Source organism: Pseudomonas sp. E315 (assembly GCF_055406205.1).
Map to the genome: position 1 here is coordinate 57672 of NZ_JBUZPJ010000002.1, position 113279 is coordinate 170950.

Consider the following 113279-nt stretch of genomic DNA (forward strand, 5'->3'; position numbering starts at 1 on the left):
CGATGCGGAAGTGGTCAGAAGCGATCAGAGACACAGGTTCTACCTCAGCTTCAGCGTGGCAAGGCCGACCAACACGAGAATTACGGTGATGATCCAGAAACGGACAATCACACGTGGCTCGGGCCAGCCCTTGAGTTCAAAGTGGTGATGAATCGGCGCCATGCGGAATACCCGCTTGCCGGTCAACTTGAAAGACGCTACCTGGATCACCACCGACAGGGTTTCCATCACGAACACACCGCCCATGATGAACAACACGATTTCTTGACGCACGATCACGGCGATAGTGCCCAGAGCTGCACCCAGCGCCAGTGCGCCGACGTCGCCCATGAACACTTGAGCCGGGTAAGTGTTGAACCACAAAAATCCGAGGCCGGCGCCAATCAGTGCGCCGCAAAAAACAATCAACTCGCCTGCGCCCGGCACGTAAGGGATCAGCAGGTAATCGGCGAATTTCACGTTACCCGACAGGTAGCAGAAAATACCCAGCGCACCGCCGACCATGACCGTCGGCATGATTGCCAGACCGTCCAGGCCATCAGTCAGGTTGACCGCGTTGCTGGAGCCCACAATCACGAAGTAGGTCAGTACCACAAAGCCGATACCCAGCGGGATACTGGCGTCTTTGAGGATCGGCAGAATCAGCGTGGTTTCGACGGCGCTAGGCGCGGTCATGTACAAGAAGATCGCGGCACCCAGACCAAACACTGACTGCCAGAAGTACTTCCAGCGACTCGGCAAGCCACGTGAATTCTTCTCGATCACCTTGCGGTAATCATCCACCCAACCAATGGCACCGAACAGCAAGGTCACCGACATCACGACCCACACGTAGCGGTTGCTCAGGTCAGCCCACAGCAAGGTGCTGATGGTGATGGCTGACAAAATCAGTGCGCCGCCCATTGTCGGCGTACCGGACTTGGACAGGTGCGATTGCGGGCCATCGTTACGAACCGATTGCCCGATCTGGCGATTTTGCAGGGTGCGGATCATCCACGGCCCTAGGCACAGCGACAACGACAAAGCAGTCAAGACACCCAGAATCCCCCGCAGGGACAAGTACTGGAAGACCGCGAAGCCCTTGTAGAACTGTTGCAGATACTCCGCTAGCAGCAGCAGCATTAATGTTTCTCCCCGCTGGAACCGCACAAAGCCGCAACGACGTTTTCCATCGCAGCGCTGCGTGAGCCCTTGATCAAAATAGTGGTGTTTGTTTCATGCTCAGCGCGAAGCGCCTTGATCAGGTCGGCCTGATTGGCGAAGTGACGAGCCTGGTGTCCAAATGCTGAGACGGCATGAGCCATCATTGGTCCCACCGCATACAGCGCTGAAACCTTGTCGGCGGCATAAGCGCCTACTTCACGATGTCCTTGCTCCGCCCACTCACCCAGTTCGCCAATGTCTCCGAGCACCAGAACGGTGCGGCCGGAAAAGGCGGCGAGTATATCAACGGCAGCACACATTGAGGTGGGGTTTGCATTGTAAGTGTCATCAATAATTCGTAAGCCTTGAGCGGTCAGTTGTGCCACTGCGCGCCCTTTGACCGGCTTTACAGCCTCAAGGCCTGAAGTGATGCCAAACAACGAGACGCCCAACACATATGCCGCAGCCGCTGCTGCCAAGGCGTTGGCCACGTTATGGCTGCCCAGCAGGTTGAGCTGAACAGGGGCAACACCCAATGGGCTATGTAGCTTGAAACCTTGGCAGCCACGCTCATCACGACTTAGATCGCTGGCGTAAAAATGTGCATCCGGGTTTGTCAGCGAGAAGCTGAGCACCTTGCGACCCGCTGCACGGGCCTGCCAAATGCCAAAGGCTTTGTCATCCAGATTCAAAACGGCGACGCCATCGGCGTCCAGCCCTTCCAGAATTTCGCCTTTGGCTTCGATGATTTTGTCTGGCCCACCAAACTCGCCCACATGCGCGGTGCCTGCATTGTTGAGTACCGCAACACAGGGTTTGGTCATACCAACGGTGTAAGCGATTTCGCCGAGACGTGAAGCGCCCAACTCGATCACGGCAGCGGTATGTTCAAGCGTCAGCTCGAGCAGTGTCAGCGGCACGCCCAGATCGTTATTCAAATTGCCTTTGGTCGCCAGCACCGGGCCACGGGTGCGCAGGATGCAGGCGAGCATCTCCTTGACCGTTGTCTTACCGCTGGAGCCGGTAATAGCGGCGACAGGCTTGTCGTAACCGGCGCGATTGAGCGCCCCCAACTGGCCCAATGCTTCGCGGGTGTTCTTTACGATCAGTTGCGGCAATGCCGACTCAGGGACTTCGCGCTCAACCAAGGCTGCGACTGCGCCTTTGGCTGCGACTTCGTTTAGATAATCATGCCCATCAAAACGCGGCCCAGTGAGGGCAATAAAGAGTTGGCCCTTGGTGATCGCTCGACTGTCGATACTCACACCACTGAACGCGACGTCCGTGCTGACAAGACGGCCATTAACAGCTGCGCACACTTCGCTGAGGAGCAGAGGCTTAAGCATTGGCGGCCTCCCACATGTTCAGGGCTTTTTCAGCTTCAACCAGATCCGAAAAGTCATGGCGTTCGCCGTTGATTTCCTGGTAATCCTCATGGCCTTTACCGGCCAGCACGATGACATCTTCAGCGCGGGCGCTGGCAATAATTTGTGCAATGGCTGCACCACGACCGGCCACAAAGGTAACGTTTTCAGCAGCAGCGAAACCGGTACGCACATCATCAAAAATTTGTGCGGGGTCTTCTGTGCGCGGGTTGTCGTCAGTGACCAAAACGCCGTCAGCCAGACGTTCAACCACTTGCGCCATCAAAGGGCGCTTACCGCGATCACGATCGCCGCCGCAGCCAAATAAGCACAACAACTGGCCTTTGGCGTGAGGTCGCAGTGCCAGCAAGACTTTTTCCAAGGCATCGGGCGTGTGGGCGTAATCGACCACCACCAAGGGTTTGTCGCCGCCACCCAAACGCTGCATGCGGCCAACCGGCCCTTCGAGTTTTGGCAATACGCTGAGGATTTCATCCAGCGCGTAGTCAAGCCCCAACAAAGCACCCACCGCAGCCAAGACGTTGCTCAAGTTAAAGCGACCGAGCAAAGCGCTACGCAGATGGTGCTCGCCTTGAGGCGTGACCAGCGTTGCGCGCACACCATCGTCATCGAACGTGGCTTCACGGCAATACAGGTAGGCGCCGCTGTCTTCGAGGCTGTAGCTGATCAGGCGAGAATCGTGTTTTTCTGCCGCCAGTTGGCGACCAAATTCGTCATCAAGGTTGAGTACACGGCACCGTAAGCCAGACCAACTGAACAATTTGGCCTTGGCAGCTGCGTAAGCTTCCATCGTCCCGTGATAGTCCAGATGATCGCGCGACAAGTTGGTCAGCACGGCCACATCGAACGCCAAGGCACTGACCCGGCCTTGATCCAACCCATGGGAGGACACTTCCATCGCCACGGCTTTGGCGCCGGCATTTTTCAGGTCAGCCAGCATGGCTTGCACGGCAATCGGGTCTGGCGTGGTGTGGCGACCGCTTTGCAGCGCACCATAAAACCCAGTACCTAAAGTGCCCACAATGCCGCAGTGCTGCCCCAGCAAGTCCAGTGCTTGTGCCACCAACTGAGTGACGCTGGTTTTGCCATTGGTGCCAGTGACACCCACCAGATTGAGCTGACGGCTCGGCTCACCGTAAAAACGCCCTGCGATATCGGATAACTGCGCAGCCAGGCCTTTGACCGGGATCAACGGCACTGAAGTGATAGGCAGAACCGAGGCGCCCTCCACTTCGTAAGCAACCGCCGCGGCACCGCGGCTCAATGCGTCACTAATGTGCTCGCGACCATCGAGCTTGCCACCTTGCACCGCGAGGAACAGATCCCCTGCGCGCACATTACGGCTGTCGAGGGTCAGCTCACGAATCAAAAGATCGTGGCCCGCGTGAGGGAAAATCTTGTTCAGGCTCAAGGACATTAGCCACGCCCTCCTTTGGCTGCCGCGGCTGTCGCAGCCGCTTGTTGTTCTGCAGCAGTCGGCAGGTTATCTGGCGACACGTTCATCAGGCGCAGGGTGCCGGACATCACTTTGCTGAATACAGGGGCTGAAACCAGACCGCCGAAATAGCCGGCTTTGCTGGGCTCATCAATCACTACAACGATCGCGTAGCGCGGGTCACTCATCGGGCCAAAACCGGCGAAGAGGGAACGGTAAGAGTTAACGGCATACCCTTTCATGCCCGACGATGTTTTACGCGCAGTACCCGACTTGCCGCCCACGTGATAAGCCGGCACCTTGGCACGCCAAACACCACGCGGGTTTTCGATAACTTCCTGCAACATGCCCTGCACGGTCTTGGCGACTTGCTCAGGCATCACTTGTGTGGCTTGTGCGGGCTTGTCGCTTTTAAGCAAGGTCAGCGGAGCCAGCTTGCCGTTGTTGGCCAGTGCCGAGAACGCGTGAACCAGCTGGATCGCCGTCACGGACACACCGTAGCCGTAAGATAAAGTCGCAGTTTCAGCTTTGCGCCACTCACGGTAGTTCGGGAGGTTACCGACACGTTCCCCCGGGAAGCCCAAACCTGTGTCCTGACCCAGACCCAGCTTGGCCATTGTGCGGAAGATGGCCTCGCCGCCAATATCGAAGGCGACTTTACTCATGCCAACGTTACTGGAGTTAATCAAAATACCCGTCAAGTCCAGCACCGGGCCTTCGGTACGCGATACGTCACGAATGGTGTATTTACCCAGTTGCAAGGTGCCAGGGTAAACCTCGACCTTATCGGTTGGCTTCCAGCGCCCGGTTTCTAGCGCGGCACTCATTGAGATGGGCTTAACTGTCGACCCCGGTTCAAACACGTCGATCATGGCGCGGTTGCGCATCATCGCGGGTTGCAGGTTACGGCGGTTGTTCGGGTTATAGGTTGGCTGGTTGACCATCGCCAAAATCTCGCCCGTCTTCACATCCATGATTACCAGGCTACCCGCCTTGGCCCCGTTCTCTACCAGCGCATTGCGCAGTTCGCGGTTAGCCAGGTATTGAAGGCGCAGGTCAATTGACAACGCCAAGGTCTTCCCTGCCTTGGCGTTTTTGGTGACCTGGATGTCTTTAATAAGACGCCCTCGTCTGTCCTTGATCACTTGTCGCTTGCCCGGAACCCCGGCCAGCCACTCGTCATAAGCCAGCTCTACGCCTTCGCGGCCTTTGTCATCAATGTCAGTAAAACCGACCATGTGTGCGGTCACTTCACCGGCCGGATAAAAGCGCCGGAACTCTTCGATGCCGTAAACACCTGGTACTTTCAGGTCGAGCACCACTTGACCCTGTTCAGGCGTGAGGCCGCGTACCAGGTAGATAAATTCTTTATTGGCTTGCTGCTCAAGACGTGCGGCCAACACCTTTGGGTCTTGCCCAAGTGCATGCGCCAACGCAGGCCAGCGGTCTTTGGCAACTTGCATTTCTTTGGCGTTGGCCCACAACGTAGTCACGGGCGTGCTCACCGCCAAAGGTTCGCCATTACGGTCGGTAATCAGGCCGCGGTGTGCAGGAATCTGGATGTGACGCAAGCTACGGGCATCGCCCTGACCTTTAAGGAAGTCATGGTCGATCACCTGCAAGTAGATAATTTGGCTGGCGATAGCGCCCACCAGCAGCGCCAGCAGTGCCAGCACCACACGAAAACGCCACGGATACAGTGCGCCTTCGAGTTTGATCATGGTGCCACCATCCGAACTTCTGCCGCACCCGGGATGCGCATTTTCAATTGTTCGCTGGCCAAGGCTTCGATGCGACTGTGAGCAGTCCACGTGCTCTGCTCAAGAATCAAACGACCCCACTCCGCCTGCGCCTTGTCACGCACACTCAGCTCGCCATATAAGGTGTTGAGCAGTTGGCGGTTCCAGTGAGCGCTGTAAGAAACACCTACAGCCGACACCAACACGCCAATAAATAACAGCAGCATGAAAAAGCTTCCGCCGGGAAGTGGCTTGGCAAAGAGCTTGTTCAACGAAGCTTCTCCGCGACGCGCATGACAGCGCTACGCGAGCGCGGATTGGCTTTTAGCTCTGCTTCAGAAGCGAACTGCGCCTTGCCATGAATTTTTATTTTTGGAACAAAGGTCGTGTGTTGGACAGGCAGGCCACGCGGCAGGTTGTCTGGCTCGCCCTTGACCAGCTTGCGCATGAACAATTTGACGATACGGTCTTCAAGCGAGTGAAAACTGATAACCACCAGACGGCCGCCCACTTCCAGCGACTCCAGCGCAGCTTCAAGGCCTGCCTCCAGATCGCCCAGTTCGTTGTTGACGTGAATACGCAGGCCCTGGAACGTTCGGGTGGCCGGGTGCTTGCCCTTTTCCCAGGCAGGGTTAGCAACCTTCAGCACTTCAGCCAAGTCGGCGGTGCGCTCAAACGGCGTAATAGCTCGACGCTCAACAACAGCGCGAGCCATGCGACCGGAAAAGCGCTCTTCGCCATATTCCTTGAACACCCGTGCGATCTCATCCTGAGAGGCCGTATTCACAAACTCAGCAGCGCTGATACCGCTGTCCGGGTTCATACGCATGTCCAACGGGCCATCATTCATGAAGCTGAAGCCGCGCTCAGGATCATCAAGCTGAGGCGAGGACACGCCAAGATCAAGCAGCACACCGCTCACTTTGCCGGCCAGACCGCGGTCTGCAACCTCTGAGCCCATTTCGGCAAAGCTGCGTTGCACAATGACAAAGCGGCCGTCTTCGGCCGCTAGCGAAAGCCCTGTGGCAATCGCTTGTGGATCTTTATCAAACCCGAGCAAACGCCCTTGTGGGCCGAGCTTCTGGAGAATCAGGCGGCTATGTCCGCCGCGACCGAAGGTGCCATCCAGATAGCATCCATCAGGACGTACGGCGAGAGCCTCTACGGCTTCGTCGAGCAGTACGGTGATGTGGTTGAAGCCGCTATCTATAGTCACAGAATTAAATCACGCAGTTCGTCAGGCATCGCGCCCGGTTGTTGAATGGCTGCAAGGTCAGCGGTAGAAACAGCTTCCCAGGCATCCTCGTCCCACAGTTGAAACTTGTTCAGTTGGCCCACCAACATTGCGCGCTTATCCAACTTGGCATACTCACGCAAACGCGGCGGCACCAGAAAACGACCACTGCCATCGAGCTCGAGGTCGACAGCATTACCAATCAACAGACGTTGCAAACGGCGGTTCTCTTCACGCAGGGAAGGCAACGCCCGCAGCTTGGCTTCAATCAATTCCCACTCATCGAGCGGGTACACACATAAGCAGGGATCTACCGCATCAATGGTCACGATCAGTTGCCCGGAACTCTTGGAAATCAACTCGTCACGGTACCGGCTCGGCATTGCGAGACGGCCCTTGGCATCGAGATTGATTGCATTAGCTCCGCGAAACACGAGGCGGCACTCCAAATATTAGCGTTTTACGTCTAGGAAACCCACTTTATGCCACTTTTCTCCACTTGCGCACACTATAGGAATGCGCCCACCACACCGTCAAGGCGCGTCCCAAAGGAAAATCCTTACATTACGGAGATTTAGGTGGGTAATTAGACGTACAGCCGCAAGCGAAGTGTTTTTTTGACAAGCCATGCGTTGGCAATTCAAAGATCTAGACTTCAAACTTAAAGTAGTTTGTTAAGAGTAAGAACTTTTCGGCATTAGAGGTTTATTTCTACTTGCGTATGAAGCGAGGGGATTGGAGCGTGCATTTAAAAAATGCGTACCTGCTTGCGAAACAAGCAGGAGAAAAAAGGTGGAGAGTCGATCTGTAAGCCGGGTTCTGTCGTGAACAGTCATTCGTCTACGATGGCCATCACTGGACATCTTTAGCAACCTACCCGGTTCCAGCGCGGGCCACGCCTTGGAACCCTATTTGGTCTTGCTCCAAGTGGGGTTTACCTAGCCACGAACTGTTGCCAGTCGTGCGGTGCGCTCTTACCGCACCTTTTCACCCTTACCGGCACCGAAGCGCTTAGGCGGTTATTTTCTGTGGCACTTTCCGTAGGCTCACGCCTCCCAGGCATTACCTGGCACTTCGCCCTATGGAGCCCGGACTTTCCTCCCCCTCCTAATTTTCATAGAAGGCAGCGACTGTCCAATCGACTCTCCGGCGCGAAGATTAACTGTACACAGCGTATAGAACAAGCTTTAAAAGCTCAGCGGTATCGCCAACAACCCTCCCGCAAGCCTTTATTTAAAAAGCTCTTCCCATAGATTGAGGCTAAAGGCCACTAGTGCTTATTCAGCTTTTTGCTTTTCAAGAGCTACCTGGTACAGCACATTCTTGCGTTCGCCCGTGATTTCAGCCGCCAGTGCCGCAGCCCGCTTGAGGGGCATTTCTTTAAGTAACAAATCGAGGATGCGCATCGATTGCGCACTGACAACTTCGTCTGTTTGCGGAGCTGTCCAGCCCGCAACCAACACCACGCACTCACCGCGCTGCTGATTAGTGTCTCCTTCAACGAAAGCCCGTAACTCGGACAAAGGTAGCCCTTTGAGTGTTTCGAAGGTTTTGGTTAGCTCACGTGCCAGCAACGCAGGACGATCCGGGCCAAAAACCAGTTCTAAATCTTGCAGGCACTCAAGAATGCGATGCGGGGCTTCGTAGAAGATCAGCGTGCGAGGCTCTTCCTTTAATAACTCAAGCCGCGAGCGACGACCTACGGCCTTGGCGGGCAGAAAGCCTTCAAAAATAAAACGATCGGACGGCAAGCCCGCCGCCGACAACGCAGCAATCAGCGCACAAGCACCAGGCACTGGCACCACCTTAATACCCGCCGCACGAGCCTGACGCACAAGGTGATAGCCAGGATCGGAGATCAGCGGCGTGCCCGCATCTGAGATCAGAGCGACATCATCACCCGCCAGCAAACGCTGAATGAATCGACTGCCCTCGTCACGCTCGTTATGTTCGTGACAGGCCCCCAACGGGGTGGATATACCAAAATGCTGCATTAAACGCAGGGAGTGACGCGTGTCTTCAGCTGCAATCAGCGACACCTCACGCAACACTTTGAGCGCACGCGCACTGATGTCGTCCAGGTTACCGATGGGCGTGGCCACCACATAAAGCGAGCCAACAACGGAATTCAAAGCACCTGGAGCAGTCAAAACGCACACCTCATGGAAGTTAAAGACGCCATTGTAGCGCGTAGACCCAGCCTAAACGCACGCATCACAGCGGCTGAAGACGCCAAAGTGATCTAAATTTAGGCTTTATCACCTCTAACATCGCGCCCCGGCCAGCGCTTGGGTACACTTCCCCACTCATTTGATCGAGTATTCAGGAACATTTACATGATCGCTTGCCTGCGGCTGTTCACTGCCCTCTGCCTTGCTGCCTTACTGGCGGCCTGCGCCAGCTCGCCCTCGTCCAGCCTTGGCGAACTCCCTCGAACCCCAGATGCCAGCCTTGAACAGCTGCTGCAACAGGCTTCCGAGAGCCAAAATCCGGAAAAAGCCGCATTGCTGCGCCTTTCGGCAGCTGACTTGGCTTATCGCCAAAAAAACATTCAGCGCGCGACCGAAATTCTTACACAAGTTCCACTGGATCAGCTCAAGCCCGCTCAACAAGCATTCGCCAGCACCTTGGCTGCCGAGCTAGCCATGAGCCGCAATCAGCCCAAAGAAGCCTTGACCGCGCTGAGCCACCCAAGCGTCGCGCGCATCAATGAAATGCCGGCCGATCTGCAAGTGCGCACACATACGGTACATGCGCTCGCCTTTGAAGCGGACGGCCAAACCCTTGCCGCCGCTCGTGAACGCGCAGCCATGAGTTCGGTACTGACCGACAGCGCAGCCAACAGCAATAACGAGGCTATTTGGGCATTGGTTGCTGCACTGCCAGCCGACCAACTGCGCACCCCGGACACCGGCGTACTAGGCGGTTGGATGTCCTTGGCACTGGTCGTCAAGAGTGCCAGTACCCTGCAAGACCAGCAAAATGCTATCGACCAGTGGCGAGCGCAAAACCCAACACACCCTGCTGCCATCCAATTGCCAACCCCACTGACAAAGCTCAAAGAACTGGCCAGCCAACCCCTGACCAAAATTGCTCTGCTACTGCCTCAAGACGGCCAACTGGCTTCGGTTAGCAAAGCACTTCGCGATGGTTTTATGGCAGCGCACTACCAAGCTCAACAGGCTGGCCAAAATCCGCCCAGCATTCAGTTTTACGACTCATCACGCCTGACCTCCATCGATGACTTTTATCGTCAGGCTCAGGCCGACGGCGTCCAACTGGTCGTTGGCCCGCTTGAAAAACCACTGGTCAAGCAACTCAGCGCGCGCCAACAGCTACCGATTACCACCCTGGCCTTGAACTACAGCGAAGGCTCCCAAGGCCCATCGCAACTGTTTCAATTTGGCCTGGCCGCTGAAGACGAAGCCCGTGAAGTGGCTCGCCGTGCGCACGCTGACGGCTTAACCCGTGCCGGCGCAATGGTGCCGCAAGGTGAATGGGGTAATCGTGTTCTCAACGCCTTCCGCCAAGAATGGGAAGCCAATGGCGGCACCATCGTTGGCGTTGAACACATCGACAAACCCGTGGCTTTGGCCCAACAAGTGGCCGATCTTGTGCAATTACGTAACCGTGGTGGCAACTCATCCGGGACGCAACCAACACGTCGCCAGGACATGGAATTCATCTTCCTTGCCGCGACCCCACAGCAAGCCCAACAAATTAAGCCGACACTTAACTACCAATACGCGGGCGATCTTCCTGTTTACGCGACGTCTCACGTCTTCAGCGCAAGCGGTGACCAAAATCAGTACAACGACATGAACGGCATCCGTTTTTGCGAAACGCCTTGGCTGCTTACCCCAAGTAACCCATTGCGCCAGCAGGTGTCCGCTCAATGGCCTCAAGCAGGCGGCAGTCTGGGCCGCTTGTATGCAATGGGGATCGACGCTTATCGATTAGCTCCAAGCCTGGGCCAGCTCAAGGCACTGCCTGACAGCCGCATTGACGGCCTGTCTGGAAGCCTCAGCATGAGCCCAACCCAACGCGTTGAGCGCCGACTGCCTTGGGCCGAATTTGTTAATGGTCAGGTTCAAACCCTGCCAGGCACACCTGACTGATGCCTAACCGTTCAAGCCAGCAGAGCGGTAAAGACGCCGAAAGCCAAGCACTAAAGCACCTTGAGCAACAAGGTTTACGCCTACTGGCAAAGAACTGGTTATGCAAACGTGGCGAGCTGGATCTGGTCATGCTTGACGGCGATACAGTAGTATTCGTCGAAGTTCGTTACCGACAACACGCGCAATGGGGTGATGCACTGGCCAGCATTGATGCACGCAAGCGTCAAAAACTGATACTCGCTGCACAGTATTTTCTGCAGCGAGAGTCACGCTGGGCCAACCACCCATGCCGATTCGATGTCGTCGCAATGGACAGCGCTACACCTCATTTGAACTGGCTACGGAATGCCTTTGACAGCTAACGCGCTGCAAGGCCGATTCCAGCACCCTTTTATTAAACGATTTTGCTTTGCTTTGCGGGCCGCACATTCTTGTGCCGGGAAGTCACTCAGGAACACCTGGATCACGCCCGACCAGCCGCCCTACTTAAGGTCACATTGATGGACATGCAATCCCGGATTCGCCAGCTTTTTCAGGCCAGTATCGACACCAAACAGCAGGCGATGGACGTTCTTGCACCGCACATCGAGCAAGCCAGCCAAGTAATGGTCAACGCACTCCTCAATGAAGGCAAAATGCTTTCGTGCGGCAATGGCGGCTCTGCAGGCGACGCTCAACACTTCTCGTCCGAGCTACTGAACCGCTTTGAACGCGAGCGCCCGAGCCTGCCAGCAATCGCACTGACAACCGACAGCTCTACGATCACTTCAATTGGTAACGATTACAGCTTCAACGAGATTTTCTCCAAGCAGATACGCGCCCTTGGCCAGCCCGGTGATGTGCTACTTGCTATTTCGACCAGCGGCAATTCAGCCAACATCATTCAAGCCATTCAGGCAGCACATGATCGCGAAATGATCGTGGTCGCTATGACCGGGCGTGACGGTGGCGGCATGGCATCACTGCTGCTACCTGAAGACGTAGAAATTCGCGTGCCGTCCAACGTCACTGCACGCATCCAAGAAGTCCACCTGCTGGCGATCCACTGCCTGTGCGATCTGATCGACAGCCAACTGTTCGGGAGTGAAGAATGACTTTTAATCGCCTCAGCTTGGCCGCTCTGGCCTTGTGCCTCGGCCTGACAGGTTGCAGCTCGGTGCTGACCGCTACCCGCGACACCCCCATTGAAGATGATCGCGGTACGCGTACCTTTGGCAGCAAGATCGATGACTCCCTGATCGAAACCAAAGTTGCCGTGAACGTAGCCAAAGCCAGCCCAGATCTGGATACAGGCTCTCACATCGTGGTCACCAGCTATAACGGCATTGTCTTGCTGGCCGGACAAACCCCTCGCGCAGACCTGAAGGCGCAAGCTGAACAAGCTGCAGCAGCCGTACAGCGCGTGAAGAAGGTCAACAACGAACTGCAAGTCATGGCCCCGTCTTCGATTCTGGCGCGTAACAACGACGCTTGGCTGACCACCAAGATCAAAACCCAGATGCTGACCGACAGCGCAATTCCCGGCTCACGCATCAAAGTGGTTACCGAGAACGGTATCGTCTACATGTTGGGCCTTGTAACCAAGCAAGAAGCCACCCGCGCAACCAACCTGGTGCAAAGCGTTTCTGGGGTACAGAAAATCGTCAAACTGTTTGAGTACATCGACTAAAAGCACTCAACTGTCAGGCACAAAAAAGGCGACCTTCACAGGGCGCCTTTTTTATTACTTCACCACTTTGAGGCTTGGCCGACCACTAGGTCGCGGCGGCTCAGTACCCGGTGGAGGCCCATCGTCATCTGGCTCAAGCTCATCTTCAGCTTCAAAAAGCTCTTCGAGCTCAAACACCATGCCCTGGCCATTCTCTCGGGCATAAATGCCCAAGATGGCCGCTATAGGCACGTACAACGTATGCGGCACGCCACCAAAACGCCCTTCAAAGCTGACAGCTTCGTTGTCCATGTGCAGGTTGCGCACAGCGACGGGTGCTACGTTCAGAACAATCTGCCCATCACTGGCAAACCCGCTAGGCACTTGCACCTTCGGGTAATCAGAATTAACCAGCATGTGCGGAGTGCAATCGTTATCCACAATCCACTCGTAGAGCGCACGCACCAGATAAGGTCGACTTGAATTCATCAAGGGCTCCTAAAGCCTTAGCGCATGTCGCGTTCGACACCAGACAAACTCGCCTGGAAAGCCTCACGCGCAAACTGGCGCTCCATATAATCAAGCAACGGCTTGGCAGGCCGAGGCAACTCAATACCCAAAATAGGCAGTCGCCAGAGTATCGGCAACAGGCAGCAGTCGACCAGACTTTGCTCGTCACTGAGGAAAAAAGGTTTGTCCGCAAATAACGCAGACACACCCGTCAAGCTCTCACGCAGCTCTTTGCGCGCCTGCACACGCGCAGGCTCTTTAGTGCGCGAGTCGAGGATCAAGTCGACCAGAGCACACCAATCACGCTGAATACGGTGAATGAGCAGGCGACTATTGGCACGCGCGACAGGATAAACCGGCAGCAACGGTGGATGCGGGTAACGCTCATCCAGGTATTCCATCACAACGGTCGACTCCCACAACGCCAGGTCACGATCGACCAGCGTTGGCAGGCTGCCGTAAGGATTCACTTCGATCAGCTTCGGCGGCTGACGGCCCGCCTCCACACTGATGATCTCGGCGCTGACACCTTTCTCGGCGAGCACAATGCGCACTCGATGGGAATAGTGGTCGGCGGGGTCGGAGTAACAGGCCAACCGATTGGTCACGCCCATGGCGGTCCTCCTCGCTTGTTGAAATTATCAGGAGCGGAAAAACGAACGCGCCCAAGGAGCTCTTGCGGTAACAACAAGACACCGGAGGGCAGGTTACTTGAACCCGCCCTCCCGCTTGTCCTGCACTGTTACCTTTTCAGAGACACCCTTGGGCGCGCACGATTAACAGCAATATTTGTAACGGTATCAGTGCACATCTTTCCAGTATTCGCGCTTAAGCAGATATGCGAACACAAAGAAGAAGGCCAGATAAAGCAGCACGTACGTACCGATGCGCTGATGTTCCAGCTTCACCGGGTTAGCCGAGTAAGCCAAGAAGGTTACAAGGTTCTTAACTTTCTCATCGAACTGCTCTTCAGTCAGTGCGCCAGTTTTAGGCAGCACTGTCAGCTGGTCGCACGCTTCATGCGTCAAAGGCGTGCCGGTCAGCGGATCATACTGCTTCTTGCCGTCTTCGACGATCTGTACTTGCTTGCAACCCACAACTTGGCGGCCTTGCAGCGGCGCAAGAACGTTAGGCATACCCACATTCGGGAAGACCTTGTTGTTTACACCCCAAGGGCGAGACGGGTCTTCGTAGAAAGCACGCAGGTAGCTGTACAACCAGTCTGTGCCGCGAACACGGGCTACCAGGGTCAGGTCAGGCGGTGCAGCACCAAACCAGGCCTTGGCGTCTTCAGGCTTCATGCCGATGTTCATGTGGTCGCCAATTTTGGCGCCCGTCAGCACAAGGTTATCCATCATGACGTCATGAGGGATCCCCAAGTCATCCGCTACGCGCTCGTAGCGCTGGAACTTGGCACTGTGGCAGCCCATGCAGTAGTTGGCGAACGTACGTGCGCCGTCCTGCATTGCAGCCTTGTCAGAAACGTCGATATCGACTTTGTCGAGATGCACACCTTGTTCAGCCGCAAAGGACAATACAGGCATCGCCGCGAGCATCAATACAGCAAATAGCTTTTTCATCAGCCAGTCACCCTTTCCGGAACCGGTTTGGTCTTCTCAAGCCTGGTGTAGAACGGCATCAGAATGAAGTAGGCGAAGTACAGGAACGTACACACCTGCGACAGCAACGTACGACCCGGGGTCGGCGCCAATACGCCCAGCACACCCAAAATCACGAACGAGATGCAGAACACCCACAGCCAAATCTTGCTCATCCATCCCTTGTAGCGCATGGATTTAACCGGACTGCGGTCAAGCCAAGGCAACACAAACAGCACGGCAATCGCAGCACCCATGGCAATAACGCCCATCAGCTTGTCTGGAATGGCACGCAAGATCGCGTAGAACGGAGTGAAGTACCAAACAGGTGCAATGTGCTCTGGTGTTTTAAAGGCATTCGCCTGTTCGAAGTTCGGTTTTTCCAGGAAGTAACCGCCCATTTCCGGGAAGAAAAACACGATCGAGCAGAAGATGAACAAGAACACCACAACGCCGACGATATCTTTCACGGTGTAGTACGGATGGAAAGGAATGCCATCCAGCGGTACGCCGTTTTCGTCTTTGTGCTTCTTGATGTCTACGCCGTCCGGGTTGTTAGACCCAACTTCGTGCAAGGCCAGAACATGCAGCACAACCAGGCCCAGAATCACGATAGGCAACGCCACTACGTGCAAGGCAAAGAAGCGGTTCAGGGTAATGCCGGAGATCAGGTAGTCGCCACGAATCCACTGAGTCAGGTCGTTGCCGATAACCGGAATCGCGCCGAACAGGGAGATGATCACCTGGGCGCCCCAGTAGGACATTTGCCCCCAAGGGAGCAGATAGCCCATGAAGGCTTCAGCCATCAGCGCCAGATAAATCATCATGCCAAACAGCCAAACCAGCTCACGCGGCTTTTGATAGGAGCCGTAGAGCAAGCCACGGAACATATGCAAATAGACCACGATAAAGAACGCCGATGCACCCGTAGAGTGCAGGTAGCGCAGGATGGAGCCGTATTCGACGTCACGCATGATGTATTCGACAGAAGCAAAGGCCTCTTCCGCCGACGGCGTGTAGCTCATGGTCAACCAAACACCGGTAACGATCTGGTTTACCAGAACCAGCAATGCGAGAGAACCAAAGAAATAGAAGAAGTTGAAGTTCTTCGGGGCGTAATACTTGCTGAGATGGTCTTCCCACATTTTTGTGGCAGGGAAGCGGGCATCTACCCAATCCATGAACTTGCTCATTACGCGCTCTCCCCTTCGAGGCCAACGACAATGACATTGTCACTGCCTTCTACATAGTAGTAAGGCGGCACCGGCAGGTTCAGCGGAGCTGGTTGGGCCTTGTAGACACGGCCGGCCAGATCATAGTGCGAACCATGACAAGGGCAGAAATATCCACCAACCCAGTCTTTGCCAAGGTCAACAGGCGCAACCTCAGGGCGGAAAGTCGGCGAACAACCCAAGTGAGTGCAAATTCCAATCAATACCAGCACTTCTGGCTTGATGGAACGCCACTCATTTTTTGAGTTTTCAGGCTGATCAGAACTCAAGGATTCAGGATCAGCGAGCTGCCCCTCAATCTTTTTCAGATTCGCCAGGATCTCTTCGGTGCGGCGGACAATGAATACCGGCTGACCACGCCACTCAGCAATCATCTGCTGACCTGGCTCAACCTTTGCAATATTCACCTTCACCGGTGCGCCTGCGGCTTTCGCCTTGGCACTGGGGAACCACGACCCCACGAACGGGACCGCCGCCCCCACCGCTCCTGCAGCACCCACCACGGATGTGGCTGCTACGAGGAAGCGACGCCGGCCGACATTTACGCCGTCATTGCTCATTCAGTCCTCTCCCATCAGCTTTGTGGCCTGTTAAATCAGGCATCTACTAAGTAAAAATCTGAACTTATAAAAATTTTGCAGAATGGTAATGAAAAGCCCCTATTCTGACAAGGTAATTACCGATCTCGGTCGGCTACAAGCCTTGTAGTATAGGCATTTGCTGGATGTGGCAAGTTGTCACACCAAGATATCTTCACCCATAAAAAAAGCCCAGCTCCGAAGGAGACTGGGCTTTTTTGAACGAAGCTGCGAATTAACGCTTCGAGTACTGCGGACGCTTACGCGCTTTACGCAGACCGACTTTCTTACGTTCAACTTCACGAGCATCGCGAGTTACGAAGCCTGCTTTGCGCAGAGCGCCACGCAGAGTTTCGTCATACTGCATCAGTGCGCGAGTGATACCGTGGCGGATTGCGCCAGCTTGACCACTTACACCACCACCGATCACGGTGACGTAGATGTCGAACTTCTCGACAGTCTCAGTCAATTCCAGCGGCTGACGAACTACCATGCGGGCAGTTTCGCGGCCGAAGAAATTTTCCAGGGTGCGGTTGTTGATGGAGATGTTACCGGTACCCGGACGCAGGAAAACGCGTGCGGTTGCAGTTTTACGACGGCCAGTGCCGTAGTTTTGAGTCGCCGACATAATGAACTATTCCGTTAAAACTTCAGTTCTTGGGGCTGCTGAGCAGTATGAGGGTGTACAGCGCCCGCATAGACTTTCAGCTTACGGTACATGTCGCGACCCAGCGGGTTTTTAGGCAGCATGCCTTTAACCGCGGTCTCGATCACGCGCTCAGGAGCTTTGGCGATCAGCTTTTCGAAGTTGATCGACTTAATCCCGCCCGGGAAACCGGAGTGAGAGTAGTACATTTTGTCAGAGGTCTTAGCACCAGTGACACGAATCTGCTCAGCATTGATAACAACGATGTAGTCACCGGTGTCAACGTGCGGAGTGAATTCAGGCTTATGCTTGCCACGCAGACGGCTCGCGATCTCAGTGGCCAGACGACCCAGGGTCTGACCAGCAGCGTCGACGACAAACCAGTCGCGCTTAACTGTTTCTGGTTTAGCAGTAAAAGTTTTCATTCTTTATAGCCTCAGGGGCCGCCCTGTAAATTAGACGGCGGATCTTACTGAATAGTGCGTACTTTGACAAGTCAAAGGCAGCCGGATACAGACGCTATCGGGGGCTCGGGTCAGCGCGTCCGTTCAACGGCAAGATTCTTCGGCAGGCGGCGCATCACTTCCACTGCAGAAAGAGGACGGCAATTATCCAGATTGCGGAAAAAATTACAACCTGCTTTTATGATTCTTTCCCCAAAGGAGTTACCAATGGACTACCGCCAGCTCGGCCGCACTCACCTGAAAGTCAGCGCCATCGCCCTCGGAACCATGACTTGGGGCGAGCAAAACACTCAGGACGAAGCCTTCGCCCAAATCGAATACGCAAAAAACGCCGGGATCAACTTCATCGATACCGCAGAAATGTACCCCGTGCCGCCCAAGGCACAAACCTATGCCAGCACCGAGCGCTACATAGGCAACTGGTTTAAAAAACGTGGCGATCGTGCCGACTGGATATTGGCCAGCAAAATTGCAGGCCCCGGCAACGGCATCGATTACATTCGTGACGGTCAACTCAAGCACAACCGCGCCCATATCGTGCAAGCCCTGGACGCCAGCCTCAAACGCCTGCAAACCGACTGGATCGACCTTTACCAACTGCACTGGCCTGAACGCAGCACTAACTTCTTCGGTCAACTGGGCTACAAGCACAACGCAGACGAACAGTTCACGCCACTTGAAGACACACTCGAAGCGCTGGACGAGCAAGTCAAGGCAGGCAAGATCCGCCATATCGGCCTCTCCAACGAAACACCTTGGGCCACGATGAAGTTTCTGCAACTGGCCGAGAGCCGTGGCTGGCCACGCGCAGTGTCAATTCAAAACCCTTACAACCTGCTCAACCGCAGCTTTGAAGTGGGCCTTGCCGAAATCGCCATTCGCGAGCAATGCGGCCTGCTCGCCTACTCGCCTCTGGCGTTCGGCATGCTCTCTGGCAAGTACGATGGCGGCGCCCGCCCACCAAAAGGCCGCCTGAGCCTCTACAGCCGCTTCTCGCGCTATTCAAACCCACAGTCCGTGGCTGCCAGCGAACGCTATGTCGCTCTGGCGCGTGAGCACGGCCTTGATCCCGCGCAAATGGCGCTGGCTTACGTCACTCAACAACCGTTCGTTACCAGCAACATCATTGGGGCAACGACGATGGAGCAGCTCAAAAGCAATATCGACAGCTTCAACGTGAAGCTGTCCGATGATGTACTCGCCGGGATTGAAGCGATTCACAAAGACCAGCCAAACCCCGCTCCTTAAGTCCAGAATCCCCGCGGGAACCTTCGAAGGCTGCGGTCCAAACCTTAAAAGATCGCAGCCTTCTTCCTTCAGCAACTGCTACAGACTGCGTAAAACCTTTCCCCTAGACACACAGGAAAAAAAATAAGACGATCCAGCCGTAAGTTGACCAATTTCACCTATAAGAATAATCAAATCATGTCTAATCAACTCTCCACGCCGTTACGGCGCGTCAGCATTTTGGCAATTGATAGGGTTTTTGCTTCGACGCTGATGCAGGCCAAAGATTTTTTTCACCTTGCCAGCCTGCGCCACAACAAACAGCTAGGCCAAGGGTTTACCCCTTCGTTCGAAACACGCCTGGTTAGCCCGGACGGTAACTCCGTCAACAGCTTCAGCGACGTGGCACTGCCCGTCGATGGTGCTCTGGAAGACACGGACATCATTATCCTTCCAACTTTCTGGGAGGATTTCGACACCCTCTTCCAGCGTTATCCTCAGGTTCTGCCTTGGCTGCGTGAACAGCATGCGCGCGGTGCTGTGCTGTGCGCCGAAGCCACCGGGGTATTTTGGCTAGCGGAAGCGGGACTGCTCGACGGCAAGGAAGCCACGACTTACTGGCGTTTTTTCAACACCTTTGCCCAACGCTACCCCAAGGTTCACCTCAATCAAGACAAACACCTGACTGACGCTGACAACCTCTACTGCGCCGGCGGCCCTACCTCAGCCTGCGACCTGTATATCTACCTGATTGAACGCTTTTGCAGCGCAAATATTGCTCAAGCTGTGGCCCGCGACATTCTTTACGAAGTGCAACGCAACTATGCTCCTGGACGTATTGGTTTTGGCGGGCAAAAACTGCATCAGGACGTCATCATTTTGCAAATTCAGCACTGGCTTGAAGAGCACTTCGCCAATAAATTTCGCTTCGAAGACGTAGCCCGAGAGCACGGCATGAGCATCCGCAACTTCATGCGTCGCTTCCAAATTGCCACGGGGGATAAACCCCTGCACTACCTGCAACGCTTGCGCATAGAAACCGCAAAAGGCTTGCTTTCGGCCACCCGCAAAAGCATCAAAACCATCAGTTATGACGTGGGATACGACGACGCCAGTTTTTTTGCACGCCTGTTCAGGCAGCACACCGAACTGTCACCAAACCAGTATCGCCAACAATTTCAGCAGGCGGCCTAGGCACGCCACCCTAGAGCCGCCTTGGGCAGTTGCTACAGAGCGGCGAACCTAATCAACCCCAACAAACAAAAAAGGCCTGCAATGCAGGCCTTTTGGTGTACAGCGCCGGACTATGGCTTGTGCGCCCGCGTCAGGTATTCGTGAGACTGCATTTCAAGCAAACGGCTCAATGTGCGCTGGAACTCGAAGTTCAAGCGGCCACCTGTGTAGAGGTCTTTGAGCTCAACTTCAGCCGAAATGATCAGCTTGACGTTGCGGTCGTAGAATTCATCAACCATGTTGATGAAGCGTCTAGCGATGTCGTCGGTTTTACTCTCCATCTGCTCAACACCACTCAGGATGACGGCGTTGAAAATCTTGCCGAGCTCAATGTAGTCGTTCTGGCTACGCGGGCCATCACACAGCTCACGGAAATCAAACCAAGCCACATCATCACAGGTGCGAAGCGCGCGAATGGTGCGGTTTTCGATGACTAGATCGTCATTTTCAATCGCTCGTGTGGAGTTGTGCGTCAACGCCTTGAAGCTCTCACGCAGGCACTTCTCGGAGGCTTCGTTAAGCGGGAAGTGATAAAGCTCAGCCTGCTCCAAATGACGCAAGCGATAGTCAACGCCACTGTCAACGTTAACGATTTCGGTGTTCTGTTTGATCAGGGCAATTGCAGGCAAGAAGCGCGCACGCTGCAGGCCGTCTTTGTACAAGCCATCAGGCACGATGTTGGATGTCGCGACCAAGGTGACGCCATTTTTGAACAGCTCTTCCATCAACGTACCGAGAATCATGGCATCGGTGATATCCGACACAAAAAACTCGTCAAAACAAATCACCCGAGCCTCATCCGCGAAGCGCTTGGCAATGATGGTCAACGGGTTTTTTTCGCCATTCAACGTGCGCATTTCTTCGTGCACACGCTTCATGAAGCGGTGAAAGTGGGTACGCACTTTTTGCTTGAACGGCAAAGCATCAAAGAACGTATCAACCAGATAGGTTTTACCCCGGCCAACTCCGCCCCAAAAATAAAGACCTTTCACCGGAGCCTGTTCTTTTTTACCGAACAGCTTGCCGATAAAGCCAGGCTTGCTCTGCGAGGCGGCGACCAGATCGTCGTACAGTCGCTGCAAATGGCGTACAGCGTTTTCCTGCGCGGCATCGTGGAAGAAGTCCGGGCGTTTCAGATCAACTTGATATCGTTCTAGAGGCGTCATAATTCGTTAGCAAGGCAACAAAAACGGGCCGCCACTGTAGCGACGGCCCTGAGGAATGGCAATCAACCTTGAGTCGACCCGCCGCGGATTAATCTTGCGCAGGCACCAGCGCCAAGCGCAGGGCTTCAATGGCGGCGTCACGCGCTGTGTTGTCAGCAAATGCGGGGCTCTCGGCCACGCAGGCATCGTTTAGCCAAACACTGAAACTGTGGCCTTCTGCCCGCACATCTAATGCTTCGCCCGATTGCAGTTGCTTGGTGACCTGACCAGCGGTTTTGCCATCGGCAAAGCTGCGCGATAGCAACAACTGTTCGCCATCAGCGGCCAACAGGCGGAAGCGGAAGCTCCCGTCTTCATCGCGAAAGCTGACAAAGCGCGGGCCTTTGGCGGCTTTCTTTTTGCTGGCGGCGGCACTCGGCGCCGCACTCACAAACGAACGCAGGCCAACCGCTTCACGCAACTGCGCCAAGAACGGCGTCGCCGTTTTACGCGCTTTTTGCGCGCCAGCTTGAAGAATGTCTTCCATGTCAGATGGGCGAGACATCAAATCGTGATAACGCTCACGGGGCTCGCTCAGTTCGCCATCCAGCAACTTGAACAGGCGATCTTTAGCCTCGCCCCAGCCCAAGCCTTGCAACAGCTCACCGCGAAACTCTGCCGACTGCTGCGGCGTGGAGAAAGCTTGATACAACGTGAATAGGTGGGAGTTGTCCGGGTCTTTCGGCTCGCCCGGCGCGCGCGAGTCGGTCACGATCCGCGAGATCGCGCTTTTCATGTCTTTAGCGCTGCTGAACAACGGGATGGTGTTGTCGTAACTTTTGGACATTTTGCGACCATCAAGGCCGGGCAAGGTCGCGACGCTTTCTTCGATCAGCGCTTCAGGCATGGCAAAAAACTCTTTGCCGTTGCCAAACAGGTGATTGAAGCGCTGGCCAATGTCACGGGCCATTTCAACGTGCTGGATCTGGTCACGACCGACCGGCACCTTGTGCGCGTTGAACATCAAAATGTCGGCAGCCATCAACACCGGGTAGCTGTACAAACCCATGCTAATGCCCGCATCCGGGTCTTCACCGTTTTCAAGATTCCTGTCAACCGACGCCTTGTAAGCATGCGCACGGTTAAGCAAGCCCTTGGCCGCCACACAGGTCAGCAGCCAAGTCAGCTCAGGGATTTCCGGGATGTCTGACTGGCGATAGAACGTCACACGCTCAACATCCAGACCGGCCGCCAGCCAGGTGGCCGCGATTTCCTGACGCGAGCGCTGAATGCGCTGCGGGTCATCGCATTTGATCAGGGCGTGATAATCAGCCAAAAAGTAAAACGAGTCGGCGTTGCTGTCACGACTGGCCAGGATCGCCGGACGAATAGCCCCGGCGTAGTTGCCCAAGTGCGGCGTACCGGTGGTGGTAATACCGGTGAGGATACGAGTACGAGTGGTCATAGGTAATCGCTTATCAGACTGCAATCATTTCGAAAGGCGTGGCGCTACCAACTCTTTGAGTTCAGGCAGCTTGCCGTGAAAAAAGTGTCCGCATTCTGCCACTTTCAGCAGCTCATGGGGGCGCGAGAGGTTGTTTGACCAGTCATAAACCAACTGAGGGTCAATCACTTCGTCGGTTTCGGGCTGGATAACGGTCAGCGGGCAGGCGTGCGGCAAGTTGTCTTCGTTGCGTAAACGCATCACCGCCGGAGCGACCATTAGCAGTCGAGCAAGTCGTTCGCCTTGCGCCTCTAGGCGCCCACCTAAACTTGCGGCAACAAAACCGCCAAACGAAAACCCTAACAAGGTGATCGGTAAGTCAGGGTGCCGGGCGCGCAACCACTTCGCTGCAGCCAGAGCATCGTCGACTTCGCCGGTGCCCATATCGTGACTGCCTTCACTGGCGCCAACTCCACGGTAATTAAATCGCAAGGTAATCAGGCCAGCATCACGTGCTGTGCGTTGCAGGGTTGAAACCACTTTATTCATCATCGTGCCGCCCTGCACCGGATTAGGGTGACACAGCAGCGCAAGGCCGTGCGGCTCAGGCAAATCAAGGTACAAGGCTTCCAATTGGCCAACCGGGCCATCAATCACTACGGGGGTTTCGCGGGTAAGCAAGAAGGAACTCCGTGACCTCAAAGTGGGTCGACTCGTCTAGCTGATAGATTCTGTCTGGCATATTTGCGAGTGCATCGCGGTATACAGCGCAGGTCCGAGCCGTTAACGTAAAGCAAAGCCGTTTATAGAGGAAGGACTCGTGGAACACTCGCTCTTAATTTGGTTGTTGCCGACTCTAGCCTTGGTTGCCGGTGTCGCTATTGGTTTTCTGGTTGCTCGTCTGCTGCCAAATGCCGCGCCTAACCGCACGCAGCGTCAGCTAGATGACATCCAGGAACGTTTTGACAGTTATCAAAATGAAGTGGTGACCCACTTCAACAGCACCGCAAATCTGGTGAAAAAACTCACCCAAAGCTATCAGGACGTACAAGACCACCTCGCCGAGGGCGCCAACCGTTTGGCCCTGGACGAGCAAACGCGTCAACGCCTGCTAGCTGCTTTGCATTCTGACGCGCCACAACCGCATCGCGAGCGCCTTACCCCGCCGCACAGCGCTGAGCCACCGTTGGATTACGCACCGAAAACCCCGAACGCACCCGGCATGCTCGATGAGCATTACGGCCTGAAGAAGTAATTCATCCGGTAAAGCGCTCAATAAAAAACCCGCGATCTGCAAAGATCGCGGGTTTTTTATTGACTGAATCAACCCGCAAGTGCGGGTGAAGCCTGCGACGCGGGTTGCTTACAACCGCCCCCGCTTATGGGTACTGCTGAACCTGACCCGGCTGCTGATACTGCATACCCGGAATCGGTGCCAGAGTGATCTGAACGCGACGGTTCTGTGCACGGCCATCAGCCGTGGCGTTGCTGGCAATCGGATCGGCAGGGCCTTTACCCGTAACGCTCAGGTACTGACCGCTGACACCCTGAGACGTCAGGTAGGTCGCTACGCTTTGCGCACGCTGCTGGGACAACTGCATGTTGTAGTCGTAGTTACCCGTGCTGTCGGTATAACCAACAACCTGAATCTGCTGCTGGTTGTTGAGCTGCTTCAGCGAGTTTGCCAGTGCATTGAGCGGCTGGTAGAAGCTTGGCGCAATGCTCGCTGAACTGGTCGCAAAAGTAATGTTGCCCGGCATCACGAGCGTAATGTTATCGCCCTGACGCTGAACCTCAACACCGGTATTGGCCATGCTTGCACGCAGTGCGGCTTCTTGCTTGTCAGCGTAGTAGCCGTAACCTGCAGCCCCCAAGCCCGCCACTGCAGCACCGATCAGGGCACCCTTGCCGCGGTTATTGTGATCAATCGCAGCACCGGCAACTGCACCTGCCAACGCCCCAAGACCGCCATATGTGGCCGTTTTACTCATACCCGTAGAAGCTTGACCTTGATTGTCATAAGGGTTGGGCGATGCGCAGCCAGCCAGCAAGGCAATAGCACTTGCGGCAACAATCAAACGACGCGAAATAAACATGGTGAAGCTCCTACTCGATGCTTTCTGGGGGCAAAGGTCATTGGCAATGGACCTCTGTGGGCGTTTGAACACGACCAACGGTAAAAATTCCATGACGGCTTTGGTTAGGCGCGTACAAATGGGTTTTCACGCATTTCATCACCCAAGCGCGTGTCTGGGCCATGTCCGGTAATCACCGTCGCATCTTCGTCCAACGTATACAGACGCTGCTTGATAGAACGTACGATAGTTGCCTGATCGCCACCCCACAAATCCGTGCGCCCTACACCACGACGAAACAGGGTGTCACCGGCAATCAACAGCTTAGCCTCAGAAAACCAAAAGCTCATGGAGCCAGGCGTGTGACCCGGTGTATGCAGCGCAACGCCGCAGCCACACGCTAACTCTTCGTCATCTGCCAACCACAGATCTGGCGGCGGAACGGGCGTATACGGCACCCCAAACAGCTCGCACTGCCTCTCCAGGTTGTCCCACAAGATTTTGTCGTCCTTGTGCAGATGCAGTGTGGCACCTGTCTTTTCCTTGAGTTGGCCCGAGGCCAAGAAATGATCCAGATGCGCATGAGTATGAATGATGCTCACGACTCTTAAGCCCAGCGATTCCAAGCGAGCCAAAATCAACTCATGATCGCCACCTGGATCAACCACAATGGCCTTTTTAGTCACCGGATCGCCGATGATCGTGCAGTTGCACTGCAAAGGGCCGACGGGGAAGGTTTCGCGTATTAGCGCAGGCTTTGCGGCTTTCATGGGCACTCCAGTCAAAAATTTACCGACCCGATTTTTGCACCTTCGCCCGCCCCTGAATATCTGAATGTTCGCGCAAAGCCGCAGGGTAACTCGCTTAAGAAATAAATAAGAGCAGCGCCCTTGTGCTTGGCACGCAGGCAAAAACTAACGTCACACGCTCACGCAGCCTTGCGCAGTGCCGATAAACGCACCAGCGACCAGCCTGCTTCCGGGCCAGCCAGTGTCACTCGAACAGCGTCTTCAGGCAGCGCCCGTAAGAGCTTCAAGGCCAGATCACCCACCATCCAGTTGGCACTATTGGACGCAATAACTCGCCCATCCGCCGCGATCAAAACCGCTTCGTGCTCAAGGCGCATCAGACTGCGCACTAGCATGCGCTCAACGTTATGCAGTGATAAATCCAATCCCGCCACGCCAATAAAACGTCCCTCGACGAGAATCGGCATGGTGAAGGTCAGCACATACATGTTGGTGCCGTAGAGGTCGACATAAGGCCCCTCGACACTGCTCGCACCCGTGCTTCGCGGGCGACTGAACCAAGGCATTTCGGTGTAATCGTAAAAATTCTCTCGGCGCAGGTCGAAATTGGGCCGTAGCGGCAGGGTTTTACCTGCATCGGCCAAGTACCACCACTCCAAGTGCATTTCTCGGTCAGCCAGACAGCCCGGCTCAAGAATCACCCCGCCGCCGCAGCCGAACGCTCCAGTAGCCAGCAATTGCTGGTCGATAGCAGGCCTGAGCAACGACAAGTCCCGAGCATTTGGCTGACGGCCTTCAGCGAGCACTCGCTCCCATAACTGAAGGGTTTCATCCACCAGTTGGCGGACCTGACCGAAGATGGCTTCCAGTGTGCTGTTGAGCTGTTGAGCGCACGCAGAAAGGGAAGGATTCTCACTCGGGGTGGACATGGCATTACCTCACGCAGGGTTAGCTTTCTTTTTATAGGTGCTGCTGTGGGCGAAGCCTGCGGAGGGAAAAATCACCCAAACCGAGAATTGCCCACTTAATCGCTGACATCAATGTCCAAAATCGTCTTCCCTTGTGTGAAACCTAACGTCGCAACGGCACTCAGTGGATTCGACTTTGGTCGCTTGACCATGCAACAGGCTTAATTCAGCACCCCATCCTCATCGGATGGCAGATGAAAAAACCCACGCAATTACCACGCCAGCCTTACTCGGCCTCCTCGCTTGCGGCCAATAACTCCAAACGTAAACCGATCAAACGCTTGATCCCGCTCATGACATGGGCCTGCGCCAAAGCGCCCGCCAAAACCGAGTCGTTATTGACCAAGGCTTGCAGAATCGCTCTGTGCTCTTGCTCGACCAAGGTCACGTCGTTGCCGCCAATGGCTTCCAGCCACAACAACTCGCCCACCTCTGACTGCAAGCGCATCTCGGCGTGAGTCAGACGCAATGATTGCGCGGCTGCGGCCACTTCAATGTGAAAACGGGCATCCGCTCGGTGACGGGCCAGGCGCGTCGTACTTTGCCCCAGCGCCTCAATATGATGGGCAATCCGCGCCAGCTGTTCGGGAGAGCTGCGCTGGGCAGCCAGACGTGCGGCCGTCCCGGAGATGGCCATTTGCTCATCGCACAGATCACGCAAATCAGGGCCGCTTATTTCCTTGAGACGCTGCAACAGCAAAGCCTCGGGCAACTCCACTGGCGCGCAGACAAAACTACCGCCATTACGCCCGCGACGCGTTTCGATCAAACCGCGCTCACGCAAAACCACAAGCGCTTCGCGCAAGGTGACAGTGGCGACCCCCAGTTGCAGCGCCAGCTCACTCTCACTGGGCAATTGCTGCCCCTCGGCGAACAAGCCCAGTTCAATGGCTTCCACCAGCCGTCTCGCGACTTCATCGGTGCGACCTTCTTGGCGCAGCCTGATAAAAGCGGTACTGCGGGCAGTATTCAGGGCACTCATTGGCTCTCCAAATTCAGCTTGCAATGGTGTAGCCGGTCATAGGCACCAGTGCCTCGGCCCATGTTCGGCTAAACGTTCAGTAACGCATCTTATAGCGATTGACTGGCCCCTGATACGGCCAGTTTTTGGCTCCGATGGCTCAAAAATCCGCAACGCTAGCGCTGCAAGCCAAAAATATGGAGCCGGGTTGCGCACACTATAAACTTTAAGATATGTTTCCATATGTTTAAAGCTCTGATCTGCATTGCAATCTTCGTGACCGACCCACCTTAGCGACTCTCAACCTGCACGCTGACCAAGGAATACGCCATGCAAACCAAACTTCTGATCAACGGCCAACTGATCGACGGCGAAGGCGCCAGCCAAGCTGTGTACAACCCGTCCTTGGGCACTGTTCTAGTGGACATTGCTGAAGCCAGCAGCAGCCAGGTTGAAGCCGCAGTCCAAGCTGCGGACAAAGCATTTGAAGGCTGGGCCCAAACCCCAGTGAAAGAGCGGGCCCACCTGCTGCTGCAACTGGCGGATCGCATCGAAGCCGAAGCGCCAACCCTCGCTCGCCTCGAATCGCTGAATTGCGGTAAACCTTATCAAGCCGCCTTGAACGATGAAATTCCGGCCATCGCCGACGTGTTCCGCTTCTTTGCCGGAGCCAGCCGTTGCATGACCGGCTCTGCAGGTGGTGAGTACTTGCCGGGCCACACGTCGATGATTCGCCGCGATCCTTTGGGCGTCGTGGCCTCCATCGCCCCTTGGAACTACCCGCTGATGATGGTGGCTTGGAAGCTCGCTCCTGCGCTGGCCGCGGGCAACTGCGTAGTGCTCAAGCCTTCAGAACAAACCCCACTGACAGCCCTGAAACTGGCCGAGTTCATCGCGCAGATCTTCCCGGCTGGCGTGGTCAACATCCTGTTTGGTCGTGGGCCGAGTGTCGGCGAGCCACTGGTGACTCACCCTAAAGTGCGTTTGGTGTCCCTGACCGGCTCGGTCGCCACGGGGGCGCGTATCGTTGGCGCTACCGCCAGCAGCGTAAAACGTACCCACATGGAGTTGGGCGGCAAAGCCCCGGTGCTGATTTTTGACGATGCCGACATCGACGCCGCAGTTGAAGGCATTCGCGCTTTTGGCTTCTACAACGCGGGTCAAGACTGCACGGCCGCCTGCCGCCTGTATGTGCAAGAAGGTGTTTACGAAGCCTTTGTACAAAAACTCGGCGCCGCAGTGGGCAGTATTCGCCACGGCCTGCAGGACGATCCTGAAACCGAACTGGGCCCACTGGTCACCCGCGATCATCTGGAACGCGTCGCTGGTTTCGTCGACCGCGCCAAAGCCCTCCCGCATATTCGTGTCATCACCGGCGGCAATCGGGTCGATGGCCCTGGATATTTCTTTGAGCCCACAGTTCTGGCTGACGCCCACCAGGACGACGAAATTGTTCAGCGCGAAGTCTTTGGCCCGGTTGTAAGCGTTACCAAGTTCACTGACGAAGCCCAAGCCTTGGCCTTTGCCAACGACTCGGATTACGGCCTGGCCTCTTCGGTATGGACGAACGATGTAGGTCGAGCCAATCGCCTTGCATCCCGTCTGCAATATGGCTGCACCTGGGTCAATACACACTTTATGTTGGTCAGCGAAATGCCCCACGGCGGCATGAAGCAATCCGGGTACGGCAAGGACATGTCCATGTACGGGCTGGAAGACTACACCTGCGTTCGGCATGTGATGTTCAAACACTAAACAGCACCTTAAACGAGCACATATCGAATTGCGCGCACCATTACGGCGCGCACAATTCGAGTAAGAGACCTGACGAACACCGAGATTATCCTTTCCCCCGCTTGGAAATGCCGCTCAAATCAGGTCTCAGCGATAAAACATATAAAACAAGATGAAATATGGCATAGGTTCTGCTTTGCACTCTGCACGAGCCTAAAACAGCCGTCATTGTTACCGTCCGGCCCAGCCGTGGGTAACGTATCAAGAGGTGTGTAACCATGCTTATCACCGGCATCAAAAGCCGCCCGGTCTATGACCTGCTGCAACCTATGGCGGGTGGCTTGCGCCATCTGATCGCAGGTCAGGGCAGCGGCGGTACAGCCATGCTGCGACTGATTCAGGAGATGACCCCTGCTCAGCGCCAAAACAGCACCCTGCTGTACTCCACCGAATCTTTTTCCGGACACAACCATCTGGACGCGCTGCAACAGTGCGAGGTCGCAGAGCTGCGCGTGTTCGAAAGCAATCAGGCCCTGCTTGATGCACTGCGCACGCTACTGGGCAACGCCTTTATGGGCACTCGCCTGTACCTGAGCGGCTCGGAAACCTTCATCGGCACCGCGATGCAGGCCGCCAACGCGGTAGACCTGAACCGCGATGAAGTGCTGCGCGAACACAGCGGCACCTTAGTACGCCGCGTGTGGTGTGTGCATTGCGATACCTACACCGAAAACGTCACCCAACGCCTGTTCACCTGCCCCGGCTGCCAACTCAATCTGGTCGTGCGTGACCACTACTCCCGCCGCCTCGCCGCCTTCCAAGGGATCAAGGCCGATGGTGAAGTCCCGGGCCAATTGCCACCTGCCGAGGAGCTGGACACATGAGTACCCACAACGGAACCCTCAGCGTTCAGGTTGCACGCATCGAGAGCCTGACCCCAGAAATCAAGCGCTTCACGTTGGTAGATCCGCAAGGCAAACACCTGCCTGCATTCTCCGGCGGCAGTCACGTGGTGGTGCTGGTGCCCAACGGCGAGAAAAACCTGCGCAACGCTTACTCGCTGATGAACTCGCCGTATGACTCCAGCGCCTACCAGATCGCGGTACGCCGCGTCAGCGAAGGTCGGGGTGGCTCGCGCTACCTGCATGAGCAGTTAAAAGAAGGCGATACGGTGCAAATTTTGCAGCCGGCTAACCTGTTTCCGCTGGCCAAACACGCACGCCAGCACGTGTTTATCGCAGGGGGCGTCGGTATTACTCCGGTCTACTCCCAACTCGAAGAACTGTTGCTCAAGCAAGCTGAATTCGAACTGCATCTGGCCGTTCGCGGGCCGGAACACACGGCTCTGGGGCTGGAGTTACAAGCCCGCTACGGCGAACGAGTCACGCTCTACGTGCAAGGCCAAGGCCCACGCATGGACATTCGCGCGATCCTCGCCGACCGCCCGCTCGGCAGTCATGTTTACGCCTGCGGCCCGGACAGCATGATCGACGACACGCTGAACAGCGCCCGCGATCTGGGCTGGACCGACAGCCACGTGCATTTCGAACGCTTCGTGGAGCAAGGCTCCAATGGCCAGCCGTTCACCGTGACCCTTGCACGCCAAGGCGTAACCCTGGAAGTCCCGCCAGACCAATCGCTGCTCGAAGCGGCCGAACAAGCCGGTTATCAGGTGCCTTACCTGTGCCGTGGCGGCGCGTGCGGCTACTGCGAAACCGAAGTTCTGGAAATCGACGGTGAACTCGATCACCGCGATGACTGGTTGAGCGAAGAAGACAAGCTCAGCAAGCGCAAATTCATGCCATGCGTATCCCGCGCCACCTGCAGCCGTTTGGTCGTAGATCTCTAATATAGGACGTTCTGTTATGACTGCTTTCAAGCCTATCGAAACCTATTCGGGCGATTACACCTACAGCAACAGCCGCGAAGCCGTGACCCGCCTGCCCTTCCCTTACCCGGAAGACGAGTACATGTACTCGATGAACGTGGAGCCGCATGTACCGTTCGGTGAAGGTGCCTTGCGCGCTCAGTTTGATATCGACGAGCACTACATCTCCGAGTGTCATCACCGCGCTGAAACCCTGAAAAACGAGCCAGGCGTTCATTACGCTGCGCTGCCGCACATGATGGAAGCACAGTGGGACTTGCTCGAACTGCTGATGGAGTCTTACTCGCGGGACTTCCCCGAGCACTTCACGCTGGAGAAGAACGGCAGCCAGTGGCACTGGATCAACCGCCCGCTGCAGATCAACCAGACGTTCACCTTTGGCGACACCAGCACCTTGCCGATGGACCCGATGGAATACATCACCCGTCAGGCTCAGGGCGAGTTCATCTTGCTGGAAGAACGTGACGAAACCCTGATCATGGGCGCCGGCATGGCTACTCAGCGTGCCGATTACTCGCTACGTTTTAACTTGGGCATGAGCTTCATGGAGTTCCACGGCCCGGTTCCAAAACTGCACGAAATGGGTATTTTGCAACGTGCGCTCAAGTTCTTGCTGCGCCTGCGCCCTGGCCACCCGGTACGCCGAACCAACTGGTCGATCACCGTTAATCCACGCCTGGAAACCTCGGCCGAAACCCTGCCCGACTGGGCGCCGGATCGCACCATCGTAACCGCCGAAAACGCCGGTGATCTGGTCAACCTGCGCGTCGAGCTGCAACCACTGCACCGCCTGCCGCGCAGTAACGCCGTGCTATTCCCGGTTCGCACTTATCTGGTGAGCCTCAAACAACTGGCCGAGTTCGCCCCACAATGGGCCAAGCGCATGCACCGCGTGATCCGCGACTTGGATCAGGAACTGGTCGACTACAAGGGCTTCACCCGTTACCGCGACGAGATGGTCACTTGGCTGTCGCAATACGACGACGGCACGCCCGTTGACGAAAGCCAACAATAAACCCCAAGCCTGAAAGCGCGCCTATATGGCGCGCTTTTCGCACTGGTCTGTTTCTCACCCCCCAGGGATCACCCCATGAAAACAATACGAAACTTCCTGCCTGAGAGCTGGAGCCTGGTGTTCTCCGCGGCAGCCTCCGCCTATGGTGTCGGCTTGCTCGGTCTTTGGGCGCTGCCCTTTTTGATCAGTGCGATCATCCACGACCTCAATCTTAATGAGGCCCAAGCTGGCATTTTGATGTCGGCCGAATTCATTTTCACCATGCTTGCTTCATTGCTGGTGGCCCCCCTGATGGGCCGCGCTCCGCGCCGTACATTGGCGATAGCCGGAACCTTGTTGGCCATTGTCGCCAACGTGGTCAGCGCGAGCATGACTGACCTTTACTCCTTGGCCGCCGTACGCTGCGTGGCGGGTATCGGCGCAGGCCTTGCACTGGCGTGCGGCAACGCCTGTGTGGCCAGTGCCAAACAACCTGACCGAATCGCCGGGCACATGAACGTGTTATCGGTGGTGCTCATGATTGTTGTGATGCTGGGCTACGCCAAAGTAATGGCTGCGTATGGTTTGCCAGGGCTGTATTACGCGATGGCAGCAACTATGGCGGTCATGCTGCTGGCCATTCCTTTTATGCCTCAGCATGCACCAAAGGCCCAAACCCATACCGTCAGCGCTGGCTCGGGCAATGTGCTGCTGAGTCTGCCAGCCATCTGCATGATGCTCGCGATGTTTGTGTTTCAGGCACGGGACACAATGGGCTGGGCGTTTGTCGAGCGGATCGGCACCATGGTCGGTTACAGCGGCGAGGAACTCGGCATATTACTGTCTGTTCAATCGATGGTCGGGCTGATCGGGCCGTTGCTGGCCGCCATGATCGGTAAACGCTTCGGCCTTAGCACCCCGGTGATTCTGGCGATTTTGCTGACCGGCGGCACCAGCTTGAGCTATGTACTGGGCGAACATTCCAAAACGCTCTACACCATCGGTGTGATGACCATCTGCATCACCTATTTCTACGCCCTGAGTTACCTCACAGGGCTGGCCGCAGCCCTTGATCGCGAAGGGCGGGTCGTGGCGGCCGCCAGCAGCTTTCTGAGCTTGGGCCTGGCGGTAGGCCCCGCGATTTCCGGGGGCCTGATCTCTATGGGCGGTTTCACCCTGGCGGCTTGGGGCATCGCAGTTACTGTGCTGTTGACCTTGCTGCTGGTCATCATCCCGCTAAACAAAGTGCGCCGTGAACAGCCCGCATTCGGGCTGGTGGCTGCTGCTTAAAACTTGAGCCCCACACTCAGCGTCATGAAATCCCGGTCGCTGAGTGTGTTGTACCGGCCACCAAAAAAGTTGGTGTACGACAAGCTGCTGGTATAGGTGTTCTGGTATTCGGCGTCGAGCCCCAGGCTGATGGCTTTCCGGCCTTCCTGAAAGGTGTTGTCGGGGGCAGGCGAATAGCCACTGACATCATGCGCCCATGCCAGATTAGGTTTGAGGTTCAGGCCAGCCATCACGCCGTTGTATTCCCACACTGCTCGGCCGCGATAACCCCACGCGTTCGCCGTGGTAAAGCCCTCGTTACCCGATGAGCCAAACACCGGATCGCGCCCGTAATGCAGGCTGGAGCTGCCTTCAAGCCCACCAACGTGGGTAACACCGACTTCACCCACCAATGTCAGACGATCAGCGCCCATTGCATTGTCGAAGATGTGTGTCAGCGAAGTCTGAAACTGACTGATCTCTTTACGCCGATAACCTTGAATATCAGCCCCCGGGACTACCCTCAGCGGGGAAGCATCGCCAAAACCAGGCAGCGGTGTGAGGTTTGCGTACAGCACATCGTTGCTGTTGAGTTGCACCGGCGCATTGGGACGATAACTCAACTCGCCTTTCCAGGCCGTGCCTGTGGATAAGGTCGTGTTGAAGCTCAAGCCGTACAAACGAATGTCTTCGGGATACTCGACGTAATAGCTTGAGTTGCCCGCGACAATCATCGGCGCCAAACCGCCTGAGGACGAAGCCGCGTTATACGCCGACTGCGAAGCCCCACGCCCGCTGATAATGGGGTCGCGGCTGTGGTAGTTGATGAAGTACGCGCCAAATTCAGTGTCCAGCGGCTCAAACACATAGTGCATGGCCACACCAAATTGCCCACCGTTACGCGCATCGCGATCAGCGTCACGGCGCACCAACACGCCCTCGCCGTTCACATCGACGCCCGCAGACGTCAATGCCGCCAAATCAGCCATATTCAGCGCCGAGCGTTTGTTCAGCACCCGATAGTTATTACTGCAACCGTCGGCAATCACGTCGGACTGCGAGAAAAATGTGCCGCAGTTATCGGCCTCGGACTGCTCCCAATCCAGCTGATAAAACGCCTCGGCGGACAGGTTATCGGTGAGGTTTTGCGAGATATAAAACAGATTAACCGGCACTAACCCGTCGTTAAGTTCAGTACCCGGTCGCCGGTAGGCTGATACGTCTGTCGGGTTGATCGCATTGATTCCCCCGCCAATAAACGCACTTTCGCCCCAGCTCACTACTTGCTTGCCTAAGCGCACAGCACCCGGTTGATCGGCAATGGCGTAGTTGTGATACACAAACGCATCCAGCCACTGCGCGCTGGCTGATTGCGCGGACGCTTTACGGCCACTGTCGCTGATGGGTTTGAAGGGGCGACTGTCGTCTTGCAGCTCAAAGTCGTACCAATACTTGCCCCGCACATACAGGCCGCTGTCGCCGTATTTGAGTTCCAACCCGTGCATGCCGGTAAAGATCTTTGAAAAGGTTTCGCCTCGTTTGAAGTTCAAACGGCCGTCGTCCGAGATTTCAGAGTGACCTTTGCCACCATTATTGGCCCCGATCAAATGGTGATCGGCCTTAGCCGTGGACCAACTGGCGCCAATCGACAGTTCAGAATCTATCTGACCTTCGATTTCGCCAATATTGAAGCTTACGCCCCATGCAGGCCCGGCGAGCGTCGAGGCAAGGCTGACTGCCAGCGGCAGTTTGACTCGGCGCCAGAACCGGTTGACTGAGGGCATTGATACTTCTCCGTGGGCTGAAAGCAATAAGCCCGCAAGGATGAAGCAAAACCAGATTTTGACAAGATCGTGTGAACGCAGATCGTCGTAGTCGCTGGTGCAGGCTGCGAAGCGATAGTGGGATTTTCAAGTTAACGGGTTGCTTCGCAACCCATCGCAGCCTGCGCCAGCGACGACAAACCAATATTGATTAATTCATCTCGGTAAAGGCCAGCTTCACGCCCAGCGCAACCAACACCGCGCCCATAGTGCGATCAAACCAATGCCCCATGCGCGCAAAGCCGGTGCGCACACGCTGATGGCTAAATAACATGGCAACCATGCAAAACCAAGCGCCTGTTGCGACCGCAAGGTATACGCCATAACCCGCCTGAATCGACAGCGGCGTGTGGGGGTTAATAACCACCGTGAACAGCGACAGGAAAAACAGGGTCGCTTTGGGGTTCAGGCCGTTGGTGACAAAACCGGAAGTAAAAGCACCGCGTGCGGTGCGCTCACCGACCGGCAAGGTCGCAGCCAAAGCGGCTGGATCTGCTGGCTTGGCGCGCAGTGCCTTGATGCCGATGTACAGCAAATACGCCGCTGCCAGCCATTTCAGGGCGTTAAACAGCACAATCGACTGCGACACAATGATCCCGATGCCTAGCAGCGAATAACCCACATGCACAAAAATGGCGGTGCCCACACCAAACGCCGTAAACATGCCCGCACGACGGCCGTGAGTCACGCTCTCACGCACCACCACGGCAAAATCCGGCCCAGGGCTCGCCACGGCGAGTAAGTGAATCAAGGCAACGGTCAAGAATTCTGTCCAGTACATGCACGGCTCCATTACAAATTGTTTCTTCTGTTAGGCTCGCCACATTACGCCTTCACTCGACAGCACAAAAGGGACAGTTGATGACTAACAATCGCCGCGCAGTGTTTCTGGATCACACCTCACTGGATTTGGGTGATCTTGACCTCGGCCCGCTGCACCGCAGCTTCAGCGAGTTGCAACTGTACGCAGACACCACGCCCGATAACGTCGTCGAGCGTTTGCAGGGTGCTGGCATCGCTATCAGCAATAAAATCCTGCTGAATGCCCAAACACTTGCGGCCTGCCCCGACCTGAAGCTGATTTTGGTGGCAGCCACCGGTACCAATAACGTTGACCTTCAAGCCGCCCGCGCCCAAGGCATCACCGTTGCCAATTGCCAGGGTTATGGCACACCGTCGGTGGCACAACACACGCTGGGGCTCTTGCTGGCGCTGGCCACACGTTTGATCGACTACCAAAAAGCCGTTACCGAGGGCCAATGGCAGCAGGCCAAACAGTTCTGCTTGCTGGACTTCCCCATCGTCGAGCTGGAAGGCAAAACCCTCGGCCTGTTCGGTCACGGTGAACTTGGCAGCGCAGTGGCCAAACTGGCCGAAGCCTTTGGCATGCGCGTGTTAATCGGACAAATTCCCGGCCGCCCTGCACGACCTGATCGACTGTCCGTGGATGAACTGCTACCGCAAGTCGACGCCCTGACATTTCACTGCCCGCTCAACGAACACACGCGCCACTTTATCGGCGCTCGCGAACTCGCACTGCTCAAGCCCGGTGCATTTGTGGTCAACACCGCCCGGGGCGGCATGATCGACGAACAAGCCTTGGCAGACGCCTTGCGCAGCGGCCATCTGGGTGGCGCAGCAACTGATGTGCTGAGCGTTGAGCCGCCTCGCGAAGGTAACCCGCTGCTGGCTGCCGACATCCCACGTCTGATCATTACGCCGCACAGTGCCTGGGGCAGCCGTGAGGCTCGGCAGCGAATCGTGGGGCAATTGAGCGAAAACGCCCAAGCGTTCTTCAACGCTACAGCGCTGCGGGTCGTCAGTTGCTAAACTGCGCCCCTTTTTGAGGAGCAGATTATGGATCCGCGCAGTGAAGTACTGCTTCGTCAGCCTGACTACTTTCAAGGCTCGTTGCTGTTAGTCGGCTTGCCGCCCGATCAACTGCTTGGCGAATTGCCAAACGCTCACGGCTGGTGCTGGCATGCGGGCGATCAAGCCGCGCTGGACGCCCGCTACCCAGGCCGTGTGCACTTTGGCATCGAAGTGCCAGAGCGCACATTCGATACCGCCGTGGTGTTTTTGCCCAAGTCCAAAGAGCTGAGCGATTACGTGCTCAAGGCCGTGGCCGCGCGCTTGCCCGGCGCCGATGTGTTTTTGGTGGGTGAGAAAAAAGGCGGCATCGAAGGTGCGTCCAAACAGCTCGTCCCTTTCGGCAAACCGCGCAAGCTGGACAGCGCGCGGCATTGCCAGCTGTGGCAAGTCACTGTGGAGACTGCGCCCGCGGCGCCTGTGCTGGCAGAGCTCGCCCAACATTACGAACTGCCGCTGACCGAAGGCCCACTGAAAGTGGTCAGCCTGCCGGGGGTCTTCAGCCACGGCAGACTGGATCGCGGCAGCGCCTTATTGCTGGAGCATTTGGACAAACTGCCGAGCGGCCACGTACTCGACTTCGGCTGCGGCGCGGGTGTGTTGGGGGCGGCAGTCAAGCGTCGTTACCCGCATAACAGCGTCACCTTGCTGGATGTTGATGCCTTTGCCACCGCCAGCAGCCGCCTGACACTGGCCGCCAACGGTCTGGAAGGCGAAGTCATTACCGGTGACGGCATTGATGCGGCGCCAATGGGTTTGAACTCCATTCTGAGCAATCCGCCCTTTCATGTCGGTGTTCATACCGATTACCACGCGACAGAGAACTTGCTGCAAAAAGCAGTCAAACATCTGAAATCAGGGGGAGAACTTCGGATTGTGGCCAACAGCTTTTTGCGCTATCAGCCACTGATCGAAGAGCATTTTGGCGTGTGTTCGGTCAAGGGTGAAGGTCAGGGTTTTCGGATCTACAGCGCCAAACGCCGCTAACACATTTTGAAAAACAGGGCTTGCCGGATCGGGTTTGCCTAGGCAGAATCCGCTCCGTCCTAGGGGAGTAGTCTCCTTTGAGCCCCACGCTCATCCGGCATGCGTCAACATACTTGGTCAACAGACCATGGTGCATGCGACCCAGGTGTCCGCACAGACGGACCAGGGTTTGACAAGACCTATGACACGAACACCTTACCCGGGGCGGGGAGGCTGTACGTGTCATAGCCGTGTCGACCCGCCCCTGGAAACTTACCTGATGATGCTCGACTCCTTACTCGTTCCTACCGCAATCGTTGCCTTGGCCGAAATCGGCGACAAGACGCAACTGCTCGCACTCATTCTCGCCGCACGCTTTCGTAAACCCTGGCCGATCATCGCCGGCATCGTCGCCGCGACGCTGGCTAACCATGCGGCGGCCGGTGCCGTAGGCGCGTGGGTCGGGAGTTTCTTCACTGATATCACACTGCACTGGATCTTGGCCGCCAGCTTTGCCGCCACTGCACTCTGGACCCTGGTACCAGACAAAATGGATGACGACGAAGCCAGCACAGCGCGCAAGTACGGGCCTTTCGTGACAACGCTGATTACGTTTTTCATCGCAGAAATCGGTGATAAGACCCAAGTCGCGACGGTCATGCTGGCCGCGCAATACCCAGATCTGTGGCTAGTCATTATCGGCACCACGCTGGGCATGTTGATTGCCAACGTGCCGGTGGTACTGGCGGGTAACTTTGCCGCTGACAAACTGCCGCTTACCCTGATCCGCCGCTTGGCGGCGACCGCGTTCTTCGTACTGGCCGCTGTGGCGGTGTACAAAGCAATGGCCATTAGTGGCTGGGTGTAAAAAGCACGTAACCACGCGCTAGAGATGCCGCAGCCTGCGGCATCTCTGATGCGTGGTTTTGTCAGTTTTTGGGGGCTTGCTGATACAACGGCATAACCTTTGGAATTGCCGCTTCAAGCGCCGCAATCCGGCTGCTGGAAGCCGGGTGAGTGCTCATGAATTCGGGCGGAGCACTTTGCGATTCTTGAGCCATTTTTTGCCACAGGGTAATCGCTGCATTCGGGTTGTAGCCCGCACGCGCGGCCAACTCCAGACCAATCAAATCGGCTTCGTTTTCATTGCTGCGACTATTGGGCAGTGTGAGGCTGTAGTTCACTACGGTGTCGGCCAGCGCCAGGCTGTCCTGTCCCAAGCCCAAAAATGCACCGGCACCCTGTTTAGCGATTTCGATGCCATAGGCTTTTGACATGGACTCACGGCCGTGTTCGCGCAAGGCGTGGGCAATTTCATGCCCCATGATTGCAGCGATCTCGTCATCACTCAGTTTGAGCTGATCAATAATCCCGCTGTAGAAGATGATCTTGCCGCCCGGCCCACAGTTGGCGTTGAGCTCGTCACTTTTGATCAAGTTGACTTCCCAGTTCCATTGCGCGGCGTCCGGGCGAAAAGCTGGCGCTTGGGCAATCAGCCTGTTGGCGATGGCTTGCAGTCGTTTGGCGTTGGCGCTTGTCTTGTCCAAAGCCCCCTTGGTGCCAGCCTCGCTCACGGTTTGTTGGTACGACTGTGCGTACATTTGGTCAACTTCCTGACTCGACAGCATGCTGAACATGTACTGCTTTCGCTCAACGCCTACCGCTCCCGCATTGGTGGTATTGACCGCCTGGCAGCCGCCGAGCAGCAACCCGGCACCCACCGCGCACACTATCGCTAACTTACCCATCACGACTCTCCCTAAAGATGGCACGTATCCTACCTCAGCCCGGTGTCAGGCACTCAGGTGCATTGAGTTTGGGATCGTTCACCAGATTGGCCAATGGCCGTTCGCGCAATGGCGCTTGCGGGCTGGCGAGCAAAGCTTGCAAAACGTGAAGTGGCGTTTGCGGGTCCAGCCACGCTTGTTGGCCAACCTCATCCAAAATCAGTGGGCGACGCTGGCTGGCCGCCGCCTGAGTCACCACCGCGGTGCTCAGCCAAACGTGCCCTTGCACTGGATACGCCTCCCAGATACCGGCAAAAAACAGCGAGGCGCCCTCGCCCGGCGTTAGCCAGTACGGTCTTTTGCGGGTTGTACCGCGCCACTCATAAAAACCATTGGCCGGGATCAGGCAGCGACGCTGACGAAAAGCCTCACGAAACATCGGCTGCTCAGCCAAGGTTTCAGCGCGGGCATGCGCGGGCGTACGTGACAGGTCGGTGAGCCAGGCGGGCGTCAGCCCCCAGCGGGCTCGGGCCAGCTCTCGCTGCCCCGGCTCTGCGCCAGCGCGCATGATCAATACCGAGTCATTGGGCGAAATATTCCATTGGGCTTGTTGATCTGCGGGGAAACCGGGCAAGGCAGCAAAGGCCGGGTTCCAGCGAAACAGGGCAAAACGTCCACACATGGGGCTGTACAACTCTTGTTTATATAGCAGGGAAAAAGCAGGCGCCGGTCTCAGCAAATCAAGACGTCAGGGAAGCTCTGGGGCTCATCGCCCGCCACCGGCGACGCGGCATTGTACGCATCGATCAACTCCCGCGCGCAAAGCGCCTGATCGTCGGCCACAGCCAAACCCAGCAAACCCAAAGCGGGCAACTCGCCCGTGCCGCCTATTAAATCGCGCCCTTGAAGGCACGCTTCAATGCCTTCGCTGGCCAGCATGCCCAGCAAAAGCTCGGCTTCCATCAAGTTTTCGGGTTCGTAAATGCGTTGCATGCTGCTCACCTGTTACTCATTTTCGCTGTGAACATCCAGCATCCACTCATGACCATCGGTCTGAAGGGTGAATACAATTGGCCGACAGCACACAGGGCAATCTTCAATGTAGGTTTGGTCCCCCCCCGAGAGATCAAGCACGGCTTCGGCTGGCTCGCCACAATAAGGGCAATCGTAGTGTTCGGTCTCAAGCATCGCGGTCTCCAGAGTGACTTGTGCGTATAATCGCCGGTCTATTTGCAGGGCTATTCTTTTTGTCCTGCCCTGTTTACTTACCCTAGCCGTTTCCAACAAGAGAGCATGATGGGCGAATTCGATTCCATCCGACCTTACGACGACGCCGAAGTCCCAGCAGTGCTGGCCCGGCTGCTCAGCGACAAGGCGTTTTTAGACATCCTGACCCACTTTCGCTTCCCGCGCTTGGCTGGCGCGTTCGGCTGGTTGTTAAAACCTCTTATAGCGCATCGTCTGCGTAAAGAGTTCGCCAGCGTCACCTCCGTCGCCACCTTGCAAGACAAGGTCGAAGTGTATGTCGACCGCACCATTGAGCACGCTACCGATGGCGTCACTTATACCGGCGTTGAACAACTCAAATCGGGCACCGCCTACCTGTTTTTGGCCAACCATCGCGACATCGTGATGGACCCTGCATTCGTTAATTACGCGGTGTACCACGCAGGGCTGCCAACGCCCCGCATCGCCATCGGCGACAACCTGCTGCAAAAACCGTTTGTCAGCGATTTGATGCGCCTGAACAAGAGCTTCATCGTTCACCGCTCGATCACTGGGCGCCGCGAAAAGCTGGCCGCCTACCAACTGCTATCGGCTTATATCAACCATTCGATTCGCAACGATTGCCAATCGATCTGGATCGCACAAGCCGAAGGGCGCGCTAAAGACGGCGATGATCGTACTGACTCAGCGATTTTGAAGATGTTCCACATGAGCCGTAAAAGCGAGCCGTTCGCCGAGGTCATTCAGTCGCTGCACATGACTCCGGTGTCAATCAGCTACGAATACGACCCCTGTGATCAAGCCAAGGCCCGCGAACTCTATATCCGCGCCACCACCGGCACTTACAGCAAGGCACCCGGCGAAGACGACACCAGCATCGCCAACGGCATCACGGGCTACAAAGGCCGTGTTCACGTGAACTTCGCAGCGCCGATTACCGAAGCGTTTGAGGACAGTAAATTGCTCGCGGCTGAAATGGATCGCCAGATTCTCAGCGGCTATCGCCTGTTCCCGGTGCACTACTTGGCATACGCACAATGGGCGGATGCTGACCCGCAGTTGCAGGTGCCAAGCGCGGCCCAGGTATTCCCCGCCGACGAACTGGCCAAAGCTCAGCAAGAATGGCAACGTCGTCTGGACGCCTGCCCTGCCGAGCACCGGCCGTATCTGGTGTTGCAGTACGCCATGCCTGTGCGTAACCAGTACCGAATCAAAGCCGGTTTGCCGCTGTAATCACCCGCAGGAGCTGAAGCACGCTGTGGCTTTTAAAAGAGCGCAGCCTACGACAGCTCCTGCGGAGCATTTCAGACCTACTAATTTTCTGTGTCACCGTATCGTCATGTAGAGAGGTCACTCTGTGGCCCCTCAACACCGACACGGAGCTTGTCATGCTGCACGCAGAAAATCAGGATCGCCTCTATCTCATTGCTCCCAGCGACGAGCAGCAGGCATTGATCGAAGGCTTGGCGTTTAACGTTCAAGACCGCCACTGGCTGGTTTACTGCGCACTCAGCGGCCATGCTCACGCAGACCTGCCCGAACTAGACTTGCTAACAGGCGTCAGTCGGCTTGAGTTGTATGCTGAGGCGGCCTAAACCTGAGTCGCACAAAAAAGCCCGAGTTCAGTGAACTCGGGCTTTTTGCTTTGCCAGCGTTACTCGCCCAGCAAACGACCGACCGACGGGTCTTTGAACACACGAGTCAGCGCATCGCTCAGCACGTCGCTCACCAGCTTGGTGTTGGTCTCCTGATTTGGCGCCATGCCAAAACGCTGGTCCAGCGAAGCGCCGTAACGACCACTGTAAGTACGGCCGCCATTCTTCACATCAGAGCGAAAGGTCGCGCCGATGGTGGCTTCGGTCACGTACATGGTGTCTTTAGGCGATTGGTACTTAAGTTCAGCCAAGGTCACAGTCAACTGCGGCGCATTCAGGGCATTGGACGTTGGGGTGTAACCCAACAAACGCACAGCCGCCTCAGCCTGGGCTTGCAGCTTGGGGATCAAGTCGGCACTGCTGACGCTGATCGCGCTGGTTTCAGGGTACATGCCACCGCGAGTGCCCAAGGTGGGCGACGGACGACCATCAACCACACGCACCACCACAGGCTGCCCACGACCGACCGGCGCAAGCTGTGTGGTCAGCTTGGGTTGCGGGCTGAGTTGTTGCGGGCTGTGGGCGCAGCCGACCAGAGTCAAACTGGTCACAGTAATCAAACCGAACAACAGGCGTTGCAACATGCTCATCTCTCCAGGACTGGGTAAAACCGGTCGCCAGTATAGCGGTGCTGTGCGCCTGCTAACTAGCCGCTTGCTGTCACCGCCCTGTCACGCCCGATACATCACTACGTCACGTCCCAATGGCACTGTTGCGTTAACTCACTGGATAGGCGCTTGCTCATGAACTGGCTTGGCTCGTTATTTGATTTCACTCGCCCACATCGCAGCTACGCTCGCTTGGACAGCACAGGTCGATGCCAAGCCTTCAAGCAATGCAAACAGCCCCCGATCGGCGATGGCTGGGTCGAAATTCAAGAGATTCGACTTAACTGGTTGCACTCAGTATTACCCGCCAGCGCCCGTATCGCCTCGCCCGCATCACACTCAAGGGTGCAACCACTGTTGGGTGTTTGACTCAATCACCAATAAAAGTCATTTAACAGGATCAATTGCCCGCGTTTCTTCGCTACAATCTCCCCCCGATTATAAGGACGTCTCCTGATCGGGCCTCGCAGCATCGCTAATGCGCTTGTATTAGCTCCCCCGCACCGCCCACAGAGAGCCGCCCACACAGATCGTGTGAAACTGGCGAGCTTGCTGTTCAGTTATGCAAACCCGCACTGTTATCCGGTCTGCCAGAGCTGCCATTACGCTCGGCCACTGCGTTGCGTACCCGTTGTGCTCCCTGTATTTGCGGGGCGGCATGCCACTCTCGGGTTCGGTGCCAAGCCTGCGGCAGCCCTTTTTTGAGGTTCACGTCTTCAAAAGAGCGTGAAAAAAAACGGGTTTTCACAACTTCACAAGAGTGTGGCGAGCAAATGAAAAGTTTTGCGTCTGAACATGCACCATTAGCGTCTGAAACAGCACCATCGAGCAGTACCTGCATCAGCTTTACCGCACAAGACTGAAGCCTGTCCGCTGACGGATTTGGCCGCTTAAACGGACGCTCTTGACCTTAAGTCGAATTGCCTCCGGTGTCCTGAAATGCGTTCATATGAACCTAGAAGGCCCGGACGGAGCGTGCGCTGAAGCTGCAAGTAATTGCGAATAATCGGACATGGCGATCCGGCCAAGCGTGACCTGAGGCTCCACCTGATCCACGCCTCGGAACACCTGGCAGCTATGCCGTCAATTGGGTGCCGTAGATTTTGGAGACGCGTTAATGGCGCATAACGAAGCAGTCGACGTAGTACTGGTTGGAGCGGGCATCATGAGTGCCACCCTCGCCGTACTGCTCAAAGAACTCGACCCCGGCATTAAGCTGGAAGTTGTTGAGCAAATGGACTCAGGTGCTGCGGAGAGTTCCAACCCGTGGAACAACGCAGGCACCGGCCACGCCGGGCTGTGCGAATTGAACTACACCCCGCAAGCGGCGGATGGTTCGATTGATATCAAAAAGGCTGTGCATATCAATGCCCAGTTCGAAGTGTCGAAACAGTTTTGGGCCTATCTGGCACAAAAAGGCACCTTCGGTTCGTGCAAATCCTTCATTAGCCCAGTGCCTCATCTGAGCTATGTCGAAGGTGAAAAAGGTGTGTCCTTCCTGAAAAAACGCTTTGATGTGCTGAGCAAGCACCATGCGTTTGCTGATATGGAATACACCGAAGACAAAGCCAAGATGAACGAGTGGATGCCACTGATGATGCCGGGCCGCCCTGCGGATCAGGCCATTTCGGCAACCCGCGTGATGCACGGCACAGACGTCAATTTTGGCGCCCTGACCAAGCAACTGCTCAAGCACTTAGCCAGCGCCCCGGACACCCAGATCAAATACAGCAAAAAGGTTACTGGCCTTAAGCGTAATGGCAGTGGCTGGACCGTCAGCATCAAAGACATCAACAGCGGCAACACCCGCGACATTGATGCCAAGTTCGTATTCCTGGGTGCCGGTGGCGCAGCGCTGCCATTGCTGCAAGCGTCCGGTATCGAAGAAAGCAAAGGCTATGGCGGCTTCCCGGTGAGCGGTCAGTGGCTGCGTTGCGACAACCCTGAAGTGGTCAAACAGCACCAGGCCAAGGTCTACAGCCAAGCCGCTGTGGGCTCACCCCCCATGTCGGTGCCGCATTTGGACACGCGTGTGGTTGACGGCAAAAAATCGCTGCTGTTCGGGCCATATGCCGGTTTCACCACCAAGTTCCTGAAGCATGGCTCGTTCCTCGACCTGCCCATGTCGATCCGCTTGGGCAACATCGGCCCGATGCTGGCTGTGGCTCGCGACAACATGGACCTGACCAAGTATTTGATCAGCGAAGTGCGTCAATCGATGGAGCAACGTCTGGAGTCTCTGCGTCGCTTCTACCCGCAGGCCAAAGCCGAAGACTGGCGTCTTGAAGTGGCAGGCCAACGGGTTCAAATCATCAAAAAGGACCCGAAAAAAGGCGGCGTGTTGCAGTTCGGTACTGAACTGGTCGCAGCCAAAGACGGCTCCTTGGCTGCTTTGCTAGGCGCCTCGCCAGGTGCATCGGTAACGGTATCGATCATGCTTGATCTGATCGAACGTTGCTTCGCTCAAAAAGCTACTGGTGATTGGGCAACCAAGCTCAAGGAAATTTTCCCGGCACGGGAAAAAGTTCTGGAAACCGACGCGGCGCTGTACCACGAAATCAGCACACGTAACTCCGAGCTGCTAGAGCTGATTGAGCCAAAACAGGTCAACACCAGCATCGCGTAATCATTTGCTCACGCATTGATTCGCCACAAAAAGCCCCTGTCCATTTGGTCAGGGGCTTTTTGTCAGGCGAAGCGCCAGTCCTCACCCCATCGTAAACAGCACCCGCGTACCACCATTACGAACGTACTCATCCGTGTCAGGCACGGGAATAAGCTCAGCCGCACAGTTAATGTCGAGCGCACCTGTTGAAGTGGCTTGCACCCAGCGATTGAGATGCTCCCCAATGGGCGCCTTATGCCCAACACTGAACAAGCACATCTGCTCACCCTGTTGATAAGTGAACGATTGCTCGCCCCGAGCTTCTGGCATGTAGTAGGTCAATTCCTGACTGGTATGCGGCTCAATCACAAAGTCATAACCGGCATTATCCGGGTCACTAAGCCACGCAAAACCTTCTCCGGGCGCAATGGCCTGAGGGGCAGCATTAAAAATCTCCACCTCCAGAACCTCATCCGGCGTGGGTGCAGCCTGGCACAGGGCGCTCAGGCCAAACCCTAAAAACAGCGTTGTTACAAACCCTCGTTTAGCATTCATCGTTCTATTCCATTTCAATGGGTGCCCTGCCCATCATCCATATGCGCAGTGGACATGATTAATCTCAATTGAGTATCGCTGGCACCTAAAAAAACACCCCGCAGCAAACAGCACAGTCCTTGTCGGACTTGTCTGCAATGACAGGTCATCAATTGAAAGCCAAGGGGGAATAGAACATCTCAAACGTGCTCACCCACTGCATTGCACAGCGGGCTCTTGAGCATTCAGCGCCCACTAAGGGCGCCGATTGAAATTAGCCGCGAGCGCTCTCGATAAGCTCGATGTACTCTTCGGCGTTACGCTGATCCTTAATGATGTCGACGAACGTCTGGCCCTGCTCGTCCTTACCATCAACGTCGTAACCGGCTTCTTTGAAGAAGGTCAGGAAGCGCGCAAAGTCGTCGATGCGCAGACCACGGTAGGCTTTGATCAGCTTGTGCAGCGACGGCGAAGTGGCGTCCACAGGTTCAAAGTCCAGGAACAACTTGACCTGCTCATCGCCGATCTCATCACCAATCAACTGCTTCTTATCTTTACGCATGTCCGACTCCAGCCTGCTGATACTTCACGGGGAGCGCAGTTTACCCAAGGCTTAGCGCGCACGCACGCTGCCGGTGTGTAAGTCAGCCCAAATATGGCCATTGGCATAGGTCAAAAACTGGCAATAAATCGTGTCGTTGCGCAGCAGATCCATCACCACCGGGTATTGGGTCAACGGATAAGACAACGTCAGGGTTCGGGTTTTACTGTCAAAAGCAGGCTTTTTCAGGCTCTTGCTTTCGCCATCAAACGAAATCAGCACTTCGCGAACCGTTGCCCCCTGACTCATTGGCTTGCCCTTCAAACGCACCATCAACGGTGATGTCACTGGAATGGGTTGCTGATTGGACTGACGCTGACTGCCCACTACAACGGAGTACGACGTCACCAGCATCAATTGCTGCTGCTCTGGTTTTTCAGTGCGCAGCTGCAAGTCGTCCGCAGGTAAAAACTGCGCATGCAGGGGTGACGTTGCGCTGGGCGCGGCGACCAAGGGCAGGCTGGTCAAAATCAAGCAAGCAGCAGCACAACGAAGTAAAAGGCTCATGGAGGGCTCCAAAACGCGGGGTTCAGCACTCTAGCATGGACATCCACACCTCAACGCCCTCAAACACCCCGTACCCGCTCGCGATGATTAATTAGATGCAAGCACATTGCGGCTTTGGCAGCCTGCTCATCCTGACGAGCAATGGCGTTGTAAACCTCTTCACGCTCATGGGTTGGCTTAACGCTACTGCTCTCGGGCCCACACGTCAGTTGGCTTGCGATCTCAATCAAATAACGATTACCCGTAGCCTCGACCACACGCTGATAAAACTCGACGTGAGAGGTCTCCAGCGCCAGGCGTATTGCCCGTAACTGCTCGGTGCTACGGCGTACTGCCGCTAACCCGGCGGACTCCACTTCTATCGCCAGACGCAACTCAATCATGGCCAGTTCATCCTGCGCATCGGCGCGGGCACTCACCTGCAAGCCCCGCGCAGCCCCCGCATCCAGCACAAATGTCCCAATGCCATGCCGGCTCTCAGCCAAACCTGCTGCCTGCAAACGGGAGATGGCTTCACGTACCACAGTGCGGCTTACGCTATAGGTTTGCATCAAGGCTGATTCGGTCGGCAGTTTATCGCCGGGTTTGAGTAAGCCCGTGCGTACTTGTTCAGTGAGCGTATCGACCACTTCTTCGGCAAGGCTGCGGCGCTTCATGCCGGCTCGACCACTCGAATAATTACCTTCCATATCAATTAGTTAGCTCCACAAACAACAAAGAGGCAGAGCTTAACGCATCAACAGCCACCCACCCACCAGGCACGACCAATGACACCCAAATAGCTAAGGAGGTGGGCGTTGGAACCTTAACCATCACGCACGGCTTTGCTGACTGCAAAACTCAGCGGCGTAATGAAGTGTTTGGCGGTGAGGAGCTGCCTGCAAACCGATCAAGATGACCGGTTTGCTGTGCAAGGTGACGCGCTTAGCGTCGAACCGGGCGCTTCTGCAACTTGCGCTGCAAGGTTCGGCGGTGCATGCCCAGTGCGCGGGCAGTGGCGGAGATATTGTTGTCGTGCTCACCCAGAACGCGCTGGATGTGTTCCCACTGCAAGCGGTCGACCGACATGGGGTTGTCCGGCACCAGCGTTTCAAGATCCGCGTGCTGAGAAAGCAGCGCAGCGACTACGTCGTCCGCATCGGCAGGCTTGCACAAGTAATTGCACGCCCCACGTTTGATCGCCTCAACGGCCGTCGCGATGCTCGAATAGCCGGTAAGAATGACTACCCGCATCTCGGGATCGAGTTCCAGCAACTTTGGCAGCAATACCAAACCCGAATCGCCGTCCATTTTCAGGTCCAGCGCGGCGTAGTCAGGAATATCTTGTTGCGCCAGCACCAACCCTTCTTCAGCGGAGCCGGCCGTGCTGACACGAAAGCCGCGTCGAGCCATAGCGCGAGCCATCACACGGGTAAAGGTGGCATCGTCATCCACCAACAATAAATGCGGCAGCTCTTCGCCTTCGATCTGAATTTCTTCACTCATTTTCGTTTCCTCGGGCGGCACGCGGCAGGCGCAGTTCGGTGAGCGTGCCGCCATCCTCATGACTGTAGAGTTTTACCGAGCCGCCGGCGCGTGTCACGCTGGCTTTGCTCAAAAATAGGCCAAGACCGAAGCCTTTGCCCTTAGTCGTAAAAAAGGGTTTGCCAATTTGCTCGGCGATGGCCAACGGTACACCCGCACCGTGGTCACGAATACTGATGGTCAAATCAACAGCATCCCAATCCAGACAAACTTCCAGCCCTTCGGGGCAGGCATCAGCTGCATTGTTGAGCAGGTTGAGCAACGCTTGCGTCAAATCGGGCGGCGGGGCCAATCGCGGCACCGGTGCATGGCCCAGGCACTGAAAACGGTACGTGGCCTCGGGACGCATCAAGTGCCAACGATTCAAGGCCTCATCCAGCCACTGAGTGACGTCTTGAATCTCAATTGCCAGACGACGATTAGCCTCGGCTGCCCGCACCAGTTGCTGCAAGGTTTCTTTGCACAACTTGACCTGATCCTGAAGCACGCTCAAATCGTCCTGCAACTCGGGGTCGAGGTGATCGCGGCGCATCTCATTGAGCAGCACGCTCATGGTCGACAGCGGCGTGCCCAATTCATGCGCAGCCCCGGCAGCTTGTGTGGCAACCGCCAGCAATTGCTGGTCGCGCAAGCCCTCTTCACGGCGCAGGGCGCGTAACTCTTCTTGGCGACGCAACTCTTCGGCCATACGTGCGGCAAAAAAAGTGATCACTGCTGCCGACAGTGCAAAGCTCAGCCACATGCCATAGATCTGGAGCTTCTCACGGAAGAACGCGACCGTATCCAAAGGATAAGACTGCACCAGCAACAAGGTGTACAGCGCCAGCGCGATGCCCGACAACACCACCGAAAAACGCCAGGGCAAGGTGACGGCGGCAATGGTCAACGGCACCAGATAATACGAGACAAACGGGTTGGTTGAGCCACCCGAGAAGTACAGCAAGGCACTGTGGATAACCAGATCACAGGCCAATTGCAGTGCGTACTCAAGCTCGGTGACAGGCCACGTGGTTCGCAACCGAATGGCGGTAAATGCGCACAGCAACATCGAACACCCTAGGGTGATGCTCAACTGAAACCAGGGCAGCGGCAGCAAATCGAACAAGTAGGCGATACCTACCGAACCGGCCTGCGCAGCCAGCACCAGCGTGCGAATAAGGGTGAGGCGCCAAAGGTTTTGGCGAGTGGCTGACATTAACTGTACGGGGGCGAGCATGAGCTCTCCTGATGAGCGCTCCAGGCGGATCGCCGGGAGTATAACCAAGCTGACGGCCTGACAGGCAAAAGTGCGGCAAAGGGCCACAGTGCTTTTTTCGCAATACACACTATTAGCTGCACGCTCGTAATTGCTGCCGCAGGCTGCGATCCCCCCCGCTCTAAGCCTCTGGGCCTTATCGCAGCCTGCGGCAGCGACTACGAAGACCTGACCAGATGTAGTGAAAATGTAACTGGGCGAACTGATGGCCATTAACTAGAGTCTGATAGGTTTAACGCAGGTTAGGACAACCATGCCTGCGACCCCACCCAAGGAGCCTTCATGTCTACATTCCAGCGTACTGCTGCCCTTCTGACGCTAAGCATCGGCGCACTTGCCAGCCTGCCTGCGCTGGCCGAAGGCGTAACGTACAACCAGGTTTCACTGCGTGCAGAAGCCAGCCAAGAAGTCCCGCGCGATCTAATGATTGTGACGCTGTACACCGAGGCACAAAACACCGATGCCGCCAAACTGGCCGCCGAAATCACCACTCAAATGAACAAAGCCATTGGTCAGGCCAAACAAGCCAAAGACGTTACCTTGCGTCAGGGCAGCCGTAACAGCTACCCGATCTACGATAACAAAACCCAAAAAATCACCGGCTGGCGCGAACACGCTGAACTGCGCCTGGAAAGTGCCGACTTTGCCACCTTGTCCAAACTCACCGGGGAACTGATGCAAACCCTGAAAATGGGCAACATGCAATTCACTGTCGGTAATGCCACACGCAAAACCAGTGAAGATGCACTCCTCAAAGACGCTGTCGGCGCCTTCAAGGCTCGGGCCCAACTGGCCACTGATGCACTGGGCGGCAAGGGTTACAAAATCGTCAGCCTGAACCTCAATAACAACGGCTACCCGCAGCCATTCATGCGCAGCGCAATGATGATGAAAGCAAGCGGCCCTGCAATGGACTCAGCCCCGACACCCGAAGTCGAAGCCGGAACCAGCGAAGTGAGCATGAGCGCCGATGGTGTGATCGAAGTACTCATGCCTTAAAGCCAAAACGTTCGTTCAATGCCCCTGAAACGCTCACGCGGTCAGGGGCTTTTTCATTTGCGCAGCACCCCAACAGTCCTCTAGAGCGAATAAAAGACAAGTCTTACAAATCACATCTGTCATCACTGACATATTTCTCCCGCAAGAGTCTAGATAAGTAACAACCCCGACCTAAAGCAGTGCATATCACGTCCGAACGCGAGGTTTTCGAACATTCGATTGTCTGAAAAAGCATCACGCAATCGGTCAAATGCGTCACAAATTATATAAAGGCGACATTCCTGTACGATCGTTCCACTAATTCTCGCTGAAACGGTTAACGCATCTTGCATTGGGTATGGGGCGTGCATAAGTATCGCCGGGTCGACTCACAAGGTCGCCCTCAACTCAAAAATGACAAAAATCATGAGGCCACCATGTTCAAACACGCGGTCATTCCGTTTTTAGTGGGCGCCAGCCTGCTGGCAAGCGCACCCTTCGCTCACGCGGCGACCAATCTGGTGTTTTGCTCTGAGGGCAGCCCAGCAGGCTTTGACCCGGGACAGTACACAACCGGGACCGACTTCGATGCCTCGGCCGAAACCATTTACAACCGTCTAAGCCAATTTGAACGTGGCGGCACCAAAGTAGAGCCAGGCTTGGCGACCAGCTGGGATATTTCTCCGGACAACCTGACCTACACCTTTCATCTTCGCGATGGGGTCAAGTTCCATACCACGCCGTACTTCAAGCCAACTCGCGACTTCAACGCCGATGATGTGCTCTTCACCTTCAACCGCATGCTCGACAAAGACATGCCGTTTCGTAAGGCGTACCCAACTGAGTTCCCTTATTTCACCGACATGGGCATGGATAAAAACATCGCCAAGGTCGAAAAAGTCGACGACAAGACCGTCAAATTCACCCTCAATTCGGTTGACGCGGCGTTTATCCAAAACTTGGCGATGAGCTTTGCCTCCATTCAATCTGCCGAATACGCCGACAAACTGCTCAAAGAAGGCAAGCCTGCCGACATCAACCAAAAACCTATTGGCACAGGCCCCTTTGCGTTCAAGAGCTACCAAAAAGATTCCAACATTCGCTACACCGGCAACAAGGATTACTGGAAGCCTGAAGACGTCAAAATCGACAACCTGATTTTCGCCATCACCACCGACCCCTCGGTGCGCGTGCAAAAGCTCAAAAAGAACGAATGCCAAGTCACGCTCTTCCCTCGCCCTGCTGACATCAAAGGCCTAACAGAAGACCCCAACCTTAAGATGCCGAACCAAGCAGGCTTCAACCTTGGTTACATCGCCTACAACGTGATGGACAAAATTAAGGGCAGCGACCAGCCAAACCCAATGGCCCAGCTCAAAGTTCGCCAAGCACTGGACATGTCGGTCAACAAGCAACAAATCATCGACTCGGTGTACCAGGGCGCAGGCCAATTAGCCGTCAACTCGATGCCGCCAACGCAGTGGTCTTACGACACCTCCATCAAAGACGTGCCGTATAACCCTGAAAAAGCCAAAGAACTGCTCAAGGAAGCCGGCATCAAAGAAGGCACTGAAATCACCTTGTGGGCCATGCCGGTTCAACGCCCGTACAACCCCAACGCCAAGTTGATGGCTGAAATGCTGCAGTCCGACTGGGGCAAGATTGGCATCAAAGCCAAAATCATGACCTACGAATGGGGCGAGTACATCAAGCGTTCTAAGGGCGGCGAGAACGGCGCGATGCTCATCGGCTGGAGCGGCGACAACGGTGACCCGGACAACTGGCTCGGCACTCTGTTTGGCTGCGACGCACTGGAAGGCAACAACTTCTCCAAGTGGTGTAACCCTGAGTTCGACAAGCTGGTGAAAGCGGCTAAATCAACAACCGATGTTGCCAAGCGCACAGAACTGTACCAACAGGCACAGCGTCTGCTGAAAGACCAAGTACCCATGACACCTATCGCCCACTCGACGGTGTATCAGCCTATGCGCAATACCGTGCAGGATTTCAAGATCAGCCCCTTCGGCTTGAACTCCTTCTACGGCGTTAGCATCGCTAAATAAAAAGGACCGGTAAGTGCGGCTATAGCGCCGCACTTACTTAACTGCCAGGACGGCGGAAATCACCCTTCATCCTTAAGCCACTGCGTACTACAGCAGAGGCGATAGGACGCAAAGACATTTCCTACGCCCTTATAAGACTCGACGCATTTACTCGTGTGCTTTGGCGCCATAACGTCGACGCAAAGCCCCTGAGTGAATCGCCGCAGCCGAAGATATCCACGTCCCGATGCCGCAACGCCCCTATTGGCACGCGCTCAGGACTCACGACATAAAAAGGACTGGGAACGCGATGCGCAACCCTCTGGTTTTATCTGTATTGCTCAGCGCTGGCGCTCTTGCCAGCAGCCCATTCACGAACGCAGCCAATAGTTTGGTGTTTTGTTCCGAAGGCAGCCCGGCAGGTTTTGATACTGCGCAATACACCACCGCCACCGACAACGATGCGGCCGAGCCTATTTACAACCGCCTCGCAGAATTTGAAAAAGGCGGCACCGCCGCAGGCCCTGCGCTGGCCACCCGTTGGGACATTTCAGAAGACGGCCTGACCTACACCTTTCATCTGCGCGATGGCGTGAAGTTTCACACCACTAAATGGTTCACCCCCACTCGCAACTTCAACGCGGATGATGTGCTGTTCACTTACAACCGCATGCTTAATCGCGAGCATCCATTCCGTAAGGCTTACCCAACCGAGTTCCCTTACTTCAGCAGCATGAGCCTGGATAAAAACATCGCCAGCGTCGAAAAAACCGACCCGATGACCGTGGTTATCAAGCTCAACTCGGTAGACGCCGCCTTCATCCAAAATATTGCCATGAGCTTTGCTGCAATTCTGTCGGCCGAATACGCCGATCAGTTGCTTAAGGACGGCAAGCCTAGCGACATCAATCAAAAACCCGTAGGTACTGGCCCGTACGTGTTCCAGCGTTATCAAAAAGACTCAAACATCCGCTACGCCGCCAACAAGGACTATTGGGATCAGAGCCAGGTCAAACTCGACAACCTGATTTTTTCGATCAACACCGATGCCTCCGCCCGGATGCAAAAACTGCGTAAAAACGAATGTCAGGTCTCGCTTAATCCCCGTCCTGCCGACGTAGAAGACCTCAAGCAAGACCCTAAATTGCAGGTGATCGAAAAACCAGGCTTCAACCTCGGTTACATCTCATACAACGTCAGCCACAAACCCCTTGATCAACTGCAAGTGCGTCAGGCGCTGGACATGGCCGTGAACAAGGACAGCATCCTTAAAGCCGTGTATCAGGGCGCCGGGCAAAAGGCCGTTAACGCCATGCCACCGACGCAATGGTCTTATGACGAGACCATCACCGACACGCCCTATAACCCTGAAAAAGCCAAAGAGCTGCTCAAGGCGGCAGGCGTCAAAGAAGGCACTGAAATCACCCTGTGGGCCATGCCAGTACAACGTCCCTACAACCCGAACGCCAAGCTGATGGCTGAAATGCTGCAGTCAGACTGGGGCAAGATCGGGCTCAAGGTCAAAATCGTTAGCTATGAATGGGGCGAGTACATCAAGCGCACCAAAAATGGCGAACACGACATCAGCCTGATCGGCTGGACGGGTGACAACGGTGACCCGGACAACTGGCTCGGCACCCTCTACAACTGCGATGCCATTGGCGGCAATAACTACTCCATGTGGTGCAACCCGGAGTACGACGCCCTGGTCAAGCAGGCCAAAACCGTGACTGACCGCGAACAACGGACGGTGCTGTACAAACAAGCCCAGCAGTTACTCAAGCAACAAGTGCCTATCACACCGATTGCCCACTCAACGGTCAACCAACCGTTGAGCGCCAAGGTGCAAGGTTTTCAAGTCAGCCCCTTTGGGCGCAATGCCTTCTCGGGCGTCAGCCTCGATTAACTCTTCCAGATTCGTTTGAGCACCATCAGACCGCATGGGGCGGTGGGGTGGTGCTTAGTCGAAAGTGCGTCAAATAAACGTGTTTGCAATGCTCTTAACGTTCCACAACAGCCAGTTCATTTCATAAGAACGGGCAATAAAAAAAGAAGTACAGGAGCCTCAACCATGAAACTCAGCAGCAGTGCGTTATTAGCGTTATCCATCAGTAGCCTTGCGGCGATGGCTCATGCTGAAGATGTCAGTCAAGCGTTCATTCCCACGCAAGTTAAAACCAGCGCCAGTAGCCAAAGCGAAACCAAGGGCTTGCTTGAAGACCAAACCTTGGGCGGCAGCACACGTAACTGGTATGCCAATGAACTCAAGCGCCGCAATAACCGCTTTACCTACAAAGATCATGGCGTCGAAAAAACAACGCCACGCCGCATCAACTGGGTGCAAGGCACCATCCTTGATTACAGCTCGGGTTTTACTCAGGGCACAGTCGGTTTCAGCACTCAGGTTGCGGCCTATAACGCCACTGCGCTGGACCGTGACGCCAATGACATTGCCGGTAACAACAACCGCACCCTGACCCACAGCAATGGTGATGCGGTCGGCCAGTGGAGCAAGCTAGGGCTGGCAAACCTCAAGGCTCGCGTGTCTAACACCACACTGGTGGTTGGCCGTCAGAACTTCAGCAGCCCAACCCTCGACGTGATCGGCAACCGCGCCTTGCCTTCCAGCTTTCAAGGGGTTGGGTTGCACAGCGAAGAGTTCAACAACCTGTCGTTCGATGCCGGCTCCTTTGACCGGGTTTCACCGCGTACCGAACAGGGGCTGACCAAGTTTCGCAGTGAATACGGCGATAACGCCAAAATCACCACCGACCGCGCCAGCGTGGCGGGGCTCAACTACCAGCCGCTAGAAAGCCTCAGAACCTCACTTTACGTCACCCACGTTGAAGACTTCTGGAACCAGTACTACTTCGGTGCGGTACACGACTTAGGGGATAACGCTGTATTGGGGCTTAACACTAACTTCAACTACTACAAAACCCTCGATACTGGCAAAAAAGCGCTGGGCGACATCAACAACAACACCTACAGCCTGGCGTTCGGCTTGACCCACCAAGCCCACACCGTGACTTTGTCGTATCAACAAGTGATCGGCGACGAGTACTTCGACTACCTGCACGAAACCAACGGCATTTACCTGGCCAACTCCTTGCTCTCGGACTTCAACGGCCCGAACGAGAAGTCGCTGCAACTGGCCTATAACATCAACATGGCGCAATACGGCATCCCAGGCCTGAAGTTCAACGCCTATCACGCGCGCGGCTGGGACATCGACGGCACCAATTACAAAGGTAGCGCGTACGACGTCAAAAAAATGGACGGTGAAACCCACTATGAATACGGCGTTGGCACCACCTATGCCATTCAAAGTGGCCCACTGAAAGCCACCTCTATTCGCGCCACATACACCACCCACCGCGCCAGCAAGTATCAGGCTGACGGCAACATCAACGAGTTCCGCATTGTCACCACCATCCCGTTCAACATCCTTTAAACACAAACAAGCCTGCGGCTGATTCGATGAATCAGCCGCCGAGGCTACGCCGGCTGAACCGATTGGAGAGGGTTGCTATGAAAAAACTTCCACTGCGCGCTGCTCTTGCAGTGGCATTGCTCACGACAGCGATCGGCGCTAACGCCAAATCGCTGGTGGTATGTACCGAAGCCAGCCCTGAAGGGTTCGATATCGTTCAATACACCACCGCCGTGACGGCCGATGCTTCAGCCGAAACCCTGCTCAATCGCTTGGTCGACTTCAAACCTGGCACCACCGAAGTAGAGCCGGCATTAGCCGAGCGCTGGGACATCAGCCCGGATGGTCTGCAATACACGTTTTACTTGCGCCCGGGCGTAAAGTTCCACACCACCGACTACTTCAAACCGACCCGAACCCTGAACGCCGATGACGTGGTCTGGAGTTTTCAGCGCCAGCTGGACCCAAACCATCCGTGGCACAACAAGTCGCTGACCGGTTATCCCTACTTTGAAAGCATGGGCTTCAAAAGCCTGCTCAAGAGCGTCGATAAAGTCGACGACATGACCGTCAAGTTCACGCTAAACCACCCTGAGTCCCCGTTCTTGCGCGACATGGCGATGTCGTTTGCATCAATCTACTCGGCCGAATACGCCGACCAGTTGCTCAAAGCAGGTAAAACCCAAGAACTGAACAGCAAGCCGATCGGCACCGGCCCGTTTATTTTCGTGCGCTACAACAAGGACGCGCAGGTGCGCTTCAAGGCCAACCCCGACTATTTCCGAGGCAAGCCGCCCAGCGATGTACTGATTTTTGCCGTGACCACCGATAGCAACGTGCGCCTGCAAAAACTCAAAGCCAACGAATGCCAGATCGCGCTGTACCCCAAACCCGATGACATCAAAAACATCCGCAAAGACCCAAACCTGAAAGTGGATGAGCTGGCCGCACTGATGACCAGCTACATCGCCATGAACACAACCCACAAATACTTGAATGACGCACGGGTGCGCAAAGCCATCGACATGGCGTTCGACAAACAGGTGTACCTCAATACGATGCACGGCGAAGGGAATGCGTTGATTGCCATTAATCCCTACCCGCCTACGATGCTCGGGTTCAACAAAAACATCCAAAGCCCACCCCGCGATCTGGACAAAGCCCGAGCCTTGCTCAAAGAAGCGGGCGTTCCGCCAGGCACTGTCTTAACCCTATTTACCCGTAACGGTGGCGGCCCCTCTAACCCGAACCCGATGTTGGGGGCACAGTTATTGCAGTCCGACCTTGAGAAGATCGGCCTCAAGCTGGACATTCGCGTCATGGAATGGGGCGAAATGCTCAAGCGCGCCAAAGCGGGCGAACATGATCTGGTCTCTTCAGGATGGGGTGGCGACAACGGTGACCCAGACAACTTCCTGACCCCGCTGCTGAGTTGCGACGCGGCCAAAAATGGTGAGAACTACGCACGCTGGTGCAATAAAACATTTGAAGCGCTGATCACCAAAGCACGCAACATCACTGAACCGGCAGAGCGAGCCGCGCTCTATGAACAGGCACAGGAGATATTCCATCAAGACCAACCCTGGATTAACGTGGTGCACCCTATGCTATTTACAGCCATGCGCAAAAACGTCGAGGGTTACATCCTTAATCCACTGACCAACAACAACTTCGCCACCACTCAGGTGAAGTAGAACAATAAAAGACCCGCCAGCGCTCACCGCAGCGTTGGCGGACTTGCCTAACCGGCTGATGAGGTACACCGCACGATGTTTAGTTTTATTGCCCGCCGAATAGGGCTGTTGATCCCTACGTTCTTCGGCATCACCTTGCTGACTTTCGCCCTGATTCGCATGATCCCTGGCGACCCGGTCGAAGTCATGATGGGTGAACGTCGAGTCGACCCTGAGATGCACGCTCAGGCCATGGAGCGTCTGGGCCTGAACAAGCCGCTGTATGCCCAGTATTTCGACTACATCGGCAAGCTCGCTCACGGCGACTTGGGCGAATCGTTGAGAACGCGTGAAAGCGTATGGACCGAATTTACTGCGCTGTTTCCCGCCACCCTTGAGTTGTCGATGGCCGCGTTGTTATTCGCAGGCATCCTCGGGTTATTGGCCGGGGTTATCGCCGCGTTAAAGCGAGGCTCATTATTCGATCATGGCGTGATGGGAATCTCACTGGCGGGGTATTCAATGCCCATCTTCTGGTGGGGCCTGATTCTGATCATGTTTTTCTCGGTAAGCCTGGGCTGGACCCCTGTTTCGGGGCGCATCGATTTGCTGTACGACATCGAGCCCAAAACCGGCTTCATGCTGATCGACACTTTGCTGAGCGATGAGCCCGAGGCCTTTTGGGACGCGCTGCACCACATGATCTTGCCCGCTATCGTGCTGGGCACCATTCCACTGGCCGTGATCGCACGCATGACCCGCTCCTCCATGCTCGAAGTGCTGCGCGAAGATTACATCCGCACAGCTCGCGCCAAAGGCCTGTCACCGGCACGCGTAGTGTTTGTTCATGGCCTGCGCAACGCACTGATCCCGGTACTGACCGTGGTTGGCCTGCAAGTCGGCACGCTGCTGGCCGGAGCTGTGCTGACAGAAACCATCTTCTCGTGGCCCGGCATTGGCAAATGGTTGATTGAAGCCATTGGCGCCCGGGATTATCCCGTGGTGCAAAACGGCATCCTGCTAATCGCCTGCCTGGTGATCTTGGTCAACTTCGTAGTCGACATCCTCTACGGCTTTGCCAACCCACGCATCCGTCACCAGCGCTGAGATCCTGACCATGACCACACCAACACCTGCTACTGCTACTGCCGTGGATCAAAGCCTGCTTTATCCATCGCCCTACAAAGAGTTCTGGCACGCCTTCGCTAAAAACAAAGGTGCCGTTGCCGGCCTGATCTTCATGAGCATCATCGTGTTCTGCGCGATTTTCGCCCCGTGGGTCGCACCCCATAACCCGAGCGAGCAATACCGTGACTTCCTGCTGACCCCACCCGCGTGGCTTGAAGGCGGACAAATGCAGTTTTTGCTCGGCACAGACGAACTGGGCCGTGACCTGCTGTCACGCCTGATTGAAGGCTCACGCCTGTCGCTGCTGATCGGTTTGTCGTCCGTAGTGATTTCGCTGATTCCGGGCGTGATTTTGGGCCTGTTCGCCGGGTTCTTCCCGCGCATCCTCGGCCCCGGCATCATGCGCCTGATGGACATCATGCTGGCCCTGCCTTCGTTGCTGCTGGCCGTCGCCATTGTTGCCATCCTCGGCCCAGGCCTGATCAACACCGTCATCGCTATTGCCGTGGTTTCATTGCCTTCATACGTGCGCCTCACCCGCGCTGCGGTCATGGGCGAATTGAACCGCGACTACGTCACCGCTGCTCGACTGGCAGGTGCCAGCTTACCGCGCCTGATGTTCATCACCGTGCTGCCTAACTGCATGGCGCCGCTGATCGTTCAGGCCACATTGAGTTTCTCCTCGGCGATTCTGGATGCCGCAGCCTTGGGTTTTCTTGGGCTGGGCGTGCAACCGCCAACCCCTGAGTGGGGCACCATGCTGGCCTCTGCACGCGACTACATCGAACGTGCATGGTGGGTCGTCAGCCTGCCCGGTTTGACTATTTTGCTCAGCGTGCTGGCAATCAACCTGATGGGCGACGGTCTGCGCGATGCGCTAGACCCGAAACTCAAAAACGCCGCCTGAGGAGGTTCGCATGTCACTTTTAGAAATCAAGAATCTCAACGTTCGTTTTGGCGACGCCAAGGCAGTCCCGGTGGTTGATGGGCTCAGCTTGTCAGTCGACAAAGGCGAAGTGCTTGCAATCGTTGGCGAGTCAGGCTCAGGCAAATCGGTCACCATGATGGCGCTGATGGGGCTCATCGAGCACCCCGGCATCGTGACGGCTGATGCACTGAACTTCGACGACAAAAACATGCTGACCCTCAGCGCCCGCCAACGCAGACAAATCGTCGGCAAAGACATGGCGATGGTCTTCCAAGACCCCATGACCGCACTGAACCCCAGCTACACCGTGGGTTTTCAGATTGAGGAAGTGTTGCGCCTGCATCTAAAAATGTCCGGCAAGGCCGCCCGCAAACGCGCAATCGAGCTGCTGGAAAAAGTCGAAATCCCCGGCGCAGCTAGCCGTATGGACGCCTATCCGCACCAACTGTCGGGCGGCATGAGCCAGCGAGTTGCCATTGCGATGGCAATTGCAGGCGAACCTAAATTACTGATTGCCGACGAACCCACCACCGCGCTCGACGTGACCATTCAAGCCCAGATCATGGACTTGCTGCTCAACCTGCAACGCGAGCAAAACATGGGCTTGGTGCTGATCACCCACGACTTAGCTGTAGTGGCTGAAACCGCACAACGGGTGTGCGTAATGTATGCAGGCCAAGCCGTAGAAGTGGGTCATGTTCCGGGGCTGTTCGACGTGCCTGCGCACCCCTACAGCGAAGCACTACTGGCCGCCATCCCGGAGCACAGCATGGGGGCCGCTCGCTTGGCGACCTTGCCCGGCATCGTACCTGGGCGCTATGACCGCCCAGACGGCTGCCTGCTGTCGCCGCGTTGTCCGTATGTGCAGGACACCTGCCGCCAACAACGTCCTGCGCTTGAGACTAAAGCTCACAGCCAGGTGCGCTGCTTCTTCCCCTTGAATCAGGAGGTGGCGTAATGACTGTTGTTCTTACCGCCCGTGACCTAACCCGTCATTACGAAGTGTCCCGCGGCCTGTTCAAAGGCCATGCCTTGGTACGCGCCCTGAACGGCGTTTCGTTTGAGCTTGAAGCAGGCAAGACGCTCGCCGTGGTGGGTGAGTCAGGGTGTGGCAAGTCCACATTGGCACGCGCACTGACCTTGATCGAAGAACCATCTTCGGGCTCTCTGAAAATTGCCGGCCAAGAAGTTGCAGGGGCCAATAAGGCTGAGCGCAAGCAACTGCGCAAAGACGTGCAAATGGTATTTCAAAGCCCTTATGCGTCGCTCAACCCTCGGCAAAAAGTCGGCGACCAGTTGGCAGAGCCATTGCTGATCAACACCCAGCTGAGTGCCAGCGAACGCCGTGAAAAAGTGCAAGCCATGATGAAGCAAGTGGGTTTGCGCCCCGAGCATTATCAGCGCTACCCGCACATGTTTTCAGGCGGTCAGCGCCAACGCATTGCCCTCGCCCGCGCCATGATGCTGCAACCTAAAGTGCTGGTTGCAGACGAACCCACCTCTGCCCTCGACGTTTCAATTCAGGCGCAGGTCCTCAACCTGTTCATGGACTTGCAGCAAGAGTTCAACACGGCTTACGTCTTCATTTCGCACAACTTGGCCGTCGTGCGACATGTGGCCGATACGGTGCTGGTGATGTACCTAGGACGTCCGGTGGAAATGGGCCCCAAAGAGGAGATCTACACCCGTCCACTGCACCCTTACACTCAAGCGCTGCTGTCAGCGACTCCAACCATTCACCCGGATCCGCTTAAACCAAAAATCAAAATCGTCGGTGAGCTGCCCAACCCGCTGAACCCACCTTCGGGCTGCGCCTTCCACAAGCGCTGCCCTTATGCGACTGAACTGTGCAGCACCGAAGAGCCAGCCTTGCGCGTGCTCGACAATCGCCAAGTAGCCTGCCATCACGCCGAGCAGTTTTTAAGCGTTTAAAAAAAGATCGCAGCCTTCGACTGCTCCTACAGGAGCATGTCCGAAGGCTGCATTAACCGCCAAATATGATTTGCCGACCCCGTAGGAGCTGCCGCAGGCTGCGATTTTTTGATGTTAAAAAGTTACCCCCCCGAAGCAACCCCTACAAAAACTCATGACGTCGACACACTCAGCATCAGCAAAATCAACACTTTAGCCCTACCACAATACGTCGAATTATTTACATAGCCAGCCCAACTCAATTGAGGAGGCTCATAACAGGTATCTTATGTAAGCAAGATTAGTTAAACCATTGAAAAACAATACTCAAGCAACTGACTCAAATCCCAATAGACAAATAATCGGCATTACTCATCAGCAGGAAACAACCACTCACCACCTTGTTTGACACCCTGAGCCGTTGTCCCATCAGTAAATGTCATCAACCCAGTACTTAAGTTGAATGTCCTACCATCTGGATAAGTTACAGTTTTACCATCCGCTTCAGTAACGCTGCCATCCGTGTGTGTGATTGTATTATCAGGATTAGCCACCGAACCATTTTGGATATGCCACAGTTCCGTCAGGATTTGACTGACTGCCTTGTGGATGAACCAGTCGTTGTTCCCCGGTTAATACATTCAAGGCATAACCCACGGCCAAAGGCGCCACAAAATTTTCGAGGACAAAGCGATTAGCCGTAGATATCACTTTTTTGACGCCGCCCGTAGAGCCGGGAGCGGTAGTACCCTCTTTCTTTGGCGGTTTTTTCCCACCAGCCTCTTTGACAGGATCTTTTTTGGAAGGGGGGACAACTTTAATCGGCGGCTTAACAACTTTTCGCACAGGGCCGACAACGGGTTCCGGCATCTCCATATCAGAAGTAACATCAGTTAATTCGGCCTCGGCCAGTTCACTCACCGCCAACATGCGCTTCGGTTTTCCTTCCTTCACATCATTCATTGCATTCATCCTTAAGTGCTAACCACTCATCATCCATGAGCAGCAATAGTTAAATTATTCGGACGACTCATGAATCGCCCGTATAAAAAACATAGAACATCTTCAACCGGCCAACAAACCAAAATTACAAAAAGTTACGAACAAACAAAAACAATAAAAAACTTACACACAGGGGTAACTAGAAATGCACATCCCCTTCAACAAACAGCACCTAAAGCCACATTAATTTGAGAACCCCTAAATCGTATGCACATAGGCATGCGCAAAAAACGACATGACAGTGAAACCTCCACCTAGCGAGGTATATAAAACTGCTAACGCGTTACGCAAACCTGAACTATGGGCTAGCAAGAATAAATTTCTAATCGAGCGTTATATTTGTGATTCATATACTTCTCGGCTGCCAAACTGGACAAAACCCAAAACGTCCAGTCTCACAACCTCATACTTCCTACACTCTTATTTACCGCAACTTCACTGCAATCACTTTCCAATAAACAAAAAAAAGCGAAGCCCTTGGGCTTCGCTTTTTTAAACCAGACACTTTAGTGCTTAGTGATGCTCACGCGTTGCGCGGAACTTCACATCGGGCCAGCGCTCTTCCATCAACGCCAAGTTAACCCGCCTCGGGGCCAGGTATGTCAGGTGACCACCGCCATCAACCGCCAAGTTTTCCACGGCTTTGATCTGGAACTCTTCGAGCTTCTTCTTATCGCTGCAATCAATCCAACGCGCAGACCACACGGTGATCGGCTCGTAAGAACATTCCACTTTGTATTCTTCTTTCAAACGGCTGGCGACGACGTCGTTGCTGCGTTCCGGGAAGAACACTTGCGTAGCGCCTTCTTCGACCAATTGCTGCAAGCCCTGACGCAATTGTTTGGACTTGAGCGGGTCGCGCAGGCGCACACGACGGAACAGCTCAGGCGCAAAGTGCGGGATGCCGGTGAAGGTGTCGCCGATCAGGATCGTGCCGTGGTTGTGCAGGCCCATGATATCAACGGCGAAGGCGGCATGGCGCTCAAGCCTCACGTAAGAAAATTCAAATGACCTTAAGAAATATAGATTTATCTGAAGAAGATTTCCGAAATATCAAACAAAAAATATGAGTTCTTGAAATTTCAGACTTCAAAAAATATACATATATTTAGCCAACACCAACTCCAAAATCACACATAGCCTTCACAAGGCCCGAGGCATTATGAAAAATGCAATATCACCGACAAGAAATGAAAATTTCCCTGAGTGGTATCAACAGGTCATCCGCGAGTCAGAGATAGCTGAGAATTCTTCCATTAGAGGTTGCATGGTCATCCGTCCTTGGGGCTATGGCATATGGGAACAGATCCAACGAGAGCTTGATCAAAAATTCAAAGACACTGGGCATACAAACGCATATTTCCCACTCTTAATCCCGCTGTCCTTCTTTCAAAAAGAAGCCGAACATGTCGATGGCTTTGCCAAAGAGTGCGCAGTGGTAACACATCATCGTCTTGAACAGACTTCAGATGGAAAACTCACTCCCGCAGGCGAGCTGGAAGAGCCTTTGATTATCAGGCCTACCAGCGAAACGGTGGTCGGCGCCTCCTTTTCGCGATGGGTTAAAAGTTATCGGGACCTGCCGCTACTCATCAACCAGTGGGCTAACGTACTGCGCTGGGAAATGCGCCCAAGGATCTTCCTGCGCACTTCGGAGTTCCTGTGGCAGGAAGGCCACACCGCTCACGACTCCAGTGACGAGGCCTTGGACGAGACGCTGAAGATGCTGGATATCTATGAGCGTTTTACTGTTGAGCACTTGGCCATACCAGTAATCAAGGGTAAAAAGTGCTCATGGGAACGTTTTCCGGGCGCCGTCAGCACCTATACCATCGAGGCAATGATGCAGGACGGCAAGGCCCTGCAGGCCGGGACTTCACACTTTCTGGGGCAGAGCTTCGCCCAAGCTTCAGACATCCGCTTCGTGAACAAGGAAGGGGTAAAAGAGCTAGCCTGGACCACTTCATGGGGCGTTTCCACGCGTTTGATTGGTGCCATGATCATGGCCCATGGTGATGATGATGGACTGGTGATTCCACCGCTGGTTGCTCCAACGCAGATCATCATTGTTCCGATCGTGCGAAACGAACAGGACGCCGAAGCCATCTATGCCTACTGCGACAATCTGAAAAAGCAGATATCCCGGAAAAAACTGAAGGGACAAAACCTGCGTGCCAATATTGATAAACGGGAGATAAACAGCGGCGAAAAAAAATGGTACCACGTCAAACGCGGCGTGCCTGTTCGGGTCGAAATTGGAATAAAGGAGCTGGAACAGAACATGGTTTCTTACTCCTGCAGAGATAACAGCAAGAGCACGTTAACAATAGAGATAAATAGCTTCGTTAAAAACCTGCCAAAAACCCTACAGTCTATTCAGACAGGCATGCTTGAAAGTGCCCGAAGAAAACTATCGGAAAATACAAAAACAGTTACTACTCTTGCCAACTTCAAGCAGGCCTTTCAGCGCAAGGACAAACTCGATACATTCGTTATAGCCCCCTTCCTTGACAATGAGAGTGTCAAAAAAACCATCAGTGAACTAGGTGTAACCGTTCGATGTATTCCACTCGCTCAACCCAAAGTCGCAGCCATCTGTTTATTTACAGGTCAACCCACCAAGTCTTGGGCCCTGTATGCAAAGTCATATTGATCCCTGATCACTACCAGCCTCTATTCGCTTCTTATTCGCCAGGCCAGCATTTTGCTTCGGGCTTCCTTCAGATTCGCAGTCACCCACGCCCCCTTGCCTCCGGCTAACACTTCCTCTTGCCGGATGTGTAGAGGACCATTTGTCCAACTCACCACCACAGTGAGTCCAACAGCGTCAGATCACGGATCTACGCCCCGTGCCTAGCACCAAAAAAAAGCGAAGCCCAAGGGCTTCGCTTTTTTTACCAACGGCCTGCGCCCTTAGTGATGCTCACGCGTTGCGCGGAACTTCACATCGGGCCAGCGCTCTTCCATCAACGCCAGGTTAACCCGCGTCGGGGCCAGGTAGGTCAGGTGACCACCACCATCAACCGCCAAGTTTTCCACGGCTTTGATCTGGAACTCTTCGAGCTTCTTCTTATCGCTGCAATCAATCCAACGCGCAGACCACACGGTGATCGGCTCGTAAGAACATTCCACTTTGTATTCTTCTTTCAAACGGCTGGCGACGACGTCGTTGCTGCGTTCCGGGAAGAACACTTGCGTAGCGCCTTCTTCGACCAATTGCTGCAAGCCCTGACGCAATTGTTTGGACTTGAGCGGGTCGCGCAGGCGCACACGACGGAACAGCTCAGGCGCAAAGTGCGGGATGCCGGTGAAGCTCAGGCTTTCGCCTTCGGTAAAGGTGTCACCAATCTGGATCGTGCCGTGGTTGTGCAAGCCGATGATGTCGCCTGCAAAGGCCTCTTCCAGTTGCTCTCGCTCCGAGGAGAAGAACGTCAATGCGTCGCCGATGCGCACGTCTTTACCGGTACGTACGTGGCGCATTTTCATGCCCTTTTCGTACTTGCCTGAGCAAATGCGCATAAAAGCAATACGGTCACGGTGTTTTGGGTCCATGTTCGCCTGAATCTTGAACACGAAACCGGTGAATTTCTCTTCAACCGGCTCAACAGTACGCTCGTTGGCAACCCGGGCCAAAGGCTTGGGCGCCCAGTTGACGACGGCATCAAGCACATGATCGACACCAAAGTTGCCCAGCGCAGTACCGAAGAAAACTGGTGTCAGTTGACCATCCAAAAACTCTTGCTGGTTGAATTCATGGCAAGCCCCTTGAACCAGTTCCAACTGATCGACAAAGCGATCGTACTCGTCGCCCAAGTGCGCGCGAGCTTCGTCGGAGTCGAGCTTTTCGATGATTTTGACGTCTGTACGCTCATGGCCGTGACCGGCTGTGTACACAATGATGTAGTCATCCGCCAGGTGATAAACACCCTTGAAGTCGCGGTAGCAGCCAATTGGCCAAGTGATCGGCGCGGCCTTGATTTTTAGAACGGCCTCGATCTCGTCCAGCAACTCAATCGGGTCACGAATGTCACGGTCGAGTTTGTTGATGAAGCTGACAATGGGCGTGTCACGCAGACGACAAACGTCCATCAGGGCGATGGTCCGTGGCTCAACGCCTTTACCACCATCGAGCACCATCAGGGCCGAGTCGACCGCAGTCAGCGTGCGGTAGGTATCTTCCGAGAAGTCTTCGTGGCCCGGGGTGTCGAGCAGGTTGATCATGTGGTCGCGATACGGGAACTGCATGACCGACGTGGTAATCGAAATACCCCGTTGTTTTTCCATTTCCATCCAGTCGGAGGTGGCATGGCGGTCGGACTTTCGCGATTTCACCGTACCGGCGACAGCAATCGCCTTACCCATCAGCAAGAGCTTTTCGGTGATGGTGGTTTTACCCGCATCGGGGTGGGAAATAATGGCGAAAGTGCGTCGTTTCGCGACTTCGGCGGCCTGGTTGGTCATGGGAAATCGCCTGACGTTTGATTCAAAAAAGGGCGCGGATTATAGCCCAAATTCAGCTTGCGCAGCCACCGTTGGAACCCTTGCTCTGACCACAAGGGTGGCAATATGCCGTAAAAAATGTGAACCTTTTAAGCAGTGGAGGCGTCCACTCTCCTGACACGACAAACCGTCAGGGGCTGAAATATCAGCAAGTTAGCCTGACGAGGCTGCGCTTATGACAGGTAATTTGGGTGCCTTTTGCGCCCCGCCTGTTGCTCTTCGCGAACACATTGTCGGCAGCCAGGAATGGCTTTGCCACACGACGATGTGCTCGCCGACTGAAAAAAAGGAGTCCGCCTGTGGCTAATCGCTATGGAAAAGGGCTTATAGGATGCGCGGCAGCTGTCGCCCTCCTGGCCCTGTTGGTCCATTGGATCGGCATCAGCACTATCGAACACTATCAAGATGATCTGTTGTTCTACCTGCAAGCCCATCTGTACCTCGTACTCGTTTCAATGCTCGCCGCCCTCTTAATAGGGATACCCGCTGGCATTTTCCTCAGCCGACCTAACATGGTCGGACGTGCGGAACGCTTCATGCAAATCTTCAACATCGGTAACACCGTGCCACCGCTGGCCGTATTGGCTATTGCGCTGGGCTTTCTGGGTATCGGCAGTGGCCCGGCCATCTTCGCTCTGTTTCTCGCCTCGTTGCTGCCCATTGTGCGCAACACCTACGAAGGCCTGAAAAACGTTCAGGGCTCACTCAAAGAAGCAGCCGTTGGCATTGGCATGACCCCGCGCCAAGTGCTGTGGCGAGTAGAGTTGCCTAATGCTGTGCCCATCATTATGGGTGGCGTTCGGGTTGCACTGGCGATCAACGTTGGTACTGCACCGTTGGCGTTCCTGATTGGAGCCAACAGCTTGGGCAGCCTGATTTTCCCCGGCATCGCCCTTAACAATCAGCCGCAACTGATCCTCGGCGCGGCTTGCACTGCACTGCTGGCTTTGCTGCTCGACGGTCTGGTGATACTCATCAGCCGCCTCTGGTTGGAACGCGGTCTGCGACCTGTTTAAGGTCTGGCTGAGCAAAGGAATACCCATGAGAAAAATAAGCTTGTTTTTAGGCTGCATCCTGCTGTGTGCAGGAATTGTTCAAGCCGCTGAAAAACCCTTGATCCGCATTGGTGCGCGAGTGTTCACCGAGCAAACCTTGCTCGCCGAAATCACCTCGCAATACCTCAATAGCAAGGGCTACAACGCTCAGGTAACGGGTGGGCTGGGCAGCAGTTTGGCTCGCTCGGCCCTTGAGTCGGGGCAGCTGGACATGGTGTGGGAATACACCGGTGTCTCGCTGGTGGCTTACAACCACGTCACCGACAAACTCGACAGCCAACAATCCTACGACCGGGTTAAAGAACTCGACGCAAAAAAGGGACTGGTCTGGCTGCACCCATCCAAGTTCAGTAACACCTACGCGTTGGCGTTGCCACAAAACGTGGCGCAGCAATACCCGCACATCAACAGCATCAGCGATCTGGACAAGGTGCTGCGCGAGCTAGCGGACGAAAAACCGCTGGTGGCACTGGATACCGAATTTGCTAATCGGTCTGACGGCTTGCTGGGCATGGTCGAGCTGTACGACATGGATCTGGGTCGCAAAAACATCCGCCAAATGGACTCAGGGCTGGTCTACACCGCCTTGAAAAATGGCCAAGTGTTTGCCGGTTTGGTTTACACCACCGACGGTCGTTTGAGCGCGTTCAACCTCAAGTTGCTCGACGACGACAAGCACTACTTCCCGGACTACACCGCCGCTCCGGTCGTGAGCAAAGCCTATCTGGACAAGCACCCGGATCTGGAAGGCTTGCTCAAACCGCTGGCTGATCTGTTTGACGACGAAACTATGCGCCAGCTCAACGCACGGGTGGACGTCAACCACGAAAGCCCATCGACGGTGGCCGCAGCGTTTTTGCGCCAGCATCCACTGAACTGAATCGAGGAGAAGACATGGAATTTCTTAACGCCTTTTCCCATATGGACTGGTCGCAGGTTTTACACCTGACTTGGCAGCACATCATGCTGGTTGGCATCGCTGTAACACTGGCCATCGTGGTTGGCGTGCCGTTAGGCGTGTTGATGACCCGCTTCCCATCACTGGCAGGCCCCATGCAAGCCAGCGCCACGGTGCTGCTGACCATCCCGTCCATCGCCTTGTTTGGCCTGCTGCTGCCGTTCTACTCCAAGTTCGGTCAGGGCCTTGGCCCGATGCCAGCGATTACAGCGGTGTTTTTGTATTCGCTGCTGCCCATCATGCGCAATACCTTTCTGGCCCTCACCGGCGTGGAGCCCGGTATTCGCGAAGCCGCACGCGGTATCGGCATGACCTTCAGCCAGCGCCTGCGCATGGTTGAACTGCCTATTGCAGTGCCCGTGATTCTGGCCGGTGTGCGCACCGCCGTCGTCATGAACATTGGTGTAATGACCATCGCCGCCACCATCGGTGCTGGCGGTCTGGGTGTACTTATTCTGGCTGCAATCAGTCGTAGCGATATGTCGATGCTGATCGTTGGCGCGGTACTGGTCAGCCTTCTGGCCATCTTCGCAGACCTGCTTTTGCAATGGTTGCAACGCACACTGACTCCAAAAGGATTACTCAAATGATCGAACTTCAAAACCTCAGCAAAACCTTCCAAAGCAACGGCAAAGATGTAAAAGCCGTGGACTCGGTAAACCTGACCGTCAACGAAGGCGAGATCTGCGTTTTCCTTGGGCCTTCGGGTTGCGGTAAAAGCACCACGCTAAAAATGATCAACCGCCTGATCAAGCCTACTTCCGGCAAGATTTTGATCAACGGCGAAGACACCACCGATCTGGACCCTGTCACCCTGCGTCGCAACATCGGTTATGTGATCCAGCAAATTGGTCTGTTCCCCAACATGACCATTGAAGAAAACATCACCATCGTTCCGCGCCTGCTCGGTTGGGACAAACAAAAATGCCATGACCGCGCTCGCGAACTGATGAGCATGATCAAGCTTGAACCCAAGCAATACCTCAATCGCTACCCGCGTGAACTGTCGGGCGGCCAACAACAGCGTATTGGCGTAATTCGCGCATTGGCGGCGGATGCTCCACTGCTGTTGATGGATGAACCGTTCGGCGCCGTTGACCCGATCAACCGCGAGATGATCCAGAACGAATTTTTTGAGATGCAACGCGCATTGAACAAGACCGTAATCATGGTCAGCCACGACATCGACGAGGCCATCAAACTGGGCGACAAAATCGCGATTTTCCGCGGTGGCAAGTTGCTGCAAATGGATCACCCAGACACTCTGTTGGCGCATCCGGCAGATGACTTTGTCAGCAACTTTGTGGGCCAAGACAGCACCCTCAAGCGTCTGCTGCTGGTCAAGGCCGAAGATGCTGCCGACAACGCGCCATCGGTCAGCCCTGAAACGCCAGTGGCAGAAGCACTGGAACTGATGGACGAACTTGACCGTCGCTATGTGGTGGTCACCTGCGCCGACAACAAAGCGCTGGGCTACGTGCGCCGTCGCGACCTGCACCGCCAAAGTGGCACTTGCGGCCAGTATTTGCGTGAGTTCACGGCCACTGCGGCATCCGACGAACACTTGCGCATCTTGTTGTCGCGCATGTACGAGTTCAACCGTTCGTGGTTGCCCGTGATGGACGCCGAGCGCGTATTTATGGGCGAAGTCACTCAAGAATCAATTGCCGCGTACCTAAGCTCGGGCCGCTCACGCGGGGCCAAAACCAGCATTGTCTCGCCAGCTGATATAGCTGTGGCCTAAACGCTACTCACCAGGGCTGCGATCTTCTGATCTTTAAACATCGCAGCCTTGGTCAGCGCCTGCGCGGGTAAGCGCCACCCCGGTTTTCTCCAAATCCCCTCCTGCGGGAACATCTGAACGTCATCAAGGTCGGTTACTTAAATAGTCCACCCTGAACCCACGACGAAATCGTGCAAAAACGCGACATTTTTTATTGATCAAAGCGCAATCACCCCCTACAGTTCGCGCCGAACATCCATGCTGGAAACGATCCATCCGGCTCAAGTACTGACGACGAGACAGCAAGGTCCATTTACCTTTTTTGCTTTCGGCGGACATGCCTTGGGAAGTAGGCGAACCAAAGTGGGGATACGGAGGATGTTCAGTTGCGCCCATTTATTTATGACGTTTGCCATCAGGAGTCCCCAGCATGTCGATCCAGGTCGAAGACTATTACGCGCGCGAAACCTTCAACAAAATGAAGGCTTTTGCCGACACTCAAGAAACCCCGTTTGTGGTGATCGACACTGCCATGATCAGCAAGGCTTACGACGACCTGCGCGCAGGCTTTGAATTCGCCAAGGTGTATTACGCGGTTAAAGCCAATCCGGCAGTCGAAATCATTGATTTGCTGCGCGACAAGGGTTCGAGCTTCGACATCGCCTCGATCTACGAGCTGGACAAAGTGATGGATCGCGGCGTCAGCCCGGATCGCATCAGTTACGGCAACACCATCAAAAAGTCCAAAGACATTCGCTACTTCTACGACAAAGGCGTACGCCTGTTCTCGACCGATTCTGAAGCTGACTTGCGCAACATTGCCAAGGCCGCACCGGGGTCCAAAGTGTATGTACGGATTCTCACAGAAGGCTCAACCACGGCCGATTGGCCTCTGTCGCGTAAATTCGGCTGCCAGACTGACATGGCGATGGACCTGCTGATTTTGGCTCGCGATTTGGGCTTGGTGCCTTACGGCATTTCGTTCCACGTTGGTTCGCAGCAGCGTGACATCAGCGTTTGGGACGCGGCAATTGCCAAGGTCAAAGTGATTTTCGAACGCCTCAAAGAAGAAGACGGCATTGTCCTTAAGCTGATCAATATGGGGGGTGGCTTTCCGGCCAACTACATCACCCGCACTAACAGTCTTGAGACCTACGCCGAAGAGATCATTCGCTTCCTTAAGGAAGACTTCGGGGACGACCTGCCAGAAATCATTCTGGAGCCGGGTCGCTCGCTGATTGCCAACGCCGGGATTCTGGTCAGTGAAGTGGTGTTGGTTGCACGTAAATCGCGCACCGCTGTCGAGCGCTGGGTTTATACCGATGTGGGCAAGTTCTCGGGCCTGATCGAAACTATGGACGAAGCCATCAAGTTCCCGATCTGGACTGAAAAGAAAGGTGAGATGGAAGAAGTCGTCATCGCTGGCCCAACGTGCGACAGCGCCGACATCATGTACGAAAACTACAAGTACGGTCTGCCGCTGAACTTAGCCATCGGCGATCGCCTGTACTGGCTCTCGACTGGCGCCTACACCACCAGCTACAGCGCCGTCGAATTCAATGGCTTCCCGCCACTCAAGTCCTTCTATTTATAAGTAGCAGCCCTCCCATACCTAAGTATGGGAGGGTGAGGCCAACCTTAATGATTGGCCGATGGCTCATTAATTAAGTGAGCGTAAAAACTTTAAAAAATCTGCTTGTTGCTTGGGCGCCTGCCTGATGGCTTCATCAGTCGCACCGCCCATCAACGCGCACACCTCCAAAAATTGCTGCAGAGCAGAGCGAATATTGTCAAGGGTGGTTACCCACTGATCACGCCCTTGGAGTAACTCTGTGTAGCTATTGATTTTTTCAGCCCTGTCAGTCAAAGCGTCGATTTCTTTTTTATTGCCTTTGAGTGCCTGTATTTCAACTTTCAATTTAGCGGTAATACGCGCCTTAGCGCTGTTCATATCTGAAAAATTACGAGCACTTTCAAAAAAGTCGATATATTTAGTCACCCGATCCAAAGCAACCACAATCAAGTCCGCATCCACCTTACCTACCAAGGCGGCTGCTAACGCTGCTTCGATTTCATCAGCTGTTGGCAAAATACCTTTGACATGATCCCACCATGTTTTCGATTGCAGTGCCTTAATAGCCGAATCCAGTATTTTTTTATCTTCTGTCAACTCGTCAATCTTGGCCTGCAGCCTAGTCGCTAGCGCTTCATGGCGCTCCAGTGCATCAGCATCAAAACTCATTAAGGGGTCGGCATAATGCTCCAAATTAAGCGCAGCCACATCGTTCAGTAAAGGAGCGATCTTTGACTTGCATAGCGTTGTAGCATCAACCAACCGTCGTACTCTACCCACATACACAGCCTTTACATTTTCAAGCGCAGAGCTGCGTCCCCCGTCCGTCAAACCCGCGCCAGTATTAATATCCGACCACTGCTTGAGTATTTCAGTAAAACCTGCACTGTTCACGACAACTTCAAGGCCAACACACTCACTTAACAAAGAACGTGTATAGGTGCTAATCCTTTGACTCGCACTATCAATACGCTCTTGCAAACCGCTGATAAAGCTGAACGCACGTCCTTCTTTCGCAACATTGAAAGCTCGAACACTGGCATGCACACCGACCATGTCCAATTGCGGATACTGCTCTTGTTTCACTACGGTAGCCATCATTAAATCCTTTTAATTAAAAACTACTTAATCTCATCATTAAATGCAGACGATATTTGATCAACATAACTTCTTATGTTCCCCCAAGGGGCAAGCACTAACGAAAACTCCAACGCAAACCTATGCAGCTTAGCGAGGTTATCAACCCCATCAAGACCATCGGCAGTTTCCTCCAAATACTTATAAATATGCTGCCATACTTGCGCCAATTGCTTAGCCCCCACTTCGGCGGCTAGCATACGGCCTCGCAGATCAACAAAGCTGCTGTTAACCGATGTGAGCAAAAGCAAAATCGCTTTCGTTTCGTCAATTTTACTGATGATTTCTTTGCGCCTTGCAATGGCATCGTTTTTAGTCGCACGCGTATCTTCGGCCTGCCATCCAAATACTCCCCCAGTTATAACCAGCCCAATCGGGCCGAATACAAGCCCCGTAAATGCATAGCCCACTTGGGTTTTGTACGTCTGCGCCAACCCTTCAATGAGTTGATCCAGATCTTCAAGTTCAATGAGTAGTTCTTCTGCGTCATCACTCAGTGCTGATTTCTTATAAGCTCTTACTTTCAATTCAACTTCCGGAATAAGCTCATCCGTCAACTTCCTCTCAAACTCAGCTGCCAGACGACTAAGATCCGCTGTCTTTTTGACATGACTCGCTGTCACGTCCATCATTTCCCTCAAATAGCCCTGAATGATTTCAACGCTTTCTTTCTGGCTCTCATTAACAGCAATGCCCGATAGTTCTTCAATCTCTTCTTCTGTCAAATCCTTTATCGTGCCACTCACAAAACGGTCATCGACAATCCTATCAATAACATTCAATATGCGACTTCCGCTGCCGACAAATTTATGCGCAAACGTATCGAGCTGCCGAGCGAGCTCCTTCGTTTCTTTCTCGAGCGTATCCCAACTGCCCGCGTGTTGCTTAACACGCTGATTAAATTGTTGAATGCTGGCAGGTTCCAGCTCAAAAATCCCAATTAAGGTATACCCTAATTGTTCTTCGACCTCACTTAAATCCGTCGGCAAGAGTCGCACTTCACGTACATAATTACGTAAGTTTTTTATATCACTGCGTCTAACTAAAAAAACTCTGTCTTCCGGTGAGGGCACAGCACCTTGCTCTCCTGAAATAAGTGCTAAGTATTGCTCAGGCACAAGCTGCGCAGCCTCAACCACTGACAAATCGGAAATGGCGCCTTCTATTTCACTCTCTACTAAATCTTCACTCATAAAATCTTCCTTGATTTATATATATACCTGCCATTAAAAGCTTAGGACATATAAAAACTTACTCTACGAGGAAGCAGAACTTTATGCTGTAGGAATCAATCAATAATTTAATACTTTAAACATTATGTGCAGTACTTAATGAGCAGGATGCCCGCACATTAAAATGTAGGAAATATAGAAACTGATCAATCCAAGTGACTTATACGCTCATCTTCAATGCTTCAATACGTCGCTGGTAAGTCTCGCCCATGTGTCTTACTTCAACATTCGAAGCACGACGCAACGTATCGCGACCTACTTGCAGAAACTTTAAGTTACCGCCTTCCATTGCACGTCTGAACCATTCCAAGGCACCTGCAACGTCTCCTTGCTCAAGCAGTATGGACGCGTGGCTGAATTGTCCGCGAAAGTCTGCGCCTCGGGCTGAGCATGCATACCAATGATGAGCCTCGGTCAGATTTTTCTCACAGTACTGACCTTGCTCCAGATAACGCCCCAGCAGGTTCATTGACTTGGCGTGCCCTAGCTCAGCCGCTTGGCGGTACAACGCCAAAGCCGTGACCTGATCCTCAGCAACGCCACGGCCAGTCGCCAACAGGTTCGCGTAGTTGTACATCGCCCAGTCCAGCCCGGATTCTGCTGCCTGCCGATACTCTAGCGCCGCTAAAGTGACATCTACCGCCCCGCCCCAGCCATGTTCCCAGCAACGGCCGAGCATATTGCGGGCCATCAAATGGCCGGCATTGGCCGCAATTTGAAACCACCGTTTGGCCAGCATCGGGTCGCGTTCAATGCCCTGCCCGTCGAGCAAAATCTGCCCCAGCAGCGCTTGCCCTTCGACGATGCCTTCTTTAGCCGCCATCAAGATGGCCTGCGCCGCCCGCGCCGGGTTTTCGGCCAGCATGGCTTTGAGTTGCTCACCATCGAGCACTTCCTGGCGTCGCAATTGAAACAAGCTCACGGCTTACACCTCTACCCAGCGACGCAACAGGTTGTGATACGTACCTGTCAGTTGAATCAACGCCGGGTGATCGGGCACATCGCGTGTCAGTTGCTGAATCGCGCCGTCCATTTCAAACAGCAACGTACGCTGGCTGTCTTCACGCACCAGGCTTTGGGTCCAGAAAAAGGATGCAAAGCGCGCACCGCGAGTGACGGCATTGACCTTGTGCAAACTGGTGCCGGGGTACAGCACCATGTCGCCCGCCGGGAACTTGACCTGCTGTGTTCCGTAGGTGTCCTGAATCACCAGCTCGCCGCCGTCATAGTCTTCAGGGTCGCTGAAAAACAGCGTCGCCGATAAGTCTGTGCGCACACGTTCAGGGCTGCCCTTGGGCTGGCGAACGGCGTTGTCGATATGAAAGTCAAAGCTGCCGCCCCCGGTGTAGCAGTTAACCAACGGCGGGAAGACTTTATGCGGCAAGGCGGCCGACATGAACTGCGGGTTTTGCCACAGCCGATCAATCATCGCAGCCCCAATTTCTTTGGCCAGTGGATGGCCTTCAGGCAATTGCAGGTTGTGCTTGGCTTTGGCCGACTGATACCCGGCCGTGATTTTGCCGTCGGCCCACGTCGTTTGCTCCAGCGCCTCGCGAATGCGCAGTACTTCTTCACGGGTAAACAAGCCGGGAATATGCAACAGCATGACGCGATACCTGATAGCAAAGGGATGGCAATGGTATTGATTCTTATTGTTCGTGTAAAACCCTGATCGATTCTGTAGACGAACGAGTGTGAAAAAACCGTAAAGCGAAACTGTAAAGAATGTAAATTTTGCGCTAATAGTAATTCCTCTCAATTGATAGAAGGAATTGTTTGCACTATATTTCGCGGCTCAAATTCTGGGGGAAGGGATCTTCAAATGTCGCGCCAACAATTAAAAATACCCGTCAGCTCACCGCGTTTACTGGCTTCGGCCATCGGCGTAGCAATCACTGCCACCTCTGCCGCACACATGGCACAGGCTGCTGAAAGCACTGAAGGTAAAACGCAGAGCAACAGTATTTCTCTCGGCGCGACAACCGTCTCGGGGGAGCAAACTGAACAGTCTTACCAGACTGAGAAAGCCAGCTCCTCTAAATACACAGCTCCACTGATCGACACCCCGCGCTCGATCACTGTGGTCCCGCAGCAACTGATCAAAGACACCGCAGCCACTTCGTTGCAAGACGCATTGCGCACTGTTCCAGGCGTGACCTTCGGCGCAGGTGAAGGCGGTAACCCACAAGGCGATCGCCCGTTTATTCGTGGTTTTGACGCCCAAGGCGACACCTTCCTTGATGGCGTGCGTGACACTGGCGCACAAAGCCGCGAGATATTTGCCGTTGAGTCGATTGAAGTTGCCAAAGGTCCAAACTCCGCAATTGGCGGGCGTGGCGCAGCGGGCGGCACCATCAATCTTGTGAGCAAAAAAGCTCATTTGGGTAACTCATTCGATGCCGGTTACACCTGGGGCTCGGATCAAACCCAACGCTACACACTGGATGGCAACTACCAGTTCAGTGACACCGTGGCGGGTCGTTTGAACCTGATGAGCCATGAAAGCAACGTCGCTGGTCGTGACAGCGTGAACTACGACCGCTGGGGCATCGCACCTTCGATAGCGTTCGGATTAGGCACTGACACCCGCGTCAACCTCGATTACTACCACATGGAAAGTAACGATCTGCCGGACTCGGGCATTCCGTATGGTTACTCCGTTGGTAAAACACACACTGCCGCCAGCCCGGACAAACCGAATGATGGCGGTGACAGCAGCAACTTCTATGGCCTGAAAAATCGTGATTTCCGCAAAACACGCACGGATATCACGACCTTTGCGTTCGAGCACGACTTTAACGACAACCTGACTATCAAGAACACTTTGCGTCACGGCAACAGCATGCAGGACTACATCCTGACCCAGCCGGATGACAGTAAAGCCAACGTGAACAACGGCAGCGTATGGCGTCGGGCTAACAGCCGAGTGGGCAACACTGCAACCACCACCAACCAGACAGACTTGTTTGGCGACGTTTACATTGCCGGCTTCAAGAACAGCTTCTCTACAGGTATCGAACTGAGCCGTGAGACCAGCGATAAATCGTCTTATACCGTCAATACAGACACCATACCGGGCGGCAAATCAGACACCAACTGTACACCTGGCATGATTGGCGCTCCGAGCGACTGGAACTGCACATCTCTGGGCAACCCGAACCCGAACGACCCTTGGAACGGCGCCATCTCGCGTAACTACGCGGGCACTGACACCTCAAGCACCACCCGCGCTATTTATGCGATGGACACTCTGGAACTTTCACCTGAGTGGCTGCTGAACATGGGGCTGCGTTATGACCACTTTGAGACCAAGTACAAGTCGTACACCGCAGCAGGCGCCACAACCTACAAGGGTAGTGACACCAGCGATTTCTTTAGTGGCCAACTCGGCCTGGTCTGGAAACTTGCACCTAACGGTAGCATCTACGTTTCGTATGCCACATCTGCAACGCCACCGGGTTCGATGATCGGTGAAGGCAATGAAACCAATACCTTGCCAGGTACGCCAGATCGCGGGGGGAATCTTCTTTCCAGCGACCTGGAACCAGAAGAAACCACGAACTACGAAATCGGTACCAAGTGGGATCTGCTCAATGACCGACTGTCTCTGACGGCTGCGATCTTCCGTACCGAAAAAGAGAACACCCGCGTACAAGTTGACTCTGACTCGTATGAAAACGCCGGTAAAACCCGTGTTGACGGTATCGAACTGTCGGCCTCCGGAAAAATCACCGAGCAATGGCAGGTGTTTGCGGGTTATAGCTATCTGGACGGCAAGCAACAAGACGGCGGCCCAATGAACAAAGCCACCGACGGCAACAAGCTACCTAACACTCCGCGCAACAGCGCCAGCTTGTGGACGACTTACGCCATCACACCAAAACTCACTATCGGTGGTGGTGCGTTCTATGTGGATGAAGTGTTCGGCAACGTCGCTAACTCGACCTACGTTCCGTCCTACACCCGCTATGACGCGATGGCCAGCTACAAGCTGACCAAAAACGTCGACCTGCAACTGAACGTGCAAAACCTGACGGACAAAACCTACTACGACAAAGCCTTCTCGACGCACTTCGCTAACCAAGCGGCGGGCCGTACTGCCTTGTTGACCACCAGCTTCCACTTCTAATCAGACGTTGAACGACACAAAGCCCCGCCCATGCAATGGCCGGGGCTTTTGTGTGTAAGACCAAGGGCTAATGCCCTCAGCCCTGCGGGGCGTAAACCTACACGGCATACTGCGCCGTGATGAATTCAATTGAGCAAGCAAGGCGGTCGTTGTGTTTAAGAAAACACTGTTTCAACTGCACTGGTTTTTCGGGATTACTGCCGGATTGATCCTGGCCCTGATGGGCATTACTGGCGCCACAGTGTCCTTTCAGGACGAACTGCTGAACTTGCTCAACCCTTCGGTGCTCAAGGTACAAAAACTCGACAGTGGTGTGCTGGCGCCCGCTGAGTTGGTGCGCAAGGTTGAGGCGACTGAAGGCAAGCCCGTCTCTATGCTGTGGGTGGGCGTAGACAGTGATAGCGCAGCGCGTATTTTCTTGACCCCGCCGCCCGGCCAACGCCGCGGTGAGCTGCGCTATGTGGACCCTTACACCGGTCATTCGTTGGGAGACGCCACCGGTCAGGGCTTCTTTGATCTGATGCTGCAACTGCACCGTTTTCTGGCCATTGGCCAAACCGGTCGCCAGATCACCGGGGCCTGCACCTTGATGCTGGTGTTCTTCTGCCTCTCGGGTCTGTATTTGCGCTGGCCGCGCAAGCCTTTGAACTGGCGCGTTTGGCTCACGCTGGATTGGGCGAAAAAAGGTCGCAGCTTTAATTGGGATCTGCATGCAGTGGCGGGCACCTGGTGCATGATCTTTTATCTGCTGGCGGCACTGACCGGGTTGTCGTGGTCCTACGAGTGGTACAACAAAGGCCTGCAAAAACTTTTCTCGGATGCCCCACACAGCGAACAACGCCAAGGGGGTCGCGGCAAGCCCGGGCCTGCGGGGCCAGCACCCATAGCCGATTACGATGCCATTTGGGCCAGCATCCAACAGGCGGCCGGCCCGCAATTGAGCACCTACAATGTGCGTATGCCACCTGTAGCCGGGCAGCCGGCGACGGTGTTTTACCTGCTCAAAGACTCACCCCATGAGCGCGCCTTCAACCAAATCGTGCTCGACCCGGCCACCGGTGCGGTCAAAAAACATGAGCGCTACGACGACAAAACCTACAAAGCCCAATTGCTGTCCAGCATTTATGCGTTGCACGTGGGCAGCTACTGGGGCTTGCCGGGACGTATTTTGGTCACCATCGCCAGCCTGACCATGCCGTTGTTCTTTATTACCGGCTGGCTGCTGTATCTGGATCGTCGTCGCAAAAAGCGTCAGATCAAACAAGCACGTCAGGGCTTTACCGCCGTTAACAAGAATGCACCTTCATGGCTCATCGGCTTCGCCAGCCAAAGTGGCTTTGCTGAGCAACTGGCTTGGCAAACCGCCGGGCAACTGCAAGCAGCAGGTTTGCCGGTACGGGTCGAGCCGCTGGCCAATGTCAGCGAAGAGGATTTACAGCAGTCGAGCAACGCGTTGTTTGTGGTCAGTACTTTTGGTGACGGCGAAGCACCCGACAGCGCCCGAGGCTTTGAACGTAAGGTGCTTGGGCAGCCGCTGGGTTTGAGCACGCTCAAGTATTCGGTGCTGGCGCTGGGCGATCGTCAATACCCGCATTTTTGCGGCTTTGCCACGCGGGTGCAGCAATGGCTAAGCGAACGCGGGGCGCAATCGCTCTTTGCACCCGTGCAAGTAGACAGCGGCGACCCCGAGGCGCTGCATCACTGGCAGCAGCAACTCAGCCAGCTCACAGGCGGCGCACCCAGTGCCAACTGGAAAGCGCCCAGCTACAACAACTGGACGCTTGAGCAGCGCGAACTGCTCAACCCCGGCAGCCGTGGGTCCAGCGTTTACATGCTGGGGCTCAGCGCGCCGGACGCCAGCTACACGTGGCAGGCCGGGGATTTGGTTGAGGTGATGCCACGCCAGTGTGAGTGGGCGGTTGAGCACTTGCTCGACGGTCTTGGCCTTGAGGCAAGCAGCCCCGTGCAATTGGACGGTCTCACAGAAACCTTGGCCCAAGCACTGGCCAACCGCCAATTGCCCGAAAATCGCGGGCATTTGGTGGGCCTGCACGCCCAGGCATTGGTGGATGCATTGATCCCGCTGAACATGCGCGAATACTCCATCGCCTCACTCCCGCAAGACGGCCTGCTGCAATTGATTGTGCGCCAGGAACGTCACCCTGATGGCAGCCTGGGCATTGGCTCGGGCTGGCTGACCGAACATGCGGCGGTAGGCACGACGATCAGCTTGCGCTTGCGTCGTAACAGCGGCTTCCATTTGCCAGCCGAAGCTTGCCCACTGATTCTGCTGGGCAATGGCACAGGCTTGGCCGGGCTGCGTAGCTTACTCAAGGCGCGCATTGCCCAAGGCCAACAGCGCAACTGGTTGTTCTTTGGCGAGCGCAATGCCGAGCATGACTTCTATTGTCGCGATGAGCTGCAAGGTTGGCTGGCCAGCGGTGACCTGGCGCGACTGGATCTAGCGTTCTCTCGTGACCAAGCACAGAAAATCTATGTGCAAGATCGCTTGCGTGAGTCCGCCGACGAACTGCAGCGCTGGCTACAAGACGGGGCCGCTATTTATATCTGCGGCAGCCTGCAAGGTATGGCGGCAGGCGTGGATCAGGCACTGATCGACATCTTGGGTGCAGATGCACTGGAGATGTTAATCGAGCAGGGTCGTTATCGCCGGGACGTGTACTGACCTACCGCGCCTGGAAAAAACAGCGCCTAGTGCCAACCAAACACCTGCCGCCTGTTTTACGACGGCGGCAGGTGGTGCAGGATCTTCGGCAAACCCGGCCTTTGTAGCAACTGCCGAAGGTTGCGAGCTTTGATTGGTTTTATGCCTTGGCAGTTTCCAATGCCATTTCTGCTGGCTCCGGACGTTTGATGATGGCGTACACCACGGCCGTCAGCACGCTACCCGCCACAATTGCCAGTAAATACAGCAGCGCATGATTAATGGCATTGGGTATCAGCATCACAAACAGGCCACCGTGGGGCGCCATGAGCTTGCAACCAAAGTACATCGACAGTGCACCGGTCAGCGCACCGCCAACCACGCTGGCCGGGATCACGCGTAGTGGGTCCTTGGCAGCAAACGGAATGGCCCCTTCGGAGATAAAACACAGCCCCAATACCAACGCTGCTTTACCGGCCTCACGCTCGGTCTGAGCAAATTTGCGTCGAGCTATGAAGGTGGCGATGCCCAAACCAATCGGGGGCACCATGCCTGCGGCCATGGTCGCAGCCATCGGAGCGTAGCTCTGCGATGCCAATAAGCCGACCGAAAACGCATAAGCGGCCTTGTTGATCGGCCCACCCAAGTCAACGCACATCATGCCTCCCAGCAACACGCCCAGCAGAATCGCGTTGGTGGTGCCCATGCTGTCGAGAAAGTGCGTCAGGCCTTCGAGCATGCCCGCCACAGGTTTGCCAACCACGTAAATCATCACCAGCCCAGTGAACAGACTGGCGAATAACGGGATGATCAAAATCGGCTTGAGGGCTTCAAGGCTTTGCGGCAAACGTGCATAGCGATTGATTGCCTTGGCGCAGTAACCGGCAATGAAGCCAGCGATTATTCCGCCGATAAAGCCTGCGCCCAAGGTACTCGCCAGCAGGCCGCCAATCATCCCCGGCGCAAGGCCCGGACGGTCAGCAATTGAATAGGCAATGTAACCCGCCAGCAGTGGAACCATCAGCTTGAAAGCGGCATCGCCACCGATTTGCATCAAGGCCGCAGCCAGTGTGCCGGGCTCTTTGTAAGCGGTGATGCCAAACACAAACGACAACGCAATCAGCAAGCCGCCCGCCACGACCATCGGCAGCATGAAGGACACGCCTGTCAGCAGGTGTTTGTACACCCCGGCCTTCTCTTGTTTGGCTGGGGCTGAGGCGCCCGTCGATGCGGTTTCTTGTCGACCTTCGCTCAACGCCTTTTTCAGCGTGGCTTCGGCCTGCTTGAGGGCGATTCCTGTGCCACAACGGTAAATTTTCTTACCTGCAAAACGCTCGGTGGGCACTTCAATATCAGCTGCCAACACCACTACATCGGCGTCGCTGATGGCTTGCGCGCTCAACGGGTTACGCGCCCCTACCGAGCCTTGGGTTTCGACCTCAAACTCGTAGCCCAAACGCTTGGCCGCTTGCTGCAAGGCTTCGGCTGCCATAAAAGTATGAGCAACACCGGTTGGGCAAGCAGTGACGGCAACAATTTTAGGTGTGTGTTGCGGGCTTTCGGTGGTTGTCGAAACGCTGGGCTCAACATAAACCTGAGCCTCTTCAACCCCTCGACGCAACACGGCCTCAACGTCTTGCAGCGCTTGCGCCGGGGTACTTTGAAACACGCGTTTGCCTATAAAACGCTGCATGTCCAATGGCGTGCTGCTGACGATCAGCACCCATTCAGCTTCATCAATGGTCTGTGCTGATAACTGACGTTCAGGGTGTTTGGGGTCATGCACTTCAACGCTGGTGCTCCAGCCCTGACGCTGCGCTGCGGCATCGAGCAAGCGGGCGCACAGCACACTGGTCACCATGCCGTTGGGGCAGCCCGTCACAATGGCTAATTTCATGTGAATCCCTCTTATTCTTTTGTCAGGGCGCGCACGTTAACGGCGCTTTCGAGCGTCGCCAGTTGCGTCGCATCGCTGATACCAAAACCGATCTGGGTGACCGCCATCGCTGCAATCGCTGTGGCCGTGCGCAAGGTTTGCTCCGGGGCCTGGCCGCTGAGCAAACCATGCAGCATGCCCGCCAACAGCGAGTCGCCCGCGCCCACGGTGCTGGCCACGCGAACGTTGGGCGGCACGGCTTGCAACGTTGCCATACCGCGACTGAACCAGTTCACCCCTTGCGCCCCGTGGGAAACCACCACATGGGTGATGCCCTTGGCCTGAAGTTGAGTGGCCGCTGCAGCTTGTGTCTCAACACTGCTGATGTCGCAGCCCAGCGCATCACTGAGTTCTTCGGTATTGGGTTTGATCAGCCACGGGCCGGTGCTTATGCCTTGCTTCAAGGCCTCGCCGCTGGTGTCCAAAATCACTTTTAAGCCGAGCGCCTTAAGCCGTAGCAGCAACTCGCGAAACCACTCCGGGCTCACGCCTTGAGGCAAGCTGCCGGCGACCACGACCGCGTCATGACGGGCAGCGATTTGATCGAGCTTGTCGAGTAACGCCTGCTGCGCCAACTCATTGACCAGCAGGCCCGGCCCGTTAACGTCTGTAACACGGCCATCGTCTTCAGCCAGTTTTATGTTGCTGCGGGTTTCGCCGGGCACGCGGATAAACGCATCGGCAAAGCCACAGCGGGCGAACAAGGCATTAAACGCTTGCTGATTGTCTTCGCCCAAAAAGCCACTGACCGTAACTTTGTGGCCCAGGTCAGCCAGCACTTGGGCGACGTTTACACCTTTACCTGCGGCATGAGTCAGCATTGCCTGACTGCGATTGACCTCGCCCGGCGCTAACTGGGCCAAGCGCACGGTCAAGTCCAGCGCAGGGTTCAAGGTCACTGTAAGAATCGTCGCCATTAAAGTGCCTCCACCGATGCACGAACTTCGTCAGGGCTACCGGCTCTCAGCGCCTGAGCCGCCAACAGGGTGAGCTGGGCCATGTTCAGCTCGCGAATACGCGCCTTGACCTCGGGGATGCTGCGCGCCGAAACACTCAATTCATCCACACCCAGCCCAACCAGTATCGGCACAGCCAGCGGGTCAGCAGCGAGTTCGCCGCACACCCCTACCCACTTGCCATTGGCATGGGCCGCACGCACGGTGATGTCGATCAACTGCAACACCGCCGGGTGCAAGCCATCAGCCTGAGCCGACAACGTCGGGTGGCCGCGATCAATAGCCAAGGTGTACTGGGTCAAGTCGTTGGTGCCGATGCTGAAAAAGTCCACTTCCTTGGCCAAAACCGGTGCCAGCAAGGCCGCCGAAGGCACTTCGATCATGATGCCTAGCTGCAAGTCAGCGACAGGGGTCTCCAGTCGTAAGCGTTCTGTCATGTCACGCGCGGCCCGCCATTCGGCCAAGCTGCCAACCATCGGAAACATGATGCGCAGCGGGCGGTTATCCGCCGAGCGCAACAAGGCACGCAACTGGCTCTCCATCACCTGCGGGCGTTGCAATGTGAGACGAATCCCACGCACGCCAAGAAACGGGTTTTCTTCTTTCTCAATCGGCCAATAAGGCAGCGGTTTATCCCCGCCCACATCCAGCGTGCGCACCACTAAAGGTCGCCCCTCTAGGCCATCCAGCACACGGCGATACTCGGCTTCTTGCGTGGCCTCATCAGGTACTTGCGTGTGCGCCATGAAAATCAGTTCGGTGCGCAGCAAGCCAATGCCTTCGGCGCCTTGCTCGACTGCGCTGGCCACACCTTTGCTTTCACCGATATTGGCAAACACCTCTACCGCGTGCCCGTCACGGGTCACCGCCGGTTCATGGCGTTGAGCCGCTGCCGCCAGCAAGCGCTGCTCGCGGCTATCACGCTCTTGCGTGGCACGCTGTAGCGCATCGGCATCGGGGGAAACATGCAAACGACCGCGCAAGCCATCAATTAACAACTCAGTGCCCGGCGCCAGCAGCAGCACCGCTTCGCCAGCGCCCACCAAGGCGGGAATGCCCAACGCACGGGCGACGATGGCGCTGTGCGCTGTCGCTCCACCATGCGCAGTCAAAATGCCAGCAACTCGTGCCGGGTCGAGGCGCGCCACATCGGACGGGCCTACTTCGTCCATCACCAACACATAGGGCTGGTCAGGCTCAGCCAGGGTTTGAACCCCACACAACTGCGCCAGCACACGACGACCGATGTCGCGTAAATCTGCCGCACGCTCGGCCAGCAGCGCATCTTGCAAGGACTCCTGCTGACGCGCCGCCGCATCAATCACGGCCATCCAGGCGGCTTCAGCGCTTTCGCCTTGCTTGAGTCGTGCCTGGACTTCATCCGTCAATTCCGGGTCGTCGAGCATTTCCTGATGGGTGATAAAGATTTCGCGTATGGCTTTGGCCTGACTGCGCTGGATCAAGCCTTCAATATCTTGGCGAACCTCGGCCAATGCGTGTTGCAGACGCCCGCGCTCAATGGGTGGCGATTCGCCGCGCAGCGGGAAGTCGAACGTTTGCGGCACTTGAATATGCGCCGGGCCAACAGCGATGCCCGGCGCAGCGGCGATGGCTTGCAGCACACTGCCAGCGGCCGGCGCGGTGATGAGCGTGGCGATATCGGCAACGGCTGGCGCTGCTTCGGCCTGAGTCGGCAGTGGCTCAACCTCCTCACCTAAACCCGACTCAACAGCCGCCAGTAATGCAGGCAATGCGTCGTTGGCAATGCTCGGCTCAGCAACAAACTCCAGCACTTGGCCACGACGCGCACCCAGGCTCAGCAGTTTGCTCAGGCTTTTGGCAGACACCGCGGATGACTCTTGACCATCAACGATACGTACGCGAAGTTCGCCCTCAAAGCTTTTGGCCAATTGAGCCAACACTTTCGCAGGCCGCGCATGCAAACCGTGGGCATTAGCCAGAGTGATGCGCGCACTGGGCCAGTCGGCAGGCAGTTCGCCACCCAACACTTCAAGCACAGCGCGCCGACTGGTTGCGCGCCCCAGTTCATGGCCGCGCCCTTCAATTAACAACGCACACAAACGCTCCAACAACGCTTGATGGGCCTCGCCCATACTGGCCAGACAGAACAAGCCACTGAGAGGCTGACCCAAATAGCGAATCGGTTTGTCTGGTGTGACGAAGGCCAAACCCGGGCGTTTGACTGTCTGTTCGCTGTGCAACCACCACAGGCCATCGCCCAGCGGCAACGCTTCGACTTGCTGCAACACGGCCGCAAAGCCATTGCTCACGCAGTCGGCCTGACGCAACAAGCGCGCACCACGCCATACCAGCTCTTCAAAATCATCGGCGGACACGCCAAGGCCGATCATCTGTGCGTCCAGCGCCAGCTCTTGCGGCGCACCTTGCAACAACTTAAGTAAGACTTCGGCAGAACTGGCGCGACGCAGGGCTTCGCCCAGATCGGTTTCACCCAACGCACGCGTCAGCAGTTGCAGCAAGCGCAAGTGCTCGTCGGACTTGGCCGCAATGCCAATGGCCAGATAAACCATTTGGCCATCACCCCAATCCACCCCGTCAGGGAACTGCAACAGCCGCACGCCGGTGGCAAATACCAGGTCGCGGGTCTCAGGCGTACCGTGGGGGATGGCAATACCTTGCCCTAAAAAGGTTGAGCCTTGAGCTTCCCGCGCTCGCAAGCCGTCCAGATAACCTTCAGCCACCAATCCATCAGCAACTAACTTATCGGCGAGCAACTGCAACGCCGCAGACTTATCCACAGCCGTTTGGCCCATGGAAATCTGCTCCAGGGTGAGCTCAAGCATGCGTACTCCTTTTTCGATGCGTCAGGGCACCAGGTATTGTTTTGAATGATTCAGCTTAGGCCGCGCACCCCAGACTGTATAAGTGGATGTGTGGCAAACACATCACCCTGGGGCAAACGGCCATAAATACGCCTGCTGAAACGTTTAATCACGAATGTACGGCACGTTACTGCATAATTGCCCGCGCTTGAAGCCCAACCTGTCGCATTGATCGACGTCAGTCTGTTGCAGCGGTAAAAAAATACAGTAGTACGAAGGCATACGTTGGTCGGCTGCCTTTATCGGTTAGGATTGGCCAGAATGTCGACATGTACTACAAAAAATAAGGAATTATCGGCGTGAAGCTCAGTGATATCGCTCGTTTGGCAGGTGTGTCCGTGACAACCGCCAGCTATGTCATCAATGGCAAGGCCGAGCAACAGCGCATCAGCAGCACAACAGTCGAACGTGTTCGTGCTGTGGTCGAGGAACATGGCTTTACACCCAACCCGCAAGCTGCCGGGTTGCGTAGCCGGCATACGCGCACGCTGGGGTTTATCCTCCCAGATCTCGAAAACCCAAGTTATGCGCGCATCGCCAAACAGCTGGAGCAAGGTGCTCGCGCTCGCGGCTATCAATTACTGATCGCCAGCTCTGACGACGCGCCAGACAGCGAGCTGCAACTGCTCAAGCTGTTTCGTGCTCGCCGTTGTGATGCTTTGTTTGTGGCCAGTTGCTTGCCGGCCGACGATGACAGCTACTGCCAGTTGCAAGACTCGGGCATGCCCATCATTGCGATTGACCGAACAATGGACCCAACACGTTTTTGCTCGGTAATCAGCGATGACTGCGAGGCCAGCTTTAACCTGACCCGCAGCCTGTTGCAGCCCGTACCACGGCAAATCGCATTGATCGGCGCACGCCCGGAGCTGAGCGTCAGTCAGGCGCGTGCCGCAGGTTTTTCCCAAGCACTGGAAGGCTTTGAAGGTGAGGTGCTGATTGAACACGGCGCCGCTTTTAGCCGTGCATGTGGCCGACAACTGATTGATGATTTGCTGGCCCGTTTAGGGCATTTTCCTGAGGCGTTGGTGACAACTTCTTACGTGCTACTGCAAGGCATGTTCGATGCGTTGCTGGAGCATCCAAACCAGCAGCCGCCTTTGCGTCTGGCCACCTTTGGTGACACGCAGTTGTTGGACTTTTTGCCACTGCCAGTCAACGCGATGGGCCAGCAACATCAGTTAATTGCTGAAAAAGCGTTGCAGTTAGCGCTGGCGGCGATTGAAGAAAAGCACTACGTGCCGGGTATTCAAGCCATTGCCCGCAACTTTAAGCAGCGTATTCATCAGGCCTGAGCATGCAACTGATTGATACCCACACCCACCTCGACTTCCCGGACTTCGACTCCGACCGCGAGCCATTACTGGCCCGCAGTCGAGCGATGGGTGTCGATCAAATGGTGGTGTTAGGCGTCTATCAGCGCAACTGGCAGCGGCTGTGGGATTTGGTGCAAACCGACTGCCAGTTGTATGCCGCTTTTGGTTTACACCCGGTGTACCTCAACGAACATCGAGCCGAACACCTGACCGAACTCGGCGATTGGCTGAGTCGTCTGGCGGGGCATCCGCAAGTGTGCGCTGTGGGTGAAATTGGCCTGGATTACTTTTTGCCTGAGCTTGATCGCCACCAGCAGCAACAGCTGTTTGAAGCCCAGTTAGCGTTGGCAGCAGACGCTCAACTGCCTGCGTTACTGCATGTACGACGTAGCCATGCGCAGGTCATTGCGACACTCAAACGTTTTCGGCTACAGCGCGGCGGGATCATTCACGCATTTGCTGGGAGCCGTGAAGAGGCCCGCGAGTACATAAAACTGGGGTTCAAACTCGGCCTTGGCGGCGCTGTCACTTGGCCGCAGGCGTTGCGCCTGCACAAAGTGATTGCCGACTTGCCGCTGCAATCCATCGTGCTAGAAACCGATTCACCTGACATGGCGCCCGCCATGTTTCCCAATCAGCGCAACAGCCCTGAGCATTTACCCGCTATTTGTCAGGCGTTGGCCAACATCATGGGCATCAGTGCGCAACAGTTGGCTGCCGCCAGCACAACCAATGCCTGCGAGTTATTTGGCTGGGCTGAACGCAAACCTGCTTAGAAAAAGGGCCGTATATATATCGCTTGCGACGTTGAAAACTGTTCAGCCGGAGCTGCCGAAGGCTGCGATCTTTTAAAAATCAAAAGCTCGCGGCCTTCGACAGCTCAAGCGTGGAGGGTTTTCAAGAGTGACTAGGGCGCTGGCTACAGCATCAATGTCCACACTGCAAAGCCGGCATACCAGAGCATTGCGGCGCGCAGCAGCATCGCCCACAGCGTGTCGAGACTGGTCACACCCTCAGGGCCGACTTGTGGCGCCGGGATTTCAGCCGCCGCACACCCCGCCTTGTCGATCAGTTGAGCCGCGCTCACTTCCCAATTCAGTAACTCATGCAGCATGACTTTGCTCACAGCACCGAAGTTGCCGACCAGTGCAAAACTTGCAGCCAACAGCCGTACCGGCAGCCAGTCAAACGCGTGGCGCAACTGTTGGGCACGTTCGGCCAACTCAGGGTTTTTACTCTGTTCGGCGGCTAACGCCAGCAAGCGATAGCTCAAAGCCGCCACTGGCCCGAGCAGGAAGTACCAAAAAATCACGGCAAAAAAACTTTGGTAAGCCTGCCATAGCATGTGGCCCTGCACGTTCTCCAGCAGTTGTTCGCCACTGTCAGCACACACACTGAGGTCGCGCTGTGCAACATGCGCAGCTGCTTGAAGATCGCCTCGGCGCCAAGCATCGCGAAACGGCCCAAGGTCGGCCAGCAAGTCGCCGCGTCCCAAGCTATACACCACCACTATTAGGTGCACAGGCAAAGCGATCAAACCGTAAGCCACAGGTTGCAGCACAACCAGTAACAAGGCCAACACCGCCACAGGCAGCACGACCAAGAGGATCAACACCCACCAGGGTCTGTTGGCCAGTTTGGGGCTGGCTTCTAATTTGTGCAGCTCACGTAACCAGCCACCGTCGCGTTGCAGGCGCTGACGCAGAGCCGAAAACTTCTCGATCAGGATCGCCAGCAGTAACACCACAAAACTCATTGCATTTCTCCTGTGTGCCGCAACGCGCTGCGAAAGCGCATCCAATCAAACGCTGGCCCGGGGTCTGTTTTGCGACCCGGTGCCACGTCGCTATGGCCACATATTCTGTGAGCGGTGATCGCGGGGTAAGCCGCCTGTAATTGCAGGGTCAAGGTAGTCAGCGCCTGATATTGAGCGTCGCTGAACGGCAAGTCGTCAGTGCCTTCAAGTTCGATCCCCAACGAAAAGTCATTGCACGCTTCACGGCCTTCAAAGCTCGAAACACCTGCATGCCATGCACGATCAAGGCACGAGACAAACTGCGTGATCTGACCGTCACGCTCAATCAGAAAGTGCGCAGAGACGCGTAATGCACTTATTCCTTCAAAGTAGGGATGTTCTGTGACGTCCAGGCGGTTCTGGAAAAACGCCTGAACCTTACCCGTAGCGAATTGCCCCGGCGGCAAGCTGATGTTGTGAATCACCAACAAAGAGATTTCGCCACTCGGGCGCTCATTGAAGTTGGGCGACGGGCAATGGCACACGCCTTCGCACCAACCGCTCACGGGGTCCAACTGCATACAGGCTCCTTCAACCGACAAAAACCAAAGGCGCAGTATGCCGCGAGTGTCCACCGATGGGCAGCACTCTGTGTCAAGCAGGCGAGTACGACGTTTTTTAGCCGCTGACGTGGCTCAAGCTGCCGATCACTGATTCCAGTGCGCGGTCAAACAACAGTCGATCATCGAGCAGGACAATGCTGGCGCTACGCAGCTGCGCGATTAAATCACTGCGGCTTTTTTCCAGCACTTTCATCCCTGTGCGGTTCACGAAAATATGTTTGCCTTCGGGCTGCATGATCGCAATCAGCTTGCAACGCAGGCGATGCTCCTCGTCTTCTTGCAGCTCGATCCACGTCCCGATGCGTAACTGGCTGACCAGCAACAAGCCCAAGTGATCTTGCTCATCACTCGTACTCACAGGTTGTGAATGGCTTGGACTGACGATTTTTGCATTGGGCTGCCAATGTAACTGTTCCGCATCGCGGGTGCGCTGCTCCAGGAGCTCAATGCGACTGCGCTCTGCATAGGTGAACGTCAGGAAGTCGAGTAGCAAGTATTCGAGCAGCGCCGGGTTATCCCCCGAATACAGCGCCAGTTGCTGCACCACATGCTCGACTTTTCGGTAAAACGGATCGTTCATGCTGTCAGCTGAATCCCAACCAATGGCGGCAGCGGCAATCACATTCAACAACCGGCGCGCAGGGTGGCTGTCACAACTGAAAAAATTTTGGTCTTGCTGTGCGATTTTCAACATCGGCGCCTGTAAGCGGCCAATCATCGCTTTTAACGACTGCGACAGGTTGCGATCACTGGCAATGTACTCAAACAACAACCTGACCAGGTTGCAGGCATCCTCGCCAACCATCGACGCACCCTCAGCCTGACTATTCGCCTTGGAGCTGCAACAAACCGTTTTGGCTGACAGATCGGGCAGCACACCCGTCGCGATCAATAACTGATTGGCATCACCATATAGTTGCGCGGTATGGCTGAGCAGGTACTTTTCAAACAGTTGCAGGATGATCAGTTTGACTTTGATTTCCATGCCCTGCTCACGCTCGGCCTGCAAAAAATACTCACACAACTTGGCTGGCCCCAGCGGGTTGGTGTGCTCCGTGAGCACTTGAGCGGTCAAGGTATTGAGGCGGGTCGTTAACTGGCATAACGCCCGCTCATCACGCCCCAGCACTTGGGCCACCATCGCGTTAATGACTTGGGTGCGCTCAATGTCATTAACCATCAGCGAAAATTCATTCTCGGCAGGGGCTGCACACTGCAAGGAGGACTCGTTGTCATGCTGAGTCAGCTTGAGAAAGGCCTCTAAAAAAAGCTCAAGGAACCCACGCTCGATATTTTTACGCTTGAGCCTGACATCGCGCATGGCTTCAAAAAACAAGCTTTGCTCAATATCGCTCTGGGCTTTGTCTGCCATTTCAAACAGCATTTCATCCGCGTTATCAAACAACATGCTCAGCCCATATTTGAGCTGTTGCGCGGCCTTGTCATGAACCTGCAAAAGAATCACTGGCAGGCGGGCAAGCGGCGAGTGAATCGCCAACTCCGTAGCGGCCTTCGGCGCAGGCCCCACTTTCCCGTCATTTTGCATCCAAGCCTCCTGGAATATTCTTTCACTCACGGGTGATGCACCCGCAGCCCCGCAGGACTTATTCGAGGCTCACAGACAAAAACCGGCCAGTGCGTTGCGCACTCGCCGGTTGCTCACCATTGGAAATAACGGTCGCGTCAAAGCCATGACGCCAAATACAAGGCGTATTATCTTGTAAAAGACACTGCTTGTGCTAGCAGACTCTTCATTTCATTGAGTGATCAGCCAAAAACACACCTAAAAATGACAAAAGCCGCCCACCTGTAGGCATTTGTGTCCCAAGCACAGGCGCGTGGTTGGGTTCGTTCGTGGCATGGCCCTATAATCGGCACACTTTGTTTGTGGAGCTCGTTATGCCGAATTTACGCCTGGCCGACCTCACCGCCGAAATCGAAGCCAACGTACGCCGTGCGTTAGCCGAAGACATTGGCAGCGGCGACATCACTGCACGACTGATCCCGGCCGAGCGCTTGGCCAAAGCCACGATCATCACCCGTGAAGCTGCTGTTATCAGTGGCACCGCTTGGGTCGACACTGTGTTTCGCCAACTGGACCCCCGGGTGGCCGTGCATTGGCAAGTGAGCGACGGCGAACGCGTCAGCCCCAATCAGGTGTTGTTCCACCTTGAAGGCCCCGCCCGCTCGCTGCTTAGCGGCGAACGCAGCGCGCTGAACTTTCTGCAAATGTTGTCAGGCGTTGCAACACACGCCCAACACTTGGCTGACCAGGTCGCTGACACTCAGGTCAAACTGCTGGATACCCGAAAAACCTTGCCGGGCCTACGTTTGGCACAAAAATACGCCGTGACCTGTGGCGGCTGCCACAACCACCGCATTGGTCTGTATGACGCATTTCTGATCAAGGAAAACCACATTGCTGCCTGTGGTGGCATCGCACAGGCCATTAGCGCAGCGCATACGATTGCACCGGGCAAACCGGTAGAAATCGAAGTTGAAAGCCTGGCGGAACTCAAAGAAGCATTGGATGCGGGCGCTGACATCATCATGCTCGACGAACTGAGCATGGATGACATGCGCGAAGCAGTGCGTATGAATGCCGGTAAAGCCAAGCTGGAAGCAAGCGGCGGAATCAACGAAAGCACTTTGCGTCCTATTGCCGAAACAGGCGTGGACTACATCTCGATTGGTGCCATGACTAAAGATGTCAAAGCCGTCGACTTGTCGATGCGGCTGAGCCTGTAAGCCACATCAGGACAACGTAAAACCCTGACACTTGAGCTCATGCTCCAGCAACCACTGTTTGGCGGCCAGACCGCCGCCAAAACCAGTCAACGAGCCATTACTTCCGATCACTCGATGGCACGGAATGATGATCGGAATGGGATTGCGCCCATTCGCCGCGCCCACCGCACGTGAAGCTTTGGGTCGTTGAATTTGTGCACTGATGTGCCCGTAACTGGTGGTCACCGCATAAGGAATAGTCGTCAACGCCTGCCACACCGACTGCTGAAACTCAGTGCCCACTGGCTTGAGCGGTAAATCAAAGGTGTGCCTTTGGCCCGCAAAATAAGCCTCAAGCTGACGCCGCACTTCGGCCAGTTTTTGCGGCGAATGTAACCAACCTTCCAACGGCGTGTGGGGGCGACGGTCCAGTTCGAAACGCACCTCTCGCAGGCCTTCATCGTCCGCCACTAAAAACAACGGGCCGATGGGTGATGGCATTTGATCGTAATACACCTGAGTCATGCAGAGTCCCTCTGTGCCGCAGCCGACTCTGTGGCTGCGCGCCATAAATACATCACGGAATATGCCCGCCACGGGCGCCAACTTTCTGCCATTGTTTGCAGGGCTTTAGGGGTCAATGGGGCAGCACTTGAATTGGCTTGGCGGCGCAAAATCAAGTCCGCTGCCGGGAAGGCATCGGGATGCTTAAGCACACGCATGGCAATGTAATGCGCCGTCCATTCACCAATACCGGGCAGTTGCACCCAGTTGTGAATAAAACGATCCAAAGGCTGCTCAATGCGAAAATCCACACGCCCTTCCATCAAGGCGCGAGCCACTCCTTGTATCGTAGCCACGCGGGCCTTAGTGACACCCAGTTGCCCCAAATCTGCGTCCACCAGCCCTTCCGGGGTTGGGAATAATCGGTCAAGCCCCGAAGTGCCGAGGGCATCTATTGGCGTGCCATAGCGTTGCACAATACGACTGGCCAAGGTGCGCGCAGCCGCCACACTCACTTGCTGCCCCAGCACGGCGCGCACCGCCACCTCAAAACCGTCCCAACCACCGGGCAAACGCAACCCCGGATAACGCGCGACCCAAGGCGCCAGCAGCGGGCTAGCCTGCAAGGTATGACCAATCGCAAGCGGGTCAGCATCCAAATCGAACATGCGTCGAATACGGGTCACTACCGCCAACATGTGACTGGGTTGTACGTTTAAGAGCTCCAGTTTCAGCGCAGGCTGCTCATCGGGCCACGCACTGATCCGCAGCCAGCCAGGCGAACCTACAGAACCAAATACTCGCTCATAGCTGTGCTCATCAACACGCTCAATCCCCGGCAACGCACGGGTTTTCAAAAACGCTAGCAACGCATTGAAATCGTAAGGCGGACGATATGCCAGGCGCAGGATCAAGCCCTTGTTTGCAGGGGTTGTGGCGCTACGCCGGAAGGCTCGGGGCTCGGCATGATTGGCCTGCGCAAAGGCAGCATTGAAGCGGCGCACGCTACCAAACCCAGAAGCCATTGCCACATCGGTAATCGACAGGTGGGTCTCAGTGAGCAATTGCTTGGCAAACAGCAGCCTTTGCGTGGCATGCACAGCAATCGGTGGCGCCCCCAAGTACTGCACAAACAAGCGGCGCAGCTGCCGAGCGCCCACATTTAAGCGCTCAGCCAGCGTATCCAAAGATTGCTCAGCCAAAAAGCCTTCGTTAATCAGCTTCAGTGCCCGCGAGACCAAGTGCTCACCCGGCAACCAAAGATGATTGCCGGGGGCAAGCTCTGGCCGACAACGCAAACAAGGTCGAAAGCCCTGAGCCTGAGCGGCCGCAGCACTGGGGTAATACTGAACATTTTCGGGCTTTGGAGGCCGCGCAGGGCACACCGGACGGCAGTAAATACGGGTACTGAGCACGGCTGTAAAAAACACCCCATCAAAACGCGCATCGCGACTTAACCGAGCGATTTCGCAGACGGCGGTCGAAGGTGTGTTGAGGGTGTCATGTGGGTTCATGGGTCGAACAATAGCACTGTCTATTGAGCGACTCTCGCCATTTTCGGACATCAATGTCAGTTGCTGAGCAGGCCAGATCATAAGGGGCGCGCGGCAAATTTCTGCACAACAAACGTGGTTATTCGTGTTGCCCTGAGTTAGCACATAAAAATGGCTTAATCTCATTTCCCGTCACACAATATCGCCATCAAAAAAGCGTGTATAAAAACAGGCGCCAAGATTTTTGGCTGTGTCGCAACTCTTAACTAAAGGGACGGTGGTAGTTAGGTATGTCAAAAAACAAGGATCTGAGTCATCTGAAAATTGACGGTGTCTTCTGTATCAGCCTCAAAGAGCGAACAGATCGTCGAGAACTGTTGACCCAGGAGTTCCACGGCAGTGGTTTGAACATTGAGTTCATGATTGTGGATCGCGACAGTGAGAACCCCGAACGCGGCTGTTTCGACTCGCATATGAAATGCGCCAGATTAGCGTTGGAGCGCAACTACCGTCGTGTTTTGATTCTGGAGGACGACGCAACACTGGTGACTTTCAATCCAAAACAAGTGCAGCAAATCAACGCGTTTCTGGACGGCCGAGCGCCTGAATTGTTTTATCTGGGAGCTAATTTGGGGAGGGTTTGGCTTACTTGGAACAGAGGTATTGCACGGGTAAGAGCCAAGGCAACTCATGCCTATATTCTGTCCAGTAAGGGCTGCCAAGAGCTGCTCAAACATGCGCCTTATACAGGCACCGCAATTGATAACGTGCTTTGCAAGAATTTCAAGGCTTACATGGCATTCCCAATGTTGAGCCAGCAGCAACCTGAAGAAATAGCGCCAAGTAATGTGTTGGCAGCCAGATCAACAGATGGCACATTTCCTGATGCTGCTTTTTGGCGAGCAAACTGGCGCAAGCAATACACCCAGGCTTTTAAGAACTTAGGAAAGACACTGCTGCTGCGCGATCTTTGACCAGTGCGCCCCGTATAGAAGCCCATCTTGTCGATGGGTCTCTATAGCGTCGCTGGCACCGCCACGGGTGCGAAACCGCCTGTGCTTACTTACACGCCCCACTGGCCAGGCACGTACCATTTTGTGTCCAGGTTAATGTGCTGCCCGAAGCGCTCAACGCCGGGACCAACACGCTGGTCCAACCGCCTGCCGCTTTGGTGCCAGTCATGGTGATCACGCCATCTTGAACCGTCATGCCCGCTTCCAGATTGTCGGTGGCCGCCGCCGCTGCCGGGATGCCGTGGGTTCCCGCATCGCACACGGCCAAATCGTTGCTTTCGCTGTAGCACAAGGCGACGGCCGTTTTGTAGACATTGCTGATTGAGTTCACTTCGGCAAACCGTGCCTTCATGGTGTGATCGTTGTAGGCCGGCAAGGCGAACGAGGCGATCAGGCCGATGATCGCAACCACGATCATCAATTCGATCAGGGTGAAGCCTTTTTGTAGGTTCAATTACAGTCTCCAAAAATGTGGCATGGGCCATCGGCCTAAAGCGTGCGCAGCCCAACGCTGCAAAAAGTGCGCACAGGCTATCAAGGTTCACCACCAGATGCTCCAGAACAACACCGTTTGACACCTTTAGACATGCTCGCGCAGCAAGGTCGACGGCAAGTGCATCTAGGCTTTAAGACTCATATCGAGCCTGAAAGCTCAGTTTTCCAAGGACGCACGCATGGTCACGCCAGCAGCCAAAACCAGCCTTTATCGATGGGAAGGCACAGACCTCAAAGGGGCCCGCGTGTGCGGTGAACTCAGCGCTCACAGCCCCGCATTGATCCGGGCGCACTTGCGCCGACAAGGTATTAGCGCATGTAAAATTCGCCGCCCTCCCCCCGCCACCAGTTCAGGTAAATCCATCAAGGCATCGGACATCACACTGTTTACTCGCCAATTGGCCACACTGGTCAAGGCGGGCATCCCGTTGTTGCAAGCGCTGGAGGTGATTGCCAACGGCTTTGAACAGGCCGCCATGCGCCAACTGGTGACCGACCTCAAGCAAGAGATCAGCGCGGGCTCGACCCTTGCGGCAGCGTTGCGCAAAAAACCTGCGCACTTTGATGGCCTGTATTGCAACCTCGTCGAAGCGGGCGAGCACGCAGGGGCGCTAGACGTTTTGCTGCAACGCATCGCCACCTACAAAGAAAAAACCGAAACCCTGAAAAAGAAAATCAAAAAGGCCATGACCTATCCCGCAGCCGTGATGGTTGTCGCCTTACTGGTGTGCGCAATTTTGCTGATCGAGGTGGTGCCGCAATTCAAAAGCGTCTTCAGTACATTCGACGCGCAACTCCCGACGTTTACCTTGTGGGTCGTCGCCTTGTCCGAAGGGCTACAAAGCCACGGTTTATGGCTACTGCTCGGAGCTGGCATCACGCTGGCGGCGCTGAGCTATCGCTACAAGCGCTCTGCATCCTTGCGTGACCGCATTGATCGCGGGTTACTTAAACTGCCTGTGCTTGGGCATTTGTTGACGTTATCGGCCATCGCCCGTTTTGCGCGCACCTTATCGACCACCCTTGGCGCCGGAGTGCCTTTGCTCGAAGCGCTGGAGTGCGTGGCCGGTGTGGCTGGAAACGGGGTTCATCGAGACGCCGTTTTACGACTCAAACAACAGGTTGCAACAGGCACTCAGATGAATGTGGCCATGATTGCCACGGGCGTGTTTCCGGGCATGGCGATTCAGATGACAGCTATTGGAGAAGAATCCGGCACATTGGAAGACATGCTTAACCACGTTGCCACCTATTATGAGAACGAAGTCGACACCTTGGTCGATAACCTGACAACGTTGATGGAGCCCGCCGTTATGGTGGTACTGGGTGTGATGGTTGGCGGGCTGGTAGTTGCCATGTATTTGCCGATTTTTAAATTGGGCCAAGTGATTTGATGATGATTGATCTTTTTTCCCAGTACCCCTCAGCTTTTATCGCCTGTGCATTGATCATCGGGTTGCTGGTGGGCAGCTTCATCAACGTGTTGGCGTGGCGCCTGCCAAAAATGCTTGAGCGCAGCTGGCAAACCCAAGCCCGCGAGGTGCTCAACTTGCCCCATGCAGCCAAGAGCCCTGTGTATAACGTGATGCTGCCTCACTCCCACTGCCCACACTGCGAGCATCCCTTACGCTTTTGGGAGAACATTCCCCTGCTCAGCTTTGGACTGCTAAGAGGCAAGTGCTCACAGTGCAAAACGGCCATTAGCCCACGTTATCCACTCACTGAGTTGGCCTGCGGCTTACTTTCGGCGTTTATCGCTTGGCACTTTGGTTTTACCGGCCAAGCGGGCTGGATGCTGGTGCTGACGTGGGGGCTGCTCGCTATTTGCCTGATTGATGCCGAGCACCAAATCGTACCCGATGTGCTGGTATTGCCTTTGCTCTGGCTTGGGTTATTGGTGAACAGTTTTGACTTGTTTACCAGCCTTGCGCAGGCAGTCTGGGGCGCAGCGCTGGGCTACATCAGCCTTTGGTTAATATTTTGGATATTTAAACTGGTCACCGGCAAAGACGGCATGGGCTATGGCGATTTCAAATTACTGGCCATGCTCGGCGCGTGGGGCGGCTTGGCCATTTTGCCGATGACGATACTGCTTTCATCGCTGGTCGGGGCACTGGTCGGGGTTGGCCTGCTGATAGCGCGCCGCCGCCAAGCCTCGTCATCAATCCCTTTTGCGCCGTATCTGGCGATTGCCGGCTGGATTGCATTGCTCTGGGGTGGTCAAATGAGCGCCTTCTATTGGCAGCTTGCGGTTTGACATGAACACCCCACCTTCCAAACCCTGGATTCTCGGTCTGACCGGCGGTATTGGCAGTGGCAAAAGTGCTGCTGCCGAGCACTTTGCCAAGTTGGGCATTCACGTCGTGGATGCCGATCATGCCGCCCGCTGGGTCGTCGAACCGGGGCGCCCAGCACTGTCTCAAATTGCCGAGCATTTTGGTGCTGACGTGTTGCAAGCCGATGGGCAGCTCAATCGCAGCGCGTTGCGCAGCTTGATCTTTGCCGATCCCGAGCAACGTCGCTGGCTAGAAGCCTTGCTGCATCCACTGATCCGCGAAGAAATCGCGTCCAATCTGGAGCGGGCACAATCGCCCTACGCCATTTTGGTTTCGCCGCTGCTCATTGAGTCTGGCCAACACGCGACCACTCAGCGAGTGCTGGTAATCGACGCGCCGCAAGCCCTGCAAATTGAGCGCACATTGTTGCGCGATAGCACCAGCGAGCAGCAAGTTCAGGCCATTCTCAAGGTCCAAGCCAGCCGGGAAGAACGCTTGCGCCACGCCGACGACGTGCTGGTCAATGACAAAGACCTGATGGCGCTCAAGACCGAGGTCGAGCGCCTGCATCACTTTTATTTAACTTTGCGAGGAGGCCAATCATGACCAAACCAATGACCGTAGACTGCCCAACCTGTGGGGCACCGGTGGAATGGACCGCCGCCAACGCCTTTCGACCATTTTGCTCTGACCGCTGCAAGCTGATTGACCTTGGGGCTTGGGCGAGCGAGGAGCACAAAATCCCGGTGAGCCCGGACGCAGAAGACGACTTGTTCTCCGAGGATCTGCCAGACCGCCTGCACTAATTACCCAAGCGCTGTGGCAGTGAACATGTTCGCTGCCACAGCGCTTATTTAGGCTCATCGTCCTTCCAGGGTGCGGCTAAATAGCGAGTGCGGTTAAAGGTCTCAAGCCACTCAGGGCAGAACACCACCAGTGCGGTGACTAGCATCCCGTTGATAAAGGCTTCAGGGAAAATAATCAGCCACAAATAGCCAATAAAATCCTCAAGCCACTCCGGCATTACAAATAATCCATCCAGCCACAACACGCCCAACCCCACCAGCAAACACAGCAGGGCCGCCAGAGCCGCTGCGAAAAAACCCGAGCAGAAGATATACACAAAGGGATTGCGCGGCTGGGCCCGTTCGACCATACGTGCGCAGCCTTCAGTCACAGCAATGGGCAGCACAATCAGCACCACACCATTAAGCCCCATCGCGGCCAAGTCTTGGCGCCCTAGCAACACCAGCCCCGTTTGCGCCATCAAAGCGCCAACAATCGCCAGCGGCCAATCAAGTAGCAAGGTCACCACGGTCAAACCGATGAAGTGATACGACACTCCCGTATCAAAGTCGCGCCGCACCAGCCACAGCAAAAACAACGAAAACACTGTTCCAAACAGCAAATGCTGACGACGGGTATCGGCAAATAGCTCAACCCACGGCGCCCGCCAGATCGCCCACAGCACAATGGGCACATAAAGCAGCCAGCCGATAACCAGCGTTTGTGTGGATAACAACTGCGCGGCGATCATGTGCGCGCCCTCAAGCCGATCCTGTTAATGCACACCGCTAAACGCTCCCTGTTTAATCCCGACGTTGATACGCGGCTCAGTCTACACCGCGGACTTTCAGTAATACCTGTTTCAAGGCTAAGCTTCGCGCATGGATGACTCTGATTATTTACGCCTGCTCACCAGTCAGGCCGAACAAGCCAATGCGTTTTTATCCAACGCCCGCAAATGGGAACGCGAGCGCTGGGTCTGCCAGCGCCTGCTGCAAGGCTTGAACATTGCTTATCACACCGAGGACTTCACTCAAGCCAGCCAAGAGCCGCCTGATGTGTTGTTTCGTGATGCGCGCTTTGAAGTGTTCTTTGTGCTCGATGAAGGCCGACGCCTTAACGATGAGTGGCGCGAAGAACTGCAACGCCGACGCAGCGCCTATTCCCTGAGCCAGTTGGTACGCCGAGAAGCCCGCCCCAAACGGATACCGGCCAGCAAGTTACTGCAACGCTTAGGCCCCACTCTGCACAAAAAAGCCAATAACTACCGGGAACGAGACATCGACTTGGGGCAGTTGGACATCATTGCCTTCTCTAGCCTCAAGCGCGAAGTGCTGGATTTAAACAGCCATTTCCCGCCACCGACTGAATACCTGCGCCAAGGCTGGCGCTCGCTGTCATTGGTGGGGCCGACCTTCGCCCGGGTACTGTTTGCTCAGCCCGATGCCCCCGATTTTTTGCGCAGCAATTTGGGGCGCAGCATCATTTTTGATGTAGGCATCAGCTTGTGAGCCCGTTGCAAGCGCTAATCGAGCACGTACCGCAGGCGGGTCGCGTGCGCTGGATAGGGGTGCGACCTGAATCGCGGGCCGACATGATTGAACTTGAGGCCGTAGAGGCTCGCCGCGAGGCCGGGCTGACGGGCGATCATGCGCGCCCCGGCGCACGTAATGCGCGGCAAGTGACGCTGATTCAGTGGGAGCACTTGGCCGTTATCAACTCATTGCTGGGCCGCCCGCAAGATCAGCCCGTTGTGGCGCAGGATTTACGGCGCAATTTAGTGGTGAGCGGCATCAATCTGTTCAGCCTGAAAGGGCGGCGCTTTAAGATTGGCCAGGCCATTTTTGAAACGACCGGCTGGTGCCAGCCTTGCGCCCGACTCGAACAACGTCTGGGCATTGGGACGTTTCAAGCTGTGCGCGGTCATGGCGGGATCACTGCCCGCGTAATAGAAAGCGGGATCATTCGTCTAGACGACGAAGTGCGAGTCGAGCCTTTGGGGCTAAGCGGCTATGCTTCTTTTCATCCCGGTTGAATCCATGCTGTAGCTTTTACACATCCCGCAACGTCTATCTGACGAGGCAACATTTATGTCCAGCCGCCTGAACCCAGACGATCAGCAGCATGTCGAAGAGTACCTGCACCTGCCACAGAACCAAGTTGAGCGGCGCCCTTTCAGGCCTTGGCTGCTCCTTGCTGTGGTGCTGATTGTGGTGATCGGCCTCGGATTTTTGAGCCGTCTTTTGAGTTATCTGGCGCTATGAGCTGCTTTGCGCTCGCCCGGACAACTCATGCACAGAATTTTTTAAGCCTTGTGAGTGATACCTATGACCCATCGTATTGTTATCGTCGGCGGCGGCGCTGGCGGTCTGGAATTGGCGACCCGCCTGGGTAAAACCTTGGGCAAGCGCGGCAAAGCCAGCGTCACGCTGGTGGATGCCAACTTGACCCACATTTGGAAACCCTTGCTCCATGAGGTCGCGGCGGGCTCGCTCAACTCATCAGAAGACGAACTCAACTATGTGGCTCAAGCCAAATGGAATCATTTCGAATTCCAGCTGGGGCGCATGAGTGGATTGGATCGTGAGCTGAAAAAGATCTCATTGTCGGCAACTGTCGACGAAAACGGTCAAGAGCTGGTGCCTGCCCGCGAGTTGAACTACGACACGCTGGTGATCGCAGTCGGCAGCACCACCAATGATTTCGGCACCAAGGGCGCGGCCGAACATTGCCTGTTTCTCGATACCCGAAAACAAGCCGAGAAATTCCACCAACAATTGCTCAATCACTACCTTCGCGCCCATGCCGGGCAGACCGATGTGGTCGAACAAATCAGCGTCGCGATTGTGGGCGCCGGGGCGACAGGGGTGGAGTTGGCCGCCGAACTGCATAACGCGGCCCATGAATTGGCGGCTTATGGGCTGGGTCGTATCAAGCCCGAAAACATGCACATCACCTTGATCGAAGCCGGGCCGCGAGTATTGCCTGCGCTGCCTGAACGTATCAGCGGGCCTGTGCATAAAACCTTGGAGAAGCTTGGGGTTACGGTACTGACTAATTCGTCCGTCAGTGAAGTTACCGCTGACAGCTTGATCACTGTCGACGGTCAGGTGATTCCTGCAAGTTTGAAGGTCTGGGCAGCCGGGATTCGTGCGCCGGGCTTTCTTAAGGAGCTGGCAGGGCTGGAAACCAATCGCATCAACCAACTGGTGGTGCGACCAACTCTGCAAACCACGCGCGATGACAACATTTTCGCCTTTGGTGATTGCGCTGCTTGCCCACAACCGGGCACAGATCGCATGGTGCCGCCACGGGCTCAAGCCGCTCACCAGCAAGCATCGCTGCTGGCCAAGTCGCTGAAACTGCGTCTGGAAGGTAAACCGCAACTGCCGGATTACCACTACCGCGATTACGGCTCACTGATTTCGCTGTCGAGCTTTTCGGCGGTGGGCAACTTAATGGGTAACCTGATGGGCACCGTGATGCTGGAAGGCTGGCTGGCGCGGATGTTCTATATCTCGCTGTACCGCATGCACCAAATGGCACTTTACGGGACGTTCCGTACGTTGATGTTGATGCTCGGCAGCAGGATCGGACGCGGAACTGAGCCGCGCCTGAAGCTGCACTAAACCGGCTTAACGTGTAGTTGCTGCCATCGGTTGCGCTAAGGCCCCAAAGCCCTTCGCTTTCGATTCAAAGACAGGGGCGCCATGTGCCCCATCGCAACCTTTGGCAGCGACTACAACAGAATGGCTCAGCGCCCGCCGTGATTCCCCGCCTGCGCCTCACGCCCTTTAAAGCCGTGAGGCTGGTGCTCGTCGAAAAACTGAATATCACGGGCAAAGTCATCCAGCAGCAACTTGGCCATGTCGATCGACATCCCCTGCTTCACCAAAATCCGTTGCACCACCACCGTCTCCGCATTGGCCGGCAAGCTATAGGCAGGCACGAGCCAACCGCGAATACGCAGGCGATCCGCCAAGTCGTAAAGCGAGTAAGGGGTGTTAGCCCCCGGTTTCAAACGCCATGTCAGCGCTGGAATACCCAACTGTGGGTCACCATTGAACAGCATTTCAAACGGCCCGACCTTAACCAGTTCACGCGCCAAAAACTGCGCTGTTGCGTAGCATGCCGAGTGAATACGCTCATACCCCTCACGGCCTAATCGCAAAAAATTGTAGTACTGAGCAATGATCTGGCCAGCAGGACGAGAGAAGTTCAGGTCGAAGGTCGGCATGTCTCCACCCAAGTAGTTGACGTGAAAGATCAGCCCCTCAGGCAAATCTTTAGCATCACGCCAAACCACCCAGCCCGCCCCCAACGGCGCCAGCCCGAATTTATGGCCAGAGGTGCTGATGGACTTGACCCGCGACAAGCGGAAGTCCCACAGGATGTCGGGCGCACAGAACGGAGCCAGCATCGCGCCGCTTGCGCCGTCAACGTGCAGATCAACACTCAAACCTGTGCGCGTTTGCAAATCATCCAGCGCGTCAGACAGCGGTTTAACCGTTTCATACAGCCCGGTAAACGTCTGACCAAAGGTTGGCACCACGACGATGGTGTTTTCGTCGACCCGGGCAAGCATGTCTTCAGGAGTCATGAACCAATGCCCATCTGACATCGGCACTTCACGGATTTCAATGTCCCAATAGCGGGCAAATTTATGCCAGCAGATTTGCACTGGCCCACACACTAAATTGGGAGTTGCCGTTGGTTTGCCTGCGGCTTTACGCACTGCACGCCAGCGCCACAGGGCCGCCAAACCACTGAGCATGCAAGCTTCGCTGGAACCCACTGTCGAGGTGCCGATGGTGTTGGCCGCTGATGGCGAATGCCACAAGTCCGCCAACATATGAATACAGCGGCTCTCAAGCTCGGCTGACTGCGGGTACTCGTCCTTGTCGATCATGTTCTTGTCGATAGACAGGTCCATGAGCTTGTGGACTTCGTCCTCTTCCCACGTCTGACAGAAGGTCGCAAGGTTCTGGCGGGCGTTGCCATCAAGGTACAACTCGTCGTGTACCAGTTGGTAAACCTCACGTGGCGACTGTTCTGGCGCCGGAAATCGCTTGGTCGCAGCTGCGTGGGCCAAAACTGAAGATCCAAAAACTGGATCAATGTCCGAATGACGCTTGATGCGGTGAAGTGCCATTTCAACTCTCCTTGAGTCATGGGCAGGAACTGGGCCGACTTCCTCCAACTGGCTCAGCATCGACCCAGCCAGCATAGCCAAGCATTTGGAGTCTGCCGTCCGTTTTCCGGGCAAAGTCGAAATTGTGACCTATAGTCTCGGCTCACCTGAGCACGCACGGAGCGAGCGCAATGAAGCAAAAACCCACCACCGCCGACGATCTTGTCAGGCAGGTTTTGAACGAAGCCCACCAACGTTTTGCTGGCAATCACCACGGTAAAAATGCCAGTTACATACCGTATCTGGCCTCAGTGCCTACCCATTTGTTCGGCATCAGCATCATGTTCTGCGATGGCACCCACGCCAACATCGGGCACAGCGATTACGCCTTCGCAATCGAGTCCATTTCCAAGGTGTTTACCCTGGCTCAAGCAATGGAGGAAGTAGGCCCACAGACGCTGCGAAGCAAAATTGGTTGCGACCCAACCGGCGAGCCATTCAATTCGGTCGTGGCCCTTGAGCTGCATAAAGGTCGCCCCCTCAACCCCTTCGTCAACGCCGGCGCGATGGCCACGGTGAGCCTGCTCGAAGCCCAAACAGCACAAGCACGCTGGGACAAGATCCAGGCCACGTATAACGCATTTGCCGGACGCGAACTCAGGGTTAACGACGAGGTGTATCAGTCCGAAGCCAACAGCAATCAGCACAATCGCGGCATTGCATGGTTACTCAAAAGTTACGGCTATATGTACGCCGACCCCATAGAGGTGTGCGACGTATACACCCGCCAATGCTCTGTGGAAATCACCTGTAATGACTTGGCAAATATGGGCGTGACGCTCGCCAATGGCGGCGTGCATCCGCTCACAGGCAAGCGCGTGGTGGCGGCCAAAAACGTGCCTCCCATCCTCGCCGAAATGACCATGAACGGACTTTACGACACCACAGGAGACTGGCTGTACAAAGTTGGCTTACCCGGTAAAAGCGGAGTCGGTGGCGGGATATTGGCTGTGGTTCCGGGCTTGTGCGCCATCGCAACCTTCGCCCCGCCCTTGGATGCCGCGGGCAACAGTGTGCGTGGCCAATTGGCTGCCGAACACATCAGTCGCACGCTCAATCTGAGCCTGCTGCACTAACACCCAAATGACACGATAAACAGGGAGGCTCACGTGGCTACTAACGCAAAAACTTATATTTCGTGGCTCACCATTTGTTTCATGATGGTTGCCGCCGTCGCCAGTATCCGCTCGCTGCCCAGCATGGCGGTGTACGGTCTGGGCTCAGTGTTTCTGTACATCATCCCGGCGCTGCTGTTTTTTATCCCCGTCTCACTGGTGGCCTCTGAACTGGGCACTGGCTGGAACGGAGGTATTTATGGCTGGGTACGCCAAGCGTATGGCGACCGGTCCGGTTTTTTCATCATGTGGTTCATGTGGGTTCAGGTGGTGGTCTGGTATCCAATCGTGCTCGGCTTTGGCGCGAGCACAATGGCCTATCTCATCAACCCTGAACTGGCCAAAAGTGGCGTGTTCACTGCCGCTGTGATCATCGTGCTGTATTGGTTGTCGACGTTCATCACACTCAATGGCATGACCACGCTGTCCAAACTGACGTCTTGGTTCATGTTGCTGGGCACGGCGCTGCCAGCGGCGTTGCTGGTGATTTTGGGCGTCGCATGGCTGGTGTTGGGGCATAAATCGGCCACCCCGCTGACATGGGATGCCCTGATACCGACCATTTTTGATACCCACCAGACGGTAAAAAGCGGCGCGCACAATTTACACGGCGATTTGTGGCGTGAATTCACCGGCTCGATTTCCGGGTTGGTGTTGATTGTGGGTAACTTTTTGGCCTTCGCGGGTATCGAGATGAACGCCATTCACGCTCGCGAACTGCGCAACCCGCAAAAAGAGATGCCGCGGGCGATTCTGTTGGCCTTTGTGTTCATCATGCTGGTGTTTATTCCACCGACAGTGGCTATTTCTCTCGTCGTCCCTGCCGACTCCACCAGCCTGACGGCTGGGGTTATTCAGGCCTATGCCGCGTTCTTTGAAGGCTTTGGCATGCCGTGGGCGACTAAAATCATGGCTGTTTTGTTGATTATTGGCGCGCTGGGCGGGGTTCTGGCCTGGACGGGCGGGCCTTCGACCGGGCTGTTGTTTGTCGGTAAAGCAGGAATGCTGCCGCCGACCTTGCAGAAAGTGAACGCCAAAGGTGTGCAAAAAAATATCCTGTACTTACAGGCCGTGATCGTGACCTTACTGTCGACTATCTACATTTTTATCGACAACGTGTCCGATGCGTTTTGGATGATCAGTGCGATGGCAGCACTGATGTACCTGATTATTTATGTGTTTATGTTTTTGGCGGCCATGAAGCTGCGAAAAACGCAGCCAACGGTTAAACGCGGCTTTGTGCTCAAAGGTCTGCATGGCTGGTGTTGCTTAGGGCTGTTTTCGACCTGTGTCGCACTGATTTTTGGCTTTATACCGCCTAATAATTTCAGCAGCATGCCGTTTTTTGAATATGCGGGGATTTTGCTGGCAGGGCTGGTGATTGCGGGGCTGCCGCCTTTTATCTTCTATGCGGTACGCAAACCGTCATGGCAGATGGTGCCAAAGGCTGAAGCAGACCAATATTCGGCAGCACTACAAGACCTGCAAGACGCCGATAACAAGGCGAAAAGCTGACTGTGTCGCTGTCGCGGCTACGCCCGCTTGCAAAGCGCAAGCCTAGGCTGAGGCGCAGCCTGCGGCAGCTACTACGCGTATTGAGCGATCTGATCGATAATTGGCATTTTCTTCAGGCATAAAAAAAGCGTCCCGAAGGACGCTTTTTTTAATGGCCTCTGATGCGATTGGCATCAGTGCCTTATTTTCTACACCCATTACTGCTGGGCAGAAAATGGTCGGGGTAAGGGGATTCGAACTCCTGACATCCTGCTCCCAAAGCAGGCGCGCTACCGGACTGCGCTATACCCCGGTAAAAAAAAGGCACCTTCAAGAGGCGCCTTCTGCGATCAGTGCTTTTGGCCTCTGATCTTAAGATCTAACCCCAGTGAACTGGAGCCAAAAATGGTGGGTCGTGTGGGATTCGAACCTACGACCAATTGGTTAAAAGCCAACTGCTCTACCAACTGAGCTAACGACCCAAAAATGGTCGGGGTAAGGGGATTCGAACTCCTGACATCCTGCTCCCAAAGCAGGCGCGCTACCGGACTGCGCTATACCCCGGCTTGAAAATGGCTCCACGACCTGGACTCGAACCAGGGACCCAATGATTAACAGTCATTTGCTCTACCAACTGAGCTATCGCGGAACTACATACTTCAATTTACAACGGTGCTTCTGTACAACTTTGCTCGTTCTCTTTGGCTCTCTCGCATCGCTGCGTTAGTGCCTCTGAGGCGCGCTATTCTACAACCCTTTAAATCTTTGTCAACCCTTATTTTTCGTTAGAAGACAATGATTTAGCTCTTCTAGCGGGCTTCTTGGTTTGGGCCAAGTTGCCGTTGCGGGTGACTTACTGCGGGGCGCACTTTACTAGCGTTTTCCTTATAGATCAACACCCTAAATGAAAAAAAGGCCTCGCAATGCGAGGCCTTTCTTAAAACACTGGCGTTGAGCCTTATGCGAAGACGATTTCGTCGTCTTTCACGCTGGCGACAACTGTAGTGCCCGGCAAGAACTGACCCGAAAGAATCAGCTGCGCCAGAGGGTTCTCGATCCAGCGCTGGATCGCACGTTTGAGTGGCCGTGCGCCATAAACCGGGTCGTAACCTACAGCAATCAACTTATCCAGAGCCTCTTGGTTCAGCTCAAGGCTCAGGTCACGCTCAGCCAGACGGCTGCGCAAGCGGCCCAACTGGATATCAGCAATACCGGCGATCTGATCACGAGCCAGAGGCTCAAAGATCACCACTTCGTCGATCCGGTTCACAAACTCCGGACGGAAGTGCGTACTGACTGCATCCATTACCGCAGCCCGTTGCGCTTCGCGATCCCCTACCAATTCCTGGATTTGTGCTGAGCCCAGGTTGGAGGTCATCACGATTACCGTATTGCGGAAGTCCACAGTACGACCGTGGCTATCGGTTAGACGGCCGTCTTCAAGCACTTGCAGCAACACGTTGAACACATCCGGGTGCGCCTTCTCAACTTCATCCAGCAGGATCACCGAGTAAGGCTTACGCCGCACAGCTTCGGTCAGGTAACCGCCTTCTTCGTAGCCGACGTACCCTGGTGGCGCACCAATCAGTCGAGCCACGGAATGTTTCTCCATGAACTCGGACATGTCGATCCGCACCATTGCCTCTTCAGTATCAAAGAGGAACTCGGCCAGCGCCTTGCACAACTCGGTTTTACCCACACCGGTTGGGCCCAGGAACATGAACGAGCCGCTTGGGCGGTTCGGGTCACTCAACCCGGCACGCGAACGACGAACCGCGTTGGAGACCGCTATAACTGCTTCGTTCTGACCAATTACGCGCTCATGCAGCAAGCTTTCCATCTTCATCAGCTTGTCGCGCTCGCCTTCGAGCATTTTGGATACCGGAATACCGGTCCACTTCGACACGACCTCAGCAATTTCCTCTTCGGTGACCTTGCTGCGCAGCAACTGGTTCTCAGACTTGTTGCTGTGCTCGTCAACCATTTGCAGGCTGCGCTCCAGATCGGGAATGATCCCGTACTGCAACTCGGCCATGCGGTTGAGGTTACCGCTACGGCGTGCCACTTCCAGCTCTTGGCGCGCTTGCTCGATTTTTTGCTGGATCTGGGCAGAACCCTGCACTTCGGCTTTTTCCGAGGTCCAGATTTCTTCCAGGTCGGAATACTCACGCTCATGGCGTTCGATTTCTTCCTGCAATTTCTCGAGACGTTTTTTCGCAGCCTCATCTTCTTCTTTCTTCAGCGCCTGAGCTTCAACCTTGAGTTGAATCAAACGACGCTCCAGACGGTCGAGCACTTCCGGCTTGGAGTCGATCTCCATGCGGATACGGCTGGCCGCTTCGTCGATCAGGTCGATAGCCTTGTCAGGCAACTGACGATCGGTGATGTAGCGATGGCTCAGCTTGGCCGCCGCAATAATCGCGCCGTCAGTAATCGCTACCTTGTGGTGAACCTCATAACGCTCTTTGAGGCCCCGCAAAATGGCGATGGTGTCTTCTTCGCTCGGTTCGTCGACCAATACTTTCTGGAAACGACGCTCAAGCGCTGCGTCCTTCTCTATATATTGGCGATACTCATTGAGCGTGGTCGCACCCACGCAGTGCAACTCGCCGCGAGCCAATGCAGGCTTGAGCATGTTGCCCGCGTCCATTGCGCCCTCGCCTTTACCGGCGCCCACCATGACATGCAGCTCGTCGATAAACAGGATGATTTGACCTTCCTGTTTCGACAGCTCATTGAGCAACGCTTTGAGACGCTCCTCGAACTCACCACGGAACTTGGCCCCGGCAATCAACGCACCGATGTCCAGCGACAGCAAACGCTTGCCTTTCAGGCCATCAGGCACTTCGCCATTGATGATCCGCTGAGCCAAACCTTCTGCAATTGCGGTTTTACCGACGCCAGGCTCACCGATCAGCACCGGGTTGTTTTTGGTACGACGCTGTAACACTTGAATGGTGCGACGGATTTCATCGTCACGACCAATCACAGGGTCAAGTTTGCCCTCTTCGGCGCGCTTGGTCAGGTCGATGGTGTACTTGTCCAGCGCCTGACGCGACTCTTCAACATTCGGGTCATTGACCGCTTCGCCGCCACGCAAATTGTTGATGGCGTTTTCCAGGGCTTTTTTCGATACGCCCTGCCCCAGCAACAATTTACCCAGCTTGCTGTTGTCGTCCATCGCAGCCAGCAATACCACTTCGCTGGTGATGTACTGATCACCTTTTTGCTGTGCCAAGCGATCGGCTTGGTTAAGCAGGCGTGCCAAATCCTGCGACATATTGACGTCGCCGGTTGGATTCTGAATTTTTGGCAGCTGATCCAGCTCTTTAGTCAGCTCTTTACGCAGGCTGTTTACATCGAAACCGACTTGCATCAGCAAGGGCTTGATCGAGCCGCCCTGCTGTTCCAGCAATGCCTGCATCAAGTGCGCGGGCTCAATGGCCGGATGATCAAGGCCGACCGCCAATGACTGAGCATCGGACAACGCCAATTGCAACTTGCTGGTTAATCTATCTATACGCATTCGTCACCTTCCTTATGAGCAGGCCGGAGGGATGGAAACTCCTGAATGAAGAAACCTGCCAGATACCTTAGTAGATGCGGGCGAATACGGGAGTTTCAAGCGTAGAGCGAATGACGCAAATCAACTAGACGGTCTTTTCGATCCAAACCAGTGATGCGAAACGGCCAGTACGAGGACTGCGCCGGTAGGAATAAAATCGAGGGTCGGTCATCGTGCAAAAACCGCCGCCATACACCGCGGTTATTCCACAACGCGCCAAACGCATACGAGCCAGCTCATAAATGTCGGCCATATAACGACCTGCATTGACGCTGGGTACAAAAGCAGCAACCGCTTGAGGCATGTCGCCTATAAAGACGTCCCGAACCTCGCCCCCAACCTCAAACACTTTGGGGCCAATGGCTGGCCCCAGCCAAACCAGAATGTCTTGTGGCTCAACATTGAGGCTTTGGGCGGCAGCTTCAAGTACCCCTGCCGCCAACCCGCGCCAGCCGGCATGCGCCGCCGCAACACGGGTTCCAGCACGGTCACAAAACAGCGCTGGCAGGCAGTCAGCCGTCATCACCGTACAGGCGATACCCGGCGTGGCGGTCCAGCTGGCATCCGCTTCGATGATCTGTTCGGGGTTCGCAGGTGCGACCACAACCCCGTGAACCTGGCTAAGCCAAGCGGGCTGTACGTCATAAATATGGGTAAGGCGTTGGCGGTTATGCGCGACGGCGGCAGGGTCGTCGTCTACATGGTCGCCCAGATTGAAGCTATCGAACGGCGCCAAGCTGACGCCGCCCGCACGGGTAGTAACGCAGGCCCTGATGCCTGCCGGCGCTGGCCAGTCAGGAATCAG

At 55.4% G+C, this 113279-nt stretch carries 105 protein-coding genes, 4 tRNA genes, 1 other RNA gene, 1 pseudogene and 1 riboswitch (2 of these 112 cut by a window edge); of the genes and pseudogenes, 50 read left to right on the forward strand and 61 right to left on the reverse strand.

The window, feature by feature from the left end:
- From murD to rsmI, 10 genes are all read right to left on the reverse strand, one after another.
- A protein-coding gene (murD, locus tag ACZRJQ_RS03555) for a UDP-N-acetylmuramoyl-L-alanine--D-glutamate ligase (protein ID WP_463977044.1) crosses the window boundary here: on the reverse strand, positions 1 to 34 show its 5' portion. 1313 nt of this gene lie to the left of the window's left edge; 34 of the gene's 1347 nt are visible here — the first part of the coding sequence; its start codon is at positions 32 to 34; the stop codon falls past the left edge of the window.
- A 5-nt stretch (positions 35 to 39) separates the two neighbouring features.
- On the reverse strand, positions 40 to 1122 hold the full coding sequence (gene mraY, locus ACZRJQ_RS03560) for a phospho-N-acetylmuramoyl-pentapeptide-transferase (RefSeq protein WP_463977045.1): 1083 nt from the start codon (positions 1120 to 1122) through the stop codon (positions 40 to 42).
- Complete coding sequence (locus ACZRJQ_RS03565) at positions 1122 to 2489, reverse strand: UDP-N-acetylmuramoyl-tripeptide--D-alanyl-D-alanine ligase (RefSeq protein WP_463977046.1); 1368 nt, start codon at positions 2487 to 2489, stop codon at positions 1122 to 1124. The genes mraY and ACZRJQ_RS03565 overlap by 1 nt, the downstream gene beginning before the upstream one ends.
- Positions 2482 to 3945 (reverse strand): UDP-N-acetylmuramoyl-L-alanyl-D-glutamate--2,6-diaminopimelate ligase, encoded by a 1464-nt coding sequence (locus ACZRJQ_RS03570; RefSeq protein WP_463977047.1) that lies wholly within the window; start codon positions 3943 to 3945, stop codon positions 2482 to 2484. The genes ACZRJQ_RS03565 and ACZRJQ_RS03570 overlap by 8 nt, the downstream gene beginning before the upstream one ends.
- Positions 3945 to 5684, reverse strand: a complete 1740-nt coding sequence (locus ACZRJQ_RS03575; protein WP_463977048.1) for a peptidoglycan D,D-transpeptidase FtsI family protein — start codon at positions 5682 to 5684, stop codon at positions 3945 to 3947. The genes ACZRJQ_RS03570 and ACZRJQ_RS03575 overlap by 1 nt, the downstream gene beginning before the upstream one ends.
- The gene (ftsL, locus tag ACZRJQ_RS03580; RefSeq protein ID WP_248094879.1) at positions 5681 to 5974 is read right to left on the reverse strand and encodes a cell division protein FtsL; all 294 of its coding nucleotides are present in this window, start codon (positions 5972 to 5974) and stop codon (positions 5681 to 5683) included. The genes ACZRJQ_RS03575 and ftsL overlap by 4 nt, the downstream gene beginning before the upstream one ends.
- Entirely contained in the window at positions 5971 to 6918 is a 948-nt protein-coding gene (gene rsmH / locus ACZRJQ_RS03585; protein WP_463977049.1) for a 16S rRNA (cytosine(1402)-N(4))-methyltransferase RsmH, read from the reverse strand. Before rsmH ends, ftsL begins: the two co-directional genes overlap by 4 nt.
- Positions 6915 to 7370: a division/cell wall cluster transcriptional repressor MraZ gene (gene mraZ / locus ACZRJQ_RS03590; protein ID WP_463977050.1), complete on the reverse strand. Its 456-nt coding sequence runs from the start codon at positions 7368 to 7370 to the stop codon at positions 6915 to 6917. Before mraZ ends, rsmH begins: the two co-directional genes overlap by 4 nt.
- 358 nt (positions 7371 to 7728) lie before the next feature.
- Positions 7729 to 8082: RNase P RNA component class A (gene rnpB, locus ACZRJQ_RS03595), an RNA gene on the reverse strand.
- 131 nt (positions 8083 to 8213) lie between these two features.
- A complete protein-coding gene (gene rsmI, locus ACZRJQ_RS03600) occupies positions 8214 to 9068 on the reverse strand; it encodes a 16S rRNA (cytidine(1402)-2'-O)-methyltransferase (RefSeq protein WP_463977344.1) in 855 nt (284 codons plus the stop codon).
- Positions 9069 to 9272: 204 nt separating this feature from the next.
- Between rsmI and ACZRJQ_RS03605 the strand changes: the two genes are divergently transcribed.
- The 4 genes from ACZRJQ_RS03605 (at position 9273) to ACZRJQ_RS03620 (ending at position 12723) form a co-directional block, all read left to right on the forward strand.
- On the forward strand, positions 9273 to 11054 hold the full coding sequence (locus ACZRJQ_RS03605) for a penicillin-binding protein activator (RefSeq protein ID WP_463977051.1): 1782 nt from the start codon (positions 9273 to 9275) through the stop codon (positions 11052 to 11054).
- Complete coding sequence (locus ACZRJQ_RS03610; RefSeq protein ID WP_463977052.1) at positions 11054 to 11416, forward strand: YraN family protein; 363 nt, start codon at positions 11054 to 11056, stop codon at positions 11414 to 11416. Before ACZRJQ_RS03605 ends, ACZRJQ_RS03610 begins: the two co-directional genes overlap by 1 nt.
- 138 nt (positions 11417 to 11554) lie before the next feature.
- Positions 11555 to 12148 carry a phosphoheptose isomerase gene (locus ACZRJQ_RS03615; protein WP_463977053.1) on the forward strand — a complete coding sequence of 198 codons (594 nt, stop codon included), beginning with the start codon at positions 11555 to 11557 and terminating at the stop codon, positions 12146 to 12148.
- Positions 12145 to 12723 (forward strand): BON domain-containing protein, encoded by a 579-nt coding sequence (locus ACZRJQ_RS03620; RefSeq protein WP_463977054.1) that lies wholly within the window; start codon positions 12145 to 12147, stop codon positions 12721 to 12723. The genes ACZRJQ_RS03615 and ACZRJQ_RS03620 overlap by 4 nt, the downstream gene beginning before the upstream one ends.
- Positions 12724 to 12777: 54 nt before the next feature.
- Here the strand turns inward: ACZRJQ_RS03620 and ACZRJQ_RS03625 are convergent, their stop codons facing one another.
- From ACZRJQ_RS03625 to rplM, 7 genes are all read right to left on the reverse strand, one after another.
- Positions 12778 to 13191, reverse strand: a complete 414-nt coding sequence (locus ACZRJQ_RS03625) for a ClpXP protease specificity-enhancing factor (protein ID WP_463977055.1) — start codon at positions 13189 to 13191, stop codon at positions 12778 to 12780.
- A 17-nt stretch (positions 13192 to 13208) separates the two neighbouring features.
- The gene (locus tag ACZRJQ_RS03630) at positions 13209 to 13826 is read right to left on the reverse strand and encodes a glutathione S-transferase N-terminal domain-containing protein (protein ID WP_463977056.1); all 618 of its coding nucleotides are present in this window, start codon (positions 13824 to 13826) and stop codon (positions 13209 to 13211) included.
- A gap of 186 nt (positions 13827 to 14012) precedes the next feature.
- On the reverse strand, positions 14013 to 14792 hold the full coding sequence (locus ACZRJQ_RS03635; RefSeq protein ID WP_463977057.1) for a cytochrome c1: 780 nt from the start codon (positions 14790 to 14792) through the stop codon (positions 14013 to 14015).
- Positions 14792 to 16003, reverse strand: coding sequence for a cytochrome b (locus ACZRJQ_RS03640; protein WP_463977058.1), 1212 nt, complete (start codon positions 16001 to 16003; stop codon positions 14792 to 14794). The genes ACZRJQ_RS03635 and ACZRJQ_RS03640 overlap by 1 nt, the downstream gene beginning before the upstream one ends.
- Complete coding sequence (gene petA, locus ACZRJQ_RS03645) at positions 16003 to 16602, reverse strand: ubiquinol-cytochrome c reductase iron-sulfur subunit (protein WP_463977059.1); 600 nt, start codon at positions 16600 to 16602, stop codon at positions 16003 to 16005. The genes ACZRJQ_RS03640 and petA overlap by 1 nt, the downstream gene beginning before the upstream one ends.
- Before the next feature lie 253 nt (positions 16603 to 16855).
- The gene (gene rpsI / locus ACZRJQ_RS03650; protein WP_003216038.1) at positions 16856 to 17248 is read right to left on the reverse strand and encodes a 30S ribosomal protein S9; all 393 of its coding nucleotides are present in this window, start codon (positions 17246 to 17248) and stop codon (positions 16856 to 16858) included.
- Between the two features lie 14 nt (positions 17249 to 17262).
- Positions 17263 to 17691 (reverse strand): 50S ribosomal protein L13, encoded by a 429-nt coding sequence (rplM, locus tag ACZRJQ_RS03655; protein ID WP_463977060.1) that lies wholly within the window; start codon positions 17689 to 17691, stop codon positions 17263 to 17265.
- A gap of 246 nt (positions 17692 to 17937) precedes the next feature.
- On the opposite strand from rplM, the gene ACZRJQ_RS03660 reads away from it, so the two are divergent.
- Both ACZRJQ_RS03660 and ACZRJQ_RS03665 read left to right on the forward strand, forming a co-directional pair.
- Positions 17938 to 18978 carry an NADP(H)-dependent aldo-keto reductase gene (locus ACZRJQ_RS03660; RefSeq protein WP_463977061.1) on the forward strand — a complete coding sequence of 347 codons (1041 nt, stop codon included), beginning with the start codon at positions 17938 to 17940 and terminating at the stop codon, positions 18976 to 18978.
- Between the two features lie 252 nt (positions 18979 to 19230).
- Entirely contained in the window at positions 19231 to 20151 is a 921-nt protein-coding gene (locus tag ACZRJQ_RS03665) for a GlxA family transcriptional regulator (protein ID WP_463977345.1), read from the forward strand.
- Positions 20152 to 20261: 110 nt separating this feature from the next.
- On the opposite strand, the gene zapE is transcribed toward ACZRJQ_RS03665, so the two are convergent.
- From zapE to ACZRJQ_RS03680, 3 genes are all read right to left on the reverse strand, one after another.
- Positions 20262 to 21356: a cell division protein ZapE gene (zapE, locus tag ACZRJQ_RS03670; protein WP_463977062.1), complete on the reverse strand. Its 1095-nt coding sequence runs from the start codon at positions 21354 to 21356 to the stop codon at positions 20262 to 20264.
- Positions 21357 to 21444: 88 nt separating this feature from the next.
- Positions 21445 to 22800, reverse strand: a complete 1356-nt coding sequence (locus tag ACZRJQ_RS03675) for a tryptophan--tRNA ligase (RefSeq protein WP_463977063.1) — start codon at positions 22798 to 22800, stop codon at positions 21445 to 21447.
- 24 nt (positions 22801 to 22824) lie between these two features.
- A complete protein-coding gene (locus ACZRJQ_RS03680) occupies positions 22825 to 23460 on the reverse strand; it encodes an alpha/beta hydrolase (RefSeq protein ID WP_463977064.1) in 636 nt (211 codons plus the stop codon).
- Positions 23461 to 23599: 139 nt separating this feature from the next.
- On the opposite strand from ACZRJQ_RS03680, the gene ACZRJQ_RS03685 reads away from it, so the two are divergent.
- Positions 23600 to 24034, forward strand: a complete 435-nt coding sequence (locus ACZRJQ_RS03685; protein WP_463977065.1) for a Z-ring associated ZapG family protein — start codon at positions 23600 to 23602, stop codon at positions 24032 to 24034.
- Positions 24035 to 24158: 124 nt separating this feature from the next.
- On the opposite strand, the gene ACZRJQ_RS03690 is transcribed toward ACZRJQ_RS03685, so the two are convergent.
- From ACZRJQ_RS03690 to ACZRJQ_RS03705, 4 genes are all read right to left on the reverse strand, one after another.
- Entirely contained in the window at positions 24159 to 24875 is a 717-nt protein-coding gene (locus tag ACZRJQ_RS03690) for a YiaD family glycine zipper/OmpA-like lipoprotein (protein WP_463977066.1), read from the reverse strand.
- Between the two features lie 104 nt (positions 24876 to 24979).
- The gene (locus ACZRJQ_RS03695; protein WP_463977067.1) at positions 24980 to 25624 is read right to left on the reverse strand and encodes an MBL fold metallo-hydrolase; all 645 of its coding nucleotides are present in this window, start codon (positions 25622 to 25624) and stop codon (positions 24980 to 24982) included.
- Positions 25625 to 25782: 158 nt separating this feature from the next.
- Entirely contained in the window at positions 25783 to 26532 is a 750-nt protein-coding gene (locus tag ACZRJQ_RS03700; protein WP_463977068.1) for a cache domain-containing protein, read from the reverse strand.
- Between the two features lie 265 nt (positions 26533 to 26797).
- Positions 26798 to 27553, reverse strand: a complete 756-nt coding sequence (locus ACZRJQ_RS03705; protein ID WP_463977069.1) for a FadR/GntR family transcriptional regulator — start codon at positions 27551 to 27553, stop codon at positions 26798 to 26800.
- A 309-nt stretch (positions 27554 to 27862) separates the two neighbouring features.
- Between ACZRJQ_RS03705 and ACZRJQ_RS03710 the strand changes: the two genes are divergently transcribed.
- From ACZRJQ_RS03710 to ACZRJQ_RS03730, 5 genes are all read left to right on the forward strand, one after another.
- Complete coding sequence (locus ACZRJQ_RS03710; protein ID WP_463977070.1) at positions 27863 to 29287, forward strand: gamma-aminobutyraldehyde dehydrogenase; 1425 nt, start codon at positions 27863 to 27865, stop codon at positions 29285 to 29287.
- 257 nt (positions 29288 to 29544) lie between these two features.
- Positions 29545 to 30150: a dimethylamine monooxygenase subunit DmmA family protein gene (locus tag ACZRJQ_RS03715; RefSeq protein WP_463977071.1), complete on the forward strand. Its 606-nt coding sequence runs from the start codon at positions 29545 to 29547 to the stop codon at positions 30148 to 30150.
- Entirely contained in the window at positions 30147 to 31115 is a 969-nt protein-coding gene (locus ACZRJQ_RS03720) for a PDR/VanB family oxidoreductase (RefSeq protein ID WP_463977072.1), read from the forward strand. The genes ACZRJQ_RS03715 and ACZRJQ_RS03720 overlap by 4 nt, the downstream gene beginning before the upstream one ends.
- Before the next feature lie 16 nt (positions 31116 to 31131).
- Positions 31132 to 32169, forward strand: a complete 1038-nt coding sequence (locus ACZRJQ_RS03725) for a heme-dependent oxidative N-demethylase family protein (RefSeq protein ID WP_463977073.1) — start codon at positions 31132 to 31134, stop codon at positions 32167 to 32169.
- Between the two features lie 75 nt (positions 32170 to 32244).
- The gene (locus ACZRJQ_RS03730; RefSeq protein ID WP_463977074.1) at positions 32245 to 33438 is read left to right on the forward strand and encodes an MFS transporter; all 1194 of its coding nucleotides are present in this window, start codon (positions 32245 to 32247) and stop codon (positions 33436 to 33438) included.
- Here the strand turns inward: ACZRJQ_RS03730 and ACZRJQ_RS03735 are convergent.
- Together ACZRJQ_RS03735 and ACZRJQ_RS03740 are read right to left on the reverse strand one after the other, a co-directional pair.
- On the reverse strand, positions 33435 to 35201 hold the full coding sequence (locus ACZRJQ_RS03735) for a DUF1302 domain-containing protein (protein WP_463977075.1): 1767 nt from the start codon (positions 35199 to 35201) through the stop codon (positions 33435 to 33437). The two genes, ACZRJQ_RS03730 and ACZRJQ_RS03735, sit on opposite strands and share 4 nt — an antisense overlap.
- Positions 35202 to 35391: 190 nt before the next feature.
- Complete coding sequence (locus ACZRJQ_RS03740) at positions 35392 to 36021, reverse strand: LysE family translocator (RefSeq protein ID WP_463977076.1); 630 nt, start codon at positions 36019 to 36021, stop codon at positions 35392 to 35394.
- 80 nt (positions 36022 to 36101) lie between these two features.
- Here ACZRJQ_RS03740 and ACZRJQ_RS03745 point away from each other — a divergent pair, with 80 nt between their 5' ends.
- From ACZRJQ_RS03745 to ACZRJQ_RS03755, 3 genes are all read left to right on the forward strand, one after another.
- The gene (locus ACZRJQ_RS03745) at positions 36102 to 37070 is read left to right on the forward strand and encodes a 2-hydroxyacid dehydrogenase (RefSeq protein ID WP_463977077.1); all 969 of its coding nucleotides are present in this window, start codon (positions 36102 to 36104) and stop codon (positions 37068 to 37070) included.
- 27 nt (positions 37071 to 37097) lie between these two features.
- Positions 37098 to 38096: a methyltransferase gene (locus ACZRJQ_RS03750; RefSeq protein ID WP_463977078.1), complete on the forward strand. Its 999-nt coding sequence runs from the start codon at positions 37098 to 37100 to the stop codon at positions 38094 to 38096.
- A gap of 49 nt (positions 38097 to 38145) precedes the next feature.
- Positions 38146 to 38267: riboswitch (yybP-ykoY riboswitch) on the forward strand.
- A gap of 91 nt (positions 38268 to 38358) precedes the next feature.
- A complete protein-coding gene (locus ACZRJQ_RS03755) occupies positions 38359 to 38943 on the forward strand; it encodes a TMEM165/GDT1 family protein (protein ID WP_463977346.1) in 585 nt (194 codons plus the stop codon).
- A 61-nt stretch (positions 38944 to 39004) separates the two neighbouring features.
- Here the strand turns inward: ACZRJQ_RS03755 and ACZRJQ_RS03760 are convergent, their stop codons facing one another.
- The 4 genes from ACZRJQ_RS03760 to ACZRJQ_RS03775 are packed head-to-tail and all read right to left on the reverse strand — an operon-like array spanning position 39005 to position 40990.
- Positions 39005 to 39823, reverse strand: coding sequence for a M48 family metallopeptidase (locus ACZRJQ_RS03760; protein ID WP_463977079.1), 819 nt, complete (start codon positions 39821 to 39823; stop codon positions 39005 to 39007).
- A 34-nt stretch (positions 39824 to 39857) separates the two neighbouring features.
- Complete coding sequence (locus ACZRJQ_RS03765) at positions 39858 to 40484, reverse strand: SOS response-associated peptidase (protein ID WP_463977080.1); 627 nt, start codon at positions 40482 to 40484, stop codon at positions 39858 to 39860.
- Between the two features lie 50 nt (positions 40485 to 40534).
- Positions 40535 to 40795, reverse strand: a complete 261-nt coding sequence (locus tag ACZRJQ_RS03770; protein WP_463977081.1) for a putative signal transducing protein — start codon at positions 40793 to 40795, stop codon at positions 40535 to 40537.
- Positions 40796 to 40807: 12 nt separating this feature from the next.
- On the reverse strand, positions 40808 to 40990 hold the full coding sequence (locus ACZRJQ_RS03775) for a CPXCG motif-containing cysteine-rich protein (RefSeq protein WP_463977082.1): 183 nt from the start codon (positions 40988 to 40990) through the stop codon (positions 40808 to 40810).
- A gap of 105 nt (positions 40991 to 41095) precedes the next feature.
- Here ACZRJQ_RS03775 and ACZRJQ_RS03780 point away from each other — a divergent pair, with 105 nt between their 5' ends.
- Positions 41096 to 42262 carry a 1-acyl-sn-glycerol-3-phosphate acyltransferase gene (locus tag ACZRJQ_RS03780; protein ID WP_463977083.1) on the forward strand — a complete coding sequence of 389 codons (1167 nt, stop codon included), beginning with the start codon at positions 41096 to 41098 and terminating at the stop codon, positions 42260 to 42262.
- A 155-nt stretch (positions 42263 to 42417) separates the two neighbouring features.
- Positions 42418 to 42624: a hypothetical protein gene (locus ACZRJQ_RS03785; protein ID WP_048378183.1), complete on the forward strand. Its 207-nt coding sequence runs from the start codon at positions 42418 to 42420 to the stop codon at positions 42622 to 42624.
- A 59-nt stretch (positions 42625 to 42683) separates the two neighbouring features.
- Here the strand turns inward: ACZRJQ_RS03785 and ACZRJQ_RS03790 are convergent, their stop codons facing one another.
- The gene (locus ACZRJQ_RS03790) at positions 42684 to 43268 is read right to left on the reverse strand and encodes a YajG family lipoprotein (protein WP_463977084.1); all 585 of its coding nucleotides are present in this window, start codon (positions 43266 to 43268) and stop codon (positions 42684 to 42686) included.
- Between the two features lie 159 nt (positions 43269 to 43427).
- On the opposite strand from ACZRJQ_RS03790, the gene ACZRJQ_RS03795 reads away from it, so the two are divergent.
- A complete protein-coding gene (locus ACZRJQ_RS03795; protein WP_463977085.1) occupies positions 43428 to 43661 on the forward strand; it encodes a hypothetical protein in 234 nt (77 codons plus the stop codon).
- A gap of 748 nt (positions 43662 to 44409) precedes the next feature.
- Positions 44410 to 45918: a malate dehydrogenase (quinone) gene (gene mqo, locus ACZRJQ_RS03800; RefSeq protein ID WP_463977086.1), complete on the forward strand. Its 1509-nt coding sequence runs from the start codon at positions 44410 to 44412 to the stop codon at positions 45916 to 45918.
- Between the two features lie 81 nt (positions 45919 to 45999).
- Here mqo and ACZRJQ_RS03805 read toward each other — a convergent pair whose 3' ends face one another.
- From ACZRJQ_RS03805 to ACZRJQ_RS03830, 6 genes are all read right to left on the reverse strand, one after another.
- Positions 46000 to 46452: a hypothetical protein gene (locus tag ACZRJQ_RS03805; protein ID WP_463977087.1), complete on the reverse strand. Its 453-nt coding sequence runs from the start codon at positions 46450 to 46452 to the stop codon at positions 46000 to 46002.
- A gap of 253 nt (positions 46453 to 46705) precedes the next feature.
- Positions 46706 to 46993, reverse strand: a complete 288-nt coding sequence (locus tag ACZRJQ_RS03810) for a PA4642 family protein (RefSeq protein ID WP_463977088.1) — start codon at positions 46991 to 46993, stop codon at positions 46706 to 46708.
- Between the two features lie 51 nt (positions 46994 to 47044).
- Positions 47045 to 47539 carry a hypothetical protein gene (locus tag ACZRJQ_RS03815; protein ID WP_463977089.1) on the reverse strand — a complete coding sequence of 165 codons (495 nt, stop codon included), beginning with the start codon at positions 47537 to 47539 and terminating at the stop codon, positions 47045 to 47047.
- Between the two features lie 59 nt (positions 47540 to 47598).
- Positions 47599 to 48228 (reverse strand): FadR/GntR family transcriptional regulator, encoded by a 630-nt coding sequence (locus ACZRJQ_RS03820; protein ID WP_463977090.1) that lies wholly within the window; start codon positions 48226 to 48228, stop codon positions 47599 to 47601.
- Positions 48229 to 48463: 235 nt separating this feature from the next.
- On the reverse strand, positions 48464 to 49024 hold the full coding sequence (locus ACZRJQ_RS03825) for a response regulator transcription factor (RefSeq protein WP_463977091.1): 561 nt from the start codon (positions 49022 to 49024) through the stop codon (positions 48464 to 48466).
- Positions 49017 to 50279 carry an ATP-binding protein gene (locus ACZRJQ_RS03830; RefSeq protein WP_463977092.1) on the reverse strand — a complete coding sequence of 421 codons (1263 nt, stop codon included), beginning with the start codon at positions 50277 to 50279 and terminating at the stop codon, positions 49017 to 49019. The genes ACZRJQ_RS03825 and ACZRJQ_RS03830 overlap by 8 nt, the downstream gene beginning before the upstream one ends.
- A gap of 321 nt (positions 50280 to 50600) precedes the next feature.
- On the opposite strand from ACZRJQ_RS03830, the gene ACZRJQ_RS03835 reads away from it, so the two are divergent.
- The 9 genes from ACZRJQ_RS03835 (at position 50601) to ACZRJQ_RS03875 (ending at position 62432) form a co-directional block, all read left to right on the forward strand.
- The gene (locus tag ACZRJQ_RS03835) at positions 50601 to 51317 is read left to right on the forward strand and encodes an SIMPL domain-containing protein (RefSeq protein ID WP_463977093.1); all 717 of its coding nucleotides are present in this window, start codon (positions 50601 to 50603) and stop codon (positions 51315 to 51317) included.
- Positions 51318 to 51733: 416 nt separating this feature from the next.
- Entirely contained in the window at positions 51734 to 53359 is a 1626-nt protein-coding gene (locus ACZRJQ_RS03840; protein WP_463977094.1) for an ABC transporter substrate-binding protein, read from the forward strand.
- A gap of 289 nt (positions 53360 to 53648) precedes the next feature.
- On the forward strand, positions 53649 to 55244 hold the full coding sequence (locus ACZRJQ_RS03845; protein ID WP_463977095.1) for an ABC transporter substrate-binding protein: 1596 nt from the start codon (positions 53649 to 53651) through the stop codon (positions 55242 to 55244).
- A 165-nt stretch (positions 55245 to 55409) separates the two neighbouring features.
- Positions 55410 to 56792 carry an OprD family porin gene (locus ACZRJQ_RS03850; protein WP_463977096.1) on the forward strand — a complete coding sequence of 461 codons (1383 nt, stop codon included), beginning with the start codon at positions 55410 to 55412 and terminating at the stop codon, positions 56790 to 56792.
- 77 nt (positions 56793 to 56869) lie between these two features.
- Positions 56870 to 58465, forward strand: a complete 1596-nt coding sequence (locus ACZRJQ_RS03855; RefSeq protein WP_463977097.1) for an ABC transporter substrate-binding protein — start codon at positions 56870 to 56872, stop codon at positions 58463 to 58465.
- A gap of 75 nt (positions 58466 to 58540) precedes the next feature.
- Positions 58541 to 59551, forward strand: a complete 1011-nt coding sequence (locus ACZRJQ_RS03860) for an ABC transporter permease subunit (protein WP_463977098.1) — start codon at positions 58541 to 58543, stop codon at positions 59549 to 59551.
- A gap of 10 nt (positions 59552 to 59561) precedes the next feature.
- Entirely contained in the window at positions 59562 to 60479 is a 918-nt protein-coding gene (locus tag ACZRJQ_RS03865) for an ABC transporter permease subunit (RefSeq protein WP_463977099.1), read from the forward strand.
- A 10-nt stretch (positions 60480 to 60489) separates the two neighbouring features.
- A complete protein-coding gene (locus tag ACZRJQ_RS03870) occupies positions 60490 to 61458 on the forward strand; it encodes an ABC transporter ATP-binding protein (protein ID WP_463977100.1) in 969 nt (322 codons plus the stop codon).
- Positions 61458 to 62432: a peptide ABC transporter ATP-binding protein gene (locus tag ACZRJQ_RS03875; protein WP_463977101.1), complete on the forward strand. Its 975-nt coding sequence runs from the start codon at positions 61458 to 61460 to the stop codon at positions 62430 to 62432. The genes ACZRJQ_RS03870 and ACZRJQ_RS03875 overlap by 1 nt, the downstream gene beginning before the upstream one ends.
- A gap of 525 nt (positions 62433 to 62957) precedes the next feature.
- Here the strand turns inward: ACZRJQ_RS03875 and ACZRJQ_RS03880 are convergent.
- Both ACZRJQ_RS03880 and prfC read right to left on the reverse strand, forming a co-directional pair.
- Entirely contained in the window at positions 62958 to 63374 is a 417-nt protein-coding gene (locus tag ACZRJQ_RS03880; protein ID WP_463977102.1) for a hypothetical protein, read from the reverse strand.
- Between the two features lie 552 nt (positions 63375 to 63926).
- Positions 63927 to 64415 (reverse strand): annotated as a pseudogene (prfC, locus tag ACZRJQ_RS03885) (peptide chain release factor 3); the annotation flags it as partial.
- 160 nt (positions 64416 to 64575) lie between these two features.
- Between prfC and proS the strand changes: the two are divergent.
- Positions 64576 to 66066: a proline--tRNA ligase gene (gene proS, locus ACZRJQ_RS03890; protein ID WP_463977103.1), complete on the forward strand. Its 1491-nt coding sequence runs from the start codon at positions 64576 to 64578 to the stop codon at positions 66064 to 66066.
- Positions 66067 to 66326: 260 nt separating this feature from the next.
- Here the strand turns inward: proS and ACZRJQ_RS03895 are convergent, their stop codons facing one another.
- The gene (locus tag ACZRJQ_RS03895) at positions 66327 to 67874 is read right to left on the reverse strand and encodes a peptide chain release factor 3 (RefSeq protein WP_463977104.1); all 1548 of its coding nucleotides are present in this window, start codon (positions 67872 to 67874) and stop codon (positions 66327 to 66329) included.
- 338 nt (positions 67875 to 68212) lie between these two features.
- Here ACZRJQ_RS03895 and ACZRJQ_RS03900 point away from each other — a divergent pair, with 338 nt between their 5' ends.
- From ACZRJQ_RS03900 to ACZRJQ_RS03920, 5 genes are all read left to right on the forward strand, one after another.
- On the forward strand, positions 68213 to 68929 hold the full coding sequence (locus tag ACZRJQ_RS03900; protein WP_463977105.1) for an ABC transporter permease: 717 nt from the start codon (positions 68213 to 68215) through the stop codon (positions 68927 to 68929).
- 25 nt (positions 68930 to 68954) lie between these two features.
- Positions 68955 to 69848, forward strand: a complete 894-nt coding sequence (locus ACZRJQ_RS03905; protein WP_463977106.1) for a glycine betaine ABC transporter substrate-binding protein — start codon at positions 68955 to 68957, stop codon at positions 69846 to 69848.
- Between the two features lie 14 nt (positions 69849 to 69862).
- Positions 69863 to 70516: an ABC transporter permease gene (locus tag ACZRJQ_RS03910; RefSeq protein ID WP_463977107.1), complete on the forward strand. Its 654-nt coding sequence runs from the start codon at positions 69863 to 69865 to the stop codon at positions 70514 to 70516.
- On the forward strand, positions 70513 to 71670 hold the full coding sequence (locus tag ACZRJQ_RS03915) for an osmoprotectant ABC transporter ATP-binding protein OsmV (protein ID WP_463977108.1): 1158 nt from the start codon (positions 70513 to 70515) through the stop codon (positions 71668 to 71670). Before ACZRJQ_RS03910 ends, ACZRJQ_RS03915 begins: the two co-directional genes overlap by 4 nt.
- Before the next feature lie 409 nt (positions 71671 to 72079).
- Positions 72080 to 73243 (forward strand): type III PLP-dependent enzyme, encoded by a 1164-nt coding sequence (locus ACZRJQ_RS03920; RefSeq protein ID WP_463977109.1) that lies wholly within the window; start codon positions 72080 to 72082, stop codon positions 73241 to 73243.
- 66 nt (positions 73244 to 73309) lie between these two features.
- Here the strand turns inward: ACZRJQ_RS03920 and ACZRJQ_RS03925 are convergent, their stop codons facing one another.
- From ACZRJQ_RS03925 to ACZRJQ_RS03940, 4 genes are all read right to left on the reverse strand, one after another.
- Positions 73310 to 74320, reverse strand: coding sequence for an alpha-xenorhabdolysin family binary toxin subunit B (locus ACZRJQ_RS03925; protein ID WP_463977110.1), 1011 nt, complete (start codon positions 74318 to 74320; stop codon positions 73310 to 73312).
- A gap of 23 nt (positions 74321 to 74343) precedes the next feature.
- Positions 74344 to 75552: an alpha-xenorhabdolysin family binary toxin subunit A gene (locus ACZRJQ_RS03930; protein ID WP_463977111.1), complete on the reverse strand. Its 1209-nt coding sequence runs from the start codon at positions 75550 to 75552 to the stop codon at positions 74344 to 74346.
- A gap of 199 nt (positions 75553 to 75751) precedes the next feature.
- Positions 75752 to 76456: a tetratricopeptide repeat protein gene (locus tag ACZRJQ_RS03935; protein ID WP_463977347.1), complete on the reverse strand. Its 705-nt coding sequence runs from the start codon at positions 76454 to 76456 to the stop codon at positions 75752 to 75754.
- A gap of 60 nt (positions 76457 to 76516) precedes the next feature.
- Positions 76517 to 77197: a Fe2+-dependent dioxygenase gene (locus ACZRJQ_RS03940; RefSeq protein ID WP_463977112.1), complete on the reverse strand. Its 681-nt coding sequence runs from the start codon at positions 77195 to 77197 to the stop codon at positions 76517 to 76519.
- 216 nt (positions 77198 to 77413) lie between these two features.
- Between ACZRJQ_RS03940 and ACZRJQ_RS03945 the strand changes: the two genes are divergently transcribed.
- Positions 77414 to 79720, forward strand: coding sequence for a TonB-dependent receptor (locus tag ACZRJQ_RS03945; RefSeq protein ID WP_463977113.1), 2307 nt, complete (start codon positions 77414 to 77416; stop codon positions 79718 to 79720).
- A gap of 151 nt (positions 79721 to 79871) precedes the next feature.
- Positions 79872 to 82406, forward strand: a complete 2535-nt coding sequence (locus ACZRJQ_RS03950; RefSeq protein WP_463977114.1) for a PepSY domain-containing protein — start codon at positions 79872 to 79874, stop codon at positions 82404 to 82406.
- Positions 82407 to 82545: 139 nt separating this feature from the next.
- Here the strand turns inward: ACZRJQ_RS03950 and ACZRJQ_RS03955 are convergent, their stop codons facing one another.
- The 3 genes from ACZRJQ_RS03955 to ptsP are packed head-to-tail and all read right to left on the reverse strand — an operon-like array spanning position 82546 to position 88102.
- Positions 82546 to 84282 (reverse strand): PTS fructose-like transporter subunit IIB, encoded by a 1737-nt coding sequence (locus tag ACZRJQ_RS03955; protein ID WP_463977115.1) that lies wholly within the window; start codon positions 84280 to 84282, stop codon positions 82546 to 82548.
- 11 nt (positions 84283 to 84293) lie between these two features.
- Entirely contained in the window at positions 84294 to 85238 is a 945-nt protein-coding gene (gene pfkB, locus ACZRJQ_RS03960; protein ID WP_463977116.1) for a 1-phosphofructokinase, read from the reverse strand.
- Complete coding sequence (gene ptsP, locus ACZRJQ_RS03965) at positions 85238 to 88102, reverse strand: phosphoenolpyruvate--protein phosphotransferase (protein ID WP_463977117.1); 2865 nt, start codon at positions 88100 to 88102, stop codon at positions 85238 to 85240. The genes pfkB and ptsP overlap by 1 nt, the downstream gene beginning before the upstream one ends.
- A 338-nt stretch (positions 88103 to 88440) precedes the next feature.
- Here ptsP and cra point away from each other — a divergent pair, with 338 nt between their 5' ends.
- Together cra and ACZRJQ_RS03975 are read left to right on the forward strand one after the other, a co-directional pair.
- A complete protein-coding gene (gene cra, locus ACZRJQ_RS03970) occupies positions 88441 to 89436 on the forward strand; it encodes a catabolite repressor/activator (RefSeq protein WP_463977118.1) in 996 nt (331 codons plus the stop codon).
- A 2-nt stretch (positions 89437 to 89438) separates the two neighbouring features.
- Entirely contained in the window at positions 89439 to 90233 is a 795-nt protein-coding gene (locus tag ACZRJQ_RS03975; protein WP_463977119.1) for a TatD family hydrolase, read from the forward strand.
- Between the two features lie 143 nt (positions 90234 to 90376).
- Here ACZRJQ_RS03975 and ampE read toward each other — a convergent pair whose 3' ends face one another.
- The 3 genes from ampE to ACZRJQ_RS03990 all read right to left on the reverse strand — a co-directional run bounded on the left by ampE (position 90377) and on the right by ACZRJQ_RS03990 (position 93361).
- Positions 90377 to 91213 carry a regulatory signaling modulator protein AmpE gene (ampE, locus tag ACZRJQ_RS03980; RefSeq protein WP_463977120.1) on the reverse strand — a complete coding sequence of 279 codons (837 nt, stop codon included), beginning with the start codon at positions 91211 to 91213 and terminating at the stop codon, positions 90377 to 90379.
- Positions 91210 to 91773, reverse strand: a complete 564-nt coding sequence (gene ampD / locus ACZRJQ_RS03985; RefSeq protein ID WP_463977121.1) for a 1,6-anhydro-N-acetylmuramyl-L-alanine amidase AmpD — start codon at positions 91771 to 91773, stop codon at positions 91210 to 91212. The genes ampE and ampD overlap by 4 nt, the downstream gene beginning before the upstream one ends.
- 97 nt (positions 91774 to 91870) lie before the next feature.
- Positions 91871 to 93361 (reverse strand): DUF1631 family protein, encoded by a 1491-nt coding sequence (locus ACZRJQ_RS03990; protein ID WP_463977122.1) that lies wholly within the window; start codon positions 93359 to 93361, stop codon positions 91871 to 91873.
- 353 nt (positions 93362 to 93714) lie between these two features.
- Between ACZRJQ_RS03990 and nadC the strand changes: the two genes are divergently transcribed.
- On the forward strand, positions 93715 to 94563 hold the full coding sequence (gene nadC, locus ACZRJQ_RS03995) for a carboxylating nicotinate-nucleotide diphosphorylase (protein ID WP_463977123.1): 849 nt from the start codon (positions 93715 to 93717) through the stop codon (positions 94561 to 94563).
- Positions 94564 to 94569: 6 nt separating this feature from the next.
- On the opposite strand, the gene ACZRJQ_RS04000 is transcribed toward nadC, so the two are convergent.
- Both ACZRJQ_RS04000 and ACZRJQ_RS04005 read right to left on the reverse strand, forming a co-directional pair.
- The gene (locus ACZRJQ_RS04000) at positions 94570 to 95067 is read right to left on the reverse strand and encodes a methylated-DNA--[protein]-cysteine S-methyltransferase (RefSeq protein ID WP_463977124.1); all 498 of its coding nucleotides are present in this window, start codon (positions 95065 to 95067) and stop codon (positions 94570 to 94572) included.
- Positions 95064 to 96560 (reverse strand): AlkA N-terminal domain-containing protein, encoded by a 1497-nt coding sequence (locus ACZRJQ_RS04005; protein ID WP_463977125.1) that lies wholly within the window; start codon positions 96558 to 96560, stop codon positions 95064 to 95066. Before ACZRJQ_RS04005 ends, ACZRJQ_RS04000 begins: the two co-directional genes overlap by 4 nt.
- 269 nt (positions 96561 to 96829) lie before the next feature.
- Here ACZRJQ_RS04005 and ACZRJQ_RS04010 point away from each other — a divergent pair, with 269 nt between their 5' ends.
- Positions 96830 to 97513, forward strand: a complete 684-nt coding sequence (locus ACZRJQ_RS04010) for a glycosyltransferase family 25 protein (RefSeq protein WP_463977126.1) — start codon at positions 96830 to 96832, stop codon at positions 97511 to 97513.
- A gap of 85 nt (positions 97514 to 97598) precedes the next feature.
- On the opposite strand, the gene ACZRJQ_RS04015 is transcribed toward ACZRJQ_RS04010, so the two are convergent.
- Positions 97599 to 98006 (reverse strand): pilin, encoded by a 408-nt coding sequence (locus ACZRJQ_RS04015; RefSeq protein WP_463977127.1) that lies wholly within the window; start codon positions 98004 to 98006, stop codon positions 97599 to 97601.
- A gap of 220 nt (positions 98007 to 98226) precedes the next feature.
- On the opposite strand from ACZRJQ_RS04015, the gene ACZRJQ_RS04020 reads away from it, so the two are divergent.
- Genes ACZRJQ_RS04020 through yacG form a run of 4 tightly spaced genes read left to right on the forward strand, consistent with a single transcriptional unit; the run spans position 98227 to position 101129 of the window.
- Complete coding sequence (locus ACZRJQ_RS04020; protein ID WP_463977128.1) at positions 98227 to 99441, forward strand: type II secretion system F family protein; 1215 nt, start codon at positions 98227 to 98229, stop codon at positions 99439 to 99441.
- A gap of 2 nt (positions 99442 to 99443) precedes the next feature.
- Entirely contained in the window at positions 99444 to 100304 is an 861-nt protein-coding gene (locus ACZRJQ_RS04025; RefSeq protein WP_463977348.1) for a prepilin peptidase, read from the forward strand.
- Position 100305: 1 nt separating this feature from the next.
- On the forward strand, positions 100306 to 100929 hold the full coding sequence (coaE, locus tag ACZRJQ_RS04030) for a dephospho-CoA kinase (protein WP_463977129.1): 624 nt from the start codon (positions 100306 to 100308) through the stop codon (positions 100927 to 100929).
- The gene (gene yacG, locus ACZRJQ_RS04035; protein ID WP_463977130.1) at positions 100926 to 101129 is read left to right on the forward strand and encodes a DNA gyrase inhibitor YacG; all 204 of its coding nucleotides are present in this window, start codon (positions 100926 to 100928) and stop codon (positions 101127 to 101129) included. The genes coaE and yacG overlap by 4 nt, the downstream gene beginning before the upstream one ends.
- 44 nt (positions 101130 to 101173) lie before the next feature.
- On the opposite strand, the gene ACZRJQ_RS04040 is transcribed toward yacG, so the two are convergent.
- Positions 101174 to 101860 (reverse strand): energy-coupling factor ABC transporter permease, encoded by a 687-nt coding sequence (locus tag ACZRJQ_RS04040; RefSeq protein ID WP_463977131.1) that lies wholly within the window; start codon positions 101858 to 101860, stop codon positions 101174 to 101176.
- 130 nt (positions 101861 to 101990) lie between these two features.
- Between ACZRJQ_RS04040 and ACZRJQ_RS04045 the strand changes: the two genes are divergently transcribed.
- The 4 genes from ACZRJQ_RS04045 (at position 101991) to ACZRJQ_RS04060 (ending at position 104738) form a co-directional block, all read left to right on the forward strand.
- Positions 101991 to 102620 (forward strand): DUF1780 domain-containing protein, encoded by a 630-nt coding sequence (locus ACZRJQ_RS04045; protein WP_463977132.1) that lies wholly within the window; start codon positions 101991 to 101993, stop codon positions 102618 to 102620.
- A complete protein-coding gene (locus ACZRJQ_RS04050; RefSeq protein WP_463977133.1) occupies positions 102617 to 103144 on the forward strand; it encodes an MOSC domain-containing protein in 528 nt (175 codons plus the stop codon). The genes ACZRJQ_RS04045 and ACZRJQ_RS04050 overlap by 4 nt, the downstream gene beginning before the upstream one ends.
- A gap of 55 nt (positions 103145 to 103199) precedes the next feature.
- Positions 103200 to 103373, forward strand: a complete 174-nt coding sequence (locus ACZRJQ_RS04055; RefSeq protein ID WP_463977134.1) for a DUF3094 family protein — start codon at positions 103200 to 103202, stop codon at positions 103371 to 103373.
- Positions 103374 to 103436: 63 nt separating this feature from the next.
- Entirely contained in the window at positions 103437 to 104738 is a 1302-nt protein-coding gene (locus ACZRJQ_RS04060) for an NAD(P)/FAD-dependent oxidoreductase (RefSeq protein ID WP_463977135.1), read from the forward strand.
- A 125-nt stretch (positions 104739 to 104863) separates the two neighbouring features.
- Here the strand turns inward: ACZRJQ_RS04060 and ACZRJQ_RS04065 are convergent, their stop codons facing one another.
- Positions 104864 to 106261, reverse strand: coding sequence for a glutamate decarboxylase (locus tag ACZRJQ_RS04065; RefSeq protein ID WP_463977136.1), 1398 nt, complete (start codon positions 106259 to 106261; stop codon positions 104864 to 104866).
- Between the two features lie 170 nt (positions 106262 to 106431).
- Between ACZRJQ_RS04065 and glsA the strand changes: the two genes are divergently transcribed.
- Entirely contained in the window at positions 106432 to 107376 is a 945-nt protein-coding gene (gene glsA, locus ACZRJQ_RS04070; protein ID WP_463977137.1) for a glutaminase A, read from the forward strand.
- A gap of 33 nt (positions 107377 to 107409) precedes the next feature.
- Positions 107410 to 108930 carry an amino acid permease gene (locus ACZRJQ_RS04075; RefSeq protein WP_463977138.1) on the forward strand — a complete coding sequence of 507 codons (1521 nt, stop codon included), beginning with the start codon at positions 107410 to 107412 and terminating at the stop codon, positions 108928 to 108930.
- A gap of 215 nt (positions 108931 to 109145) precedes the next feature.
- Here the strand turns inward: ACZRJQ_RS04075 and ACZRJQ_RS04080 are convergent.
- The 6 genes from ACZRJQ_RS04080 to pgeF form a co-directional block, all read right to left on the reverse strand.
- Positions 109146 to 109222: transfer RNA gene (locus ACZRJQ_RS04080), tRNA-Pro, on the reverse strand.
- 93 nt (positions 109223 to 109315) lie between these two features.
- A tRNA-Lys gene (locus ACZRJQ_RS04085) sits at positions 109316 to 109391 on the reverse strand.
- Between the two features lie 5 nt (positions 109392 to 109396).
- Positions 109397 to 109473: transfer RNA gene (locus ACZRJQ_RS04090), tRNA-Pro, on the reverse strand.
- A gap of 9 nt (positions 109474 to 109482) precedes the next feature.
- Positions 109483 to 109558: transfer RNA gene (locus ACZRJQ_RS04095), tRNA-Asn, on the reverse strand.
- Positions 109559 to 109867: 309 nt separating this feature from the next.
- Positions 109868 to 112435, reverse strand: coding sequence for an ATP-dependent chaperone ClpB (gene clpB, locus ACZRJQ_RS04100; RefSeq protein WP_463977139.1), 2568 nt, complete (start codon positions 112433 to 112435; stop codon positions 109868 to 109870).
- Between the two features lie 124 nt (positions 112436 to 112559).
- A protein-coding gene (gene pgeF, locus ACZRJQ_RS04105) for a peptidoglycan editing factor PgeF (RefSeq protein WP_463977140.1) crosses the window boundary here: on the reverse strand, positions 112560 to 113279 show its 3' portion. It continues 12 nt past the right edge of the window; the window shows 720 of its 732 coding nt (coding positions 13-732); its start codon lies beyond the right edge, outside the window — the gene reads right to left on this strand; its stop codon occupies positions 112560 to 112562.

What these genes read in the sequence shown, in the direction of transcription:
- pfkB (WP_463977116.1), bottom strand. Translation starts at nt 85,238, where the DNA reads ATGGCGACGATTCTTACAGTGACCTTGAACCCTGCGCTGGACTTGACC.
- ACZRJQ_RS04065 (WP_463977136.1), bottom strand. Translation starts at nt 106,261, where the DNA reads ATGGCACTTCACCGCATCAAGCGTCATTCGGACATTGATCCAGTTTTT.
- yacG (WP_463977130.1), top strand. Translation starts at nt 100,926, where the DNA reads ATGACCAAACCAATGACCGTAGACTGCCCAACCTGTGGGGCACCGGTG.
- ACZRJQ_RS04025 (WP_463977348.1), top strand. Translation starts at nt 99,444, where the DNA reads ATGATTGATCTTTTTTCCCAGTACCCCTCAGCTTTTATCGCCTGTGCA.
- ACZRJQ_RS03735 (WP_463977075.1), bottom strand. Translation starts at nt 35,201, where the DNA reads ATGCCCTCAGTCAACCGGTTCTGGCGCCGAGTCAAACTGCCGCTGGCA.
- ACZRJQ_RS03955 (WP_463977115.1), bottom strand. Translation starts at nt 84,282, where the DNA reads ATGAAATTAGCCATTGTGACGGGCTGCCCCAACGGCATGGTGACCAGT.
- clpB (WP_463977139.1), bottom strand. Translation starts at nt 112,435, where the DNA reads ATGCGTATAGATAGATTAACCAGCAAGTTGCAATTGGCGTTGTCCGAT.
- ACZRJQ_RS03630 (WP_463977056.1), bottom strand. Translation starts at nt 13,826, where the DNA reads ATGGGCGTGACCAATCGGTTGGCCTGTTACTCCGACCCCGCCGACCAC.
- ACZRJQ_RS04000 (WP_463977124.1), bottom strand. Translation starts at nt 95,067, where the DNA reads ATGACTCAGGTGTATTACGATCAAATGCCATCACCCATCGGCCCGTTG.
- ACZRJQ_RS03990 (WP_463977122.1), bottom strand. Translation starts at nt 93,361, where the DNA reads ATGCAAAATGACGGGAAAGTGGGGCCTGCGCCGAAGGCCGCTACGGAG.
- ACZRJQ_RS04040 (WP_463977131.1), bottom strand. Translation starts at nt 101,860, where the DNA reads ATGATCGCCGCGCAGTTGTTATCCACACAAACGCTGGTTATCGGCTGG.
- ACZRJQ_RS04045 (WP_463977132.1), top strand. Translation starts at nt 101,991, where the DNA reads ATGGATGACTCTGATTATTTACGCCTGCTCACCAGTCAGGCCGAACAA.
- ampE (WP_463977120.1), bottom strand. Translation starts at nt 91,213, where the DNA reads ATGAGTTTTGTGGTGTTACTGCTGGCGATCCTGATCGAGAAGTTTTCG.
- coaE (WP_463977129.1), top strand. Translation starts at nt 100,306, where the DNA reads ATGAACACCCCACCTTCCAAACCCTGGATTCTCGGTCTGACCGGCGGT.
- ACZRJQ_RS03915 (WP_463977108.1), top strand. Translation starts at nt 70,513, where the DNA reads ATGATCGAACTTCAAAACCTCAGCAAAACCTTCCAAAGCAACGGCAAA.
- ACZRJQ_RS03790 (WP_463977084.1), bottom strand. Translation starts at nt 43,268, where the DNA reads ATGTTGCAACGCCTGTTGTTCGGTTTGATTACTGTGACCAGTTTGACT.
- ACZRJQ_RS03830 (WP_463977092.1), bottom strand. Translation starts at nt 50,279, where the DNA reads ATGCTCGCCCCCGTACAGTTAATGTCAGCCACTCGCCAAAACCTTTGG.
- ACZRJQ_RS03710 (WP_463977070.1), top strand. Translation starts at nt 27,863, where the DNA reads ATGCAAACCAAACTTCTGATCAACGGCCAACTGATCGACGGCGAAGGC.
- ACZRJQ_RS03835 (WP_463977093.1), top strand. Translation starts at nt 50,601, where the DNA reads ATGTCTACATTCCAGCGTACTGCTGCCCTTCTGACGCTAAGCATCGGC.
- ACZRJQ_RS04055 (WP_463977134.1), top strand. Translation starts at nt 103,200, where the DNA reads ATGTCCAGCCGCCTGAACCCAGACGATCAGCAGCATGTCGAAGAGTAC.
- ACZRJQ_RS03975 (WP_463977119.1), top strand. Translation starts at nt 89,439, where the DNA reads ATGCAACTGATTGATACCCACACCCACCTCGACTTCCCGGACTTCGAC.
- ACZRJQ_RS04060 (WP_463977135.1), top strand. Translation starts at nt 103,437, where the DNA reads ATGACCCATCGTATTGTTATCGTCGGCGGCGGCGCTGGCGGTCTGGAA.
- ACZRJQ_RS03825 (WP_463977091.1), bottom strand. Translation starts at nt 49,024, where the DNA reads ATGAGTGAAGAAATTCAGATCGAAGGCGAAGAGCTGCCGCATTTATTG.
- ACZRJQ_RS03635 (WP_463977057.1), bottom strand. Translation starts at nt 14,792, where the DNA reads ATGAAAAAGCTATTTGCTGTATTGATGCTCGCGGCGATGCCTGTATTG.
- ACZRJQ_RS03940 (WP_463977112.1), bottom strand. Translation starts at nt 77,197, where the DNA reads ATGCTGTTGCATATTCCCGGCTTGTTTACCCGTGAAGAAGTACTGCGC.
- ACZRJQ_RS03905 (WP_463977106.1), top strand. Translation starts at nt 68,955, where the DNA reads ATGAGAAAAATAAGCTTGTTTTTAGGCTGCATCCTGCTGTGTGCAGGA.
- ACZRJQ_RS03615 (WP_463977053.1), top strand. Translation starts at nt 11,555, where the DNA reads ATGGACATGCAATCCCGGATTCGCCAGCTTTTTCAGGCCAGTATCGAC.
- ACZRJQ_RS03570 (WP_463977047.1), bottom strand. Translation starts at nt 3,945, where the DNA reads ATGTCCTTGAGCCTGAACAAGATTTTCCCTCACGCGGGCCACGATCTT.
- nadC (WP_463977123.1), top strand. Translation starts at nt 93,715, where the DNA reads ATGCCGAATTTACGCCTGGCCGACCTCACCGCCGAAATCGAAGCCAAC.
- ACZRJQ_RS03875 (WP_463977101.1), top strand. Translation starts at nt 61,458, where the DNA reads ATGACTGTTGTTCTTACCGCCCGTGACCTAACCCGTCATTACGAAGTG.
- ACZRJQ_RS03910 (WP_463977107.1), top strand. Translation starts at nt 69,863, where the DNA reads ATGGAATTTCTTAACGCCTTTTCCCATATGGACTGGTCGCAGGTTTTA.
- ACZRJQ_RS03785 (WP_048378183.1), top strand. Translation starts at nt 42,418, where the DNA reads ATGCTGCACGCAGAAAATCAGGATCGCCTCTATCTCATTGCTCCCAGC.
- ACZRJQ_RS03760 (WP_463977079.1), bottom strand. Translation starts at nt 39,823, where the DNA reads ATGGGTAAGTTAGCGATAGTGTGCGCGGTGGGTGCCGGGTTGCTGCTC.
- ACZRJQ_RS03730 (WP_463977074.1), top strand. Translation starts at nt 32,245, where the DNA reads ATGAAAACAATACGAAACTTCCTGCCTGAGAGCTGGAGCCTGGTGTTC.
- glsA (WP_463977137.1), top strand. Translation starts at nt 106,432, where the DNA reads ATGAAGCAAAAACCCACCACCGCCGACGATCTTGTCAGGCAGGTTTTG.
- ptsP (WP_463977117.1), bottom strand. Translation starts at nt 88,102, where the DNA reads ATGCTTGAGCTCACCCTGGAGCAGATTTCCATGGGCCAAACGGCTGTG.
- ACZRJQ_RS03565 (WP_463977046.1), bottom strand. Translation starts at nt 2,489, where the DNA reads ATGCTTAAGCCTCTGCTCCTCAGCGAAGTGTGCGCAGCTGTTAATGGC.
- ACZRJQ_RS03620 (WP_463977054.1), top strand. Translation starts at nt 12,145, where the DNA reads ATGACTTTTAATCGCCTCAGCTTGGCCGCTCTGGCCTTGTGCCTCGGC.
- ACZRJQ_RS03930 (WP_463977111.1), bottom strand. Translation starts at nt 75,552, where the DNA reads ATGAGTGAAGATTTAGTAGAGAGTGAAATAGAAGGCGCCATTTCCGAT.
- ACZRJQ_RS03810 (WP_463977088.1), bottom strand. Translation starts at nt 46,993, where the DNA reads ATGCGTAAAGATAAGAAGCAGTTGATTGGTGATGAGATCGGCGATGAG.
- ACZRJQ_RS03720 (WP_463977072.1), top strand. Translation starts at nt 30,147, where the DNA reads ATGAGTACCCACAACGGAACCCTCAGCGTTCAGGTTGCACGCATCGAG.
- ACZRJQ_RS03690 (WP_463977066.1), bottom strand. Translation starts at nt 24,875, where the DNA reads ATGTTTATTTCGCGTCGTTTGATTGTTGCCGCAAGTGCTATTGCCTTG.
- ACZRJQ_RS03765 (WP_463977080.1), bottom strand. Translation starts at nt 40,484, where the DNA reads ATGTGTGGACGTTTTGCCCTGTTTCGCTGGAACCCGGCCTTTGCTGCC.
- ACZRJQ_RS03945 (WP_463977113.1), top strand. Translation starts at nt 77,414, where the DNA reads ATGTCGCGCCAACAATTAAAAATACCCGTCAGCTCACCGCGTTTACTG.
- ACZRJQ_RS03715 (WP_463977071.1), top strand. Translation starts at nt 29,545, where the DNA reads ATGCTTATCACCGGCATCAAAAGCCGCCCGGTCTATGACCTGCTGCAA.
- ACZRJQ_RS03845 (WP_463977095.1), top strand. Translation starts at nt 53,649, where the DNA reads ATGCGCAACCCTCTGGTTTTATCTGTATTGCTCAGCGCTGGCGCTCTT.
- ACZRJQ_RS03795 (WP_463977085.1), top strand. Translation starts at nt 43,428, where the DNA reads ATGAACTGGCTTGGCTCGTTATTTGATTTCACTCGCCCACATCGCAGC.
- rplM (WP_463977060.1), bottom strand. Translation starts at nt 17,691, where the DNA reads ATGAAAACTTTTACTGCTAAACCAGAAACAGTTAAGCGCGACTGGTTT.
- ACZRJQ_RS03695 (WP_463977067.1), bottom strand. Translation starts at nt 25,624, where the DNA reads ATGAAAGCCGCAAAGCCTGCGCTAATACGCGAAACCTTCCCCGTCGGC.
- ACZRJQ_RS03820 (WP_463977090.1), bottom strand. Translation starts at nt 48,228, where the DNA reads ATGGAAGGTAATTATTCGAGTGGTCGAGCCGGCATGAAGCGCCGCAGC.
- ACZRJQ_RS03865 (WP_463977099.1), top strand. Translation starts at nt 59,562, where the DNA reads ATGACCACACCAACACCTGCTACTGCTACTGCCGTGGATCAAAGCCTG.
- rpsI (WP_003216038.1), bottom strand. Translation starts at nt 17,248, where the DNA reads ATGTCGGCGACTCAAAACTACGGCACTGGCCGTCGTAAAACTGCAACC.
- ACZRJQ_RS03665 (WP_463977345.1), top strand. Translation starts at nt 19,231, where the DNA reads ATGCAGGCCAAAGATTTTTTTCACCTTGCCAGCCTGCGCCACAACAAA.
- mraY (WP_463977045.1), bottom strand. Translation starts at nt 1,122, where the DNA reads ATGCTGCTGCTGCTAGCGGAGTATCTGCAACAGTTCTACAAGGGCTTC.
- ACZRJQ_RS03675 (WP_463977063.1), bottom strand. Translation starts at nt 22,800, where the DNA reads ATGACCACTCGTACTCGTATCCTCACCGGTATTACCACCACCGGTACG.
- ACZRJQ_RS03880 (WP_463977102.1), bottom strand. Translation starts at nt 63,374, where the DNA reads ATGAATGATGTGAAGGAAGGAAAACCGAAGCGCATGTTGGCGGTGAGT.
- proS (WP_463977103.1), top strand. Translation starts at nt 64,576, where the DNA reads ATGAAAAATGCAATATCACCGACAAGAAATGAAAATTTCCCTGAGTGG.
- ACZRJQ_RS03935 (WP_463977347.1), bottom strand. Translation starts at nt 76,456, where the DNA reads ATGCTGGCCGAAAACCCGGCGCGGGCGGCGCAGGCCATCTTGATGGCG.
- ACZRJQ_RS03755 (WP_463977346.1), top strand. Translation starts at nt 38,359, where the DNA reads ATGCTCGACTCCTTACTCGTTCCTACCGCAATCGTTGCCTTGGCCGAA.
- ACZRJQ_RS04010 (WP_463977126.1), top strand. Translation starts at nt 96,830, where the DNA reads ATGTCAAAAAACAAGGATCTGAGTCATCTGAAAATTGACGGTGTCTTC.
- ACZRJQ_RS03700 (WP_463977068.1), bottom strand. Translation starts at nt 26,532, where the DNA reads ATGTCCACCCCGAGTGAGAATCCTTCCCTTTCTGCGTGCGCTCAACAG.
- ampD (WP_463977121.1), bottom strand. Translation starts at nt 91,773, where the DNA reads ATGCAGTTGGACCCCGTGAGCGGTTGGTGCGAAGGCGTGTGCCATTGC.
- ACZRJQ_RS03850 (WP_463977096.1), top strand. Translation starts at nt 55,410, where the DNA reads ATGAAACTCAGCAGCAGTGCGTTATTAGCGTTATCCATCAGTAGCCTT.
- ACZRJQ_RS03770 (WP_463977081.1), bottom strand. Translation starts at nt 40,795, where the DNA reads ATGCAACGCATTTACGAACCCGAAAACTTGATGGAAGCCGAGCTTTTG.
- ACZRJQ_RS03640 (WP_463977058.1), bottom strand. Translation starts at nt 16,003, where the DNA reads ATGAGCAAGTTCATGGATTGGGTAGATGCCCGCTTCCCTGCCACAAAA.
- ACZRJQ_RS03895 (WP_463977104.1), bottom strand. Translation starts at nt 67,874, where the DNA reads ATGACCAACCAGGCCGCCGAAGTCGCGAAACGACGCACTTTCGCCATT.
- ACZRJQ_RS03750 (WP_463977078.1), top strand. Translation starts at nt 37,098, where the DNA reads ATGGATCCGCGCAGTGAAGTACTGCTTCGTCAGCCTGACTACTTTCAA.
- ACZRJQ_RS03860 (WP_463977098.1), top strand. Translation starts at nt 58,541, where the DNA reads ATGTTTAGTTTTATTGCCCGCCGAATAGGGCTGTTGATCCCTACGTTC.
- ACZRJQ_RS03705 (WP_463977069.1), bottom strand. Translation starts at nt 27,553, where the DNA reads ATGAGTGCCCTGAATACTGCCCGCAGTACCGCTTTTATCAGGCTGCGC.
- mqo (WP_463977086.1), top strand. Translation starts at nt 44,410, where the DNA reads ATGGCGCATAACGAAGCAGTCGACGTAGTACTGGTTGGAGCGGGCATC.
- ACZRJQ_RS04020 (WP_463977128.1), top strand. Translation starts at nt 98,227, where the DNA reads ATGGTCACGCCAGCAGCCAAAACCAGCCTTTATCGATGGGAAGGCACA.
- ACZRJQ_RS03605 (WP_463977051.1), top strand. Translation starts at nt 9,273, where the DNA reads ATGATCGCTTGCCTGCGGCTGTTCACTGCCCTCTGCCTTGCTGCCTTA.
- ACZRJQ_RS03815 (WP_463977089.1), bottom strand. Translation starts at nt 47,539, where the DNA reads ATGAGCCTTTTACTTCGTTGTGCTGCTGCTTGCTTGATTTTGACCAGC.
- petA (WP_463977059.1), bottom strand. Translation starts at nt 16,602, where the DNA reads ATGAGCAATGACGGCGTAAATGTCGGCCGGCGTCGCTTCCTCGTAGCA.
- ACZRJQ_RS03745 (WP_463977077.1), top strand. Translation starts at nt 36,102, where the DNA reads ATGACTAACAATCGCCGCGCAGTGTTTCTGGATCACACCTCACTGGAT.
- ACZRJQ_RS03775 (WP_463977082.1), bottom strand. Translation starts at nt 40,990, where the DNA reads ATGCTTGAGACCGAACACTACGATTGCCCTTATTGTGGCGAGCCAGCC.
- ACZRJQ_RS03855 (WP_463977097.1), top strand. Translation starts at nt 56,870, where the DNA reads ATGAAAAAACTTCCACTGCGCGCTGCTCTTGCAGTGGCATTGCTCACG.
- ACZRJQ_RS03660 (WP_463977061.1), top strand. Translation starts at nt 17,938, where the DNA reads ATGGACTACCGCCAGCTCGGCCGCACTCACCTGAAAGTCAGCGCCATC.
- ACZRJQ_RS03870 (WP_463977100.1), top strand. Translation starts at nt 60,490, where the DNA reads ATGTCACTTTTAGAAATCAAGAATCTCAACGTTCGTTTTGGCGACGCC.
- ACZRJQ_RS03740 (WP_463977076.1), bottom strand. Translation starts at nt 36,021, where the DNA reads ATGTACTGGACAGAATTCTTGACCGTTGCCTTGATTCACTTACTCGCC.
- ACZRJQ_RS03925 (WP_463977110.1), bottom strand. Translation starts at nt 74,320, where the DNA reads ATGGCTACCGTAGTGAAACAAGAGCAGTATCCGCAATTGGACATGGTC.
- ACZRJQ_RS03610 (WP_463977052.1), top strand. Translation starts at nt 11,054, where the DNA reads ATGCCTAACCGTTCAAGCCAGCAGAGCGGTAAAGACGCCGAAAGCCAA.
- zapE (WP_463977062.1), bottom strand. Translation starts at nt 21,356, where the DNA reads ATGACGCCTCTAGAACGATATCAAGTTGATCTGAAACGCCCGGACTTC.
- ACZRJQ_RS03725 (WP_463977073.1), top strand. Translation starts at nt 31,132, where the DNA reads ATGACTGCTTTCAAGCCTATCGAAACCTATTCGGGCGATTACACCTAC.
- ACZRJQ_RS04005 (WP_463977125.1), bottom strand. Translation starts at nt 96,560, where the DNA reads ATGAACCCACATGACACCCTCAACACACCTTCGACCGCCGTCTGCGAA.
- ACZRJQ_RS03805 (WP_463977087.1), bottom strand. Translation starts at nt 46,452, where the DNA reads ATGAATGCTAAACGAGGGTTTGTAACAACGCTGTTTTTAGGGTTTGGC.
- ACZRJQ_RS03575 (WP_463977048.1), bottom strand. Translation starts at nt 5,684, where the DNA reads ATGATCAAACTCGAAGGCGCACTGTATCCGTGGCGTTTTCGTGTGGTG.
- ACZRJQ_RS03840 (WP_463977094.1), top strand. Translation starts at nt 51,734, where the DNA reads ATGTTCAAACACGCGGTCATTCCGTTTTTAGTGGGCGCCAGCCTGCTG.
- ACZRJQ_RS03780 (WP_463977083.1), top strand. Translation starts at nt 41,096, where the DNA reads ATGATGGGCGAATTCGATTCCATCCGACCTTACGACGACGCCGAAGTC.
- ACZRJQ_RS03920 (WP_463977109.1), top strand. Translation starts at nt 72,080, where the DNA reads ATGTCGATCCAGGTCGAAGACTATTACGCGCGCGAAACCTTCAACAAA.
- ACZRJQ_RS03625 (WP_463977055.1), bottom strand. Translation starts at nt 13,191, where the DNA reads ATGAATTCAAGTCGACCTTATCTGGTGCGTGCGCTCTACGAGTGGATT.